109 protein-coding genes, 3 tRNA genes and 2 pseudogenes (2 of these 114 only partly in view) are annotated in these 114,231 nt (G+C 57.4%); 67 read left to right on the plus strand and 47 right to left on the minus strand.

All coding sequences use genetic code 11. The annotated features are described in order from the left end of the window. Both tgt and queA read right to left on the minus strand, forming a co-directional pair. Positions 1-815 carry the 5' portion of a tRNA guanosine(34) transglycosylase Tgt gene (gene tgt / locus NOM67_RS05720; protein ID WP_041207406.1) on the minus strand. It extends 322 nt beyond the left edge of the window, so only the first 815 of its 1,137 coding nucleotides appear in the window; its start codon is at positions 813-815; its stop codon lies off the left edge, out of view. Positions 816-886: 71 nt separating this feature from the next. Further along, on the minus strand, positions 887-1,939 hold the full coding sequence (gene queA / locus NOM67_RS05725; RefSeq protein ID WP_042033560.1) for a tRNA preQ1(34) S-adenosylmethionine ribosyltransferase-isomerase QueA: 1,053 nt from the start codon (positions 1,937-1,939) through the stop codon (positions 887-889). A 230-nt stretch (positions 1,940-2,169) separates the two neighbouring features. On the opposite strand from queA, the gene NOM67_RS05730 reads away from it, so the two are divergent. The 3 genes from NOM67_RS05730 to ahpF all read left to right on the plus strand — a co-directional run bounded on the left by NOM67_RS05730 (position 2,170) and on the right by ahpF (position 5,720). After that, a complete protein-coding gene (locus tag NOM67_RS05730) occupies positions 2,170-2,616 on the plus strand; it encodes a CBS domain-containing protein (protein WP_255934513.1) in 447 nt (148 codons plus the stop codon). A gap of 815 nt (positions 2,617-3,431) precedes the next feature. Continuing rightward, positions 3,432-3,998 (plus strand): alkyl hydroperoxide reductase subunit C, encoded by a 567-nt coding sequence (gene ahpC / locus NOM67_RS05735; protein WP_005299724.1) that lies wholly within the window; start codon positions 3,432-3,434, stop codon positions 3,996-3,998. A 141-nt stretch (positions 3,999-4,139) separates the two neighbouring features. After that, the gene (gene ahpF, locus NOM67_RS05740; protein WP_255934520.1) at positions 4,140-5,720 is read left to right on the plus strand and encodes an alkyl hydroperoxide reductase subunit F; all 1,581 of its coding nucleotides are present in this window, start codon (positions 4,140-4,142) and stop codon (positions 5,718-5,720) included. A gap of 111 nt (positions 5,721-5,831) precedes the next feature. On the opposite strand, the gene NOM67_RS05745 is transcribed toward ahpF, so the two are convergent. From NOM67_RS05745 to NOM67_RS05785, 9 genes are all read right to left on the minus strand, one after another. Then, positions 5,832-6,539, minus strand: coding sequence for an SIMPL domain-containing protein (locus NOM67_RS05745; protein ID WP_071910669.1), 708 nt, complete (start codon positions 6,537-6,539; stop codon positions 5,832-5,834). 56 nt (positions 6,540-6,595) lie between these two features. Continuing rightward, positions 6,596-7,156, minus strand: coding sequence for a hypothetical protein (locus tag NOM67_RS05750; RefSeq protein WP_255934523.1), 561 nt, complete (start codon positions 7,154-7,156; stop codon positions 6,596-6,598). Between the two features lie 85 nt (positions 7,157-7,241). Continuing rightward, a complete protein-coding gene (locus tag NOM67_RS05755; RefSeq protein WP_255934525.1) occupies positions 7,242-13,784 on the minus strand; it encodes a retention module-containing protein in 6,543 nt (2,180 codons plus the stop codon). 269 nt (positions 13,785-14,053) lie between these two features. Next, positions 14,054-15,979 (minus strand): EAL domain-containing protein, encoded by a 1,926-nt coding sequence (locus NOM67_RS05760; protein WP_255934527.1) that lies wholly within the window; start codon positions 15,977-15,979, stop codon positions 14,054-14,056. Between the two features lie 3 nt (positions 15,980-15,982). Further along, positions 15,983-16,669, minus strand: coding sequence for a transglutaminase-like cysteine peptidase (locus NOM67_RS05765; protein WP_232354386.1), 687 nt, complete (start codon positions 16,667-16,669; stop codon positions 15,983-15,985). Between the two features lie 195 nt (positions 16,670-16,864). Next, complete coding sequence (locus NOM67_RS05770) at positions 16,865-18,193, minus strand: TolC family outer membrane protein (protein WP_156853467.1); 1,329 nt, start codon at positions 18,191-18,193, stop codon at positions 16,865-16,867. Positions 18,194-18,230: 37 nt separating this feature from the next. After that, positions 18,231-19,664, minus strand: coding sequence for an HlyD family type I secretion periplasmic adaptor subunit (locus NOM67_RS05775; protein ID WP_156853466.1), 1,434 nt, complete (start codon positions 19,662-19,664; stop codon positions 18,231-18,233). Beyond that, complete coding sequence (locus NOM67_RS05780; protein ID WP_042033157.1) at positions 19,657-21,801, minus strand: type I secretion system permease/ATPase; 2,145 nt, start codon at positions 21,799-21,801, stop codon at positions 19,657-19,659. Before NOM67_RS05780 ends, NOM67_RS05775 begins: the two co-directional genes overlap by 8 nt. A gap of 358 nt (positions 21,802-22,159) precedes the next feature. Next, positions 22,160-23,089 (minus strand): TIGR01212 family radical SAM protein, encoded by a 930-nt coding sequence (locus NOM67_RS05785; protein ID WP_041208468.1) that lies wholly within the window; start codon positions 23,087-23,089, stop codon positions 22,160-22,162. A gap of 612 nt (positions 23,090-23,701) precedes the next feature. Here NOM67_RS05785 and gltB point away from each other — a divergent pair. Then, the gene (gene gltB / locus NOM67_RS05790; RefSeq protein WP_108572792.1) at positions 23,702-28,159 is read left to right on the plus strand and encodes a glutamate synthase large subunit; all 4,458 of its coding nucleotides are present in this window, start codon (positions 23,702-23,704) and stop codon (positions 28,157-28,159) included. Between the two features lie 12 nt (positions 28,160-28,171). Continuing rightward, complete coding sequence (locus NOM67_RS05795) at positions 28,172-29,587, plus strand: FAD-dependent oxidoreductase (RefSeq protein ID WP_101531289.1); 1,416 nt, start codon at positions 28,172-28,174, stop codon at positions 29,585-29,587. 149 nt (positions 29,588-29,736) lie between these two features. On the opposite strand, the gene NOM67_RS05800 is transcribed toward NOM67_RS05795, so the two are convergent. The 5 genes from NOM67_RS05800 to NOM67_RS05820 form a co-directional block, all read right to left on the minus strand. Further along, positions 29,737-30,498, minus strand: coding sequence for an amino acid ABC transporter ATP-binding protein (locus NOM67_RS05800; protein WP_255934546.1), 762 nt, complete (start codon positions 30,496-30,498; stop codon positions 29,737-29,739). Next, entirely contained in the window at positions 30,495-31,151 is a 657-nt protein-coding gene (locus tag NOM67_RS05805) for an amino acid ABC transporter permease (protein WP_156853465.1), read from the minus strand. Before NOM67_RS05805 ends, NOM67_RS05800 begins: the two co-directional genes overlap by 4 nt. A gap of 57 nt (positions 31,152-31,208) precedes the next feature. Then, complete coding sequence (locus NOM67_RS05810) at positions 31,209-31,982, minus strand: amino acid ABC transporter substrate-binding protein (protein WP_042033150.1); 774 nt, start codon at positions 31,980-31,982, stop codon at positions 31,209-31,211. 270 nt (positions 31,983-32,252) lie between these two features. Then, complete coding sequence (locus tag NOM67_RS05815) at positions 32,253-32,648, minus strand: nuclear transport factor 2 family protein (protein ID WP_215801471.1); 396 nt, start codon at positions 32,646-32,648, stop codon at positions 32,253-32,255. A 32-nt stretch (positions 32,649-32,680) separates the two neighbouring features. After that, positions 32,681-33,307 (minus strand): O-methyltransferase, encoded by a 627-nt coding sequence (locus tag NOM67_RS05820; protein ID WP_042033148.1) that lies wholly within the window; start codon positions 33,305-33,307, stop codon positions 32,681-32,683. Between the two features lie 281 nt (positions 33,308-33,588). On the opposite strand from NOM67_RS05820, the gene NOM67_RS05825 reads away from it, so the two are divergent. Continuing rightward, positions 33,589-34,884 carry a DEAD/DEAH box helicase gene (locus tag NOM67_RS05825; protein WP_041208476.1) on the plus strand — a complete coding sequence of 432 codons (1,296 nt, stop codon included), beginning with the start codon at positions 33,589-33,591 and terminating at the stop codon, positions 34,882-34,884. A gap of 90 nt (positions 34,885-34,974) precedes the next feature. Next, positions 34,975-35,625, plus strand: coding sequence for a DUF2913 family protein (locus tag NOM67_RS05830; RefSeq protein WP_255934557.1), 651 nt, complete (start codon positions 34,975-34,977; stop codon positions 35,623-35,625). Between the two features lie 100 nt (positions 35,626-35,725). Here the strand turns inward: NOM67_RS05830 and NOM67_RS05835 are convergent, their stop codons facing one another. The 3 genes from NOM67_RS05835 to NOM67_RS05845 are packed head-to-tail and all read right to left on the minus strand — an operon-like array spanning position 35,726 to position 38,515. Continuing rightward, a complete protein-coding gene (locus NOM67_RS05835) occupies positions 35,726-35,965 on the minus strand; it encodes a FeoC-like transcriptional regulator (RefSeq protein WP_041208478.1) in 240 nt (79 codons plus the stop codon). Continuing rightward, positions 35,962-38,232, minus strand: a complete 2,271-nt coding sequence (gene feoB, locus NOM67_RS05840) for a Fe(2+) transporter permease subunit FeoB (RefSeq protein ID WP_255934561.1) — start codon at positions 38,230-38,232, stop codon at positions 35,962-35,964. The genes NOM67_RS05835 and feoB overlap by 4 nt, the downstream gene beginning before the upstream one ends. 55 nt (positions 38,233-38,287) lie before the next feature. Then, the gene (locus NOM67_RS05845) at positions 38,288-38,515 is read right to left on the minus strand and encodes a FeoA family protein (protein ID WP_033113699.1); all 228 of its coding nucleotides are present in this window, start codon (positions 38,513-38,515) and stop codon (positions 38,288-38,290) included. A gap of 119 nt (positions 38,516-38,634) precedes the next feature. Here NOM67_RS05845 and NOM67_RS05850 point away from each other — a divergent pair, with 119 nt between their 5' ends. The 7 genes from NOM67_RS05850 (at position 38,635) to NOM67_RS05880 (ending at position 44,091) form a co-directional block, all read left to right on the plus strand. After that, positions 38,635-38,964 carry a translation initiation factor gene (locus NOM67_RS05850; RefSeq protein WP_041208481.1) on the plus strand — a complete coding sequence of 110 codons (330 nt, stop codon included), beginning with the start codon at positions 38,635-38,637 and terminating at the stop codon, positions 38,962-38,964. Between the two features lie 246 nt (positions 38,965-39,210). Further along, entirely contained in the window at positions 39,211-39,768 is a 558-nt protein-coding gene (locus tag NOM67_RS05855) for a TMEM165/GDT1 family protein (RefSeq protein WP_033113701.1), read from the plus strand. Positions 39,769-39,933: 165 nt separating this feature from the next. Beyond that, complete coding sequence (locus NOM67_RS05860) at positions 39,934-40,872, plus strand: DUF2157 domain-containing protein (protein WP_255934568.1); 939 nt, start codon at positions 39,934-39,936, stop codon at positions 40,870-40,872. Continuing rightward, positions 40,865-41,869 (plus strand): DUF4401 domain-containing protein, encoded by a 1,005-nt coding sequence (locus NOM67_RS05865; RefSeq protein ID WP_255934570.1) that lies wholly within the window; start codon positions 40,865-40,867, stop codon positions 41,867-41,869. The genes NOM67_RS05860 and NOM67_RS05865 overlap by 8 nt, the downstream gene beginning before the upstream one ends. Positions 41,870-41,877: 8 nt before the next feature. After that, positions 41,878-42,375, plus strand: a complete 498-nt coding sequence (locus NOM67_RS05870) for a GDYXXLXY domain-containing protein (RefSeq protein ID WP_255935155.1) — start codon at positions 41,878-41,880, stop codon at positions 42,373-42,375. A 71-nt stretch (positions 42,376-42,446) separates the two neighbouring features. Further along, a complete protein-coding gene (locus NOM67_RS05875) occupies positions 42,447-43,193 on the plus strand; it encodes an ABC transporter substrate-binding protein (protein ID WP_255934572.1) in 747 nt (248 codons plus the stop codon). A gap of 142 nt (positions 43,194-43,335) precedes the next feature. Then, positions 43,336-44,091 (plus strand): ABC transporter substrate-binding protein, encoded by a 756-nt coding sequence (locus NOM67_RS05880; protein ID WP_041208487.1) that lies wholly within the window; start codon positions 43,336-43,338, stop codon positions 44,089-44,091. 69 nt (positions 44,092-44,160) lie between these two features. Here NOM67_RS05880 and NOM67_RS05885 read toward each other — a convergent pair whose 3' ends face one another. Then, a complete protein-coding gene (locus tag NOM67_RS05885) occupies positions 44,161-45,516 on the minus strand; it encodes an 8-oxoguanine deaminase (protein WP_255934576.1) in 1,356 nt (451 codons plus the stop codon). A 1,083-nt stretch (positions 45,517-46,599) separates the two neighbouring features. Here NOM67_RS05885 and NOM67_RS05890 point away from each other — a divergent pair. Both NOM67_RS05890 and NOM67_RS05895 read left to right on the plus strand, forming a co-directional pair. Then, entirely contained in the window at positions 46,600-49,359 is a 2,760-nt protein-coding gene (locus NOM67_RS05890) for an NACHT domain-containing NTPase (RefSeq protein ID WP_203975827.1), read from the plus strand. A gap of 99 nt (positions 49,360-49,458) precedes the next feature. Further along, a complete protein-coding gene (locus tag NOM67_RS05895; protein ID WP_203975826.1) occupies positions 49,459-49,980 on the plus strand; it encodes a hypothetical protein in 522 nt (173 codons plus the stop codon). Between the two features lie 114 nt (positions 49,981-50,094). Here NOM67_RS05895 and NOM67_RS05900 read toward each other — a convergent pair whose 3' ends face one another. Together NOM67_RS05900 and cysS are read right to left on the minus strand one after the other, a co-directional pair. Next, positions 50,095-50,736: a hypothetical protein gene (locus tag NOM67_RS05900; RefSeq protein WP_255934581.1), complete on the minus strand. Its 642-nt coding sequence runs from the start codon at positions 50,734-50,736 to the stop codon at positions 50,095-50,097. Positions 50,737-50,854: 118 nt separating this feature from the next. Further along, complete coding sequence (gene cysS / locus NOM67_RS05905) at positions 50,855-52,231, minus strand: cysteine--tRNA ligase (protein WP_041208491.1); 1,377 nt, start codon at positions 52,229-52,231, stop codon at positions 50,855-50,857. Positions 52,232-52,443: 212 nt separating this feature from the next. Between cysS and NOM67_RS05910 the strand changes: the two genes are divergently transcribed. From NOM67_RS05910 to lpxH, 3 genes and pseudogenes are all read left to right on the plus strand, one after another. Further along, entirely contained in the window at positions 52,444-52,941 is a 498-nt protein-coding gene (locus NOM67_RS05910; RefSeq protein ID WP_033115878.1) for a peptidylprolyl isomerase, read from the plus strand. After that, positions 52,931-53,650, plus strand: a pseudogene (locus tag NOM67_RS05915) (DUF4269 domain-containing protein); the annotation flags it as partial. The gene NOM67_RS05910 and the pseudogene NOM67_RS05915, both read left to right, overlap by 11 nt. Further along, positions 53,642-54,376: a UDP-2,3-diacylglucosamine diphosphatase gene (gene lpxH, locus NOM67_RS05920; RefSeq protein WP_255935156.1), complete on the plus strand. Its 735-nt coding sequence runs from the start codon at positions 53,642-53,644 to the stop codon at positions 54,374-54,376. The pseudogene NOM67_RS05915 and the gene lpxH, both read left to right, overlap by 9 nt. Positions 54,377-54,493: 117 nt before the next feature. Here lpxH and NOM67_RS05925 read toward each other — a convergent pair whose 3' ends face one another. Continuing rightward, positions 54,494-56,572: a methyl-accepting chemotaxis protein gene (locus NOM67_RS05925; protein ID WP_255934595.1), complete on the minus strand. Its 2,079-nt coding sequence runs from the start codon at positions 56,570-56,572 to the stop codon at positions 54,494-54,496. A gap of 358 nt (positions 56,573-56,930) precedes the next feature. Between NOM67_RS05925 and NOM67_RS05930 the strand changes: the two genes are divergently transcribed. Continuing rightward, on the plus strand, positions 56,931-57,179 hold the full coding sequence (locus NOM67_RS05930; protein WP_042031142.1) for a GlsB/YeaQ/YmgE family stress response membrane protein: 249 nt from the start codon (positions 56,931-56,933) through the stop codon (positions 57,177-57,179). A gap of 68 nt (positions 57,180-57,247) precedes the next feature. Here NOM67_RS05930 and NOM67_RS05935 read toward each other — a convergent pair whose 3' ends face one another. Next, on the minus strand, positions 57,248-58,756 hold the full coding sequence (locus NOM67_RS05935; protein WP_255935159.1) for a sensor histidine kinase: 1,509 nt from the start codon (positions 58,754-58,756) through the stop codon (positions 57,248-57,250). After that, entirely contained in the window at positions 58,647-59,321 is a 675-nt protein-coding gene (tctD, locus tag NOM67_RS05940) for a transcriptional regulator TctD (protein ID WP_042031144.1), read from the minus strand. Before tctD ends, NOM67_RS05935 begins: the two co-directional genes overlap by 110 nt. A gap of 221 nt (positions 59,322-59,542) precedes the next feature. On the opposite strand from tctD, the gene NOM67_RS05945 reads away from it, so the two are divergent. The 4 genes from NOM67_RS05945 (at position 59,543) to NOM67_RS05960 (ending at position 62,782) form a co-directional block, all read left to right on the plus strand. Next, positions 59,543-60,529, plus strand: coding sequence for a tripartite tricarboxylate transporter substrate binding protein (locus tag NOM67_RS05945; protein WP_255934601.1), 987 nt, complete (start codon positions 59,543-59,545; stop codon positions 60,527-60,529). 11 nt (positions 60,530-60,540) lie between these two features. Continuing rightward, positions 60,541-60,972 carry a tripartite tricarboxylate transporter TctB family protein gene (locus NOM67_RS05950; RefSeq protein ID WP_156853446.1) on the plus strand — a complete coding sequence of 144 codons (432 nt, stop codon included), beginning with the start codon at positions 60,541-60,543 and terminating at the stop codon, positions 60,970-60,972. Between the two features lie 9 nt (positions 60,973-60,981). After that, the gene (locus NOM67_RS05955; RefSeq protein WP_043849443.1) at positions 60,982-62,514 is read left to right on the plus strand and encodes a tripartite tricarboxylate transporter permease; all 1,533 of its coding nucleotides are present in this window, start codon (positions 60,982-60,984) and stop codon (positions 62,512-62,514) included. Positions 62,515-62,608: 94 nt separating this feature from the next. Continuing rightward, positions 62,609-62,782 (plus strand): hypothetical protein, encoded by a 174-nt coding sequence (locus tag NOM67_RS05960; protein ID WP_156853445.1) that lies wholly within the window; start codon positions 62,609-62,611, stop codon positions 62,780-62,782. A 280-nt stretch (positions 62,783-63,062) separates the two neighbouring features. Here NOM67_RS05960 and NOM67_RS05965 read toward each other — a convergent pair whose 3' ends face one another. The 5 genes from NOM67_RS05965 to NOM67_RS05985 form a co-directional block, all read right to left on the minus strand. Then, entirely contained in the window at positions 63,063-63,962 is a 900-nt protein-coding gene (locus NOM67_RS05965) for a hypothetical protein (RefSeq protein WP_255934611.1), read from the minus strand. Positions 63,963-64,134: 172 nt separating this feature from the next. Next, positions 64,135-65,190: a site-specific integrase gene (locus NOM67_RS05970; protein ID WP_255934613.1), complete on the minus strand. Its 1,056-nt coding sequence runs from the start codon at positions 65,188-65,190 to the stop codon at positions 64,135-64,137. 102 nt (positions 65,191-65,292) lie between these two features. Further along, the gene (locus tag NOM67_RS05975; RefSeq protein ID WP_255934615.1) at positions 65,293-66,324 is read right to left on the minus strand and encodes a putative phage abortive infection protein; all 1,032 of its coding nucleotides are present in this window, start codon (positions 66,322-66,324) and stop codon (positions 65,293-65,295) included. Positions 66,325-66,349: 25 nt separating this feature from the next. Then, positions 66,350-66,766, minus strand: coding sequence for a hypothetical protein (locus tag NOM67_RS05980; RefSeq protein ID WP_255934618.1), 417 nt, complete (start codon positions 66,764-66,766; stop codon positions 66,350-66,352). A gap of 60 nt (positions 66,767-66,826) precedes the next feature. Further along, positions 66,827-67,525 (minus strand): LexA family transcriptional regulator, encoded by a 699-nt coding sequence (locus tag NOM67_RS05985; protein WP_255934621.1) that lies wholly within the window; start codon positions 67,523-67,525, stop codon positions 66,827-66,829. 118 nt (positions 67,526-67,643) lie between these two features. Between NOM67_RS05985 and NOM67_RS05990 the strand changes: the two genes are divergently transcribed. From NOM67_RS05990 to NOM67_RS06040, 11 genes and pseudogenes are all read left to right on the plus strand, one after another. Further along, a complete protein-coding gene (locus NOM67_RS05990) occupies positions 67,644-67,832 on the plus strand; it encodes a Cro/CI family transcriptional regulator (RefSeq protein WP_255934624.1) in 189 nt (62 codons plus the stop codon). A 21-nt stretch (positions 67,833-67,853) separates the two neighbouring features. Beyond that, complete coding sequence (locus NOM67_RS05995) at positions 67,854-68,123, plus strand: regulator (RefSeq protein ID WP_075111819.1); 270 nt, start codon at positions 67,854-67,856, stop codon at positions 68,121-68,123. Further along, positions 68,116-68,593 (plus strand): annotated as a pseudogene (locus NOM67_RS06000) (phage regulatory CII family protein). Before NOM67_RS05995 ends, NOM67_RS06000 begins: the two are co-directional and overlap by 8 nt. 10 nt (positions 68,594-68,603) lie before the next feature. Continuing rightward, on the plus strand, positions 68,604-69,062 hold the full coding sequence (locus NOM67_RS06005; RefSeq protein ID WP_255934631.1) for a hypothetical protein: 459 nt from the start codon (positions 68,604-68,606) through the stop codon (positions 69,060-69,062). Positions 69,063-69,127: 65 nt separating this feature from the next. Further along, positions 69,128-69,316, plus strand: coding sequence for a hypothetical protein (locus NOM67_RS06010; protein WP_041213699.1), 189 nt, complete (start codon positions 69,128-69,130; stop codon positions 69,314-69,316). Between the two features lie 2 nt (positions 69,317-69,318). Continuing rightward, positions 69,319-69,579: a DNA-binding transcriptional regulator gene (locus tag NOM67_RS06015; protein ID WP_255934643.1), complete on the plus strand. Its 261-nt coding sequence runs from the start codon at positions 69,319-69,321 to the stop codon at positions 69,577-69,579. Further along, positions 69,576-69,767 carry a hypothetical protein gene (locus NOM67_RS06020; protein WP_255934645.1) on the plus strand — a complete coding sequence of 64 codons (192 nt, stop codon included), beginning with the start codon at positions 69,576-69,578 and terminating at the stop codon, positions 69,765-69,767. Before NOM67_RS06015 ends, NOM67_RS06020 begins: the two co-directional genes overlap by 4 nt. Further along, positions 69,764-70,213, plus strand: coding sequence for a hypothetical protein (locus NOM67_RS06025; RefSeq protein WP_255934647.1), 450 nt, complete (start codon positions 69,764-69,766; stop codon positions 70,211-70,213). The genes NOM67_RS06020 and NOM67_RS06025 overlap by 4 nt, the downstream gene beginning before the upstream one ends. Continuing rightward, entirely contained in the window at positions 70,210-70,455 is a 246-nt protein-coding gene (locus NOM67_RS06030) for a hypothetical protein (RefSeq protein ID WP_255934649.1), read from the plus strand. The genes NOM67_RS06025 and NOM67_RS06030 overlap by 4 nt, the downstream gene beginning before the upstream one ends. Before the next feature lie 3 nt (positions 70,456-70,458). Next, the gene (locus NOM67_RS06035) at positions 70,459-72,798 is read left to right on the plus strand and encodes a replication endonuclease (RefSeq protein WP_255934651.1); all 2,340 of its coding nucleotides are present in this window, start codon (positions 70,459-70,461) and stop codon (positions 72,796-72,798) included. 146 nt (positions 72,799-72,944) lie between these two features. Beyond that, entirely contained in the window at positions 72,945-73,280 is a 336-nt protein-coding gene (locus NOM67_RS06040) for a hypothetical protein (RefSeq protein WP_255934653.1), read from the plus strand. Between the two features lie 12 nt (positions 73,281-73,292). On the opposite strand, the gene umuC is transcribed toward NOM67_RS06040, so the two are convergent. Both umuC and umuD read right to left on the minus strand, forming a co-directional pair. Next, positions 73,293-74,570 carry a translesion error-prone DNA polymerase V subunit UmuC gene (umuC, locus tag NOM67_RS06045; RefSeq protein WP_255934666.1) on the minus strand — a complete coding sequence of 426 codons (1,278 nt, stop codon included), beginning with the start codon at positions 74,568-74,570 and terminating at the stop codon, positions 73,293-73,295. Beyond that, positions 74,567-74,989: a translesion error-prone DNA polymerase V autoproteolytic subunit gene (umuD, locus tag NOM67_RS06050; RefSeq protein WP_255934668.1), complete on the minus strand. Its 423-nt coding sequence runs from the start codon at positions 74,987-74,989 to the stop codon at positions 74,567-74,569. The genes umuC and umuD overlap by 4 nt, the downstream gene beginning before the upstream one ends. Positions 74,990-75,230: 241 nt before the next feature. Here umuD and NOM67_RS06055 point away from each other — a divergent pair, with 241 nt between their 5' ends. Both NOM67_RS06055 and NOM67_RS06060 read left to right on the plus strand, forming a co-directional pair. After that, the gene (locus tag NOM67_RS06055) at positions 75,231-75,863 is read left to right on the plus strand and encodes a DUF4145 domain-containing protein (protein WP_255934670.1); all 633 of its coding nucleotides are present in this window, start codon (positions 75,231-75,233) and stop codon (positions 75,861-75,863) included. A gap of 622 nt (positions 75,864-76,485) precedes the next feature. Then, the gene (locus NOM67_RS06060; protein ID WP_255934672.1) at positions 76,486-78,081 is read left to right on the plus strand and encodes a tetratricopeptide repeat protein; all 1,596 of its coding nucleotides are present in this window, start codon (positions 76,486-76,488) and stop codon (positions 78,079-78,081) included. Between the two features lie 401 nt (positions 78,082-78,482). On the opposite strand, the gene NOM67_RS06065 is transcribed toward NOM67_RS06060, so the two are convergent. Together NOM67_RS06065 and NOM67_RS06070 are read right to left on the minus strand one after the other, a co-directional pair. Then, positions 78,483-79,547: a phage portal protein gene (locus tag NOM67_RS06065; RefSeq protein WP_255934674.1), complete on the minus strand. Its 1,065-nt coding sequence runs from the start codon at positions 79,545-79,547 to the stop codon at positions 78,483-78,485. Then, the gene (locus tag NOM67_RS06070) at positions 79,544-81,313 is read right to left on the minus strand and encodes a terminase ATPase subunit family protein (RefSeq protein WP_255934676.1); all 1,770 of its coding nucleotides are present in this window, start codon (positions 81,311-81,313) and stop codon (positions 79,544-79,546) included. Before NOM67_RS06070 ends, NOM67_RS06065 begins: the two co-directional genes overlap by 4 nt. Positions 81,314-81,460: 147 nt before the next feature. Between NOM67_RS06070 and NOM67_RS06075 the strand changes: the two genes are divergently transcribed. From NOM67_RS06075 to NOM67_RS06210, 28 genes are all read left to right on the plus strand, one after another. Beyond that, on the plus strand, positions 81,461-82,285 hold the full coding sequence (locus NOM67_RS06075; RefSeq protein WP_255934678.1) for a GPO family capsid scaffolding protein: 825 nt from the start codon (positions 81,461-81,463) through the stop codon (positions 82,283-82,285). Between the two features lie 12 nt (positions 82,286-82,297). Next, complete coding sequence (locus NOM67_RS06080) at positions 82,298-83,332, plus strand: phage major capsid protein, P2 family (protein ID WP_255934680.1); 1,035 nt, start codon at positions 82,298-82,300, stop codon at positions 83,330-83,332. A 9-nt stretch (positions 83,333-83,341) separates the two neighbouring features. After that, positions 83,342-84,127, plus strand: a complete 786-nt coding sequence (gene gpM, locus NOM67_RS06085) for a phage terminase small subunit (RefSeq protein WP_255934682.1) — start codon at positions 83,342-83,344, stop codon at positions 84,125-84,127. Between the two features lie 99 nt (positions 84,128-84,226). After that, entirely contained in the window at positions 84,227-84,697 is a 471-nt protein-coding gene (locus NOM67_RS06090; RefSeq protein WP_255934684.1) for a head completion/stabilization protein, read from the plus strand. Then, positions 84,697-84,900: a tail protein X gene (locus tag NOM67_RS06095; protein ID WP_185227701.1), complete on the plus strand. Its 204-nt coding sequence runs from the start codon at positions 84,697-84,699 to the stop codon at positions 84,898-84,900. Before NOM67_RS06090 ends, NOM67_RS06095 begins: the two co-directional genes overlap by 1 nt. A 2-nt stretch (positions 84,901-84,902) precedes the next feature. Further along, positions 84,903-85,133, plus strand: a complete 231-nt coding sequence (locus tag NOM67_RS06100) for a TraR/DksA C4-type zinc finger protein (RefSeq protein WP_185227702.1) — start codon at positions 84,903-84,905, stop codon at positions 85,131-85,133. 21 nt (positions 85,134-85,154) lie between these two features. Continuing rightward, on the plus strand, positions 85,155-85,517 hold the full coding sequence (locus NOM67_RS06105; protein ID WP_073536721.1) for a putative holin: 363 nt from the start codon (positions 85,155-85,157) through the stop codon (positions 85,515-85,517). 1 nt (position 85,518) lies between these two features. Next, a complete protein-coding gene (locus NOM67_RS06110; protein WP_255934692.1) occupies positions 85,519-85,833 on the plus strand; it encodes a phage holin family protein in 315 nt (104 codons plus the stop codon). Next, positions 85,830-86,651, plus strand: coding sequence for an N-acetylmuramidase family protein (locus NOM67_RS06115; protein WP_255934693.1), 822 nt, complete (start codon positions 85,830-85,832; stop codon positions 86,649-86,651). Before NOM67_RS06110 ends, NOM67_RS06115 begins: the two co-directional genes overlap by 4 nt. Continuing rightward, a complete protein-coding gene (lysB, locus tag NOM67_RS06120; protein WP_255934694.1) occupies positions 86,641-87,114 on the plus strand; it encodes an Rz-like lysis system protein LysB in 474 nt (157 codons plus the stop codon). The genes NOM67_RS06115 and lysB overlap by 11 nt, the downstream gene beginning before the upstream one ends. Then, positions 87,008-87,235 (plus strand): Rz1-like lysis system protein LysC, encoded by a 228-nt coding sequence (gene lysC, locus NOM67_RS06125; RefSeq protein ID WP_236766669.1) that lies wholly within the window; start codon positions 87,008-87,010, stop codon positions 87,233-87,235. Before lysB ends, lysC begins: the two co-directional genes overlap by 107 nt. Then, positions 87,210-87,659, plus strand: coding sequence for a phage tail protein (locus NOM67_RS06130; RefSeq protein WP_255934707.1), 450 nt, complete (start codon positions 87,210-87,212; stop codon positions 87,657-87,659). The genes lysC and NOM67_RS06130 overlap by 26 nt, the downstream gene beginning before the upstream one ends. Positions 87,660-87,661: 2 nt before the next feature. Next, positions 87,662-88,099, plus strand: a complete 438-nt coding sequence (locus tag NOM67_RS06135) for a phage virion morphogenesis protein (protein WP_255934709.1) — start codon at positions 87,662-87,664, stop codon at positions 88,097-88,099. A 336-nt stretch (positions 88,100-88,435) separates the two neighbouring features. Next, positions 88,436-89,092 carry a hypothetical protein gene (locus tag NOM67_RS06140; RefSeq protein ID WP_255934710.1) on the plus strand — a complete coding sequence of 219 codons (657 nt, stop codon included), beginning with the start codon at positions 88,436-88,438 and terminating at the stop codon, positions 89,090-89,092. A 41-nt stretch (positions 89,093-89,133) separates the two neighbouring features. Continuing rightward, positions 89,134-89,688, plus strand: coding sequence for a hypothetical protein (locus NOM67_RS06145; RefSeq protein ID WP_255934711.1), 555 nt, complete (start codon positions 89,134-89,136; stop codon positions 89,686-89,688). Positions 89,689-89,949: 261 nt separating this feature from the next. Beyond that, complete coding sequence (locus NOM67_RS06150) at positions 89,950-90,516, plus strand: phage baseplate assembly protein V (protein ID WP_255934712.1); 567 nt, start codon at positions 89,950-89,952, stop codon at positions 90,514-90,516. Next, positions 90,513-90,872 (plus strand): GPW/gp25 family protein, encoded by a 360-nt coding sequence (locus tag NOM67_RS06155; protein ID WP_255934713.1) that lies wholly within the window; start codon positions 90,513-90,515, stop codon positions 90,870-90,872. The genes NOM67_RS06150 and NOM67_RS06155 overlap by 4 nt, the downstream gene beginning before the upstream one ends. After that, the gene (locus tag NOM67_RS06160) at positions 90,869-91,768 is read left to right on the plus strand and encodes a baseplate J/gp47 family protein (protein ID WP_255934714.1); all 900 of its coding nucleotides are present in this window, start codon (positions 90,869-90,871) and stop codon (positions 91,766-91,768) included. Before NOM67_RS06155 ends, NOM67_RS06160 begins: the two co-directional genes overlap by 4 nt. After that, positions 91,765-92,418: a phage tail protein I gene (locus tag NOM67_RS06165; protein ID WP_255934715.1), complete on the plus strand. Its 654-nt coding sequence runs from the start codon at positions 91,765-91,767 to the stop codon at positions 92,416-92,418. Before NOM67_RS06160 ends, NOM67_RS06165 begins: the two co-directional genes overlap by 4 nt. Beyond that, positions 92,415-93,461: a phage tail protein gene (locus NOM67_RS06170; protein WP_255934716.1), complete on the plus strand. Its 1,047-nt coding sequence runs from the start codon at positions 92,415-92,417 to the stop codon at positions 93,459-93,461. The genes NOM67_RS06165 and NOM67_RS06170 overlap by 4 nt, the downstream gene beginning before the upstream one ends. 12 nt (positions 93,462-93,473) lie before the next feature. Further along, positions 93,474-93,836: a tail fiber assembly protein gene (locus NOM67_RS06175; protein WP_255934717.1), complete on the plus strand. Its 363-nt coding sequence runs from the start codon at positions 93,474-93,476 to the stop codon at positions 93,834-93,836. A gap of 171 nt (positions 93,837-94,007) precedes the next feature. Then, positions 94,008-95,186 (plus strand): phage tail sheath protein, encoded by a 1,179-nt coding sequence (locus NOM67_RS06180; RefSeq protein ID WP_255934718.1) that lies wholly within the window; start codon positions 94,008-94,010, stop codon positions 95,184-95,186. A 12-nt stretch (positions 95,187-95,198) separates the two neighbouring features. Further along, positions 95,199-95,714 carry a phage major tail tube protein gene (locus NOM67_RS06185; RefSeq protein WP_255934719.1) on the plus strand — a complete coding sequence of 172 codons (516 nt, stop codon included), beginning with the start codon at positions 95,199-95,201 and terminating at the stop codon, positions 95,712-95,714. 63 nt (positions 95,715-95,777) lie between these two features. Further along, positions 95,778-96,062: a phage tail assembly protein gene (locus tag NOM67_RS06190; RefSeq protein ID WP_255934721.1), complete on the plus strand. Its 285-nt coding sequence runs from the start codon at positions 95,778-95,780 to the stop codon at positions 96,060-96,062. An 8-nt stretch (positions 96,063-96,070) separates the two neighbouring features. Beyond that, on the plus strand, positions 96,071-96,202 hold the full coding sequence (locus NOM67_RS06195; protein WP_216948024.1) for a GpE family phage tail protein: 132 nt from the start codon (positions 96,071-96,073) through the stop codon (positions 96,200-96,202). After that, the gene (locus NOM67_RS06200) at positions 96,199-98,601 is read left to right on the plus strand and encodes a phage tail tape measure protein (RefSeq protein WP_255934723.1); all 2,403 of its coding nucleotides are present in this window, start codon (positions 96,199-96,201) and stop codon (positions 98,599-98,601) included. Before NOM67_RS06195 ends, NOM67_RS06200 begins: the two co-directional genes overlap by 4 nt. Before the next feature lie 12 nt (positions 98,602-98,613). Next, positions 98,614-99,105, plus strand: a complete 492-nt coding sequence (locus NOM67_RS06205; protein ID WP_185227719.1) for a phage tail protein — start codon at positions 98,614-98,616, stop codon at positions 99,103-99,105. Further along, positions 99,102-100,271, plus strand: a complete 1,170-nt coding sequence (locus NOM67_RS06210; protein ID WP_255934724.1) for a phage late control D family protein — start codon at positions 99,102-99,104, stop codon at positions 100,269-100,271. The genes NOM67_RS06205 and NOM67_RS06210 overlap by 4 nt, the downstream gene beginning before the upstream one ends. Before the next feature lie 86 nt (positions 100,272-100,357). Here NOM67_RS06210 and NOM67_RS06215 read toward each other — a convergent pair. The 11 genes from NOM67_RS06215 to NOM67_RS06265 form a co-directional block, all read right to left on the minus strand. Then, positions 100,358-100,444 (minus strand) — tRNA-Leu (locus tag NOM67_RS06215). Positions 100,445-100,485: 41 nt separating this feature from the next. Then, positions 100,486-100,559: transfer RNA gene (locus NOM67_RS06220), tRNA-Cys, on the minus strand. A 35-nt stretch (positions 100,560-100,594) separates the two neighbouring features. After that, a tRNA-Gly gene (locus tag NOM67_RS06225) sits at positions 100,595-100,670 on the minus strand. A gap of 179 nt (positions 100,671-100,849) precedes the next feature. Beyond that, positions 100,850-101,404, minus strand: a complete 555-nt coding sequence (gene pgsA, locus NOM67_RS06230; protein WP_041208501.1) for a CDP-diacylglycerol--glycerol-3-phosphate 3-phosphatidyltransferase — start codon at positions 101,402-101,404, stop codon at positions 100,850-100,852. 223 nt (positions 101,405-101,627) lie between these two features. Then, positions 101,628-103,481 carry an excinuclease ABC subunit UvrC gene (gene uvrC / locus NOM67_RS06235; RefSeq protein ID WP_041208502.1) on the minus strand — a complete coding sequence of 618 codons (1,854 nt, stop codon included), beginning with the start codon at positions 103,479-103,481 and terminating at the stop codon, positions 101,628-101,630. Between the two features lie 128 nt (positions 103,482-103,609). After that, positions 103,610-104,254 carry a UvrY/SirA/GacA family response regulator transcription factor gene (uvrY, locus tag NOM67_RS06240; protein WP_033112896.1) on the minus strand — a complete coding sequence of 215 codons (645 nt, stop codon included), beginning with the start codon at positions 104,252-104,254 and terminating at the stop codon, positions 103,610-103,612. Between the two features lie 212 nt (positions 104,255-104,466). Next, positions 104,467-105,216 carry a 3-deoxy-manno-octulosonate cytidylyltransferase gene (gene kdsB / locus NOM67_RS06245; RefSeq protein WP_042031159.1) on the minus strand — a complete coding sequence of 250 codons (750 nt, stop codon included), beginning with the start codon at positions 105,214-105,216 and terminating at the stop codon, positions 104,467-104,469. Then, entirely contained in the window at positions 105,213-105,401 is a 189-nt protein-coding gene (locus NOM67_RS06250; protein ID WP_005347033.1) for a Trm112 family protein, read from the minus strand. The genes kdsB and NOM67_RS06250 overlap by 4 nt, the downstream gene beginning before the upstream one ends. Before the next feature lie 121 nt (positions 105,402-105,522). Beyond that, positions 105,523-106,518, minus strand: coding sequence for a tetraacyldisaccharide 4'-kinase (gene lpxK, locus NOM67_RS06255; RefSeq protein ID WP_255934729.1), 996 nt, complete (start codon positions 106,516-106,518; stop codon positions 105,523-105,525). Then, entirely contained in the window at positions 106,518-108,281 is a 1,764-nt protein-coding gene (msbA, locus tag NOM67_RS06260) for a lipid A ABC transporter ATP-binding protein/permease MsbA (protein WP_042031161.1), read from the minus strand. The genes lpxK and msbA overlap by 1 nt, the downstream gene beginning before the upstream one ends. A 439-nt stretch (positions 108,282-108,720) precedes the next feature. Beyond that, on the minus strand, positions 108,721-110,937 hold the full coding sequence (locus tag NOM67_RS06265; RefSeq protein ID WP_255934732.1) for a DNA internalization-related competence protein ComEC/Rec2: 2,217 nt from the start codon (positions 110,935-110,937) through the stop codon (positions 108,721-108,723). A gap of 27 nt (positions 110,938-110,964) precedes the next feature. Between NOM67_RS06265 and NOM67_RS06270 the strand changes: the two genes are divergently transcribed. Both NOM67_RS06270 and NOM67_RS06275 read left to right on the plus strand, forming a co-directional pair. After that, positions 110,965-111,483, plus strand: a complete 519-nt coding sequence (locus NOM67_RS06270; protein WP_255934733.1) for a DUF2062 domain-containing protein — start codon at positions 110,965-110,967, stop codon at positions 111,481-111,483. Continuing rightward, the gene (locus NOM67_RS06275; protein WP_104014464.1) at positions 111,477-111,974 is read left to right on the plus strand and encodes a DUF2062 domain-containing protein; all 498 of its coding nucleotides are present in this window, start codon (positions 111,477-111,479) and stop codon (positions 111,972-111,974) included. The genes NOM67_RS06270 and NOM67_RS06275 overlap by 7 nt, the downstream gene beginning before the upstream one ends. Before the next feature lie 77 nt (positions 111,975-112,051). Here the strand turns inward: NOM67_RS06275 and NOM67_RS06280 are convergent, their stop codons facing one another. Both NOM67_RS06280 and NOM67_RS06285 read right to left on the minus strand, forming a co-directional pair. Continuing rightward, positions 112,052-113,242: an amino acid aminotransferase gene (locus NOM67_RS06280; RefSeq protein WP_255934734.1), complete on the minus strand. Its 1,191-nt coding sequence runs from the start codon at positions 113,240-113,242 to the stop codon at positions 112,052-112,054. Positions 113,243-113,386: 144 nt separating this feature from the next. Then, positions 113,387-114,231, minus strand: partial view of a hypothetical protein gene (locus NOM67_RS06285; RefSeq protein WP_198037977.1) — the 3' portion only. It continues 97 nt past the right edge of the window; 845 of the gene's 942 nt are visible here — the last part of the coding sequence; its start codon lies off the right edge, out of view; it ends in the stop codon at positions 113,387-113,389.

The raw sequence follows: 114,231 nt of genomic DNA on the forward strand, positions 1-114,231 counted from the left end.
GCGTTGCGAGTCGGCATCACGCAGTCGAACATGTCGATACCGCGGCGGACCCCTTCCACCAGATCTTCCGGCTTGCCCACGCCCATCAGGTAGCGCGGCTTGTCGGCCGGGATTTTCGGGCAGACGTGCTCAAGGATGCGGTGCATGTCCTCTTTGGGCTCGCCCACCGCCAGACCACCGACCGCGTAACCGTCAAAACCGATCTCCAGCAGACCTTCCAGCGATACGTCACGCAGCGGCTCGTAGACGGAGCCCTGAATGATGCCGAACAGGGCATTCTTGTTGCCAAGAGCGTCGAACTTGTCGCGGGAGCGCTTGGCCCAGCGTAGGGACATCTCCATCGACTTGCGCGCTTCTTCGTAAGTGGCCGGATACGGGGTGCACTCGTCGAAGATCATCACGATGTCGGAGCCCAGATCGTACTGGATCTCCATGGACTTCTCGGGGTCGAGGAAAATTTTCTCGCCATTGATAGGGTGGCGGAAGTGGACGCCCGCTTCGGTGATCTTGCGGATGTCGCCCAGGCTGAATACCTGGAAACCACCGGAGTCGGTCAGGATCGGGCCCTGCCAGTTCATGAAGTCATGCAGATCGCCGTGGGCGCGCATCACTTCCTGACCCGGACGCAGCCAGAGGTGGAAGGTGTTGCCAAGCAGGATCTGGGCACCTGTCTCACGCACCTCTTCCGGGGTCATCCCCTTGACGGTGCCGTAGGTACCGACCGGCATAAAGGCCGGAGTCTGCACGGTGCCACGCTCGAATACCAGCTGACCGCGACGGGCACGGCCGTCGGTGGTTTTCAGTTCAAATTTCATTGCTACCTCGATTCAGTCAGAGAAACAGTCTGACAATTAAAGGCCATTCGGCCCGCTATAAAAGGCGAAGCTTATGCCTCGCCCCGGCGACGGGTGACGAACATGGCGTCCCCGTAGCTGAAGAAACGGTATTGCCCGGCCACGGCGGCCTGGTAGGCGGTCATCACGTTATCATACCCGGCGAAGGCGCTGACCAGCATGATCAGGGTCGACTCCGGCAGGTGGAAGTTGGTCACCATGGCATCGACAATCTGGAACTGGTAGCCCGGGAAGATGAAGATGTCGGTGTCGCCAAAAAAGGGCGCCAGCGGCTTGCCCTGCGCCAGAGTCACTTTGGCGGCGCTCTCCAGCGAACGAACCGAGGTGGTGCCAACGGCAATCACCCGACCGCCGCGCGCACGGGTAGCGGCAATGGCATCGACCACCTCTTGCGGCACTTCGGCATACTCGGAGTGCATATGGTGATCTTCAATCTTCTCCACCCGCACCGGCTGGAAGGTCCCCGCCCCTACATGCAGGGTGACAAAGGCAGTTTCAACCCCCTTGGCCCGAATTTTCTCAAGCAGCGGCTCGTCAAAGTGCAGACCGGCGGTCGGCGCAGCAACGGCACCCGGCTTCTGGTTGTAGACCGTCTGGTAGCGCTCCTTGTCGGCATCCTCATCGGGACGGTCGATATAGGGGGGCAGCGGCATGTGGCCGATGGCCTCCAGGATCTCCAGCACCGGACGTGCATCGAGGAAATGGATCTCGAACAGGGCATCGTGGCGGGCGCGCATTTCAGCTTCCACGCCACCATCCATGATCATCCGGGTGCCCGGCTTGGGCGCCTTAGAGGCCCGCACATGAGCCAGCACGCTGTGCTCGTCCAGAATGCGCTCGACCAGCACCTCCAGCTTGCCGCCGCTGGCCTTCTGGCCAAACATGCGGGCCGGAATGACGCGGGTGTTGTTGAATACCAGCAGGTCGCCCGGGTTGAGCTGGTCCAGCACATCGACAAATTGACCGTGGCGCAGGGCGCCGGTTTGGCCGTCGAGCTGCAACAAACGGCTGGCGGTACGCTCCGCCATCGGATAGCGGGCAATCAGCTCGTCTGGCAGATCAAAATGAAAATCGGATACTTGCATCTTTCACCTCGGGGGGAATCGGCGGCTAGTCTAGTTATCCCCATCTTCCAAGGCAACCCAAAAGACCAAAAACCCAAGAGAGACAAGGGGTAGCGGGCAATTTTGTGACCACCAACCGGTTAATGACTCTTTAATGTTTTGTATTGACCCTGATCATGTTTTGCCACCCATGGCTGGGCTAGGGTGGAGACAGGCGGAGAAGAAAAACCAATGCAATCAGGAGGCCTACCATGATGACCATATCCGAAATCATGACGGAACATCCCTTTACCCTAGGGCCGGAGAACAGCGTCAAACAGGCGATGGATCTGATGCATCAGGAGCGGATCCGCCACATTCCCATCGTTGACGAACACCACCATCTGCAGGGGCTGGTCACCCTCACCGATATCCTGGCCACTCGCGAATCCAAGCTGCTGCTAATCAGCCCGGAGCGGGAGGCGGAGTTTACCGACAGCGTCCACCTTGACGAGATCATGACCCGCCAGGTTGCGAGCGTGGATCCCCATGCCGGCATCAAGGAGGCAGCACTCTATCTGCAGCGCCACCGGTATGGCTGTCTGCCGGTGCTCAAGGGACGCAAGCTCATCGGCATCGTCACCGAATCGGACTTCATTTCGGTGGCCATCAATCTGCTGGAATTGATGGAGGAGCAGGAGCCGCCCACCGATTTTTGACACGGCAGACTGTAATTTAATTACAGAAAAAGCGTTTTCAGCAGTAAAAAAGAGCAATAAAGGTGAAAGTGTTTCATTTTGATTGAAAAATTACACCAATTACTTGCTATGTGATCTCCATCACACTATTATCCCCCTCATGCAATAGTTGCCGAGGGGGAGATGAAGGAGTGTGCACCCATCCTCTTCCTCTCATATGTCTGCAAGTTTGCACACCCCGTAGTTAGTCTTTGCTGTAAAGCATTTGTTTATATAGCCATTCCTTGTTTGATGACCCGGCTTTATCGTTGCGATAGCGCCGGGATTTTTTTTATCTGCGCAAAACGTGCAGCCCGCTTGCACTAGCTCGGGTCGGCTTCTGCTTTATCCCCCCCACCTCCCCTCTTGCTGCTTGTGCCGCTCTTCTTTGCTCCCGATCCATATGGCCACTCGATCCCCCAGATCGGGCGATATCCTCATCTTCTTTCGGCAAGCCCCCACTACCTCTTTTTGCCAGACATAGGGGAGGTATAAATTAAAATCGGGTAATTCTCGCCAAACCCATAAATTTGATTTATAGCGACCGATTTGGTCCGCAACCCCCTCCTTGAAGGCAACAAGCGGCCTTGCGAGGGGGATGCCCGACTGTGGCTACCAGCGGCACCGACGATAAGCCACCGCGTATAAATCCAATATACCGATTAAAGCGATTCAATTTTGTGGCTTTAATCGATTAGAACATCCTCCTATGATGACTCCATCGAAAGTTAAACGCCTCGTCCGACACGACTCTGCAAACCCGGACAGGCATATGTACATCACCAAGGAGCAAATCCATGTCTACCTACATCAACACTGAAATCAAGCCGTTCAACGCTACCGCCTACCACAATGGCAAATTCGTTCAGGTGTCTGACGCTGACCTGAAAGGCAAGTGGTCCGTGGTGTTCTTCTACCCGGCTGACTTCACCTTCGTCTGCCCGACCGAGCTGGGTGACCTGGCCGACAACTACGCCGAATTCCAGAAGCTGGGCGTCGAGATCTACGCTGTCTCCACCGACACCCACTTCACCCACAAGGCCTGGCACGACACTTCTGACACCATCCAGAAGATCCAGTACCCGATGATTGGCGACCCCACCGGCACCATCACCCGCAACTTCGGCGTGATGATCGAAGAAGCCGGTCTGGCTGACCGCGGTACCTTCGTCATCGACCCGCAGGGCATCATCCAGATCGTCGAGATCAACGCTGGCGGCATCGGCCGTGACGCACTGGAGCTGCTGCGCAAGGTCAAGGCTGCCCAGTATGTTGCCGCTCACCCGGGTGAAGTGTGCCCGGCCAAGTGGAAAGAAGGCGACGCCACCCTGGCCCCGTCCCTGGATCTGGTAGGCAAAATCTAAGCCTCCCCGCTCTGAAGACCGGCCCGTTCAAGGGCCGGTCTTGTTTACGGACCTCAGAAAACGCGCCGGTCTACTTTATGGACCGCCATTTTCTGTACCCAGTCACAGTGCCGACCCGCAATCACAAGAAGGAATTCGACCATGTTAGATACCAACCTCAAACAACAACTCAACGGTTACTTGCAGTACATCGTCAATCCCATCGAGATCAGCGTGTCCGGCAATGACAGCGACAAATCCGCCGAACTGCTGGCACTGGCCAGCGAGATCGCCGGGATGTCCCCCAAGATTTACCTGACCGATGGCACCAATGCCCGCAAGCCTTCCATGAGCGTCGCGCCGCAGGGCCAGGCCCCGCGCGTTCATTTTGCCGGCATCCCCATGGGTCATGAATTTACCTCGCTGGTACTCGCCCTGCTGCAAAGCGGCGGTCACCCCTCCAAGGCCGATGCGGCCGTGCAGGAGCAGATCCGCAATCTCAAGGGTGAGTTCCACTTCGAGACCTATATTTCGCTCTCCTGCCACAACTGCCCGGACGTGGTGCAGGCCCTCAACCTGATGGCCACCCTCAACCCCGGCATCACCCACACCATGATCGATGGCGCCCTGTTCCAGGACGAGGTCAACGAGCGCCAGATCATGGCGGTACCGAATGTCTACCTGAACGGTCAGCCGTTCAGCCAGGGCCGCATTTCGCTGGAAGAGATCGTCGCCAAGCTCGACACCGGCGCCGCCGAGCGCAAAGCTGAGGAGCTGAGCGAAAAAGCCCCCTACGACGTGCTGGTCGTCGGTGGTGGCCCGGCTGGCGCCGCCGCCGCCATCTATGCCGCTCGCAAGGGCATTCGCACCGCCATCGTCGCCGAGCGTTTCGGTGGCCAGGTGATGGACACTGTCGGCATCGAGAACTTCATCTCCGTGCCCTATACCGAAGGCCCCAAGCTGGCCGCGAGCCTGGAGCAGCACGTCAAGCAGTACGGCGTGGAAGTGATCACCGAGCAGCGCGCCGCCGCCATCAGCAAGGATGGGTATGTGAACGTGGATCTCGCCTCTGGCGCCACCTTGAAAAGCCGCGCCGTGATCCTGGCGACCGGTGCCCGCTGGCGCGACCTGAACGTGCCGGGCGAGCTGGAGTACCGCACCAAGGGTGTGGCCTACTGCCCGCACTGTGACGGCCCCTTCTTCAAGGGCAAGCGGGTTGCGGTGATCGGGGGCGGTAACTCCGGTATCGAGGCAGCCATCGATCTGGCTGGCATTGTCGAGCACGTTACCGTGGTGGAGTTCGCCGACACTCTGCGTGCCGACGAGGTATTGCAGAAGAAGGCCCGCTCCATGGCCAACATCGACATCATCATGAGTGCTCGCACCACCGAAGTGATCGGTGACGGCAGCAAGGTGGTGGGCATGGATTACGAAGATCGCACCTCCGGCGAGATCAAGCATCTGGCGGTGGCCGGCATCTTCGTCCAGATCGGTCTGGTGCCGAACACCGAGTTCCTCAAGGGGAGCGACGTGGCCCTGACCCGCTTTGGCGAGATCGAGATCGACAGCAAGGGCGCCACCTCCCTGTCCGGCGTCTACGCCGCAGGGGATGCCACCACGGTGCCGTTCAAGCAGATCATCATCTCCATGGGCGCCGGAGCGACCGCCGCGCTGGGAGCGTTTGATTACCTCATTCGCAACCCAGCGCCGCAAGCGAGCAAGGCTGACGCCGTCACCGCCTGATGCCCCGCCAAAATGCACAAGCCGACACCCTGCGTGTCGGCTTTTTTGCATCTGTTGCTTCATAAAAAAACCCGCAACAGGTGCGGGTTTTCATCAATCACGACATCTGCATCATTCGAGCAGGAAAACGGCGTCGATATTGTCAGTCACCGTGATCTGCTGCTGTTGATAGCTGTTGGCCGCCATATCCGCTGCAGGCGCGGCCATCGCCTGTGCCTTGAAGTTGCGGCTATAGAGCGGCATCGGGGATGCGTTGCGGTACTCCGCGCTGTATACCTTGCCCAGCTTCATGCCAAAGGCCTTGGCCAGCGACTCGGCCTTGCTCTTGGCATCTTCCACCGCCCCCAGTCGCACCTGCTCCTTGACGGTTTGCGGCGATTTCAGGCCATATTCGATTTGCGATACCGACTCGAGCCCGGCTTTGAGCGCGGTATCCATCAGCTGGCTCAGCTTGTCGAGCTGGTAAAGCTTGACCGCCAGCTGGCGCTGGGCACGGTACCCGAGCAGCTCGGGTTTCTTGTTCTCGGCATATTGATACTCGGGAGAGACCACCAGATTGCCGGCCTCCACATCGGAACGCTTGATGCCCAGCCCTTCAAGCTGACCAAAAAACGCGGCAACCTTGGTATCGACCAGCTGCTTGGCCTTGAGCCCCTGTTTTTCCAGCGCGGTAACCGACACATTGAGCGTCAGCATGTCCGGCTCCACCTTCTGCTCAGCGTAACCACTCACCACCAGATGGGGTGCTTGCGGCACTTCAAGGGCAAACAGGGGGGCACTGACAACCAGAGCCGACAGGGTAAGAAGGGGACGCCACATAGAAAAAAGCCTCAATCAACAAGATTGAGGCCATTATGCCCGCAGCAAAGTGAGATTCATATATCGTGCAGTGGCGGGATCTGATCCAGCACCTGATTGGTCAAATCAAGGCTGATGGTGACAACCGGGGCAGACTCATGCTCTCCCCCTGCAGATACTGGTGTGTTGCTGACCTGTGCGACCAGCACCTCGTCATCAAAGTGGAACGAATCCCACGACAGAATATGTCCTTGTGGCTGAGAGTGAACCTCTGCCGGTACACTCTCCTCCATTGCCACAGACCAGGGAATAGTCTCGGAGTGACCCAGCAGATCCTGCAGCTGCGGGGAGTAGAGACTGGCCAGCGAGTACTCCTGCTGACCGAGATCATGCCCTACGAGGATGACGCCATGAGACTCTTCAGCATCCATTGCCGGGGTGTAGGTGATTGATGCCGCGGCAAAATCGACACTGAGCGAGCCAGCTACATCACCGGCGTCGTTCTCGATCTCCACGCCATCCAGCTGATCCCCCGCGATCGATGCCAGATAGCCAAACTGGCCTGCGCAGGTAATGGTTCCCTGCCCATCCCAGCTATAACGGATACCATCAATGTCGACCCAGTTGAATGACTGCATGACGCCCCTCTCCTCTGCTGCTGCTATCTTATCCATCCCTCAGGGGAAAAAACAGGGGCCAGGCAAGCCCGGCCCCGAGACAAGATTACGGATCAACCTTCAGATTGCCCTGATTCAACAGGTCTTCAATGATGGTCTGGTCATTGCGTGTTCCTCCCAGTGTCAGGTCGATGTTGTCAAACTGGATAACGTGGGTCGTACTGCCGCTGCCCGAGCCATCCAGATCGATGGTGAGTGTTGACTTGCCAGTGCCCGGACCTGTGGTGAAGGTGAGATAAGCATCGAGCGAAGTCTTGTTGGCATGTTCGCCGCTAAGCAACTCACTGATATCCAGCACATCGCCGCCAGTTCCGGTGGTGAAGTCCTTGATCACATCGGTGCCACCCACATCTCCAGCGCCCCACTTGAAGGTGTCCTTGCCGGCACCGCCTGTGAGGGTGTCAGACCCGGTCCCGCCAACCAGAATGTCGATACCGTCACCGCCAATCAGGATGTCATTGCCTTTTTGTCCATAAAGCACATCATTCCCATCGCCACCTTCAAGGGTGTCATCACCACCAACCGCACCTTCCTTACCATACTCTGCATGCTGGCTGTAAAGTTCGTTGAGCAATTGCCCACCACTCTTGCCCGGATTGTCTGCTACAAACTCGAACCAGCCGCCATCCGTATTGTCTGCATGAATACTGTCACCAAAAATCACGTCGTTGCCTGCACCGCCCTGCAACAGGTCAGAGCCGACACTAACAGCGGTAAACAGCGATCCCAAGCCACTAGACAGGTCATCAAAGCTGTCTACGGCGAGGTAGTTGTCTGCAGTGTTGTCGATCGCATTGAGGTTATTGCCAAATGATGCACCGGATGGCACCCCAATCCCGACCGCATTAATCACCACATCCGAGGCAGACAGTGCGCTCAGGGTCGCTATACCGGTCGCAATCTGCGCAGAATTGGTCCAGTTCCCTGCAGTCGGCTCCCCATCTGTGAGGAAGTAGACATATTTATGATTCGCGGCTGGATCCCCGGTCATCATTGTATTGAGTTGTTTCAAGGCTGCTTCGTAATTAGTGCCTCCACCCGACTGCACTAGATTGCTGACAGCCTGCTGAGCAGCAGAAACAGAGGTGTAGGTACCAACATATTTGCTGCTATCTGCAAACGTACCAATCTCGACTTGCAGTTGCGCAATGCCACTGAACTTGGCCAGCAAGTTGTTGATGGCATCTTTCATCAACTGGAATTCCGAGTTGCTGATACTCCCTGACATATCGACCATAAATGTCAGGTTGTAACTACCCGAAGTCACCCCGCCGACATCACCGATCAACACATCAGCCCCGACGCCACCCAATATTGCGCCATCCACATCCGGAGCAAGAAGAGGGTTGGGACGAACGTGATCGTCAATGGCAGTGCTGACCCCGGAACCTGTGTCATTGGCATTGCTACCAACCACCAAGACCGGATTGATAATGGTTAACTTGGCACTGCTGGTATCTCCATCGCCATCTTTAATCTTGTACGTGACTTCGACAGGCGCCCCCTCTGCCCCCCCTGATGGCGGGGTGAATCGATAGTCACCATCATTTTCAATGTAGAGGGAGCCCTTGTTGGTACCCAATGCAATAGTGAAAGAGGTATTGCTGTTATTGAAGGTGTAGGTTGTTCCGTTGTACTCCACAGACACCAGCTTGGGCGTACCAAAACCGTCGGCACCTGCACTGTCATTGGTTGTTACATTGCCATCAATTGCCTGTGTCAGGTTGGTCAGTGTTCCCGACAGCTGACCCGCTGTATTGATCACCACCACATTGTTGTTGTGAGCACCACTCGGTGACCACGCGACACTTTGCAGGTCGGCATCAAGTACGCTGGTTGAGCCAATCCCCACGGCATATGCACCATCAATGCCTTTTTGTGTCAGGAAGTTCGTCCAGTCATTGCGCTCTGTGGCGTTAATTGCCTCATCAGCCGAACTGGGCACTCCATCCGAAATGAAAAATACAAAGGTGTTATCAGCGGAAGGCGGTGTCCCATAATTGTCCCTAACCGCTTGCAACGCATCATCGTAGTCCGTGGAACCGCCAGAAGAGATGCTAGTCAGCTGACCAGTTACCTGATCCTTGGTCAGCCATACCTGACTGCCGACACTCTTGACTGTTGCCGAACTATCAAAATCAACCAGCATCACTTTGACCAGCGAGTTGCCATAGCTGTTCATCAGATTCGTTACAGCATCCTTGATAACCTGCATATTGGTATTACCAATACTGCCTGAGCTATCGATAACCAACACCAGGTTGACTGTGCCATTAGTGCCACTGGTAATGGTATCAGCCACAGCAATCGGACCATCGTCCTTGAAGGCGATATCCAGCCCGTTCGCACTGGTCGCCGTGGTGCTGTCGCCATCACGGTCGGTGACAGTCTGTACCACCTTGATGGCCGCCGCTGCCGCCAGCGACACGCTGTCGTCATGGTCGCTCGCACTGCTGCCATCCACACCGTGCTCCAGCGCCGCATACTGGGTCACCGTCACCTTGCCGCTGCTGTCTATCAGCACGCTGAAGGCCTTGGTGCCACTGGTGCTACCGCCGGTCCATCCTTCATAACCGTTGGCCACGGCCACCAGTTTGATTTCGCTGGCGCTGCCACTTTGTCCCGCCAGCCACAGGCCGGTGCGGGCTCCCGCAGTCGCACTCAGGCTGTACTGCACGCTGCCTGCGCCGTCAGTGCCATACACAGGGGCATTAAACAGACCACTAATGGCGCTGCTGCTGATGTCGACTGCATCAAACCCGCCAGTTTCATCCAGAGTTGCACCTGCACTGACTGCCGCCTTGGCCGAGGCACTCGGGCCATCGTCCTTGAAGCTGATGACCTTACCGATATCCAGAACCCCGCTTGCGTGATCTCCATCCTTATCGGTGACGGTCAAAGTCAAATTAACGTGGCCAGAGCCCAAAAAGGTGGCTTCATCGGGATCAGAGGTTGGGTGAACTACAGCCCGCAGCTGATCAAGGGTCACCTTGCCGCTACTGTCGACCGTGAGGCTAAATACCAGCTGGCCAGTTGTGGCCGTGCGACCTTCGAGGATCGAACCATGCATGCTCAGCTGAACTTGCTCACCAGTGGCAGTATCAATCAGACCAGAGTTGGCATTTTGTACATTCAGGCTGTAGCTCTGGGATCCCAGACCATCTGCTCCCGGCTGTACGTTGAACACACCACTAAAGTCAGCTGTTGCATCATGATTGAGGTTGGACTCATCGACCTGCAACTGCACAGCACCGCCCCAAGTAACAGTGGTGCTGACATCGTTGTAGTCGTAATCCGAGTTGAGGGTCATATCCTCCCAGTTCTGGTTGCCTGCGCTACCGGTATCCTGCAAATGTGAACCGCCAGGGTTGAGGCTCGCATCGCTGAACACGATGTTGGCACCATCGGCCCCACTCAACGCAGTGCTGCCAACGAATGCCTGCCACTTGCCATTAATAAACTGGAAAGTGACCGCGGCACCATCTACAAGACCGGGATTGGCTCCTCCATTGGGGATAACAAAGAACCCGGTATGAGCAGGATCCAGCGAACTGATATCTGTCTGGCTTCCCACACTCTGACTGTGCACATTTGCCCAGATGACTTTGCCGGACAACGGAGTGCCATCATCACCTTTGACGTAGTAGCCATAGCTATTTGAATAACCGGCGTTGCTACCCAGGAAGGTGACTGAGGAAGTCAGGGACAGCTCACCCACCTGGATTGTCGGTGTATCATCGTTAATGGTGACGGCAAGTACGCCACTGGCACTGTCCCCATCGCCATCTGTCACCTTGTAGCCCACATTGAGGGTGAGATTGTCTTCGGTATCAGTCCCTGTGTGCATCAAGGGCTGCAGAAGTTTCACCGAGTAGGCACCAGTGCTCGGATCGGTAATGGTGACCGTCATCAAGAGACCACGAGTGGAACTGATAGACAAGGTTCCACTTTGGGCATCCCACGTTGAGGTCACACTTTCACTTCCCAACGCAGTAGGCCCGGAGAGCTCAAGCGATTTGAGGCCATCAGCCCCAGCCTGATAAACCAGATTGCCCGTGACGCTGGTATTGGCCCCTGCAACATCACCAGAACCACCATTGATCCCGCCGACAAGTCCTTCATCATCAAGAACCAAGGCAGCCTGAACATTGCTTGCTTTGGGGCCGTCATCCTCGAAGCGGAACACACCGTTGGTGCCAAGATCCACAGACGCGCTGGCGCTATCGCCATCGGCATCGGTCACGGTCTGCACCAGCGTCAGCACGCCCTTGCCCACACTCAGCGCCACGCTGTCATCTGCACTGGTGGTATCGCCATGCCAGACGTTGTCCAGCAGAGCCAAGGTCACTTCCCCGGTGCTCGGGTTGATGGTCAGGGTGAAGTAGTCCACCCCACCGGCGCTGCCGGTGATGACGTTGTCCACCTGATTGAGCACGATGGCCGCGCCCTGGCCGTTGGCGACCAGCGGGTCGACCGCATACAGGCCGCTCGCTACGTTGCTGCCGGTCAGCGCCAGGCTGTAGCCGATGCTGCCTTTCCCATCCGCCCCGAAGGCCGGCGCGAACTGGGCCTGTACGTCGGCCGCACTCAGGCTGGCACTGGCCACCCCGTCACCGCCAACGCCGCCCAGACTGGCCAGGCTTTCATCCACGGTTGCACCAAGTCGTGGTGCTTCTTCTGCCAACCCGGCACGCGGACCATCATCGTCGAAGCTGAATACCGAGCGCTCGCCATCTACCAGACTAATGGTGGCGCTGTCTGTGACGCTATCCCCATCGCCATCCACCCGGGTTACGCTGTATTGCAAACCCAGACTGTTCTGGCCGCTCAACAACAGTGACAGCGACTCATCAAACAGGCCGGAGTTACCATGAGACAGTGCCTCAAACTGGGTGGTCTGTAGCTGCGCAACGCCATCCACGGTCACGATCTTGATGCTGAACACCACATCACCGTCACCGTCCAACCCTTGCAACTCGGCCGCGCTCACGGCATTGAGAGTAATAGCACCGCCATCGGTCGCCGACAGGTTGGTCTCGACACCCTCACTGCCCACGCCCACAAAACTGAAGCTACCTGTCGTACTGCCTGCGCCATCGGCACCATAGCTGCCACTGCTGGTAAAGAGCGACAACAGACCGCCTGCGATCGCTGTGGTAGCCTGTGCCAGAGCCCCGCTCACATCGTCACTGACGTAACCATCATCCACATCGCTACTGTTGTAGGTGTCTCCCTTGCCAACAGTCTCGTCCAGGTTCACCGACAGGCTGCCAAAATCAGCCTCTTCCGCCACGCCCACACTCTGGCTTGGAACATCATCCAGCACTGTAATATCCAGAGTGGCGCTGGTCGTATCTCCATCATCGTCCGTCAGAGTCACTACGAGGTTTTCACCCAACTGAATGTCGTTGGCCGGTTGTTGATGAGCTTCGTTATCAAGAAGGGTATAGCTGTAAGTTACTGTGCCATTACCCGTAACCGGATCGTAGGTGATGGCCGTAATTTGCAATGTGTTACCCAAAGGGGTGTCAACCGACTGCGGCAAGGTCACGACTGCGCCATTACTGATCAGCTGAAGTCCCCCCACACTCAGTAGCTGAACCCCATCAGGAGCATTGAAGGTAAATGTACCGCTTTGAGTCAATTTGGCTGCATCTGGCGCAGAGCCATCTGCCAGATTGGCATCACTCACCTGCACTTCCCCACCTTCAACAGCCAACCCTTGCAGATTTACCCCTTCATCAACCGGAGTAATAGTAATAACAAGAGTTGACGATACGGTGTCCTGCCCATCGGTTACTTGATAAGTGACAGCAGGAACAGCCCCGTCATAGTTGGTTGCCGGTGTAAATGTGTAACTGCCATCTGCATTGATGATCAGGGTTCCAACACCGGTAATTGTTGCAGCAACACCAGCTGGAACTCCGATATTGATCCCCCAGTCATAAGAGACGATCGTGGCGGTAGCCGGTCCGTCAGGATTGGTACTGTTATCCAGAAGATTGCCGCTGATAGGCGAATCCTCCTGGGTAGTCACTGTTTCATCCAGATCTGCCAGTACATTTACCAACAGTGGATCCGCAACCTGAGCTTGATCGAGCACAGGTGTCGTATCGTAGGTTGTATCAAAACCGGCAGCAGCTATTGTGGCGTCTCCGATACGGTCGATAGTGACAAAGCCACCATTACCACTCGTTCCAGCAACCCCACCAATCCCACCACCGCCACCACCGGCTGCAGGCGCACCACCTGCGGCTGACGCTTCAAAGTTTTGAGTCGGGTCAACACCTTGCAAGATTGATTTTTGCAAAGCCGCTATATCGGAAGGCGCTCCATCACCATTGGCATTTGTACCACCCTGCGGCTGATCGGGTTGAGCCTCATCGGCACCGGTTGGCTGGTTCTTTGCGGGGGAATCATCGTAGGGCGAAAGGGCCAACTTGGCATCATCGGCGATGACCAATTTGGCACCGGGTTGCAAAATCTCGCCTTTTTGCAAAGGACGCTGAGTTCCATCAGCCAGCACTATCTCTACTTTGCCTTCAACACCCGATACAACGACGGTTTTATCGATGACTTGAGTACGCATATCCATTGCTCCAAGGTGGCGGATCTCGCTGGATACACCTTAGAAGCACTTGCCAACTCTAACCGTTGCAAAAAATATATATATTGGCGGGACAGGGATGTTCAAGAATGAACCAAATCGAACGAAGCTGTTTTTTCCTTTAATATCAAGACATTTAAAAAAGACCTTATTGAGGCCTTATTCACTTTTTCATTCACTAATGACAAATTTATTTTATGAACAATATAAAAAGCGGCCCTGAAGGCCGCTTTGATTCAGAAAACATCGTTTCAGGATAAGGGGAATGCCGGGTGCACAAATCCTTGGTATCCATCGATATGCAATTTGGAGAGTAGCTCCACTTGCTGCTGGTCTTCCACCCGCGTGGCAATGGTCAGAACACCGGCATTGTGGGCTGCACGACAAACAGCAGCAAGGAAGGAGGTATCGGCCCCCGGCTCCATCACCTGGCTGGTATAGCCATGATCCACCTTCACATAAGCAGGGGCCAACGCTTCCAGATAACCGAGAGACTGGAAGTGGCGACCATAGTGATCAACACCCCATTCGAAACCAAGCTGACGCAATACCTGAACCAATGCCGTCACTTGCTCCCGATGTTTCACAATCGCCGCCTCCGGAATTTCAAACAGCAGACGCCCCTGCAGATTTATATGCTCCGAGAGAAATTCTGGCAACCACGCCAGGAAATCATCAGAGCAAAGTGAACCAGCGGTAATATTGATAGCCAGCGTCAACTCGGCATCTTGTTGCAACAAGCCGGTACTCGACTCCAAGATAGCCTGGTCAAATTCACTCCCCAGTTTGAACTGTTCAATAGCAGGCAAGAATTGTCCTGCAAAGTAATCCGTTCCATCGCGCGAAATAGAGGCAAACAACTCGGCATGCATGCGCGAACCATTATCAAAGCGGCAGGCGGGTTGTGCCTTGAAGCGCCAAAGATGACGGTTAATCGCATCTTGCACCAGATCGCGCCATGCCAGACGCCCCATCATGCCCTGGCTATCTCCACCTTCAATAACAACAGCCCCACGACGCTCATTACGGGCTTTACCAAGTGCATTATCTGCCTTGGTCAACAGACCTGAGAGATCATCGTTACCATCACGGCCCGCAATACCGATAACAGAGAGCGGGTTGCCCTCCTCCATCGGATTAACTACCAGGTCAGCAATACGGGAGTTAATAATCTCTGCCAGCTCTTTGAGCTGCTCAAAATCATCAGTCGGACATAACAGTGCATACTCAGTTGCCGAAATTCGTGCAACAGCGGCGCCATCCCATCCCTTAAGCTGCTCGCGCAACACCTGGGCGATGGACTTGACCATATTGTCACGAGCAGCAAAACCTTCATCACGGTAGATATCTTCCAGCATATCCACCGCAACCAGCATAACCCCGCCTTGACCAGCTTCAGCAATCCAGGCATTTACTTGGCCAACAAAATAGGCTCGATTACCCAAACCGGACACCGCATCGACATAGACGCGCTCGCGCAGTTTTTCTGCCTCTTCAGCCTGTTCTTTGAACTGCACAGCCAACTTGCCGGAGAGAATATTGATGGCCTGAACAACTTGCTTCAGCTCATGAGTCCGAGGTTCGGGGATGGTATGACCAAAATGGTGCAACTCAATCTCGACGGCCTGGTCACAAATCTGTTTGAGCGGCTTTAACAGGAAGTTCAGCGCTCGCATCAACAAAATAGTGGTAATCAGAAAGCCAATCACAAACCAGGTTGCCAATTCGCTCATGCCCACCCACAGCTCGTGATAAGCTTGGCCCGGATGACCGACTACCTTCAATTTGCCGAGCTGTAGCCAACCAGATGTCAGAATCGACTCGTTGGAGACTTCAGGAAACAATCCCAATTTAATAAACCAGTCAGGTACACCCTGAATACGGCTACTGTTCTCCTCTTCAATCACATCTTTCGAGGCAAGCAGATCAAGCCGCACAATACGATAATAACCACCGTCAAATATCGCCTTGATCACCGACTCGGCACCGACTTTGTCTCCGTTTTCCAGATAGGGAGTCAGTGCCAGCCCCAGTGACGTCGCGGTGTTTATCACCGTAGTTTCCTGCTGCTGTGCAAGATAGGTGCGTGTCGAATTGAATTGCACCCAATAGGTGGCTGCAAACAACAGTCCAAACAACAGCAACATGGTGGCCAATAACTGTCTGTAGAGCGTCATAGGTTAATCATCCAAATTCACCACAGGCCGAGCCAATCGCCCTGATGTCATGCGATTGCGTAAATCATTCCATAACCCCAAGCGGGATGAATCACCAGCCAGTTCCCCTTGGCCTCGCGCTTTCATCAACCACAAGTGACTACCGTTAAAACTGAAAACAGGCACAAGGTCATGCCGCTGGGTAGCGGGACGAATTGAGCCTATCAAATTGTCCAATATAACCGGAACTGACGATGGTGTTTCATAATAGGCTACGACCATATGAAACTGGTTATAGTCGAGTGCCTTGACGTACACCATGCGCATTTTCTCATCAGGAATACCGAGTTCAAGCAAAGTGGAATACTTGGCAATACTGAAATCTTCGCAATCGCCACCGGAAGCTCCCAAAAACTCCAATGGGGTCGCCCAATAATCTTTTTTACGCCACAACTTTATATCGTCAATAAAACGCATCTGATTAAAGAACTGATTCACCTTTTCCAGCTTCTGGCGTTCAGTTAATCCAGCATCCTTGTTTTGCTGCACCAGTGTGCGCCAAGTGGAGACTCTCTTCCCGGCCCGAATACCGTAGGTCTGCTCAGCGCGTTTGATCAATTGCATATCTTCCTGAGTCAACGGTTGGCTGGCGGAGAGCAATAAAGAGAGAGGGAGTAGGAATAGCCACAGAGAAGCACGCACCATTCGCATCAAGTTACGACTAGCGCCAAACCGGGCATGAGAAATACCAATAGATGACAACCAGAAAGTCACATCATTTTCCTGCCGCATCGTTGGTGAAACACTCCTGCACAAATCACCCGGTTTGAGCCAGACAGGATGGCATTATTGGCACCGCCATCCTGTCTGCAATTGCCCTGACCAAAAGGACAACTGAACGCCGATTTACTGCTTGGCCTGCCACTCGGTAGGCTGTTTGAAGTTGAACGCATTAAGCAGGCTACCCGTCGCATTCAAAATGCGATAGTCGGCCAGCAATGAGTCGTACTCTGCTGTGATATAGCTGCGACGCGCTTCAAACAGTTCGTTCTCGGTGTTCAATACGTCCAGCAAGGTTCGCTGTCCCAAACCAAATTGCTTCTTGTATGCCTGAACGGTGTCATAGCTGGCATCCACGTGCTCTTTCAAGAAGGTTTTCTGTTTGGCCAGTGACTCTTTGGCGTTCCACGCAAGACGAGTACCCTCTTCAACTTGACGGAAAGCATTCATATGAATGTCTTTTGCCTGAGAGTACAGCGCTGATGTCGCATTGCTTTGTGCCACATCGGAGCCACCACGGAACAGGTTGTAACGCATCCGCACCATCGCGGTCAGATCGTCGTTACGGCCTTTAACAGCATTGATATCCTCGTTCCAGTTCTGATCGACCTCAAAAGTCACATCAGGATAGAAACCGGACTTGGCACCTTCATGCTGGTACTTGGCGGCTTCAATATCCTGCAAAGAGGAAAGCAGAGTAGGATGAACTTCGGTAGCTGTCTTCAAAGCACTCTCGAGTGACGGCGGAAGCAACTCTGTATTCGGTGTCGGTTGAACCAGATCTTTTGGCACCTCATTGACGACACGGATAAATTCACTTTCCGCATCACGGTAGTTGTTTTCTGCCGCAGCCTGGTTGGAATAGGCCCGAGCCACACGTCCATCGATCTGGGTCTGGTCAGCAGTAGAACCAAGGCCGGAGTCAGTACGCTTGCGGATATCGCTGCGGATCTGCTCGTGGGTCTCGAGGTTTTGCTTGGATAGCTCCAGGATCTCCTGCTGACGCAGCATATTGAGATAAACCTCAGCCACCCGCAGAGCGGTATTTTCGGCTTCGGAGATCATCGCCAGACGCTGGGCATTGGCCTCCGCCTCGGTTCTCGATACATTGCTACTGACATTGAAACCGTCAAACAGCATCTGGCGCAGACTGATCCCCGCCTCTTTACGAGTCATGGAGTCATCAATGGTGGTCGAATTTGAAGGCGCAGTACGAGTTGTTGGACTATCCACCTTCTCGTAACCAATACCACCGCGCAAATCGATGGTGGGATAATAACCCCCTTTGGCGCCATCATGCTGATAAAGACGAGCCTGATAAAGATCAAATGCCTCTTTGATCTTGGGATGAGTCGCAAGTGCCTGCCCCACCGACTCTTCCAGAGTCTGGGCCTGCACCAATGCTGGCAACATAGTTACGCCACTGACCAGCATGGCAACAATCGTTTTTTTCATGTTATCTCCAGTCATGTCTTGTTTTTAGATTGTTGGCTTATCGTTCTCTCAGTGCCGACTGTTTTGCCCGTAATATCGGCTTAAGCAAATAGTCTAGGACACTTTTTTTACCAGTAATTATATCTGCACTGGCTAACATACCGGGGATGATGGGAAGTGCGTTAAGCTCATCGCCCAAGTAACTTTTCTCGGTACGCACCCGAACCAGATAGAAGGAGTTACCCTCTTCATCCTGGATCGAGTCCGCACTTATCTGTTCAACCTTACCATGCAAGCCTCCATAGATGGTGAAGTCGTAGGCGGTGATCTTGACTACAGCATCAAGCCCTGGCCGCAAGAACGCTATATCTTTCGGAGATACTTTGGCTTCCACCAGCAGGGTATCTTCCAGCGGAACGATCTCCATCAAATCCATACCGGGCTGGACAACCCCACCCAGAGTATTGACCTTGAGTTTTTTGATCGTCCCCTTAAGCGGGGCAATCACGCTGGTGCGATCAACCCGATCTCGCAATCCGACCTGCCCTTCCGACAACTGTCCCAGTCTGCCTTGTTTTTCATTCAACTCGGTCTGCGAATCAGCCCTGAACTTAAGTGCAATGTCGTTGCGCTTGGAGATGGTCTCACGCAGCACCGCATTGAGCTTGGGAATAAGCAGATGGTTGCTCTCAAGCTCCCCCTGCATTTCGTTGACCTGCCGCTCCAGCTTGATCAGCTCCACTTGCGGCACAATCCCCTCTTTTGCTAACGGACGACTGATGTTGAGCTCTTGCTTGGCCAGCTCCACACTCCGGTTGACGGTGCGGATCTTGGCGTTGAGCTCAATCAGCTCCTGCTCATTCTGCTCAATCTGCTGGCCTAGGATATAGAGCTGGTTCTTCAGGTTATTGAGACGATCCTTCTGGACCGACCGTTCACGGTTGGCATATTCGGCAAAGACAGTTTCATAACCATCCGGAAACTCAATGGGTGCTTCGCCCACCACAACCTGTTCACGCCATCCCAGATTCGGCTCGTTTTTCACCTCGACGCTAGCCATTTCTGCATGTAACCGAGCAATGTCCCCTTTAAGAGTCACCAGCTCCTGCTCACGCTCGCGAAAATCGGAACGAAAACGGGTGTCATCAATACGTAGCAGTGGTTGGCCTTTTTCGACGATGTCGCCTTCTTTGACGAAGATCTCTTTGACGATCCCCCCTTCCAGGTTCTGGATCACCTGCAACTGGCGAGAAGGGATGACTTTGCCCTGCCCAACAGTCACTTCATCCAGCTGTGCCCAAGCGGCCCACACAATCGCGCTCATAAAAAAGAAGAAGCAGCACCAAAGCAGAATGCGCGCCCTGGTCGGCGTCGTCAGCAAAACGGCTGCGGCACCATCATCGACAAAGGCAAGATGCTCGGGGGCTGGCAACACCTCATCGGAAGGGCGCTTTTTTAATCCCTTAAACCAGCCTAACAACCGCTTAGCCATGGGATACCTCCTGCAGCCGAACCTTGCCCTCTTTGAGCTGTTGCAACACCGCCTCTTTCGGGCCATCAGCCACAATCTGTCCCTGCTCAATCACTATCACTCGGGAGGCCACATCAAGCATGGAGGTTTTGTGGGTGATGAGAATCAAGGTCGTTTCCGGGCCCAGTCTGGCCAACTCCTGTTTCACCAGCATTTCAGACTGGTTGTCCATATTGGAGGTCGGTTCATCCATTACCAGAATGGGCGGGTCATTAAGGAGCGCTCGAGCCAACAGGATGGCCTGACGCTGGCCGCCCGAAAGCTGGCGCCCACCTTCACCTATCTGCCGATCCAGACCATTGGGATCCCGGTTGGTAAAGTTGGTCACACCGGCCCGTTTGGCGGCGCGCAATACCCGCACATCGTCCACCAGCGGATTACCCAGCATGATGTTATCGCGCACCGAACCAAAAAAGAGCACGACATCCTGCGGCACACAGCCAATATTGCGGCGGATCACCGAGGGTGGCAGCTGATCGAGTTCAAAACCATCGATTCTGACCGAGCCATCAGTCGGACGATAGAGGCCCATCAAGAGCTTCTCGAGGGTGGTTTTACCTGCACCGATCCGGCCGATAATTGCCACCTTCTCACCCGGCTGGATGCGCAAATTGATATTGTGCAGGGTACTGGTCTCCATTCCCGGATATTTGAAGGAGACATTCTCGAACTCAATCCGACCAGAGATAACCGGATGATGGATATATTGTTTCCCCTCCTCCTGCTCACCCGGCGTTACCATGATCTTTTCCAGAATATCCAGCGCAGACTTGGCCTGGTTATAGCGGGTCGAGAGCACAGAGAGCTGCACCATTGGCGCGATAGCCCGGCTGGATAGCATCACGGCCGCGATCATCCCCCCCATGGTCACATTGCCCTCGGAGATCTGGTAAACCCCGACAATCACCAATCCGACCGTCACCACCTGCTGGATGTAGCTCGCCAGTGACGACATTGAGTTGGTGATGCGGCGGGTCTGTACGCCCCAAGTAGAGATATGGGATACCGCCTGCTCCCAACGATGCTGGAACATGCTTTCGGCACCAAAAATCTTCACAGTCTCAAGGCCCGAAATACTTTCGATCAGGTTGGCGTTTTTCTGGGAAGCAAGCCGAGATCCCTCTTCAATCGACTTCTTGAGCGGCTCCTGAATATAGAAGCTGTAAGCGATCAAAATCAGCATGGCAACAATGGGCACCACCACCATGGCACCGGCAAAGATCCAGATAATAAAGAGGAAGAAGATGGCGAAGGGGAGATCAATCAGCGTTGAAACAGTTGCTGAGGTAAAAAATTCCCGTACCGACTCAAACTCCTGCAAATGTTTGGCAAAAGCACCGGTTGAGGCAGGACGAGACTCCATCCGCATGCCCATCACCTTGGCAAAAATCTTCGCAGAGAGCAGTACATCCGACTTTTTGCCAGCAATATCGATGAAGTAACTGCGCAGTTGCCGCATCACATAGTCGAAGGTAAAAACAACCATGGCCCCCACAGCCAGCACCCAGAGCGAGTCAAACGCCAGATTGGGTACAATCTTGTCGTAGACGTTCATGGTGAAGAGCGGGCTGGCTATTGCGAACAAGTTAATCAGAATGGACGCGATCAATACATCACGATAAATTCCGCGGGATTCAAACAATGTACTCCAGAACCAGTGACCGTCACGGGTTTCCAGCACCTTGGGCGAGCGTTCATCAAACTTGAACTGTTTCTTCACATAGAAGAGGCGCCCGATATATTCGTCCCCCAACTGGGCGACCGCAACCCACTGGGTCGCATCCCCGGCCTGCGGAAAAATCACTTTTCCCTGGCTTCGATCTTCATTCCATTCCAGCAAAATACAGGCGCCGCCATTGCGCATCTGTAGCACGCAGGGCAGCAGCAGCGGGGAGATCTCATCAAGCGGCTGAATGACTTCGCGGGCAGAGAGTCCTCCCCGCTCGGCAGCACGACCAAAAAGCGACGTGGTCAGACGCCCCGATACCAAGGGTAAACCGGTCGTCAGGGCATCCTGACTGTTGGGCACGCCGTAAAAGCGGGTCAGAAAGACCAGACACTCCAATAACTCATCAATACGACTTGTTTCTGCTTGCATAGCATCCTGTCACTGCATGAATGAGGTCGAAATAACCCCGCTGCCACCAGAACCTGTTCTTGCCAATCCAGATCAAGAACAACTGCTGCCACTGGCAATACCGCGGAGGGGAACGGCGCATCCGAGGTCGTTAACCCGGTTCGTTCTAAACAGCGGCATGGCTCATTATCGATAAAAGAGCGAGTGAAATACTCTGCTGACGTTTAGCTCATCATTAAATGTGGCTGAACGTAATTGATAGCGATATCTATTATGGTGCATCACTATATCAATCCGTACGCACCAAGACTATAGCTAAATCTATTAAGCTTTTTATATAAGCCTATGTTTTATGGGAAAATAGTAACTCTCCGCTCAACTACAGCTCAGAAAGCATAAAGGGTCTTCCAAGTGCGTACCCTTGTGGCCCCTGGCTTGCGAGGGCCTTGGCGATCTCGCTCATGGCCGTCCAGCGATTTTCACACCAGACCGGAGCCAGCAGAGTCGGGCGACGAGCTGAGGCCGAAATGCGGTGATATACCACCTCGGGTGGCGTGTGCTGGATCATGGCGACAGCGGCTTCCACATACTGCTCCAGCGTCAATACCTCAAGGCGCCCCGCCTGCCACGCCTTGCCAAGGGTACTGCCCTCCACCACATGAAGTGGATGGAGCTTGATCCCCTCCACGCCGGTTTCCACGATGCGATGCAGGGTATCGAGGCTATCCATCGGCACCTCGCCCGGCAGACCGACGATCAGATGGGCACACACCTTGATACCGCGCTGATGGGCCCGCGTCACTGCATCCACATAGGCTGCATAACCGTGACCCCGGTTGATCCGTTGCAGGGTCTTGTCGTTGGCGCTTTGCAGCCCGAGCTCCAGCCACACCTCGTAACCCCGGGCCTGATAGCCCGCCAGCAGATCCAATACGGCATCCGGCACGCAATCAGGGCGAGTGCCGACACAAAGTCCCACCATATCGCTCACCGACAGCGCCTCTTCATACATCCGCTGCAGATACTCGACCTCGGCATAAGTGCTGGTATAGGCCTGAAAGTAGGCAAGATAACGCTTGGCACGGGTCACCTCATCCCGACGGGCCAGCAGTTGCTGCACCACAGATAGCTGCTGGGCCGATTCATCGGCGAAGGAAGAGACATTGCAGAAGGTGCAGCCACCGCGCCCCAGAGTACCGTCCCGGTTTGGGCAGGTGAAGGCGCCGTGAATGGAGAGCTTGTGGATCTTCTGGCCATGACGCTGCTTGAGATCCTGACCGAATGTATTGACGAGTTCGTGTAACTGCATGACACCTCCGCTAAAGGAGCGTTATTGTACGAGCTTGCGCAAATACGGCGCTGAGCTGGATCAAGGGAAGAAAGGGTCAGAATTCATATAAATATTCACCATTTTGCGGATAAATATATGAAACCGGCCGATTATTGATGCTTTTGAGACCTTGTCTGCCATGGGGCGGCGCCAGCAACCATATCTGCAATGGGGTATAAACTATTGTTGAACAATGAAAAAATTTAAGAGTACGACTTGCGGGCAAATGCAAGAGACAGGATTGTGAAATGTGATCACCTTCGTCCTTGGCATCCATGATTTGGTAAAATTACTACAGTTCTCGATACCCATGGAGTAAACCACCAAATCGAGCATGCACAGACTATTAATCCAAAAAATATATTTTAATCAGAATAAAAACAACGCAAGGCGTAATTCATCGCCGCAAATCCATATTTTGTTATGTGAATGTAACATTGCAAAGAGCCCGGAAGTCCAATTGACCTTGCTGAAAAATCCCATTAGTTTGGAGATTCGCCACGTCAGGCAGACGGAACCACAAGAGCCAGTCGCAATTTATGCAGTCAGACGATGACTGTGCGATGCAAGGCCGAGCAAGGGAGATATGCAATGTCACTATATGATCCAAAGCTGGAGAGGGATAACTGTGGCTTCGGCCTGTTGGCCCACATGGAAGGGGAAGCCAGCCACAAGCTTGTCCGTCTCGCGATGTCAGCATTGGCTCGCATGCAGCACCGCGGCGGGATCTCCGCCGATGGCAAGACCGGCGACGGTTGCGGCCTGTTGCTGCAAAAACCGGACAGCTTCTTCAGAGCTGTCGCCGAGGAGAAGGGATGGCACCTTGGCCGCAACTATGCGGTCGGCATGCTGTTCCTCAACCCTGACCCCGTATTGGCCCAGGCAACTCGCGACATCATCGACGAGGAGCTGGAAAAAGAGACCCTGAGTCTGGTCGGCTGGCGCAAAGTGCCCGTCGATACCAACGTACTCGGTACTATCGCCAAAGCCTCCCTGCCCAGCATTGAACAGGTCTTTGTCAACGCCCCGCCCGGCTGGGTCGACAAGGATCTCGAGCGCCGCCTCTATATCGTGCGTCGCCGCATCGAAAAGCGCGTCAACGACGACTACTTCTATGTGGTCAGCCTCTCCAATCTGGTCACCGTCTATAAAGGGCTGTGCATGCCGGTGGACTTGCCGCGCTTCTATCTGGATCTCGCCGACATCCGTATGCAGGCAGCCATCTGCGTCTTCCACCAGCGCTTCTCAACCAACACCAGCCCGCGCTGGCCGCTGGCCCAGCCGTTCCGCTATCTGGCCCACAACGGCGAGATCAACACCATCGCCGGCAACCGCCAGTGGGCCAAGGCACGCAGCTACAAGTTTGCCACCCCGCTCATTCCCGATCTGCAGGAAGCGGCCCCCTTCGTCAATACCACTGGCTCTGACTCCTCCAGCCTCGACAACATGCTGGATCTCTTCCTCGCCGGTGGCATGGACCTGTTCCGTGCCATGCGTCTGTTGATCCCGCCTGCATGGCAAAAACACCCGAACATGGATGACGACCTGCGCGCCTTCTACGACTTCAACTCCATGCACATGGAGCCGTGGGATGGCCCGGCCGGTATCGTCATGACCGATGGCCGCTACGCCACTTGCGCCCTTGATCGTAACGGCCTGCGTCCGGCCCGCTACGTCATCACCAAGGACAAGTTCATCACGCTGGCCTCCGAAGTTGGCACCTGGGACTACACCCCGGACGAAGTGCTGGAGAAGGGCCGGGTCGGCCCGGGCGAGCTGTTCGTGGTGGATACCAGCAACGGCAAGGTGTGGACCAGCTTCGAGATCGATGACGATCTCAAGAGCCGCCACACCTACAAACAGTGGATGGACAAACATTGCCGCCGGCTGGTCCCCTTCGAGCAGATGGACGACAGCCAGACCGGTAGCCGCGAGTTCTCCGATGAGCAGCTGAAAACCTATCAGAAGCTGTTTGGCTACTCCTTCGAGGAGCTGGACCAGATCATCCGGGTTCTCGGTGAAAATGGTCAGGAAGCGGTGGGCTCCATGGGGGATGACACCCCGATGGCAGTGCTCTCTTCCAGCGCTCGCACCCTTTATGACTACTTCCGCCAGATGTTTGCGCAGGTGACCAACCCGCCCATCGATCCGCTGCGGGAGAATCACGTGATGTCGCTCGCCACCTGTATCGGTCGCGAGCAGAACGTCTTCAACGAGACCTTCGGCCACGCCCACCGGGTGCTGTTCCAGTCACCGATCCTGCTCTACTCCGACTTCCACCAGCTGCTGGCACTGGAGGGAGAGTACTACCGCCACAAGGTGATCAGCCTCAACTTCAAGCCCGAAGAGGGGCTGGAGGCCGCCATCCTGCGCATCTGCGAGGAGGCCAAGGCTGCCGCCAGGAGCGGTACCGTGCTGCTGGTGCTGTCGGACCGCGACATCAGCATCGATACCCTGCCGATCCCGGCCGCCATGGCGGTGGGTGCGGTGCAGCGCACTCTGGTGGACAACAACCTGCGCTGTGACGCCAACATTCTGGTGGAGACCGCGAGCGTGCGCGACCCGCACCACTTCTCGGTGCTGCTGGGCTTTGGCGCGACCGCCATCTACCCCTATCTGGCCTACGAAACCCTGGCCAAACAGGTTGAAGAGGGTGTGCTCGCCATGCCCCTGCGCCAGGCGATGGTCAACTACCGCAACGGCATCAACAAGGGGCTCTACAAGGTGATGTCCAAGATGGGCATCAGCACGGTCGCCAGCTACCGCTGCTCCCAGCTGTTTGAAGCGGTGGGTCTGGCCAAAGCCGTGGTCGAGACCTGTTTCCGCGGCGTATCGAGCCGTATTCAGGGCGCCGACTTTGCCGACATCCAGCAGGATCAGCTCAAGCTGGCCCGTCAGGCCTGGCTGGCCCGCAAGCCCCTCGCCCACGGCGGTCTGCTCAAGTTCGTTCACGGCGGCGAGTACCACACCTACAACCCGGATGTGGTGCAAACCCTGCAAACCGCGGTGCGCTCCGGCAACTATGCCGATTACAAGGAGTACGCCCGTCTGGTCAACGAACGCCCGGTCTCTACCTTGCGTGACCTGTTGGCCCTGAAGAAGGTCGACAATCCGGTCGCACTGGATCAGGTTGAGCCGGCCGACAAGCTGTTCCCCCGCTTTGACTCCGCCGCCATGTCCATCGGTGCCCTCGGCCCTGAGGCCCACGAGGCACTGGCTGTTGCCATGAACCGCCTCGGCGGTCAGAGCAACTCCGGCGAAGGCGGCGAAGATCCCAAGCGTTTCGGTACCGAGAAAAACTCCCGCATCAAGCAGGTGGCTTCCGGCCGCTTTGGCGTCACCCCCCACTACCTGATGAACGCCGATGTGGTGCAGATCAAGGTGGCGCAGGGTGCCAAGCCCGGCGAAGGTGGCCAGCTGCCCGGCGACAAGGTCACCGCCCAGATCGCCCAGCTGCGTTATTCCGTGCCCGGCGTGACCCTGATCTCGCCGCCGCCGCACCACGACATTTACTCAATCGAGGATCTGGCCCAGCTCATCTTCGACATCAAGCAGATCAACCCAAGCTGTCTGGTGTCGGTGAAACTGGTCTCCGAGCCCGGCGTGGGCACCATCGCCTGCGGCGTGGCCAAGGCCTATGCCGACTTCATCACCATCTCCGGTTATGACGGTGGCACTGGCGCGAGCCCCCTCACCTCGGTCAAATATGCCGGCTCCCCGTGGGAGTTGGGCCTGGCTGAAACCCAACAGGCGCTGGTCGCCAACGGTCTGCGCCACAAGGTGCGGCTGCAGGTGGATGGCGGCCTCAAAACTGGTCTGGACATCATCAAGGCGGCCATCCTCGGCGCCGAGAGCTTCGGTTTTGGCACCGGTCCCATGGTGGCGCTCGGTTGCAAATACCTGCGGATCTGCCACCTGAACAACTGCGCCACCGGCGTTGCCACTCAGGATGAGAAGCTGCGTCGCGAGCACTTCACCGGCCTGCCGGAGATGGTGATGAACTACTTCAAGTTCATCGCCGAGGAGACCCGCGAGCTGATGGCCCAGCTCGGTGTCACCCAGCTGACCGACCTGATTGGCCGCACCGATCTGCTGGAGGCCCTGCCCGGCCTCACCGCCCGTCAGGCCAAGCTGGATCTCTCCGGCATTCTGGCTCGTCCGGTGGCACCGGCAGGTTCCAGCCTGTTTAGCCAGCAGCACAACCCCACCTTCGACAAGGGGCCGCTCAACCTGAAAATGGTGGAAGATCTGCTGGAAGCGGTGGAAACCTCAAGCGGCGGCGAGTTCCGCTATGACATCCGCAACACCGACCGCTCGGTGGGTGCGCGCCTCTCCGGCGAGATCGTCAAACGTCACGGCAATCAGGGGATGGCGGCGGATCCGGTCAAGGTGCACTTCAACGGCACCGCAGGCCAGAGCTTCGGCGTCTGGAACGCAGGTGGCCTCGAGATGATCCTCACCGGTGACGCCAACGACTACGTGGGCAAGGGGATGACCGGCGGCAAGCTGGTGATCAAGCCTCATGTCGGCGTGGCGTTCAAATCCCATGAAGCGGCCATCATCGGCAACACCTGCCTCTACGGCGCCACCGGCGGCAAACTCTACGCCGCAGGCACTGCCGGCGAGCGTTTCGCAGTGCGCAACTCCGGTGCCCTGGCGGTGGTCGAGGGGATTGGCGACAACGGTTGTGAATATATGACCGGCGGCATCGTCACCGTGCTCGGTCAGACCGGCGTCAACTTCGCGGCGGGCATGACCGGCGGCTTTGCCTACGTGCTCGACGAGTGCGGCAACTTCGCCAAGCGCACCAACCCCGAGCTGGTGGAACTGCTGGACGTGGCGGATCTCGCCATCCATCAGGAGCACCTGCGCGGCATCATCACGGCGCACCTCAATGAGACCGGCAGCTCGCGCGCCGAGGAGATCCTGGCCAACTTCGACTCCTATGTGCCCAAGTTCAGGCTGATCAAACCCAAGTCCAGCGACGTGAAATCGCTGCTGGGTCACACCAGCCGTTCCAGTGCAGAACTCAGAATCCAGGCGCAATAAGGAGGGAACCCTATGAGCCAGAACGTATTTCAGTTTATCGATGTCCAGCGGGTCGACCCGCCCAAGAAGCCGCTCAAGATCCGCAAAATCCAGTTTGTGGAGATCTACGAGTCCTTCAATCAGCCGCAGGTACAGATGCAGGCGGATCGCTGCCTCGAGTGCGGCAACCCCTATTGCGAGTGGAAGTGTCCGGTCCACAACTACATCCCCAACTGGCTGAAACTGGCCAAAGAGGGGCGCATTCTTGAGGCGGTGGAGCTATCCCACCAGACCAACAGCCTGCCGGAAGTGTGCGGTCGGGTCTGCCCGCAGGATCGCCTCTGCGAGGGCTCCTGTACCCTCAACGATCGCTTCGGTGCGGTGACCATCGGCAACATCGAAAAGTACATCACCGACAAGGCGTTCGAGATGGGCTGGAAGCCCGACCTCTCGAACGTGGTCAAGACCGGCAAGCGGGTCGCCGTCATCGGTGCCGGCCCTGCTGGTCTCGCCTGTGCCGACGTGCTGGCGCGCAACGGTGTCACCCCGGTGGTGTTTGACAAGTATCCGGAGATCGGTGGCCTGCTCACCTTCGGTATCCCCTCCTTCAAGCTGGAAAAAGAGGTGATGCAGCGTCGCCGCGAGATCTTCCAGGGGATGGGCGTGGAGTTTCGTCTCGAGACCGAAGTGGGCAAGGACATCACCTTCGCCGACCTGCTCGGCGAGTTCGATGCGGTCTTCCTCGGGGTCGGCACCTACAAGTACATGAAGGGCGGCTTTGCCAACGAAGAGGCGCCGGGGGTCTATGACGCCCTGCCCTACCTCATCGCCAACGCCAACCGCTTGCTGGGGTTCGAGAAGGCACAAGCCGACTACATCGACTTCGCCGGCAAGCAGGTGGTAGTGCTGGGCGGTGGCGATACCGCCATGGACTGCGTGCGTACCGCCATCCGTCAGGGGGCTGACAAGGTGATCTGCGCCTATCGCCGCGACGAGGAGAACATGCCGGGCTCCAAGCGGGAGGTGAAAAACGCCCGCGAGGAGGGGGTCGAGTTCATGTTCAACCTGCAACCGGTAGCGGTCGAGCTGGATGCCAGCGGTCGCACCGTCGGCATCAAGGTGGTGAGCACCGAGCTGGGTGAACCCGATGCCAATGGCCGCCGCAATCCGGTGGTCATCGAGGGCTCAGAGCAGGTGCTTGCCGCCGATGCGGTGGTGATGGCGTTTGGCTTCCAGCCCAACCCCCAGCCCTGGATGGCGGAGTTCGGCATTGAGCTCGATAACCGGGATCGCATCAAGGCCCGCGAACAGGCGGAGTATGCCTTCCAGACCAGCAACCCCAAGGTGTTCGCCGGTGGCGATGCGGTACGCGGATCCGATCTGGTGGTCACCGCCATCTACGAAGGGCGCAAAGCCGCCGAAGGGATCATGGACTATCTGGCGGTCTAACCTGCACTTCCTCAGTCAACCCAAAACAGAGCCCTGCCAGTGCGGGGCTCTTCTTTTGAGGCTAGGAATTTAAGGCTCGGAATTTAAGGCTAGGAGTTCTCGCTGGCAGCTTGTCACCTATCACTCCCTCAACCTCGTCCGGGGAGCGGCTAGATGCTCCAGCTCTCCGGCAACCGTTCGGTGAGGGTAGAGATGTACTCGAAAGTCCGCGCCCGCTTGGGGGTGGTGAACATCTGGCGTGCGCTGCCTGCTTCCACCACCTCACCCGCCTCCAGAAAGATCACCTGCTGCGCTATCTGGGCGGCCAGCCGCAGATCGTGGGTGGCAATCAGCATGGTGGTTCCCTCCCGGGCCAGCTGGCGCAGCACGGTCACCACCTCCTGAGCAAGCTCGGGATCCAGCGCCGAGGTGGGTTCATCACAGAGCAGTACCTTGGGCGATGGCGCCAGTGCCCTCGCAATGGCAACCCGCTGCTGCTGGCCACCGGAGAGGGTGGCAGGCACCGCCTCGGCCTTGTGCCTGAGCCCCACCTTGTCGAGCAGTTGCAAGCCGCGCGCCTCCGCTTTCGCTCTTGGCCACTTCAACACGGTCACCAGCCCCTCAATCACGTTTTCCAGCACCGTCATGTGCGGGAACAGCTGGAAATTCTGGAACACCATGCCGGTCTGCTGACGCAATGCCTGCACGCTCTGGCGAGGCAGATGGTGAGAAAAATCGAGTTCGCTCCCCCCCAGCACCAGATGCCCCGCATCCGGCCGCTCCAGCACATTGACACAGCGCAACAGGGTGCTCTTGCCACTGCCGGAGGGGCCAATCAGGGCGGTCACACTGCCCGCCACCATGGCAAGATCAATTCCCTTGAGCACCTGCTGCCCGCCAAACAGCTTCTCGATACCACGCAACCGGATCATAGGGCGACCTCCCGGGTCTCTTTGTGGGTCAACTTGCGCTCCAGCCGGTCTTGCAAGGTGGAGAGCACCGAGCTGAACATCAAATAGATGAGGGCTGTCTCGCTGTAGAGAATGAGCGGCTCATAGGTGACAGAGGCAAGCCGCTGGGCAGCCTGAAACAGCTCGGGCACGGTCACTGCCGCCGCCAGCGAGGTGTCCTTGACCAGTGAAATAAAGGTGTTGGAGAGCGGTGGCACCGCGATACGCGCCGCCTGCGGCAGGATCACCCGCCACATCACCTGGGGCCAGTTCATGCCAATCGAATAGGCCGCTTCCCACTGCCCTTTCGGGATCGCCGCCAGAGTGGCGCGGATGATCTCCGAGCTGTAGGCGCCGATGTTGAGGGTGAACCCGATCACCGCGGCGGTAAAGGCATCCAGCACAATGCCGGCACTCGGCAAGCCATAGAAAATCAGAAAGAGCTGTACCAGCAGCGGCGTACCACGAATAAGCCAGACATAAAAACGGACCAGTGCCACCAATGGTGTCGGGCCATATAGTCTGGCCAGCGCCACCAGCAAGCCGAGCAATATTCCCAAAACGAAAGTGATCAGGGTCAGTGGCACGGTAAAAATAAGCCCCGCGCTAAGCAGGGGCCAAAAAGAGTCGATCATTAACTGCAACCAGGCTGGCACGTTAATTTCCTCGCTAGTTATTATTTTCCGGCAATATTATTGCGAGACATCAGTACCAAAATATTTATGAGATATTTTCTGATAGTTGCCATCCTGTTTGGCAGTACGCAGCGCCTGATTGATGGCGGCCAGCAATTCCGGCTGCCCCTTGGCAAGCAGTACCGCCGATTGATCCCCCTTCGCCTCGGTCGCCGCCACCCTCAATTTGGCATCCGGTTTCTGTTTCTTGAAGTCGAGGAACGAGAGACTGTCGTTGATGGTGGCATCCACTCGCCCGGTCAGTACCAGCGCCAGCGACTGGTTGAAGCCCTCGGTGGCGACCACCTCGGCCCCCGACTTTTTGGCCAGCTGGGCAAAGTTGCTGGTCAGAGACTGGGAGGATTTCTTGCCCTTCAGATCGGCAAAGCTGTTGATGCTGTGGTTGTCGCTGTGCACCACTACCACGGCCTTGGAGGTGATATAGGGATCTGAGAAATCATACTTTTTCTGCCGCTCCGGGGTGATGGCCACCTCGTTGAGCACCAGATCGTAGCGCTTGGCATCCACCCCGGCGATAAGGCCATCCCACTTGCCCTCGACAAACTCCGGTTTCACACCGAGGCCGCTTGCAATAAGCTCGCCAATCTCCACATCAAAGCCGACCAGCTTGCCGCTCTTGTCGTGATAGGTGAACGGAGGATAGGCCCCTTCGGTGCCAATCTTTATCACGCCACTATGCTGAATCGCCGCAAGGGAGGATTGTGCCTCGGCAGAAGTCACCAGGGTCAACGGAAGGGATGCCAGTAAAAAGAGAGTGTGCCACTTGTTCATATTATTTACCTCGTTATATTTTTATTTCCCATGAGTCGCCAACGACAACCGTATTAATGAAACCGTCTCTTGCATGGATGATGCAAATATCTAAAAACTCAGATGTATGCCTTGCAAATATCGAGCTGGCTTGGGCAAAACATATCGCGCCATATCCCATGGCCAAACCATGAAATATGGTGATATTTAGCGAAATAATGGATAACGAGGGTGGGATGGCTTGAACATGGCAAACACCGCCAGCCATCAGAGTGACCGGCGGCGCTCTTTTTAGATGAGTTCTGGCGTGCGGGTTAGCTTGCTCACCCAGGGACGGCGCCAGGCGGGGGCCTCATACTGTTCCGGCCAATATTCGGTCTGCTGCACAATGCGATCGCCCTCGACCCGATGAAAGGTGATGGCCCGGGCATGCACGACCCCATCGGTGATCTGCACTTCGCTCACCACCTCGTCTCCTTGTGCCAGCAGGCGGACTATGGTGAAACTCCACGGCCCGGCGGCCGGATAACGGCGATTGATCTCGACAAAGTTGCAGCGCCCGAGGATCCGCTCCCCCGATTGCGGCCAGTCACAGACAAACTCATCCCCCAGCCATCGCGCCGCCCTGGCAAAATCATTGCTCTGCATCGCCTGCCAGTAGGCTTCCACCACTGCCACCGGTTTCATCACTGCCACCTCCCTCTTCATGTTCAGGTTGCTCACACTCTCACCACCAGCCACTCCCCCTTGCCCACCGGCACCAGCGAGGTGACAAAACGGGGATCCTGCGCCACTTCAGCCATCCATTCCGCCAGCTCCTCCCGATGAGAGATGGCATTATCGACCACCAGCAAGCCGCGCGGGGGCAAGAGACGCTGCAACTGCGGCCACCACGCCCGGTATTGCCGGCGATCGGAATCAAGAAAGATGAGCGGGAAGCCCGCCGATGGCAGGGTGGGCAACAGCGCTCCCGCCTCCCCGGCCAGCTGGGTGATCCGCCCGGCAAGACCGGCTTGCTCGAAATTGGCCTGCGCCAGCGCCCGCTTGGCTTCATCCCGTTCGATGGTCGTGACATGACCATCGAGCCGGGCCACCGCCTCGGCCAGCCAGAGGGTGGAGTAGCCGTTGGAGGTGCCGATCTCCAGCACCGCCTGCGCCCCGCGCGTCTGCACCAGTACCGCCAGCAGCTCGCCGGTATCGCGGGTAATGTTGAGCATCTTGTCGGCGCGATCCGTCTGCGCCAGGTCGTGCTGCTCGCCAAACTGCTCCAGCGCCTGCTTCAGACGCTCAAGGGGGGTATTGGCCCTCGCCGCCTGCTGTGGCAAACCGCTCTCGCACCCGCTCATCGCCCTCTCCTTTCATGACTATCAATAGCCACTATCCTTACGGCTGGCATTTTTGGAGTCAAATGGCGGCGACCAAAACCTTGCGCCGGTTAAAAAAACCGATAAAAAACTCTGGCCAATTGAGGCAGAATTTGCTGCGCCTATCTGTTACACTTCGCGCCCGCCATTTTCAGGCTGCGCTGATGCTGTATCAGGGGCGGCCACCAGTGGCAATCCGCGACCGTTCGCCCATGCCGGCTTGTCAAGCCGAACACAATCCAGCTGGATCACAGGAAACCGATATGAGATTTGAAGCATTCGATTTTGCCCCCGAGATTTTGCGCGCCGTCTCGGAGTGCGGTTATCAGGAGATGACCCCTGTGCAGCAGCAGGCGATCCCGGCCATTCGCCGTGGCCGCGACGTGCTGGCCAGCGCCCAGACCGGCACCGGCAAAACCGCCGCATTCGCCCTGCCCATCCTGCAGCGTCTGGTCGATACCCCTGCCGCAGCCGCGCCATCCAGCACCCGGGTGCTGATCCTCACCCCGACCCGCGAGCTGGCGGCCCAGATCGCCGACAACATCAAGGCGTTTGCCCGCTATCTGGATCTTGGCGTCATCACTCTGGTGGGTGGCGGCAAGCAGGATGTGCAGGCCAAGAAGCTCAAAGCGGGCGCTCACATCATCGTGGCCACTCCGGGCCGTCTGGTCGAACACCTCACCGCATGCAACCTCAGCCTCTCCACCGTGGAGTGTCTGGTGCTGGATGAAGCGGATCGCATGCTCGACATGGGCTTTAGCGCCGATGTGCAGCAGATCCTGCAAGCAGCCAACAAGGGCCGCCAGAACCTGCTCTTCTCCGCCACCTTCTCCGAAGGGGTGAAGAAGCTCGCCAATGTGATGCTCGACAAGCCGCAAGTGGTTAGCGTCAACAAACAGAACACCACCGCTGACACCGTGAGCCAGGTGGTCTATCCGGTCGAGCAGAAGCGCAAGCGCGAGCTGCTCTCCGAGCTCATCGGCAAGCAGAACTGGCAACAGGTGCTGGTCTTTGCCAGTACCCGCGAGAGCTGCGACGAGCTGGTCGAGGAGCTCAACCTCGACGGCATCAAGTCAGCCGTGGTCCATGGTGACAAGGCTCAGGGCAGCCGCCGCCGCGCCCTGCGCGACTTTATGGAGGGCAAGGTGCGGGTGCTGGTCGCCACCGAAGTGGCCGCCCGCGGTCTGGATATCCCGGATCTGGAGTACGTGGTCAACTATGACCTCCCCTTCCTCGCCGAGGATTATGTCCACCGTATCGGCCGTACCGGTCGTGCCGGCAAGCGCGGTCAGGCCATCTCCTTCGTCAGCCGCGAGGAGGAGCGCACCCTGCTCGAGATCGAGAAGCTGATCGGCCAGAAACTGCGTCGCATCATGGTGCCGGGCTATGAGGTGAGCAGCCGCGAGATGCTGATCAAGCAGCTCGAAGAGCGTCGCCGCTTTGGCGGTCGTGCCCGTCGCGACGACAACGCCGCCGCCCAGTCGATGGCCGAAGCCAAGCTGCAGGGGCAACGCCTCAAGCGTCTGGCCGCCGCCAAGAAGCCGCGCCAGCCCAAGTAAGCAGCCACTCGCTGTACCGATATGATGAAGGCGCCACCGGCGCCTTTCTCTTGCCCTGTGATGACGACTCGCCCCACCGGAGGAGGCACCATGACCCTATCAACCTACAATCAGGCCCTGCTCGAGATGGCCACCCAGAGTCTGGCCGAGCTGGCCCGCACCGGCGAACAGAAAGCCGGCAAGCGCACGCCGGCGCAGGAGAGCCACTTCCTCTGCACCTGGATGGCGGACTCCCTCAAGGAGAAGCGCTTCTCCCGTCTGGTGATGGAAGATTTGAAAGCTTGGGTGCAGCTTGGCCGCACCCTGGGGGCCGGCGCCGATCTCAAGGGGCTGCTGGAGCGCATCGTCAGCCAGTACCAGAGCGCCATGGCAAATCCGCTGCAACTGGGGAGCAAGCTGGCCAACATGCTGGCTGAGCTGGAACAGGCGGGCTGGCTGGTACTGACCGAGAGCGAAGTGAACGCCAGGCTGCGCCTGCAATCGGGCGGTCAGGCCAGTCTGGTGGTAAGCCACGGCGAATATGCAGGGCATATCGAGGGCGGCGAGCTTATCGAGCCCCTCACCCTCTATGTGCGTGGCGATGAGCAGCTGCTGGCCAGTGCGGCCTGCAAACAGGGGCTGCTGCTGAGCCAGGGCAACAAGAAGACCACCCTGGTCAAACACCACAAGGCCTACCGGCTGATGCCGGGCAACGAACAGCCAGCCCTGGCGCTGCTGAGCGAAGCTCGCCAGAGCGCCTGATCCCGCCTGTTTGTGCCCCAAAAAAACGGCAGACCCTGCTTGGAAGCAAGGTCTGCCGTTTTTTATTGTTCAGTTTTTCCAGATGATATTCGATTGCTGTTTAACTTACCTTGATGCCAATCTGGCCCGGGGCACACCACTCGAACATCACCTCCTCGCTCTTGCCACAGCAGCTGCCACCACAGACCCGGCTCTCGCGCTTGATGACCCGCCCCTTGCGCATCCAGACGCCGAGCATGGCCTCCACCGCATCTTCCGAGGTGTGGAAGTGGCGAGCCAGCTCGCGCCGGCTCACCTTCTGCTGCGCGGCGAGGTAATCCCCCAGCTCGCGCAGGATCATAATGTCACCACCTTGCGGGCGACGATGTCACCGTGACGGCGACCGGCCCACCAGAGCAGCAGCAAGGAGAGGCCATAGCTCGCGACCCAGAACAGGCTCTGCTCGGGGTGAGCGGCGAAGGTGGCCAGCTGATAGAAGACGGTGGCGCACATAAAGGCCATGTAGTTGCACCAGGCGGCGGTAAAGAGCGCCCACTGGCGGCCGGTTTCGCGCACCAGGGCCCCCATGGCGGCGGCGCAGGGCATGTAGAGCAGCACGAACAGGAGGTAAGCAAACGCACCGGCCGCACCGTCGAAGTGGGTCTGCATGTTGCCGTAGGTGGAGACATCCACCTCCTGCTCCTCGGCAGCCGCCTTCTGATCGTCGAGATTGCCAACCGCGAGGCCCATAGGGTCGGTCGGGTTGATCTCGGCCAGATTGGTCGCCACGGCATCCACCGCTTCGTGGAAGCTGGCGACAAGGGAGAATTCGCCCTTCTCTTCCTCTGCGCCACCACCGGCGTAGAGGCTGTTGAGGGTACCGACTACCGCCTCTTTGGCGAAGATGCCGGTGACGATGCCGACCGTGGCCTGCCAGTTGTCATCGCGCACGCCGATGGGGTGCAGCACAGGGGTAACAGCCTGACTGATCTTGCTCAGCACCGAGCTCTCCTGCTCCTGATGGCCGAAGCTGCCATCGGTGCCCAGCGAGTTGAGCACGCTCAGCACGGCGACCACCAGCACGATGGTTTTACCGGCGCCAAAGACAAAGGATTTGAGCTTCTGCCAGGTCTTGATGCCAACGTTGACCGGACGCGGCCACTCGTAGTCCGGCATCTCCATCACCATGGAGTCGCTCTTGCCCGGCAGCAGGGTGCTGCGCAGCAGCAGACCGGTCAGCACCGCCACCAGAATGCCGATGAGGTAGAGACCGAACACCAGGTTCTGGCCGGACTCGGGGAAGAAGGCCACCGCAAACAGGGCGTAGACCGGCAGGCGGGCACCGCAGGACATGAAGGGGGCCATGGCCGAGGTCATCAACCGCTCCCGCTCGGAGTTGAGGGTGCGGGTCGCCATCACCGAGGGCACGGTACAGCCAAAGCCCATCAGCATGGGGACGAACGCCTTGCCCGGCAGACCGAGACGGCGCATCAGGGCATCCACCACGAAGGCGGCGCGGGCCAGGTAGCCGGAGCTCTCCAGCACAGCGAGGAACAGATAGAGGCAGCCAATCACCGGGATAAAGGTGGCGACGGTCTGCAAACCGACCCCGAAGCCATCGGCCAGAATGGCCCCCAGCCAGTCGGGCGCGTTGACCAGCCCCAAAAGGTGGTGCACACCTTCGACAAACAGGGCGTTGCCCATGATGTCGAAGAAGTCGATAAAGGCGCTGCCCACCTTGATGGCGAACATGAACATCAGGTACATGACGAACAGGAAGAAGGGGATGCCGATCCAGCGGTTGAGCAGCACCCGGTCGAGCTTCTCGCTCTGGGCCACTGTGAGTTTGCCCTGCTGCTGGCACGCCTGACTGGCCCACAGATGGATGTGGCCATAGCGGATGTCCGCCAGCTGCAGATCGATATCCTGCCCCTGATGGGCGCGGGTCACCACATTGGTCGCGGCAGCCTGCTGACCGGGCAGCAGGGTCTCCTGCATCGCGGCATCCTCCTCCAGCAGACGCAGGGCGCGGCCACGGGTAGTGAGGTGGTGCGGGGCGAGCAGGGTCTCCAGCTCCGCCAGATCCTTTTCAAGATCAGTGCCGTAATCGAGCATCAGTGCCTGTTGGGACTTGCCGATAAAGCCGTGGATCTGGCTCTTGAAGGCGGCAACCTGCTGGCGATTGTGGGCAGAAAGGGCCACCACCGGGCAACCAAGCGCCTGACTGAGCAACCCTTCATTAATGGTGACGCGGCGTTTTTTCAGGATATCCATCTTGTTGAGCACGACGATCATCGGCAGCCCCAGCTCGCGCAGTTGCAGCGTGAGGTAGAGGGAGCGCTCCAGATTGGCGGCGTCGATGACGTTGAGCAGCAGGTCGGGCTGATGGCCCTGCACATAGCGGCTGGCGATCTGCTCATCAAGGCTCGCCTCCTGATTGGCAAGGCTATAGATGCCCGGCAAATCCATCAGCTTGTAATCGTGGCCACCGGCGGAAAATTCGCCCATCTTCTTGTCGACGGTGACCCCGCTCCAGTTGCCGACCTGCTGGCGGGCGCCGGTCAGGGCATTGAACAGGGAGGTCTTGCCGCTATTGGGATTGCCGACCGTAACCAGTGAATAATTCATACCAGCGCTACCTCTATTTTCTTCTGAACCGGGCTCTTGCGGGTGGACAAGCAACTCATACCGGTTCGACCTCAATTTGCTGGGCCAAACTCTTTTGCATGGAGAGACAGATCCCCTGACACTGGATCTGGAGCGGGTCCCCCAGCGGGGCAGACCGCAGATAGATGACTTCAGTCTGTGGCAACAAGCCCATCACCATCAGCTTGCGACGCAACGGCCGGGACAACTGATTCATATTCTTGATGCGAGCACTCTGTCCAGGTGACAACTGCGTGAGTACCATGACTGACTCCTGAAGTTAAACAATAATAATTCGCTTTTACTTGGGGCATTATAATCTGTGTCTTCAACTTTTATTTGAGTAAAATCAAACTCCGCTTAGCTAACCCGTAAAGTAACCTCATGAGTCACGACAGCAACAGCCGCCTTGTTTACAGCACAGATGGCGGTCAAATCAAGGAGCAGAACGCTCCGCAATCCTCCTCCCCCTTCCCCACCGACGGCGTGGTGCGCATGCGCCGCGAGACCAAGGGGCGCAAGGGCGCCGGGGTCATCACCATTCACGGCGTCCCCGCCGAACAGCAAAAGGCAATCGCCACCTTGCTCAAGAAAAAGTGCGGCACCGGTGGCGGGCTCAAGGAGGGTGTTATCGAGATCCAGGGGGACAAACGGGAGCTGATCAAGGCCGAGCTGGAGAAGGCTGGCTTCAGCGTCAAGCTGGTGGGTGGCTGATCCCCTTGTCACCCATGCGGTTTTTCCCTAGAATGCCCGCTCCCATCGAGGGGGAGTAGTCTCGCATACCGGATCCGCACCGGCCTGCGACCCTGATCAACATACTTGGTGCCAACTCACCATGGTCAGGGTGATCCAGTTTATCCATGGATTTGACAAGACCTTTGACGGGCCAGCGCCAATACCGGGGACGGATGGCGTTGGCTTGTCTTTGGTTTATAACAATTCCGTCCCCCGGTCATATCTATGGAAGCCTTGTTAACTTCAACCCTCAGCGTTGCGATTGCCGAGATCGGCGATAAAACCCAGCTGCTGGCATTGTTGCTCATCTGTCGTTTTCGCAAACCCTGGCCCATCATCGCCGGCATGCTGGCCGCGACCCTGCTCAACCATGCAGGCGCCGCCTGGATTGGCGAGTTTATCAGTCGCTGGCTCGACCCCAAGGTGATGACCTATCTGGTCGCGGCTGCCTTTATCGCCATGGCGATCTGGATCCTGGTGCCGGACAAGATGGATGATGAGGAGAGCTCCCTCGACAAGTACGGCCCCTTCATGGCCACTTTCGTGCTCTTCTTTATTGCCGAGATTGGCGACAAGACCCAGATTGCCACCGTGCTGCTGGCCGCCAAATATGATTCCCTCATTCAGGTGGTAACCGGTACCACTCTCGGCATGATGCTGGCCAACGTCCCTGTGGTGCTGATCGGCAAGCTGGGGGCGGACAAGCTGCCACTCAAGGCGATCCGCATCGCCTGTGCCCTGCTCTTTGTCGGGCTCGGGGTCAGCACCCTTATCTTCGTCTAGCAGCAATCCGGCCACCGGTTCTACACAAGCCCTCTTCGGAGGGCTTTTTGCATTCTGGCTCCCGCCTCCATCACTCCGGCAACAGTCGTTGTCGCAGCCGCAAGCTGCCACTGCACGGGAGTGGGGCTGCCATGTCATAATGGGGCAAACCTCGTGGAGCACCCCATGCACAACGTATCAAGAGAGACGCTACTCGAATGGGTGAAACAGGGACGACTGGCGCCAGAGAAGCTGGCCGCCGCCCTCACCCTCGCCTATCTGCCCCCTGCCCATGCCCGCTGGCAGTGGCTGTTCGATCGCCTGCTGCTCTGGCTCGGCGCCCTCTGCATCGGGGCCGGCCTTATCTTCTTCGTCGCCTTCAACTGGCAGGCACTGGGACGACTGCCCCGCCTCGCCCTGCTGGAGGCGCCGCTGCTCGCCATGCTGCTTCTGCTGTGGCGCAAGCCCCTTGGCGATACGCCGCGTCAGGCGCTGCTCTTTGCTGTGGCTCTCAATATCGGCGCCCTGCTGGCGCTGGTCGGCCAGACCTACCAGACCGGCGCCGATCCCTGGCAGCTGTTCGCCACCTGGGCGCTGATGCTGGTGCCGCTGGCCGCCCTTGGCCAGAGTCCCCTGCTCTGGACTCTGGGCTGGCTGCTCGGTCAGCTGGCGCTGGTACTCTACTGGCGGCTCGGCCTCTTCAGCTTCTTCTTCGCCTTTGACGAAGAGGGGCTGGGCTGGTGCCTGACCCTGCTCAACGCCGCCCTCTGGGGCTTGTTGCTGCTCGCCCCTGCCCGCTGGCGCCTGATGCCGGGCTGGCTGGCGGGTCTTGCCGCCGGGCTTGGCGCCACCCTGCTCGCCCTGCTGGCGCTCTTCGATGCCGCCTCCCCGCTGGTGTGGCCGCTCTGGCTGGGCTGGCTGGCGGTAGCCTACACACTCTGGCATCACAGATTTATCGCCGGGCTCGCCATGGGGTGCCTCAGCCTGATTGCCGTTATCCTCGCCACCCTTGGCAAGTGGATGAAACCGGATGTGGACGGTTTCCTGCTGCTCAGCCTCATCGCCATCGGCCTCTCGGTCGCCGCCAGCCGCTGGCTGCAACAACAACGGAGGTCCCATGAGTGATCTGACGCTCTGGCAAACCCTGCAACAGGCCAATCTGGTGGAAGGAGAGATGCCCCGCAACAACCAGCCGCACTGGTCGAGCCGTTTTCTGCTCGGACTGGTGGGGTGGATCGCCGCCCTGTTCCTGCTCTTCTTTCTCTTTATGACCTTCGAGCAGCTGACTCGCGAGGCCAACAGCGCCCTGCTGCTTGGCGCCGTGCTGCTCGGGGCAGCTTACGCCATCAACCGCAGCCAGAGCGGCGATCTCTGGGATCAGTTTGTGCTGGCGCTCGCGCTGGCGGCCGATGCCTGGCTGCTCTACGGCCTGCTGGATCAGGCCGATAGCCACCAGAGCCTGCTCTGGTTCGGCCTCTGCCTGCTGTCGCTTGCCATCGCGGTGCTGTTCGATCACTGGCTGGTACGGCTGTTTCACAGCGTGGCGGCGGCTCTGCTGCTGACCCTCGCCCTTGCCTGCCTCGGGCTGCAACTGCTGGCCCTGCCGCTGGTGATGGCAGCCATCACCTTCTGCTGGCTGCGCGCCGATCACGACCCCGCCCGTCACCAGCTCTATCACGCCATCACTCTGGGGCTCGCCCTCTCCCTGCTGGTACTGGGGCGCCTGCACCAACCGCTGTGGGAAGGTGGCAGCAGCGTGCTCGACGAGCTGGGGCTGTCGCGCCTGCCACTCTGGCTCAATCCGCTGCTCTGCGCCGCCCTGCTGCTGGCGGTGATGGTGAAACTGAAGCTGCCGCTCTGGTACGGTCTGCCGCTGGTGCTGCTCAGCGCCGTCATTCCGGGGATGGGGGCAGGTGCGCTGGTGCTGATCCTCGGCTTCTATGCCGGCAGCCTTGGCCTGATGACCCTCGCCGCCCTGCTGCTGGTGGGTTATGGCGCTCTCTACTACTACGATCTCGGGCTCACCCTGATGACCAAATCCTGGCTGCTGCTGGGCTCGGGTGCCCTGTTGCTGGCCGCCCGCCAGCTGTTCAAGACCCTCTCGGCAAGGAGCGACTCATGAGACCCGCGATCCGACAACTCGGCCTGTTGCTCACTGGCCTTGCCATTCTGGCGGGCATCAACCTCACCGTCTGGCGTTTTGAGCGCACCATGAGCAGTGGTGAGGTGGTGCTGCTGCGGCTCGCCCCGGTCGATCCCCGCTCCCTGATGCAGGGGGATTACATGCGCCTCAACTACGAGATCGCCCGCGAGCTGGCCAGCAGCGATGCCCGCGACAAGCAGAGCGACACCCTGGTGATCCGCCTCGATGCCCATCAGGTGGCGAGCTGGGTTGCCGATGGCAAGCCGGATCAGCTCGCCAGCGATGAGCGGCTATTGCAGGTGCACCGCAGCGATCGCCAGTGGCTGATCGGCCCCGATGCCTTCTTCTTCGAAGAGGGGGATGGCGAGGCCTTGAGCCGTGCCCGTTACGGCGAGTTTCGTCTGCAGCCAGATGGCAAGACGTTGCTGGTGGGGCTGCGCGATGAGGCTTATCAGCCGATTGGGAGAAGCCGGTCACGTTGGTAACGGGGCAAAGTGGCTATTTGAGCGGTTCATGGTCACACTCAAAGCACGGTTGACTGCTGAGGATGTTCCCCATGAGGATTTGGCTCACCTGCTTGCTGCTATTGCTCCCCTGGGCCTCGATGGCCCGGGCCGATCTGGGCAAACTCGAATATTTCACCGAAGAGTACCCCCCCTACAACTTCAGCGATGAGCAGGGCCAGCCCACCGGTCTTGCGGTGGAACTGCTGCAGATGGTGTGGAAGAACAGCGGGGTGGCCCCCCAACCGATCCGCATCCTGCCGTGGGCGCGCGGCTACTATCTGCTGACCCAGAAACCCAACGTGGTGCTCTTCTCCACCGCCCGCACCCAGGCGCGGGAAGATCTCTTCAAGTGGGTCTGCCCCATCGGCTATTCGGAGTACATCCTGCTCGGGCGCAAGGCGCAAAACATCACCCTCGCCTCCGTCGATGAGATGAGCAAGTACCGGATAAGCGCGGTGCGCTCCGATGCCGCCGAGCAGCTGCTGCTCAACAACGGCATGGATGACAACAACATCATCCCCGCCAACCGCCTCAATCAGGCGGTCAAGATGCTCACCTCCAGCCGCGCCGACCTGCTCGCCACCAGCAAGCTGGCCGGTTATGACGCCATTCGCGAACTCAAGATGAAACCGGAAGAGTTCAACGTCGCCATGGTGCTGAGCGCCGAGCAGCTCTGCTACGCCTTCAGCCGTCAGGTGGATGACAAGGAGATCAAGCTGTTCCAGAGCGGCCTGACCCGCGCCCTCGCCTCGCAGGAATTTTTGAAGCTGCAGGCCAAATACCTGCCCATTCGCTGACGAGCGGCGGAGACCAGAAACAGACGAGGGATGCCAACGGCATCCCTCGCTATTATTGAAGAACCTGACCGCTCAACCTTGGCGAAACCGGTCGGCTTGGTCACAATTGAGCATATATATTCCCTTGAGCAGGATGGAAAAAATGAAACCATGGATTGGATTGGCCGCACTGCTTGTGAGTTCCTTCGCCCACGCCAGCCCCGAGCTGGCCAAGCTTCACTACCTGACTGAAGATTACAAACCCTATAACTACGCCGACGAAGCGGGCAATCCGACCGGCTTTGCGGTCGAGCTGCTCAAGCTGGTGTGGCAGAAGACCAACACCCCGGAGCAGCCCGTCACCATCATGCCCTGGGCCCGTGGCTACTACCTGCTGACCCAAAAACCCAACGCCGTGCTCTTCTCCACCGCCCGCACCCAGGCGCGCGACCCCCTGTTCAAGTGGGCCTGCCCCATCGGTTACGCCGAAATCGTGCTGGTCGGGTTGGCCGAGCACAAACTCAACATCACCAAGCTCGACGATGCCAAGGCGTTCAATATCGGGGCGGTGCGGGCCGATGTGGGCGAGCAGCTGCTGCTCAACAACGGCTTTGACGAGACCAAAATCATCGCCGCCAACCGCCTCTCCCAGGCGCTCAAGATGCTCACCTCCGGCCGGGTAGACATGGTCTCCACCAACAAGACCACCATGGAGCAGCAAATTCAGGAACAAAAACTCGACCCCGCCAAGTTCAAGGAGCAGTGGCAGCTGAGTTCCGAGCAGTTCTGCTACGCCTTCAGCCATCCGGTGAGCGACGATCTGGTCAAGGAGTTTCAGAACGGCTTGACCCAGGTGCTGGCGGGCAGCGAATACCCGCTGCTGCACAACAAATACTTCCCTGCCCCCGCCGCCAAATAGCGGCGCCACGCCAAACACCAACAACAAGGGGCCCACTGCGGGCCCCTTCTCTTTTTGCCGTACACTCCCCTAGCCGCGCACCAGCGCCGCGGCGGCCACCTTGTGACGGGCAATAAGCCCCTCGATATCCAACCCCTCGATGGCGCCATCCACCACCCGCCACTTGCCACCCACCATTACCCGATCGGCCCGCTCGGCGCCGCACAAAATGAGTGCCGCGACGGGATCGTGACTACCGCTAAAGCGCAGGTCGTCGAGCTTGAACAGCGCCAGATCCGCCTGCTTGCCGGGCAGCAGCTCACCGAGATCGCCGCGCCCGAGCAGCCGGGCCGAGCCTACGGTCGCCCACTCCAGCACCTTGCGCGGGGTGATGCGCTCGGCGCCGTAGCGCAGCCGCTGCAAATAGAGGGCCTGACGGGCCTCTTGCATCAGGTTCGAGGCATCGTTGGAGGCCGAACCATCCACCCCGAGCCCCACCGGCGCACCGGCCGCCTCCAGATCCAGGGTCGGGCAGATGCCGGAGGCGAGCCGCATATTGGAGACCGGACAGTGGCACACCCCGGTGCCCGCGGCCCCCAGCCGAGCAATCTCGTCCGGATTGAAGTGAATACCGTGGGCCAGCCAGGTGCGATCCCCAAGCCAGCCCACCTTTTCCAGATAATCGACGGTGCGCAGGCCAAAGCGTGCAAGGCAGAATGCCTCCTCATCCAGCGTCTCCGCCAGATGAGTGTGCAGCCGCACATCGAGCTCGGCCGCGAGTCTGGCGCTCTCCACCATGATCTCCTCGGTCACCGAGAAGGGGGAGCATGGAGCCAGCGCAATCTGGATCTGCGCCCCGGCGCCGCGCTCATGGTACTGGCGCACCAGCCGCAAGCTGTCATCGAGGATCTGCTGCTGCCCCTGCACCGTGTGGCGCGGCGGCAAGCCCCCCTCATCTTCGCCAAGGCTCATGGAGCCGCGGGTCAGCATGGCGCGCATCCCCAGCTCACGCACCGCCGCCACCTGAATATCGATGGACTCCTCCATCCCGCGCGGGAAGAGGTAGTGGTGATCCGCAGCCGTGGTGCAACCCGAGAGCAGCAGCTCCGCCATCGCCACCTTGCTCGCCAGCGCCAGCGCGTCCGGCGTCAATCTGGCCCACACCGGATAGAGGGTCTTGAGCCAGGGAAAGAGCGGCTGATTGACCACCGGCCCCCAGGCGCGGGTCAGGGTCTGGTAGAAGTGGTGGTGGGTGTTGATAAGGCCCGGCAGCACCACATGGTCGCGGGCATCGAACAGCTGTTCGCATGGCTTGGCAGGCTGCTGGCCTGCCGCCAGCACCTCGCTTATCAGGCCGTTTTCAATCACCAGCCCGCCGCGGCCATCGACCGCTTCGGGGGTAAAGGTGGCAAGGGGGTTTTTAATCCAGATACGGGTAGCGGACATGGCCGACTCCTCCATCAGTGACACATAGGGGTGAGCCAGCTCAGTTATACCCTGTCTGCTGATCCAGAGGCGGCGGTCAGCGACCGCGGCCAACCCAGTCTAGGCATACGGCGCAAAAAGTCTGTGATCGCCGTTTTAAATCAAGGCGATAGCAACGGATTGCCCAAGGCGACCAACCGCACAAGGTTCACCCCGCAATTAATCAATCAGTAATTAACAAAAGCTTGTGCCAGCGCAAAAAAACCTCTGGTTTCTGATAGTTGCGTGATGGCCGCCATAGTTAAGCGCTCAATGAATCCGTAAGATATTTGGTGGCGCCTGTTGGCCCCTTTTCCCAAACCAAGGTCAACGGCGCAATGTGGCAGCGACAGTCAGGGGCGGTAGCGTCTTTCACGGAGACCTACCGGTCTCCCGCCCCTGCGCCAAGGTAACCATCCCCTCTCCCCTTGCGGGAGAGGGTTAGGGTGAGGGGTCACCAACCCCGTTGGCATGACTTCGCCAGCAGGCTCGGTAGGGTCGATTAGCGAAGCGTAATCGTTCGTGCTAACCGCTCCCCTTGCAGGTGAAGCCCATGGCGCAATCCGCCAAGCCTGTTGCTGTAAGCAAACCCGCGTCGAATTGAGGTGCAATTCACTTCGTTCATTGCACCCTACGGTATGGGACAAACAGGCTCACCCCGGCGAACAACAGGGGCAACAGCCAGCCCGCCGCCCCGAGGCCGGTTAACAGGCGTAGGGTGCACCAAGCGCAGCGCATTGCACCACGGTAACACTCCCCAGCCTATTCGGGGCAAAGATCGGGCGGGTTGTTAGCTCACAGCCAACCCCTCGCCCACCCCATGGCGAGATTAGATTGTCGCACCTATGCAACAAGTGCCATCAACATGGTTTCACAGGTGAAAAAATCATGGCGGGTATAACGGCAAGCGGTGCCCATCCCTATCGGGAAACGGTTTTATATTGAAAGTCCGATAGTGAGTATTTCACCGTGATAACACCTTATTTCTCGAACGTCCGATTACGCTTCGCTAATCGAACCTACTCCCCTAATTACTACACATCGTAACTTAATAAATGGATATCTATGAGTGAATTACAAAATAATTATTTAAAGTCACTAATTAGTATGAGAGAAGATGACTTTACAAAGAATATTTTAAAACCTCTATTTGAAGCCATGGGGTACGAGCGCGTTGATTTTAATGGTGGCCCATATGAGAAAGGGAAAGATTTAATAGCCCACTATCGACAACCACCTCGAAGAGAAAATAAAATCACATTCATTCAATCCAAAAAGATTGGTAACATTCAAAATACAGAGTCAGCAGCTAAACTGACTCAATTACTACATCAACTAAGGCAATGCATAACAGATAAAATATTATTAATTGATGGTGAAAAGACCAAAGCAGATGATGTCTTACTGGCCTGCCCAGAGCAAGCATCAAGTAGACTCATTGAGGAGATAGGGTCACAACTTTATGAACTAAAAGATAAGGTTAGATTATATGATGGCCCTCAAATAATACAGGATATAATTCAATATAAACCTGAGTTACTAAAATCACTTACCAGCATTGAAGAAAAATTAACAAGCACATGCAACCGCAATCTAATAAATGAAGAACTATTATCAGCATTAAAGACTGAACAGCACAATGCTAAAAATTCATTCTATAGTGACTTAAGCTTTTTTGTGGGCTCGATTGACAGCAATATTTTGCTACACATGGAAATAGCAAACATATTAGAAAATACAACAGTAGACACCACACAATGGGACACTGTAAAAGAAGAACTAATCGAAATAGATAAGACTTACGGTATAAAAATAACTTCAGTTTCTATTGATGAAATTGAGTTTGCATACAACATCAAACTGAAAAAGTTTACTAGCAAGCTAAATGTAAAGAGAACCGAGCATTATAAAAAGCTTCTTTCTATACATAGTGAAATAACAATATCTCTTCATGATAAGTGCGAATCTTTGTTATCAATGTTGAATCAGCCAAAATATGCAGAAGATCAACATCGAAAAACAATCACAGACTACATTTCGTATCTTAAAAAATCAATATCTTCAAATGGAAAAATAGAGCAACTTGAATGCTATGACCTAATAGCGCCAAACTTCAGAGCTGAAATAAAATTATTGCAAGGTTGTTTTTTTGCAAAGCAGAACCTTGTCAACAAATTAGATACCTTAGATAAAATAATAGTCAAATCACCACAGTATGAATTACCAATCAATACAACACACATAAATGACATTCTAGAGGAATACAGACAGGACTATTATTCTGACGTACTTAAAATAAATGACCATTCACTCGGTCTTTCTTTACTTGAAGTTTTTTTGAGAAAGACAGAAAAAACTCTGTCATTTATCTCGAGAATAGAAAGCAAGACTAAATTTCTACATAAGATAATTTCTCTTAAATATAGCAAGAAAAATGATGATAGAGTATCCATATCACCACATGATATATTTGCAACTGGCATTGACATTGCTATATATGGTGGTGCCGGAGTAGGTAAAACAACTACGCTGCAAGTCTATGCAGAACAACAGCAAAAATATACCTGCCGCAATATAATTTATATTCCTTTAAACCGAGTCTATCAGAAAATAAAGCCTATTCTTGACTCTAAGGATGGTGCTGAAATTTTAAAAGACCCCGATTATATCAAGGAAGATGATTTTTATAAAAATCACGATTTCCTAATGAATCGCGACTTTCTGAAATCTCAATTAATATTGAAAATGATATTGCTAAGCAAGGACATTCCCGCGACAGAAGAATACCTTTCACAAGCAAAAGATTTACTTCCGGGAGATGTAACATTAATTCTAGATGGTTTAGATGAAGTATACACATCCATACCAGAAATAATTAAAGCAATTGAGGAATTCAAGAAGGCGTTTCCAAACTCACAAATGATCATATCAAGCAGAGACTGTGTAAGCTATCTAAATAAAATAAACTTTCTTGGAATAACTCTACTGCCTTTCACCAAAGAGCAATTAAATAAATTTATTCGCGGCTGGCTAATAGATGAAAATAAGTACGACGCACTAATCAAAAAAATAGATGCTTTGAATTTATATGAATATATTAAAACGCCTCTTATTGCGACTATAACTTGTGCCCTTTTTGAGAAAGGTGTTAGAGTTCCATCTAATGAATGCGCCATTTACTCTGAAAGGATGAAATTACTAACAGGACATTATGACTTTCATAAGGGTATAACTAGACAAAAGCAGTCAAGTGAACACCTTATCAAATGTGCATCCACGATAGCTTTCGTTATGCAAGAAAGAAATGTTCGATCATTGTCTAGAGAAGATATGCTAGAAATTCTTCGAAGCCGACTTCTTAGTGTTTTTACTGATGAGCTCCTTCAACTATGCTTACAAGAATTAATTGACCCCTGTAACGTCATAGTCATTGACAGGATTACTAATACATTCTCTTTTGGACACTTTAGATTTCAAGAGCATTTAGCCGCGCAAGAAATAAAGACCAATCGAGGAATAAACGTAATAGATTATATATCTACCGATTGGTGGCGAGGAACTTTAGGTCTGTATGCACAAGACACTGACTTCGAACATATTTTTGAAGAAATATACACCAAGGAAGGAACTATTATAAACGCTGAGTCAACCTTAAAATTCATGATAGACTCTGCACCAGAAAATAAAAGACGGCACCTGAATGAATTTTACATCAGTTATAAGAAAATGGGGGAGCACAACGATTATTTTGAACGGTATAATGATATTTATGATAATGATATCCATCATAATGATATGGACTTTGGTTACCCATATAAAAACTAAGATACTTTGATTTACACGCCAATACATAATCACCCCAATTTACTAATGTAACACTAGTAAGGGGATTACAATCCCCATAGCACATACAGGTGACCACTCATGAATCAAAAAGAAATCCATGTGGTTTGGGAAGGACCTTACTCATACGAAGAAATAACAAATACATTACGAGATGAATACTGTGATTTTGGTGTTTACCAGATTTATGGTGCTCATCCTATTTATGGCTCAGATGTACTTCTCTATATAGGAAAAGCAGCCCAACAAACCTTTGGGGTTCGTCTTTCACAAGAAGGATGGAAATACAATCAAGATGCGTCCAGAGTTACAGTATACGTTGGTAGGTTAGGTGGTTATAAAGCAACTCCAAGTAATCAAATTTGGTCACGTGAGATAGACCTAGTTGAACGATTACTTATTGTCTCCCATTGGCCGGCAGGGAATTCATCTGGCCTAAATGCCACGTTCGGTGAAGATTTATACCCAATCCATGTCTTAAATTGGGGTCAATTCCGTGATTTGCTTCCTGAAGTTTCTGGCTCTAGATATTCTGACCGCTTTCATTCTGATGATGGCTATCAGACTTATGGTGAGTCACTACGTGGCGATATATCAACATAAATTGAACAAATACCTTCATATTGACTGTGTCAAATTCATAAAAACCCAAAACCGCAGCCTTGAGCTGCGGTTTTTATTTCTATTCCCCAAACACGCCTCAATTCCAACTAAAAACTATTTCCCCAACCCCTTGCACTGCTCTCCCCCTGCGGCGGGATAGGCGGTGAGCGTCTCATAGAGGGCGGCGCGCAGGCTGCCGGATTGGCAGAAATCACAGCTGCCACCAGCGTCGATATCGGTGATGCGGGCGCCTTGCGGCCCGTCCTGTACCAGATAGGTGCTGACAAAACGGTAGGTGCCGCTGGGGGCGTCGAGCGGGGTGCCCGGCTCGCCAAAGGTGAAGCGCACCTTGACCTCGCTGCGATCCCGGCTGCCGGCGATGGCGCGCGACGAGAGGATCTCCGAACCCAGCAGGTTATCCCAGGCGTTGGGCAGGAAGGGGTTGCCCTCGACAAAGGGGGGCTTCTCGTCGGGGGCCTCGCGAGTGGCTATTTCGCGCGCCTTTGAGGCGGCATTGAGCAGGCAGAGCAGCTCGGGGGAGACGATAGTGGGCAGCGTGCCGCCAAGATCGCTCTGATAGAGGCCGCTCGGTTTGACTGCGCGCTCCCAGTCGAGAAACTGGGCCACCTTGGCCTTGGCGCGGGCATTGGCGGCCGGATCGAGTTTGCCGCTGGTGGTGGTGCCCGCATGGGCCGGGGCAATCAGGGCCGCCGCAGAGAGGGCCAGTGCCAGCACGGGCCAGCTGGATATCTTCATGGTGCCATCTTCCTTATGTTCGCTTGCATGGGCCGCGCCTTGAACAACGCGCCGGGCCCTGAAAAAAAGAGCGCAGCCCAAGGGCTGCGCTCTGCGTCAGGTCGTCAACCGGCGGCCCTTAGGCACGGCGCCAGCTGGTCTTGCCGGCGCTGTCTTCCAGCACTATGCCCATCTCGGTGAGACGGTTACGGGCGGCATCCGCCGCAGCCCAGTTCTTGTCGGCACGGGCCTGATTGCGCTCGGCGATCAGGCGCTCGATCTCGGCAACCTCTTCGTCCGCTTCGTCACCCTTGAGGAAAGCCTCGGGGTCTTGCTGCAGGATGCCGAGCACGGCGCCCAGCTCGCGCAGACGGGCGCCCAGCGCGGCGGCAACGGCCATGTCTTCACCCTTCTGGCGGTTGATTTCGCGCACCAGATCGAACAGGGCGGAGTAGGCTTCCGGAGTGTTGAAGTCGTCATCCATCGCCTCCTTGAAGCGAGCCACCTGCTCGTCACCACCGGCAGCAGCGGCTACCGGCAGATCGCGCAGGGCGGTGTACATGCGCTCCAGCGCGGCGCGGGCTTGCTTGAGGTTATCTTCCGAGTAGTTGAGCTGGCTGCGGTAGTGGCCAGACATCAGGAAGTAACGGACGGTTTCGGCGTCGTAGTGGGCCAGCACGTCGCGGATGGTGAAGAAGTTGCCAAGGGATTTGGACATCTTCTCTTTATCCACCATCACCATGCCGCTGTGCATCCAGGTGTTGACGTAGTCGCCACCGTGGGCGCAGCAGGACTGGGCGATCTCGTTCTCGTGGTGCGGGAACTGCAGATCGGAGCCGCCGCCGTGGATGTCGAAGTGGTTGCCAAGGTGCTTGGAGTTCATGGCGGAGCACTCGATGTGCCAGCCAGGACGGCCCGGGCCCCAGGGGCTTTCCCAGGTCGGCTCGCCGGGCTTCGACATCTTCCACAGCACGAAGTCGAGCGGGTTGCGCTTGGCATCGACCACGTCGACGCGGGCACCGGCTTGCAGCTGCTCCAGATCCTGACCGGAGAGCTTGCCGTAGTCGGCGTAGGATTCGACGATAAACATCACATCGCCGTTATCCGCCACGTAGGCGTGCTCTTTTTCCAGCAGGGATTGCACCAGCTCGATGATCTCTTCGATGTGCTGGGTGGCACGCGGTTCGATATCCGGGCGCACCATGCCGAGGGCGTCGAAGTCGGCGTGCATGTCGCCAATCAGACGCTCGGTCAGCTCGTCGCAGGTCACTTGGGTCTCGGCGGCACGCTTGATGATCTTGTCATCCACGTCGGTGATGTTGCGCACGTAGGTAAGGTCGTAACCGGCGTAACGCAGGTAGCGAGCCACCACATCAAAGGCGACGAAGGTGCGGCCGTGGCCGATATGACAGTGATCGTAGATGGTGACACCACACACATACATGCCCACCTTGCCCGGGTGGATAGGTTTGAATTCTTCTTTTTGACGAGTGAGTGTGTTGTATATCTTCAGCATCTTCTAACCACTGCCTGTGAGTAAAATGGTTGGTCATGATACCCCGTTCAGGGGCAGAAAACGAGGCAGAAAACGTGGCCAATCCCGCCTGCCAGCACGGTTACGGCGCCAGAGAGACTATGCCGCCAGCCCCTGATGGGCTAGAATTGCCACCACTTTATGCCATACACCTGCGGGCACTTCGTCGTCCGCATCAAATGAAAGGACATATCATGGTCACTCTGCACACCAATCACGGCGACATCACCCTCACCCTGAACGCTGAAAAAGCCCCGGAAACCGTGGCCAACTTCCTGCAATACTGCCGTGACGGTCACTACGACAACACCATCTTCCACCGCGTTATCGACGGCTTCATGATCCAGGGCGGCGGCTATGCTCCGGGCTTTGAAGAGAAAGACACCCGCGCCCCCATCAAGAACGAAGCGGCCAACGGTCTCTCCAACAAGATCGGCACCATCGCCATGGCCCGCACCATGGAGCCGCACTCTGCCAGCGCCCAGTTCTTCATCAACGTGAACAACAACGACTTCCTCGACTTCAAATCCGCCACCACCCAAGGCTTCGGCTACTGCGTATTCGGTGAAGTGACCGCCGGCATGGACGTGGTCAACAAGATCAAGGGCGTCAAGACCGGCAACTACGGCCGTATCCATCAGGACGTTCCGACCGAAGACGTGGTGATCACCAAGGTGACCCTTGCTGACTGATCTCTGCCGACTCGGCACTGACAAAACTGCGGCCCCGGCCGCAGTTTTTCCATCTGCCTCCTCCACTGCCAACCCAAACTGGCGCCGCCTCGACTATCTGGCCCACGGCAACCCGCGCCAGCGCTCGGCCCATGCCCTGCTCACCGCCGGTGTGTGGGATGAGCTGGCCGCACAGTGCACCGATCTGGCGCTGGTAAGCACGCTGGCCATCGGCCTCGATCGGCCGGGCAGCGATCTCGATATCCTCTGCCAGCATCCAGATCCCGCCGAGTTTGCCGCGACGCTTGCAGCCCAAGGTTGGCAGGCGAGCGCCAAGGGCGACAATGTCTGGCTGCTGGAGCGCACCTTTCCCCGCCTCGACCAACACAGTGCCGATAGCGGTTGCGATCAAAGCGAGGCCAGCTGGCCGGTGGAGCTGTACGTCACCCCCGCCCCTATCGAGACGCTGAATGGCTGGCGCCACCTCACCCTGATGGCGGCCCTGCTCGAGCACTTTGGCGATGACTTCTACCGCGAAGTGCTGCGCCTGCGCCTTGAAGAGGGATTGAAAGGGGAAGCAGCCATGTGCCGGTTGCTGGGTCTGGCGGGCGATCCTTATGCAGTGCTACTGACGCTGGAGGGGCAGGACCTGGCCCATCTGGTGTGGCCCGCCGCTATCGCGACTCCCGAAGCGGATGCGACCAGCAGCAACGGCTCGGCCATGCGCACCCTCTTTATCAGCGACATTCACCTGTGCAGCGATCGGCCCGATATGACCGCCGCACTGGTGCACTTTCTGGCCAAGGAGGCGGTGGGCGCCGATGCCCTCTATGTGCTCGGCGATCTCTTCGAGTTCTGGATTGGCGATGATGATCCCAACCCGCTCCATCAGGAGATGGCTGACGCCTTTCTGGCCCTGAGCCAGCAGAATGTGTCCATCTACTTTATCCACGGCAACCGCGACTTTCTGCTGGGCCAAGAGTTTGCCAAACGCGCCGGCATCACCCTGCTGGGGGATCCGTGCGTTATCGAACTCTATGGCGAGCGGGTGGTGCTGAGCCACGGCGATCTGCTCTGCACCCTGGATGAGGGGTATCAGAAGTTTCGTCGCATCACCCAGCTCAAGTGGCTGCGCTGGCTGTTCCTGCGCCTGCCGCTCGCCCGCCGGCAGGCCATCGCCCGCAAGATGCGCGGCCAAAGCCAGATGGAGAACGCCCACAAGAGCCAGCGCATCATGGATGTAACGCCAGCTGCGGTTGACGAGATGCTGCGCCAGCACGGCTGTAAGGTGATGATCCACGGCCACACCCACAGACCCGCCATCCACAACTTCCAGCTCGATGGCGCGCCAGCTCGCCGTATCGTGCTGGGTGACTGGTTCGAGCAGGGCTCGGTACTGGTCTGCCGCCCCGGCGAGCAACTGCTGGAGACAAGGCCGCTGGCAGCTGAGGGCTGACAGCAGGTTCACATGACATCAATAAAGAGAGGGGCGCGTCAGCAGTGACGCGCCCCTTGTTGTTTTGTTGCGGCAGCTCTACCGGTGCCCCCCGAAGCGCTGCACGCAGAGGCGGTGTTAGCGGCTGAAGTTGGGCTCCAGCGCATAGTGCTTGAAGCAGGCCTCCAGATTGCTGCGAATGGCCGGTGTCACGTTGATAAACTCCAGCCCGTAGACCTCGCCCTCTGCCTCCTGTTTCGACCACATCACTCTGGCGGTCACGGCCAGCGGCGTCTGGTTGCGATAGAGGTCGATGGAGGGTTTGGGGGTGTAGATCTTGAGCTCGACTTGCGCTTTTTTGGGTAATTCGAGGGACTGTACGGTACGCAGGCGCAGACCGGTCACGCTGAAGTCCTCGGTAATGGATTCATGGAAACTGCCAGCAGCCTCGACCTTCACCATCATGTGCTGATACATGCGGGGGGCGCCGCGCAGCTCGTGTTCGGCGCGATCGACACTGCTGGCCGCCTCGAAGCGGAACTGCTCCATGATATCGCGCAGCTGGCTCGACTCTTCATACAGGGTGCGGCTGATGATCCCGGTGGTCTGCACCTTCTCGGTATTCTCGGAGAGGGCGTGCAGCAGATCGTGCAGATGGGTATTGAGAGAGGCGAGCTTGTGCATCTGCTCGTCACTGGTGGTGCGGATCTGGTCGGCGGCCCCGACGCTGCGCTCAATCTCGCCCATCAAGCCGTTGATGGACTGGCTCGCCTCGTGGGCCTTGTCCATGGTGAGGTGGGTGCGGGCAATCACGCTCTTCACCGTGGTTTCGTTCTCGCCGATAAGCTGGCTCAGGGTGGTGACAATTCCGTTGATCTCTTTGGTCGCCTGTCCGGCATGGTTGGCCAGCTTGCGCACCTCGTCAGCCACCACCGCAAAACCGCGACCATGTTCACCGGCACGGGCCGCTTCGATGGCGGCGTTGAGGGCCAGCAGGTTGGTCTGCTCGGTGATGGCGGTGATGGACTGGGTGATCACCTGGATCTTCTGGCTTGCCTCGCTCAGCTGGCGAGTCTTCTGCTCGGCCTGCTGCGCTTCAGTCACGGCGCGGCGCATCTCCTCGATGTTCTCGCTCATCACCCGGGTGCTGTTGTTGGCACTCTGGTAGGCCAGTTCGGCCTGCTGCCCGACCTGAGCGGCCAGACCCGATACCGCCTCGGCCGCGCAGGAGAGATCGTTGCTGGCCCGGCTCACCTCACCGGAGTGGTGCTGTTCGGTCAGGGCCGCATCCGTGATGGTTCTGGAGATATCGGAGATCTGATAGGAGGATTGAGCCAGCTGGCGGGTGCGCAGGTCAATCTGGCGCATATGACCGCTGAGCTGCTCGGCCATCGCGCGCATGGTGCCCAGCACGCTGTTGCCACCAAAGCGGGTCTCGATCCTGACGGTCAGGTTGCCGGCAGCGATTTCGTTAGCAACCCGGGCAGCATAGTCCGGCTCGCCCCCCAGGGTGCGCATCAGATGGCGGTACTGGAGCAGGTAGGCCATTGCCACAAAGAGCAGGGAGACCAGCCCGGCCCCGAGGCTGATCCTGAGTGACAGGGCCTTGGCCTCGTCCCGACTGGCGATGGCGCTGGCTATACGACCGTCAAGTTCATGGGAGATTTGATCGAGCCTCTCGGCGGCATTCTCGCCTGTGGCTTCAAACCCATCCGGTCCGGTCATGAGGGCATTGCCGGCCTCCCGCCCCTTCTGGACATAGGCGTTGACCATGACGATCCCTCTCTCCTGCAGCTGTTTTGCCACTTCCTGCATTGGCAGTATCTCGTCGGTGAGATCCGGTAGGGTGCGGGCCAGTGCATCGAGATTTTTCAACGCATCATCACGGTAGGTAGCCGCCTCGGCAATCCCCCTTTCGGTATCGCCGGTCACCGATGCATCGGTCAGGAATTGCAGGATCTGCACCAGATCGAATCGGGTTGCCTGGAAGGTCGATTGAGCACGCTCCAGGAGGTCAACCTTCTCCTGGGCTCGCAGCTGGGTTTGACTACTCCAGATGGAGATAACGGAGGCCACCAGCAATGGCACCGCCACCAGTATGCCACCCTTGATCATCATCCACTTGACGGAGCTCCCTCTCACCGGTTTTTGCGAGACGATAGCAGCCTCTTTCAGCTCGAAGGTGTTGTTGTGCAAGAGTCCTTGTGCGATAGCCATGGCGTCACCTCATGTGGTGGCAAATGGAAGAAGTCCTGTCAGCAGGACACCCGTAGCAGAGTGCCAAGCTCCTGTTTTCCAACGAGCAAACACCATGCCAGCCATTTGTCGGGCTTGTTTCGGTTATTTATTGTCAAAAAGCTAAATAAGCCCCGGCGGTCACTCCCGGGTTCACCATAATGCAATGCAATTTGCAAAAGCTGCGTCAGTGCTTTGCCAACTGAGGGCAAGCTCAGTGACATACCTCCTGCGTCATAACAAGTCCGACAGCTTGTGACCAGCCAAGGGGTTGGAGCTCTTCGCATCGCCAGCCGCATCCCTATAATGTGCCCCTCACATAAACAGAGAGGAGTAACTCATGGGTTTCATCACCTGGATTATTTTGGGATTGCTGGTTGGCATGCTGGCCAAGTGGATCATGCCGGGCCGCGATGGTGGTGGCTTCTTCATGACCGCCCTGCTGGGAATTGTCGGCGCCATGGTCGGCGGCTATGTGGGCACCTTGCTGGGTCTGGGCTCGGTGACCGGCTTCAATATTTCGAGCATTGCCATCGCCACCGTGGGAGCCCTTATCGTCCTGTTTGTCTTCAACAAGATCCGCAGCTGACAACCCAACGCCATCTTATGTGTAGATAAACAGGGCACCGCGAGGTGCCCTCTCTTTTTTTATCCTCCTCACGATTTTGCCTGCGGCAAGATCAGCCTGACCAACAAGCCTCCCAACTGCGGGGCAGGCAGCAGCACCACCTCGCCGTGATGGTAGTGGGCGATGTCGCGCACCAGCGCCAGACCAAGCCCTGCCCCCGGCTGTTCGCTCCCCTGCTCGAGGCGCTGGAACGGCTGCCAGACCCGCTCTGCCAGCTCGGGGGCAATGCCGGGGCCGCTATCCTCCACCTCCAGCCAGATCTGCCCGTTGCTTCGCACCACCCGCGCCGTCACAGTGCCGTGGGGCGGGGTGTATTTGATGGCGTTGTCGAGCAGATTGGCACAGAGCTCCCCGAGCAGCAGCGGCTCCCCTGCCACCATGATTGCGGACTCCTCCCCTTCGTAACCGAGATCTATCCCCTTGCTGCGCGCCTGTGCCAACCGTGACAGACAGGCCTGCTGCACCAGCGCCGTCAACTCGATGGGCTCCCGCTGGCGCAGCCCGGAGCACTCGTCTGATTTGAGCCGGGCCAGCAGCAGGAGCCGCTCGGTCAGGGCGATGGTGTGATCGAGCCGCACTGCCATGGCATCGAGACTTTCGCTCATCAGAGCGGGATCGCCGCTACCGCGCGCTACCTCAACCTGGGTTTTCAGGATGGTGAGCGGGGTACGCAGCTGATGGGCGGCATCGGCACTGAAACGCTCCTGCCGGGCCACCAGCTGACGCAAGCGAGCCAGCTGGCGGTTGAACGCCTGCACCAGCGGCCGGGTCTCATGCCAGGGAAGCAGATCCGGCAAGGGGGCGAGCGTGGCGGCATCGCGGCGCAGGATCTCCCGCGACAGACGGCGCATCGGGGTGAGCAGCCGCTTGAGCAACAGATAAGCGAGCAGCAGGGTAAGCACCACCAGCGCCCCCTGCGTTAGCACGGCCGACCAGAGCAGCTGCTGTGCCAGTTGCTGGCGGCCGAGCAGGGTTTCTGCCACCGTGATGCGGGCAATGCCGTTGACGCCCCCCTCGCCTACCGGTTGCAGCAACATCACGGCGCGGATTGGCGCCTCCTGATAAATTTCGTCATAGAAGTAAGCGAGCGCCGGATAGCGGTCTGTCAGCGGCGTACCGACCGGCATGGGGGGCAGATCGTCAAAGCCGGAGATGACCCCATCGTCAATGCCGCGCACCTGATAGAAGAGGCGATCGCGCATGTTGCGCTCGAAGCTGTCGAGCACCACATAGGGCACATCCACCTTGAGAACACCATCGCTTGCCGTCAGCCGCTCGGCGACGGTGCGGGCCGAAGCGAGCAGGGTGCGATCATAGGCCGAGGTGGCCGCCGCCAGCGCGCCGTAGTAGCTGTACCACGCCGAGGCGGCCCAGAGGATCAGCAGGGGGCCGCCCAGAAACAGCAGCAGTTGATGGAGCAGGGAGCGACTAATGGGAGGCCTCCGGCGCCGCTTCCAGCAGATAGCCCAGCCCGCGCAGGGTGGTGATAACCACCCCGCTGCCCACCAGCTTTTTGCGCAGCCGGTGGATATAGAGATCGATGCTGTCGAGCCCCGCCTCGTCATCGAGATTGAACACCTGCTCGAACAGCTGCCCTTTGGCGACGGGGCGCCCGTGGCGGTACATCAACGCCGTCAGCAGCGCCTGTTCGCGCGGAGTCAGGGCCAGCCGGGCATCGGCCAGCAGAAAATAGCCGTCGGGATGCAGGGTCAGGCGCCCCAGCCGCAACTCGGCACCACCGCTTTCGCTGCGCCGCAGCAGGGCCCGCAGCCGGGCATCCAGCTCCCCCAGATCGAATGGCTTGGCCAGATAGTCATCGGCTCCGGCATTGAGGCCGCAGATCCGCTCTTCCACCGCGCCGCGGGCGGTGAGCAGCAGCACCGGCAACCCCTGCCCGCGGCTGCGCAACCGGCCGAGTACCGCCAGGCCGTCGAGCTTGGGCATCTCGATATCGAGCACCGCCAGCGCGTATTTTTCGTGGCGCAGCAGGTGATCGGCCCGGGCGCCGTCAGCTACCCAATCCACTGCGAAACCGGCGCTGGTGAGCGCCCGCGACAACCAGTGGGCCAGTTCGTGATTGTCTTCTGCCAACAGCAAGCGCATCCCTATCCCCTTGTTCTTAACTACGGCGTGCAACCACAGTGCTGCAACTGCATCCATTCACTCTGCCTGAGCGGAACAAGGTGCGATCACGGTCACACTCCCGCCAATTGGTCAGCGATTGAAAGGTGAATGAAAGGTTGTTGTTTTAACAATTTCGCATCACTTCGTCCATCGACGGAGTCACACCGAGAAAAAACAACGACAAGATGGAGCACACAACCATGAAGCAACGCACATGTCATGCCCTCGCCCTGCTGACCCTGCTCGGCGCCCTGCCGCTGCAGGCGGCCGAGAGTGCCACTGCCCCGAGCCGTACCGAATGCATCGCACCGGCCAAACCGGGCGGTGGTTTCGATCTCACCTGCAAGCTGCTGCAGGTGAGCCTGCAGGAGACCGGCACCATCGACAAACCGATGCGGGTCACCTATATGCCGGGCGGGGTCGGTGCCGTGGCCTACAACGCCATCGTGGCGCAGCGCCCTGCCGAAGCGGGGACTGTGGTCGCCTTCTCCGGCGGCTCCCTGCTCAACCTCTCACAGGGGAAATTTGGCCGTTACGGGGTGGATGATGTGCGCTGGCTGGCGGCGGTAGGGACCGACTACGGCATGATCGCGGTGCGCCATGATGCCCCCTATCAGAACCTCAAGGATCTGGTGAGCGCCATGGCAAACGACCCCAACAGCGTGGTCATCGGGGCGGGAGCCTCCATCGGCAGCCAGGACTGGATGAAGACGGCGCTGCTGGCCAAACAGGCCGGAGTTGACCCCCACAAGATGCGCTACGTCGCCTTTGAAGGGGGCGGCGAGCCGGTCACCGCGCTGCTGGGCAACCATGTGCAGGCGGTCTCCGGCGATCTGAGCGAGATGGTGCCCTATATCGGTGGCGACAAGCTGCGGGTGCTGGCGGTGTTCGCCAAAGAGCGGTTGCCCGGCAAGCTGGCCACCATTCCTACCGCCAAAGAGCAGGGTTATGACCTGGAGTGGCCGGTGATCCGCGGCTTCTATGTCGGCCCCAAGGTGAGTGACAGCGAATACCAGTGGTGGAAAGAGACCTTCGATCAGCTGGTGAAGACCGATACCTTCAAAGCGCAGCGGGATCTGCGCGGCCTGTTCGAGTTTGACCTGACCGGGGATGCCCTCGACAGCTACGTCAAGACCCAGGTGGCGCAATATCGCGAGCAGGCCAAGGCCTTCGGTCTGGCCAAATAGGAGCCGCAGCCATGAGCGATCGCATCTTCGCCGCCATCTGGCTGCTGCTCTGTCTGGCGGGGGCCTCCCTCGCCTGGCAGTACCAGAGCGAATACAGCTATGAGCCGCTGGGGCCACGTCCCTTTCCGCTCGGGATCCTCGGCCTGATGGCACTCTGTGCCCTGCTCCTGCTGCGCCGCCAGCCGGACACCGTCAGCTGGCCGCCGCTGCGTACCCTGCGCCACCTTGCCATCATGGTGGCAGCACTGGCCGGTTACGGCGCCTGCTTCGAGTGGCTGGGCTTTCCGCTGGCTACCGCCCTGCTCACCTTTGTGCTGGGGCGCCTGTTTGGCGCCTCGGCCAAGGCAGCCCTGCTCTCCGGCATCGTCGGCGGTCTGGTGCTCTATTTCGCCTTTGACCGGCTGCTGGATGTCACCCTGCCCCTCGGCATCTGGTTCTCTTAAGGAGTCAATATGGATACCTGGATGTACCTCTCCCAGGGCTTTGCGGTGGCACTCACCCCGGAGAATCTGGTGATTGCCCTCATCGGCTGCTTTGTCGGCACCGTGGTCGGCCTGCTGCCGGGCCTTGGCCCCATCAACGGCGTCGCCATCCTGTTGCCGCTGGCCTTTGCCCTGAAACTGCCCCCCGAATCGGCGCTCATTCTGCTCGCCACCGTCTATATCGGTTGCGAATATGGCGGGCGGATCTCCTCGATCCTGCTCAACGTACCGGGAGATGCCGCCGCCATCATGACGGCACTGGACGGCTACCCCATGGCCCAGCAGGGCAAGGCAGGAGTGGCCCTCTCCATCTCGGCGGTCAGCTCCTTTGTCGGCTCCATGCTCGCCATCGGGGGGATCATTCTGTTCGCCCCAGCACTTGCGCGCTGGTCGCTCGCCTTCGGCCCGGCTGAGTATTTCGCCCTGATGGTGTTCGCCATCGCCTGCCTCGGCAGCATGATGAGCCAGAACCCGCTCAAGTCCTTTATGGCGGCGCTGATTGGGCTGGGGCTCGCCACCGTCGGGGTGGATGCCAATACCGGCATCTATCGCTTCACCTTCGACAGCGTGCACCTCTCGGACGGGGTGCAGTTTATCGTGGTAGTGATCGGCCTCTTCTCGGTGAGCGAGATCCTGCTGATGCTGGAGCACACCAGCGGTGGCGGCAAGCTGGTGCGCACCACCGGACGGATGCTGTTCAACTTCAAGGAGCTGGTCTATTGCACTGGCACCATGCTGCGCTCCTCCACCATCGGCTTTTTCGTCGGCATTCTGCCGGGGGCCGGCGCCACCATTGCCAGCGCCATCACCTACATGAGCGAGAAGCGGCTGGCGGGGCCCAATGCCAAATTCGGCGAAGGGGACATTCGCGGTGTGGCAGCGCCAGAGGCGGCCAACAACGCGTCAGCCTGCGGCTCCTTTATCCCCATGCTCACCCTGGGGGTGCCGGGGTCGGGCACCACGGCGGTGATGATGGGGGCGCTGACCCTCTACAACATCACCCCGGGCCCCACCATGTTCACCGAACAACCCGATGTGGTGTGGGGATTGATCGCCGCCCTCTTGCTGGCCAACGTCATGCTGCTGGTGATGAACATCCCCATGGTGGGCATTTTCACCCGCATGCTCTCCATCCCGCTCTGGTTTCTGGTGCCCGCCATCGCCAGCGTCTCGGCGGTGGGAGTCTATGCGGTGCACAGCACCACCTTCGATCTGCTGCTGATGGTGGGCCTCGGGGTCTTTGGCTACCTGCTGCGCAAAATGCACTTCCCCATGTCACCGCTCATTCTGGGCTTCGTGCTGGGTGAAATGCTGGAGCAGAACCTGCGCCGCGCCCTCTCCATCAGCAATGGCGACACCGCCATCCTCTGGAGCAGCAGCATCAGCCAGACTCTGTTGGTGCTAGCTATCGTGGTGATCGCCCTACCCCCGCTGGTTCGCCTGCTGCGCCGCCGCAACCCAGTCGTGGCCGCCACAGATACCAGCGCAGAGCAAAGCTCCTGACAACCGGGATGTTCTGCACACACAAGCAAGAAGGGCCCCACCATGTGGTGGCCCTTCTCATTTCATCTAACAGCACAAAGTTGTGCCAGAGGTCATGACCAAAGAAAGCTACCAGATAAAGCCCGTCAACAGGCTGGACGATGTCACGCAAAAGGATGCACAGATTGCTGTTCGTAAAAATAGAGCAGCCGAACCGAAAAGCGCAGTGGACACATTGGCGACATTCGGACAAAACAAAAAGGCCGCTATTGCTAGCGGCCTTTCGTAACTCTTTGATTTTAATGGTGCCCGAGGCCGGAATCGAACCGGCACGACGCGAACGTCGAGAGATTTTAAATCTGATTCAGCCCTATGAGAAAACAAGCACTTACATAAAAATCAAAGAGTTAGCGAACCAATGACAGCCAAAAATGACCACCCATTTAAAATTTTGTCGCCACTCTGTCGCCACTCTAACGCAATCCGACTGTCGATTTCCGAAGGCTATGGTTGGAGGACCTACAGCGAACAACTATAGGCCCCTCAACTTCCAAACACCACCAAAGTGATCAGCTACCTACCCCATACAATTCACACAACCTCTCAAAGTTAACGCCCATTTGTTGAAGAACGTTCTCTCTCTTATTGAAGAGAATCGACAACAACTGTCTCCTTACACTTGAGTCTCCCAAGTGAATAGCTCTGTGACAGCACGGACACAACGAAACAATGTTACCTAGTTGATCCAGGCTAAATTGGAAAGCTGTTTGCTCTGACATCGGTATCAGGTGATGGGCCTCCATGAAATTTCGTCCCGTTACAGGAGAGAGAAACGTTTGATGTAGTGGTTCTACTTCACAAGTGAAGTTACTCTGCTCGATAGCAGCTTTCGCTATTAGCGGGTCTCGCGTATAAACAGTACGAACCTGCTCAACAGGGACTCCAGCTTGTGAAGACATGATATTTTGCTGATATGAAAGATCCTCATTATCTTGTGCAGCAAGAACCGACATCAATCCCGATACTTGCGATGCTTGGTTTAGACCGTCCCAAAATGGAGCCCAAAATGCAGGCGAGATAAAACCCACGGTTGGGTATTGGTCACGTGGCCTACTGAAAATAATGAAATAATCTCCTGTATTTCCCGCATACCCTCTGGTCGTTTGCATATACAAACGCAGCTCATTTCCAGCACTTTTTGGATACACTATTGGTATATCAAGTACAAACGACTCCATCAAATTCTGAGGATTAAGGACAGAAAACCAATGGCGGTCAGACAAGCCATCATCTATCGCTCCACCACGCCGTTTGATACTTGTCAGCGCAAGTTTTTGCGACAAAACAAATCTCTCATCCGAGTCCAAAGTCACACTACGGTCACCATTAGCTTCCCGTTCAGTAACAATTGAATAAGCCCCGAAAGTAGCCCCCAAAAGCTGAAGCTGCTCGTCAGTCATCATCGTCATAAATCATCTCCTATCACATTGGGCAAGAAGCAAGCCCAAGCCTGTTTCACACAGAGCACCAATACCCTGTATTACAGGGAGATAGATTACCCTGTAATACAGGGAAGTCAACACCCTGTAATACAGGGTGAGACAACGTGCTGATATAAAAGAATTTATTTAAGAGATGACATCATTTTGAGCTGAGCATAGCCAATGGGTTCAACCTTACAGCATCTTCCAGGTGATCTGGTGCGAAGTGAGCATAGCGCATGGTCATGGCGATGGTGGAGTGGCCCAAGATCTTCTGCAGCACCAGGATGTTGCCGCCGTTCATCATAAAGTGGCTGGCGAAGGTATGGCGCAGAACGTGGGTATTCTGCCCGGGTGGCAGTTCCAGCCCTGCCCGTTCGACCACCATTTCGAAAGCGCGATAGCAGTCACCAAACAGACGGCCCCGCTTTCTGGGCAACTGGGCATAGAGCTCGGGACTGATAGGCACGCTGCGGCTTTTCTTGCTCTTGGTACGAGTGAAAGTAATGCGGTTGGGGGATACCTGAGACTGAGTTAATTCTTCCACCTCAGACCAGCGTGCGCCGGTGGCCAGGCAGAGTTTAACCACCAACAGCAGATCAGGGTTTTGACTCTCGGCGCAAGCGGCCAGCAGACGTTTGAGTTCGTCAGGATAGAGAAAGGCGAGTTCGGCCTCGGCCACCTTGTAGGCCCGCAGACCATCGAGGGGGTTTTCCCCCTGCCACTCCCCTAGCCTTTTCAGTTCGTTGAAGACCGCTCGCAGGTAGGCATGTTCGCGGTTCACCGTATTGGGTGTGACGCCCTGCTTTTCCTGGTTGATGGCGCGTCGGTCGGTAATGTCCCCCGAAAGGCGTGCTTCACGGTAAGCGGCAAAGTCGCGAGCGGTGAAGTTGACTGCCAGCGGATCACCGAGAGCGTGGCACACAGTCAGCAGCTTGGACTTGCGGGACTCGCCATCACGCAGGCTCTGGCCATGGCGACCAAACCAGAGTTCCACCAGGTCGGACAGCCGCCTACCATCGCTCGGCTCCCCCTGCCCTTCCAGCCAAGGCTTGCCCTTATCAGGGTTCAGCACAAAACGCTCGAACGCCAGTGCCTCCCCCTTGGTAGCAAACAACTTGCGGATCCGTGGTGCGTTGGGGTTTGCCTTGCTCGGCCGCCCATCCGGGTAGATCTCGGCCAACCACTTGCCGGACGTCTGTTTTCGTACTGCCATTGTTTCCTCCATCAAAACACTGTAATTATATACAGCGCCAGATGATAACTGGCAGTGTTTGGTTTAGACTGAAACATATGTTTTGATTAATCAGGCACCTTGTTACTCAACTTGGAATGAATTATGGATCACATCTGATATAATGGCTTCACCATTTTTCACTCTCTTTCTAATATTATAATACTCTTCTTTTGACTCAATCTTATATAAATTTCCATTTCTGTCCCTAACACATATCATACCTTTTTCACCTGATTCCCAGAATTTTTTCCACCATTCTTTTGTCAGCGCATCAAAATATTGTTCCAGAAAATTTGTATTTGATGTTCCAAATACGGTGACATTGTACTTATCGATATACCCAAATGGTATCCACAAAGTTTTAGACAAGTGCTCTAAAAATTCATATTTTTCAATATAGGGCTTAAACTTTTCATTACCAAGTTCACTTAGACAATTATAAAATAAAAAATAAAGTTCATATTGAGACAACTGAGCTCTTAAATAATTTGAATACGATTTTTTGTCTTGTGACGAAATGTTAGAGCTTTCATCTATAAACTTCAGAATTTGATATACATTTCTATAATATAACCCCAAGGAACCAGCAAACTCATTATGAAGTTTCAAGTACAGTTCAATCTCATCCAGCCTACTATTCCCAGATTGCGTCCTATATTCTCTACTAATGAATGTTTCATATGCTTTCTTGAAGTCATGCCCATTAACTATAGAGTCTTTTACTTTATTGCTCATGACAACTAACTGGAAAAAAGTGTTCTCAAAGACCTGCTTGTTAAGAGCCATTGTTTGTTGTTTAAATTGTTCTCCTTGTGTTTCAAATTCCGCCCTTGTTCTCTTTAATTCCTCTCTATTTAACTCCAACTCCTGAGACTGAAAAAAAATAGAAGCAATGATGCCAATAAAAGCAAACGCTGAGAAAAGTGTGTTTAATGCACCAAAAGAATCCCCAAACACTCCCATTTCAACAAACCTAGCATTATAGAATATATTTTTAAACCAATAGCTCCATATTGGGTATATTGACCACAATACCAAGACAAATACCAACACGAAAATTATAAAGCACCAACCCTTTAAACTTCCATTATCAGGATTATTTTTATTAGACATCTCATCCTCATTATAACTACCTAGATTAATTAAGCCATCCCATTAACATCATCAGCATTACCGCAGTGTCTGGAACTTTCTGATTCGTGAATATCTTTTCATTATTTTTTGTGTCAGGGTCTTCCTTGAAGGAATCATTAAGAGCCTTAACTAATTCTTCAGCCAAAGGTCTTAAGTCATCAACACTTTTAATAGCCTGCTGTAGTTCAGGTTTAAATGATTTGTTTTTGTAGATTGCAGCAACGAGATCGGAGCAGGTAGCGAGCTTGTCAGCATCACTGGCTTTTTGCCATTGCAGAGCATTGGCTTGATGGAGTGTACCGCCCTCATACCATGCCTCAGCTTGAGCCATTGAAATAGGTGTGTATCCCGCTGGGAGCGACATCGAGACACCTAAAACTAACGAAAAATACAATAATGAATGTGCAAACTTCTTAATCACATCTATCTCCTTGATGGATAAGAAAAGGGATATCTTTTTTGAGTAAATAACAGGGGCGCATCAGCGCCCTGTTTGTCTTTTTCTGAATATTCTGTGCTCAACCATCACGCCGATGATCTGGATGTACTGCCGATCGGAGTGCATGGTGGGGTAATCGTCGTTGAGAGGGACCAGTTCAAACACCTCTTGCCCGTTCTCGTCGATACCGCGGGGCCGGTACTTTTTGAAAGTAGCCTCGTTGCTACCGTTCTTGGCGACAACGTAGTCCCCGGGTTGCGGCGCTTCATCGGGGTCAACGATGATCAAATCTCCCTCTTTGAACTGCGGCAACATGGAGTCGCCACGCAACCAAAGACCGAAGCCAAACGGGCCGATCTCGCCGCTTGCAGATACGAACTCAACGTTGCCATCGAAGGTAGTGGCCTGCTCGCACATCTCCCGCCAGTTGCCCGCTTGGACATAGCTTAGTATCGGGATCCGTTTGCCAGGCAGCATTACCGCCGGTTCGACGTTGTGATAACCAGGAATAGGCTGTTCTTCAGCTAGCTCAGGTGTATCCCCACTCCCTGTCAAAAGCCAGTCAACAGTTACCCCCAGCGCTTCGGCCAAATCGTTCAGATAACGGCCTTTAGGCTGGTTCAGGCCAGATTCCCACTTACTGATTGAAACGCGGGTAATCCCGATTCGCTTAGCAAGTTCGTCTTGGCTCATTTTCTGCGCGCGTCTGCGTGCAGATATCCGGTCATTGATAGTTTCCATAAACCTAAGTTACCACCCCGCACCGTAACTAAAGCAACGAAACCGCTTGATCTCAAATCGACCCTTAAGTTACATTCATCTCATGCCGACACTTATGGAACGGAGAGAGAGGTAAGTAATGCAAAAATCTGAAGTGATAGAGCACTTCGGCACGGTAACAGCAACCGCGAAAGCACTGGGAATTTCACATGTAGCTGTCAGCAAGTGGGCTGAACAAATCCCGAAGGGCCGAGCCTACCAAATCGAAGTACTGACTGGCGGCAAATTGAAAGCCGAACAGACTCAAACTGCGCAAGGAAGAGCGTAACTTAAGCAACAGGAGGCACTCATGATCATAGCCCCTATCCACATAGACACCCCGGTTTGTACGGTCGAGAACTTCTCCGAGCGTAGCGGCCTGACCCAGCGCACGATCGAGAACTACGTACGGGCCGGACGTATCCCCATCATGCCCAAGCAGGGCCGCTCTGAAAAAGTGCTGATCAACCTGGTGCTCTACACCCAGCAGGCCATGAATCAGCCGGGTCTGGAACCTGCACCGGCACCTGTCCGCCGCCCTAGAGTGTCGCGCAAGCAGAGGGATGAAAGCCATGTTTGAGCAAACTTGCAGCAAACATCATCACTTTGACTCTGCATGCTCGCGCTTTGCCGCCAGCCATTCATTGGCCGAGGTTGCCCGTGCTGCAGGTATTGGTGAGCAGGTACTGCGCAACAAGCTGAACCCGGCACAACCGCACCAACTCACCGCCCGAGAACTGGTGGCCATTTATCACGCCACCGAGGGGGATGAGACCCTGTTCGATGGTTATTCCCAAGGCTGATCGGGCCCCTTCCCTACCCCACCAGGCCATCGATCTGAACGCCAAGATCGCCAGCATTGGCCAGCGGGCGCTGGAGCTGACAGACCGTGGCCGGATCACCCGCTCTGAGCGCAACACCCTGGTGAGCGTGGCCACCTCGGCCATGGGGTCACTCGCCATCCTGATCCACGACATTGAGGCCCGCTTTCAAGCGGTGCCGACCCTGGCCTGTGCGTCAGACATCCTGATGCAAACCATGACCATGTAAAGGGGAACCCATGCAAACCAAGCACATCGACTATGAGCAAATCAATTTGGCTGGTCTGACCCCAATGCAACAGGCAGCCATCAACACAGCAGGCTTCTTAAACCTGCGTGAGATTCTCGGCAAGTATCGCTCCAGTCTCGATACCGACTGGCTGGCGCTCAGCTCCGCCAAGAAAGCTGCGATTTGCGCCATCGCCCGCCAGTCACGGAGTGAACTGATAACCGCAACCCTGTCATCGCTTCCATATGCACAGCGCGAGGCAATCCGCCTTGCCGTGATCGCACTGGAATATCAAAGCGAATTTCGTGGTGGCTGTGACCGCAGGGAATGGCACCCGGCACCAAAGACCAGACCCATCGGAGATATCGAAAGAGAGAAGAAAGAGAGAGCAGCAAAGCTGCGCATGAAACGCGCAGTGCTGGCAGCAAGCCAGATGACCGGGCAAGGCCCACGACCCATTGGGCAATAAAAAAGCCCGCATTACGGAGCTGCAACTCCAAGCGGGCCTTATCAACAACGTATGAGGAAGTCGACATGGCAACTCTAGCGATCCCCTGCGCCCTGCGCAACCTTCGCATCCAACAACGCAAGCTGACGGGCCGTTATGGCGCCCGTCTTAGCCAACACCCGGACGGGGTTGCGCTTATCGAGCGGTCAACCGCACTGGCTTGGGCTTCTCTGTTCAGCCGCATCAACCCCTGCACCACTCAACAAGGAGCCTGACCATGAACGCACAACCGACCCAAATCAATCTGCTCAACCACCATGCCGCCAAGCGCCTGCGCCAGTTGCGGGAACAGTTGAGGCTGAGCCGTCCCAAGTTTGCCGCCCTGCTCGGCATTCCGCCCACAACGCTCAAGAACTACGAGCTGGGATACCGCGAGATCGGTGGTGGCCTGTTCCTGCTGATCGCCAACCACTCCGAGCTGAAGCGCCACGTCGATTGGCTGCTGACCGGTATTGCCACGCCGGAGGTGCAGGCATGAGCAAAATCTTCCACCCCGTATCCGAGCTAGATGCTCTGGATGATATCGCCGACCTTCCACTACGCCTGGCAGAAGGAGCCTCGGCTCACAAAAGTGGCAGTGAGGGTAAACAGTTCAGAGATCAAGCCAAGCTATATCAGCGCTGGCATCTGCTGTTCTTCGTTTTGAACCGGAGGGCCTGCCAATGAGTGACATCATCAAGATTGCCCGCCAGGCGCCCAAGGTGGTCGAGGGGCTGCTGGCTGATATGTTTGCCGTGAATGCCGAAGATAACCGCATCGCCCTGGGCGGGGTTTACTCCGGCCAGCAATACATCCAGCTGCAGTTGGTTGCGACCAGCAACCCGGCTGATCTGCTCGATGATGACGGCGACGAGGACGATGAAGAGGCGGCCGCACTCCCCGCACACAACCAGCTGACCACCCACTGGCTGTCAGCCCGCGCCGAGTTTATCGCCGCCGGCGGTGAGGCCAGAGGAGATCGGGATATCACCCGGGAGCTGCTGGCGCTCGGTGCGGTGCGTTCGGTCTATTGGCTGGCACTGGGCCAGGGCGAAACCGCGCTGGCCAAAGAGATCGGCGAGTGGTGGCAGGAGTGCGCGCCACTGCATGGGCAAGGTGAGGTGATCAAGTGACCAATCACCTGCAGCAAGAACTGACCAGCCTTATGTATCGCTGGCAAGAGGCCTATCGGGAGGACGCAGCGCGGCTGCGTCTTTATCAACGGGAGCTGGCCCATGCGCGCCGGCTACCTGCCCGCCCCCGCGTCAGCATCAGGCTGTTGCTGCGCCAGTGCGCGGCCGCTCGGCGAATGAAAACCCATGCAGAGCAACGCATCAGTGGATGCCTGTTTCGCATCAAGACGTTATCCGCTTAACGCATGACCAAGCTCACCACCCGGCTGCCGCTGTCGAGAAAAGCACAGCTGCAGCGCGTCAACACCCTTTCCAACTCTCTGCCCAGCGTCAACTTTGACGCCGTTTTCGGCGGTCCACGCGGCCAATACGATCTGCTGTGGGCCATCCAGTTGCTCGATGGCCTCTCCCACGAGTTAACCCGCGATCTGTTCAAGCAGTACGCACGACGCCGCAAGGATTGCAGCTTCACCCATTGCCGGGCAGCCAATATCTGGCTGCGTGAGCGAACCCGCTGGGTACGCCAGCTGCTCCACTCCATTCCGGTCAACCCGAGGGAGATGCGCGATGAAGACGGCCGCAAGAAGGTGGCCCACCAGTTTGCCAACCAGACCGCAGCCATTTACAAGAACATCGAACAGGACATCAAAGAGGGCGCCGAGCCGGATCTGCTGCAGACCTGGGAGCTGATGCGCCAACCAGCCGATCAATGGGGCTTTATCGGCAAGATGCCCAAGTTCAAATCCGACGAGGTGCGGGATAACTGGATCCTGAGCGTGCTGGTGCGCCTGCTCTCTGCCAAGTGGTGGGAGAAGCGAGTCAACCGCTGCTGGGATCGGCTGCAGGAGCAGATCAACATTCTGCTCGGCAAGGTACGCAAGGGCGTGTCGGCTTATGTATCGAACGCCACCATGAAGGTGGTGCGCGAACGCAAGCGGGCCATGATGCGCTGGCTGGCCGAGTCGGAAGTGGTCAACGAGCAGTATGACCTGGTCGTGTCGATGAAGGATTGCTGGGAGGCCAGCAACGCCAATCCGGTGAACCGCCGCAACGAAATGATGGTGCGCGCTCGGGGGTTCAATGACTATGCCGAGGAGCAGGGTCATGTGGGGGTCTTCTTCACCTGGACAGCCCCGAGCCGCTTTCATGCCTGGACACAAAAGCACAACGGCAAAGCGGTAGAGAACAAGCGATATCAAGGGGCCACGCCGCGGGAGACCTGCGCCTATCTGGCCAAGCTATGGAGCCGCGCCAGAGCCGCCCTCAAACGGTGGAACGCCCCCATTTATGGATTTCGCGTGTGCGAGGCTCACCACGACGGCACCCCGCACTGGCATCTGCTGCTATTTATGCGCCCGGAAGATCGCAACCGGGTTATCGGCATCCTGCAACGCTATGCCCTGACCGATGACCACGAGGAGCTGGTACGGGATATCAAGGGCGCCCCACCCTTTACCGACTTTACTCCCCGCTTTGACTGGAAAGAGATAGACCCGGCCAAGGGGGATGCCGCGGGCTATATCGCCAAATACATTGCCAAGAACATCGACGGCGCCTATCTGGACGATGACGAAGAGGCGGGTACCGCCGCCGATGAAGGCGCCCTGCATGCCGTGGCCTGGGCCAGTTGGTGGGGCATTCGCACCTTCCAGCAGATCGGGGGCGCCCCGGTCGGGGTATGGCGCGAGCTGCGCCGCATCAGCAATGCCAAGAAGCATGCCGAACTGGTGGGCCCGCCGAAGCCCGTGCTGCAAGACCCGCGCTTTGAGGCGGCCCGCTTTGCTGCAGATAACGGCATCTTTCGCTGCTATCTGCACGCCATGGGCGGCGCACTGGCCACCCGTGCCGAACACCCCATCAAGCTGGCCCACCTCATTGAGGAGCAAGCCAACAGCTATGGCGAAGACATCAAGCGCCTGATGGGCATTACCTCCGCTCGCCTTGGCATCAAGACCCGCCTGCAAGGGTGGGAAATTGTACCCACCGGCACCCATGAAGCCAGGAAAGCCGCCGAGGCTGCAGCGAGGGGGGTTGGGGTTAAGACGGGCGACAGCCCGGCACCTTGGAGCTCTGACAATAACTGTACGGAAGGATTCAAATCAGGGGTTAAAGGATCCGCTCTGGCTAAAGAGCTGATTCGTATGGGCCTTAATGAGAGCAACGCCAGCCTGCTGCAGCACGGCTGCATCATCAACGCCGACGGCCAATATGTGCGACTGGTCGGCGATCGGCTGATTGTGACCCGCAACTGGCCAGGTGCAGGCGATGCCGTGGCCGACCAGCTGACCGCAGAGGTCGAGGCCGAACTGGCCCGCAACCGCGCCGCCAGCAGCAGCGAGCTGAAACAGCAGGCCCGCGAGCTGATGCACTCCGGCGGCAGCGTCACCGACTGGCTGGCCAGCCTGCCGCTGCAACAGGCCGATGAGGCGATCGCCACCATCACCCGCTTGGTGGATGACGAAGAGGATCGCGGGCGCTATCAGCCCACCGAACAGGAGCAGGCCCGCGTCGCGAGCATGCAAGCCGACAACCAGCGCCACGGCGCAGAAATTGCCAAGGCGCGGGCGCGCCTGGGCGTTGAGTAAAGCATGAGCGGCAGTGGGATTTTAAAGAAGAGAGGGAGCTCTCAGCCAACCGAGGATTTCAGTTGCGGCTTGTATTTCTTTTGATGAAGTGACCTGCCAATCAGGTATAAACTTCTCCAAACGGAGCTTTATAGGAAATCAATCAGATGGAACGCCTGAAAGACTTTTTTGCTTCACTAATTATGGAACCGGAAGTCATGAAGTTTTTCGGTGGCATCCTGATGATGGTCTCTTCTGCAGCGTTATTGCTTGGAGTGAGATCTCTTATGTTCGAGCACCGTCTTGAACGAGCATTTAGCCGTATCCTTTCTATCACAGATGGCAAAGCTAACCTGCCAACACCACCTGGTTTGTTCGACCAATGGCCACTTATTCAGGCCATGGTGCCAGAAACAGTCATTGGGTTCGTCACGTGGCTCACCTTCCTGGCCACAGGGTGGGTGATTGTTAGTTATGGCAAACAGATCGATCGCATGTTCTGATTTGTCACAATATCACTTCACCACCGGCAGCTCGTCGATCGCGGTGGTATAGCGGGGGCTTAACTGCTCCCGCTTCATCATCCACTCCCGGGTGTCACGGCCGCGGGCCGCGAAGTAGACCTTCCCCAACCTCCCCTGGTTGATCTTGTCGATGACCTGCATCAGCGCCTCGCTGCGTGGGGATTGCTGCTGTGCGGCGAACAGGTCACCCTGCTGCATGCTGGCGGGGGTGAAGTCGGCCAGCATCACGCCACCTTTCTGGTAACGCTGTTCGTCGCGCCAGATGCGGGGGAGCAGCTCGGGGATCAGGGCCAGCAGCGCCCTGGTGTCATGGGTGGGCATCGCCAACTTGGTGCTTACCTGGTTGCCGTAATAGGGCTCTCGGTCGCTGAACGGGCTGGTGCGAATGAACAGGGTCACGTGCCGGCAGCACATCCTCTCCCCACGCAACTTCTCAGCGGCCCGCTCCATGTAGCCGGCCAACGCCTGGCGCATGGGCTCGATCTGGGTGATGCGCTCGCCGAAAGAGCGCGAGCAAATTATCTGCTGCTTGGTCTGGGCTTCTTGTTCCAACTCGGCGCAGGGGAGCCCCATCAGCTCCTGCACCGTGCGCTCGACCACCACGCCATAGCAGCGCCGCAGTGCCTTGGGATCGGCAGCGACCAGGTCGGCCACGGTCTTGATGCCCTGGGCCTCCAGCTTGGCTGTGAGCCGTCGGCCAATACCGCATATCTCGTCCACCGGAGTGATCGCCATGAGCCGAGCGCGCCGCTCTTCATCCCGAAGATCGACCACGCCACCGGTGGCGGGCCACTTCTTGGCGGCGTAGTTGGCGAGCTTGGCGAGCGTCTTAGTGGGGCCGATGCCGACCCCCACGATCAGCCCCGTCCACTGCTGCACCCGCTCGCGGATTTGGCGGCCATAGGCCACCAAGTCGCCCGCCCAGTACTCGCTCAACTCAATGAAGGCCTCGTCGATGCTGTAGACCTCCACCGCCGGCGCCATCCCCTCCAGAATGGTCATCACCCGGTTCGACATGTCGCCATAGAGGGGGTAGTTGCTGGAGAACCAGACCCCGCCCATGGCCTCAAAGAATTGGCGGATCTTGAAATAGGGAATCCCCATCTTGATGCCGAGCGCCTTGGCCTCTGCTGAGCGGGCCACCACGCAGCCATCGTTGTTGGAGAGCACCACGATGGGCCGCCCCTTCAAGTCGGGGCGAAACAGCCGCTCACAACTGGCGTAGAAGTTGTTCACGTCGACTAGTGCGACGGCGCAGCGCTTGTTCATGGGTTATCCACCTGGTGCACGACAAAGGCCACTACCCCGAAGATTTCCAGCTCCTGCCCCTCACTGAAATGGATGGGCCGATAGGCAGGGTTGCCAGGGAGCAAGGCGACGGTGGGCTCAAGCTGCAGCTCCTTCACCGTGAACTCGCCATCGACAGCGGCGACCACCACGCTGCCGTGCCTAGCCTTGCGGCTGCGGTCGACGACCAGCAGGTCGCCATCGCGGATCCCGTGGTCGACCATGCTGTCACCGGCCGCCCGCACGAAGTAGGTGGCCGCCGGGTGGGCAACGCACAGCTGATTGAGGTCGATGGTCTGCTCGGTGTAGTCCTGCGCCGGCGACGGAAAGCCGCAGGCCACCGGGGAGAGGAACAGGGGCTGCTCCAACAAGGGAGCATCGGGAGTGGGTTGAGCAAACATGCTGGCAATCTCTGTTTTACTGTATAAATACACAGTATAGCAAGCAGCCCAGAGAGGATCACCGTTCGGCGTTTGGCTCCACCCTTTGTGATGCAAGAGAGCCAACGTGCTGTGGATCAAATTGTATGGGGAGTCGTGTGGACAATGACGAAACGATAACTGACCATCAGCAAACTACAAATGAGCCTTGGCATTTCGTCTGAGATGCAATGCTGTCGCCCCAATCCCCCGGAATGGACTTATGAAATCTCAATACTATCCGCCAACCTTTGAAGAGACTAAATTCCACTGCCCTCATTGCAACGTCTATGCAGCCCAGTCTTGGCACCCGATACTGATCGATACCCACCAAGCATGGGTCAATACAAACTTTAAGGGTTCTAAATGCTCTCACTGCACTAAATGGTCATTCTGGTATAACGAGCGCTTGATAATACCCAATGCAAGCCAAGCGGAACCGATGCACCATGACTTGCCTGAGGATTGCCAAGCCGAGTATGAAGAAGCGAGGGATATCGTTGGCCGCTCACCTCGGGGGGCTGCTGCCCTGTTACGGTTGTGCCTTCAGAAGCTGATGGTCCATTTCGGAGCAGTAGGCAAGAATATCAATGACGATATCAAGTTCATCGTGGCCAAAGGAGTTTCTACCGAGGTCCAGAGGGCATTGGATATCTGTCGAGTAGCTGGCAATAACGCAGCCCACCCTGGGGAGTTAAACATAGAGGACACCCCAGAAATCGCACACATGATGTTCAAGATGATTAACTTCTTAGTTGCTGAACTCATAACAAGGCCAAATGAAATCAATGCCATGTTCGATCAGTTACCCCAAGGTGCGCGTGATGCTATTGAGAAGCGCGATGCAGCCAAGTAGCCAATGACCAAGGGCGCCTTCGGCGCCCTGTGTATGTTTCCTGCCGAAACTAACGTCCCCTTCCCTGTGTAGAACCGTTACCCTGCCGGCGGTGTTGTGCTGCTGGGCGGGGTGATTGTGGCTCATACGGACTCAATTGGGATCGATTGGGTGTTACTGGTCGCGCTGTGTTGCGCGATACTGCGCGGGCAACGGCAAAATCCGTTGCCGGGATTGGTATCGATGGTGGCGATTACCTTCAAAGCAAAGGAATCCAAGCCATGAACAACACCCGCTTCCATGACATCCAGTTTACCGCTATCCCCAACCATGGCTAACACTGACCGCCACCAAACATCTCCTAGCAGACAAAACCCACCATTTTCAGAGCTCTACCCACAGTAGTCACAACAGGAACGGGTTGCCCCCACACCAGAACCATCTGCCAGCAGCAGAATTTGGTAATGTGAACACGGTCAGTGAAATATTGGAGGGTCATTCCCCCCTTCAATCGACAATGTTTATGGTTTAAGGCAAGATATCCAAACTTACAATATCTGCATAATTTTCAGCAGTTTGTGGGAGGTTAGCATATGAAAATCAGTATGGGTCGGTATAACAATAAAAGCATGGGAACAATAATATGGAACAAACTGAACAACCAGATGAAATCACAGCACTGATAAAAGCCGCTGAGGAGGGGGATGCAGATGCCCAGTTTGAGCTTGGTCAGAAATACAAAGATGGAGACGTAGTAGAAAGTAATATCCACAGGGCGACCGAATGGTATCTAAAAGCAGCCGAACAAGACCATGCTCAAAGTCAGTTCACTCTGGGAGAGCTGTACCGCAGAGGGGACGTATTAGAACAAAACAACAAGATGGCATATCACTGGTATTCCAAAGCAGCGGAAAATGGTAATGCTAATGCCCAATATCTCTTTGGTGTTATGCATCAAATTGGCAAAGGTACAGAAAAAAATGATAAAAAGGCTGCCTATTGGTTTCGCAAGGCAGCTGCACAGGGACATGCCGATGCCCAGTGCGATCTAGGATGGATGTACGACTATGGCTACGGGGTAAAAAGAAGCCTCTCTAAGGCGGTTAGGTTTTATCATCTAGCAGCCGAGAATGGAAGTGCTATTGCCCAATATAATCTTGGCCTATGTTATAAAAATGGATTGCTCGTTGAACAGGACAACGCCAAGGCTCTCAATTTCTTTCAAAAAGCAGCCAATAGCACTGATAATGAGGTTCGCTTTGAAGCTATTGAAATGCAAGATGAGATTGAACGAATTATTTTATCAAGGCCAATTACAACTATTCGAACAAAAATTCTAAAGTTACTTAAAGTGAATAATGACAACATATCTTTCATGACTCATTACACCTCACTTCAGGCTGGTACCAACATATTATTCAAAGCTAGTCCACTTCGCTTAGGTCACATCAGCTCATTCAACGACCCTAATGAAGGGAAGTTACTATGGAATTATTTTGGTCATGTTCCACTGGAAAAAAAACCAGTATTTGTTGGTTGTTTCTTGCCTCATGACGACAGTTTAAATATGTGGCGCTTCTATAGCAAAAATCAAAATAATGATGATGCATGCGGCTGTGCCATTACCTTTACAACGAAAGATTTCTTTAGCTTCAGCCTATTAAAAGAGCCTACTATTAGCAAACAAAAAACTGAGCTAAAACTGGGGTTTTCCGACACAGGAAAATCACCACAGGAGAGTGCAACCTTCTATCGAATCGTCTATGTAAATGAAGACATGAGTATTTATGACAACGATGAGACAGATACTCTTAAGGATTTATTCTCAGAATTAAAAATAGAAATTAACAAATTCCTTGGTAAATCACCAAGCGATGAAAAACTCCAGCAAGCATCAAGACTTATGGGGCCATTACCATATTTAATAAAAGATGCAGATTATAAATCTGAAGAGGAACACCGGATTATTGTCACACATTTAGAGTATGGTTCAAGCGAAATTCAGACACAAGAACCAACACTTGAAAATGAAATTCCTAAATCGACTCCAAAATTATTCTTGGAACTGAACAGAGCAGAACATCTCGATGCTATAAAACATATAACCCTAGGTCCAAAGGCTCCTTACAAGGAAATGATGGCCCCTTATTGGCACCATAAGCTAGCTAATGACTTCCCTGAGCAAATAAAAAACAAAATTGATTTTTATGTTAGAGCATCAAAATGTGCTTACAAATAACCAGAATTTTAAGATAGTACAACGCTCCTTTACTTGCGGATTAATGTGAAAGGATCTGACGGAAAGTGAAGGATCACAACAAGGATCTGGAAGGCTGCACGCGGCCAGTGCTGGCGCGGGGAGCAGATAACCGGAACCAGTCTTTCACCTGCATGGAAATCGACACATAAAGCGGGCAGGCGAGGCGGGGGTTCGATTGCGCGCGCTGGGTGCTGGCAGGGGGCGGAAGGATGCGCCAGACGCTCAGGGTGTGCGTGAAAGGATCTGCGAGGGTTAGCGAATGGCTAGCGCCCCCGCCTCAACAGCGGGCCGCACAGGCGCTATGGTGGCGTGGCCGCCAGGCAAAAGAAAACCCCGCCAGCTGGCGGGGTTGCTTGCTATGGGGCTGGGGTCAGATCAGGTCAGATCAGCCGGTCGCTATGGTCTGCCGTATCGGTACCGACCGCCAGCTTGTAGGGATTGAACCTGATCACCTCTTCCCCTGCCCAGTCGTTGATCTGCAGCAGGCTGGCCTTGAGGCTGTCCACCTCGTTCACATCGAACACCTGGGCGGCTTTGGTCACATCGCCGAACCCGCCTGTATTGTTCGGCATAACCCCCATCAGCTGGGGCGGTACCCTATGGGTCGCCAGCTGGTCATCGCGGCTCACGTTCTTGATGGAGAGAAAATCGTCCTTGGCCGCCACCTCCGCCACCGGGATCAGCTTCACCCCGTCTTTGCTGCCGTTCGGAGTGTAGAGCAACAGGTTGCGGAAGTTGCCGGGGCCCTTGCTCTGGCGCAGCGCCTCTTTCAGCTTCTTGATGTCGTCCTCGTTCTGCACCGCGTCTGTGATATGCATGATGAAGCCGGCATGGCTGCCATTTTCGTAGTATTTGCGCCGGAACAGCGTGGCCGACTCATTCAGCAGCGTCGAATTCAGGCCTCCCACATAATCGGGGATGCCGTAAATCTCCTGGTTGATGTCGCTCTCCATCACATGGCCAACCGAACCGATCGGCATCTGCTGCTCCTTACCGGGCTGCGCAATCCACCAATAGGCATCGAGATCCAGCCCGCGCCTCACATACTTGGCCCGCAGATGGTCATAGCGCAGCCCCCCGCCAAGCCGGTTCAACACCGCGTGGGGGTAGCAATTGCCGAAGATCAGATAGTCATTCACCAGCCCGGTGAACGCCGTCAGGCTCAGTTTGGGATGGGGAACAAAACAGCTGCGCAGAATGTTGCGCTTCACCTGAATGGCAGAGGCATGATGCACCCCGGCACGATAAACCCGCGCCAGCCCCTGCAAACTCAGCGGCGGCTCATACCACCGCCCGTTGTGCATCGCCTCCAGGTAATCGAACACCTCCCGCTGACTCAGCACCGGCACCGGCTCGCCAAAGGAAAACGCCTCGATCGCATCAGCGGCGGGCGCTTGGGTCGCCGTCACCGGCGGGGTCTTGCGCGGATTGCGGCGCTTTGTCATGAAAAAATCTCCATCATGCTGGTATTGGTACCGTTGGCGCCTGCCAGCGGCTCATGTAACAGGGCTTGCATGGTTGCCCATGCGATGTCGGCGTGGCTGACCTCTTCGGAACGGCTCGCCTCAAACGTCGGCAACTTGCCGCCTGCGGTCACCGCCCGGCGAATACTCATAAACGCCTGCGCCAGGTCAGTCATCCCGCAGTCAAACTCCAGTCGCCCCTTGTTCATCACATCCTGCGCCTTCATCACCATCTGAATCTTCACGCTCGGGTTGTACTGGATGGAGTGAGCCGCCGGATAGAACTGCTTAACCAGCTGATAAACACCCTCCCCGATCCCTGTCGTGTCGATGCCGATATAGGTCACGTTGTAGCGATCGCACATGGCGCGAATGGCCCGCGCCTGCGCATCAAAGTCCATCCCCTGCCAGCGGTGGCGCTCCAACACCCGAAACTTGCCACCGGGCACAGAGGGAGGAGCCAGCACGGCACAACCAGCGCTGTCACCCTGCCCGCCCTTCGCCGGGTCATAACCGATCCAAACCGCACGGTTGCCGAGTGGCCGCAAAGCGTGGGGCTTGTAGTCATCCCACACCTCCCAGCTGTCAACCATGCACCGTTGCAGCGTGGCGAGCGGGAACACGCTGGCCGTGTCATCCATAAACTCGCACATCAGCAGATTGCGGTACTCCTCCTCGGAATACTCGCCGCGCAGCTGGTCCAGGTCGAACAGGTCACAACCACCGCGCACCGCATCCTCAACCGTGACGATCTGCCGCCACTGGCCATCAGCGCACAGCTTGCCGCTGGCCAGATTGGTATGGCTGAGGTCAATCTCGACCCGATCGGCCTTCGCCTTGCCTCGGTTGAAGTTGGCACCAGACCAGAACGAATAAGCGGGGTGTGACAGGCTGGAAGGGGTGGAAATGTAGGTCTGGCGCCACTTCTTGTGCATCGCCATACCGGATGCAACCTTGCGGAACTCAAGAAAGCCATGGATCCAGAAATACTCATCCATGTAGATGTTGCCGTGGTAACTCTGGGCGGTACGGGCATTGGTGCCGAGAAAGTAAAGGTGCGCGCCGTTCGGCAGCACCATGGGGTCACCTTTCAGCTCGACCCCCTCCTCCTTGGCAAACTGGATGATGTACTGCTTGAACACATGGGCCTGCGCCTTGCTGGCTGACAGGAAAATCTGATTGCGGCCCGTCACCAGCGCGTCGATAAACGCCTCGAAGGCAAAGAAGTAAGTCGCCCCGATCTGGCGCGACTTGAGCAGGTCGCGGATCCGGTATTCAAGGCCAGCCTGATACCAAACCCGCTGATAACCAAACATCGTCGACTCAAACCGCTCGATAAGCCGCTCTTGCTGCTCGGGCTCAACCACATTGCGCTCTGGCGCCTTCTTCGGCCCCTTGTTGCGGTTCGCCACCTTCGGGTTGAGGTCGGCCTCGTTGCCGCCGTTGCTGTACCTGTTGACCCGGGCGACCCGCTCAAGCTGGCGGCCCAACAAGTCAATCTCCTTGAAATCGCCGCCGGTTTTCATCTCCTTGGCGATCAGCTGACACAACCGCGCCTCCAGCGCGAAATCGACCCGGTCAATCGGTTTGATGTCATCCCAGCCGTCGCGCTTCTTCCAGGTCGAAACAGTCCCCTCTGGCGTCTGCAGCAATTCAGCAATGGCGCGGAGTGGGTAGCCCTGAAAGAACAGGTGCATGGCCTGCCGTCTGGGTTCGATATGGGGGAAAAGTAAGGGTGCTGTAGTCATGGCGCCAGTCTACCCAGCCACGCAAGCACAACGAGCGCGCCGCCGTTGTAAACGGCGGTTTTACAACAGCCACAGATTGAAGGATCTGGGGCACAAGCCAGACCATGAGCCCGACCAGAAACCCAATTCACAAAGGGATCCCAGCTCATGCCTAAGTCCAAATTTTTCCGCGTCGCCGTCGAAGGGGGCACGACCGACGGGCGCACCATCACCCGCGACTGGATTGAACAGATGGCCAAGCGCTACAACCAGTCCACCTATGGCGCGCGGGTCAATATGGAGCACATCCGGGGCATCGACCCGGAAGGCCTGTTCAAGATGTACGGCGACATCACCGCCGCCAAGACCGAAGAGGTCGAAATTGAAGGCGAGAAACGCCTTGCCCTGTACGTACAGATTGACCCGACGCCGGAGCTGATCGCGCTGAACAAGAAGCGCCAGAAGGTTTACACCTCCATCGAAATCCACCCGAACCTGAACGACAAAGGCGCCTACATGATGGGGCTGGCCGTCACCGACAGTCCGGCCAGCCTTGGCACCGAAATGCTCCAGTTCTGCAGCCAGGCATCGGTCAACCCCCTTGCCGATCGCAAATATCACCCTGACTGCCTGTTCACCGAAGCGCTGGAAACCGTCATCGAATTTGAAGACGACAGCGACAAGGGGCCAAGCCTGGCTGAACGCATCAGCTCCTTGTTCAGCAGCCACAAAAAACAATCGGCCGCAGATTTCAGCGACGTCCATCAGGCCGTCGAAGCCGTGGCCAAAGAAGTCACCACCATCAGCGCCGACCTGCAAAAGCAGTTCAAAGAGCAGGCCACCACCATCACCGAACTGACCAGCAAGCTGGAAGGCACAGAGAAAGAGCTGGCCGACCTGAAAACCTCGCTGGAACGCCAGGAAGATTTCAGCCACAAGCGCGATCCCGCCACCGGTGGCGATGGCACCACCACCGTATCCACCGATTGCTAAGGAGCATCGTCAATGCGTAACGAAACCCGCGTGAAGTTCAACCAGTTCACCCAAAAAATCTGTGAGCTGAATAATGTAGACAGCGCCAGCACTAAGTTTACCGTCTCTCCGTCGGTCGAGCAGACGCTGGAAACCCGTATTCAGGAAAGCAGCGCGTTCCTGAGCATGATCAACGTGGTTCTTGTTCCTGAGCAGGAAGGCGAGAAGCTGGGACTTGGCATCAACACCACCATCGCCGGCACCACCGACACCTCAAAAAATGATCGCCAAGCGGTTGATCCGTCCAACCTGACAGGTAACCGCTACCGCTGCGAACAGACCAACTTCGATACCGCTCTGCGTTACCCCAAGATCGATGCGTGGGCCAAGTTCCCTGATTTCCAGACCCGTCTGCGCGACGCAATCCTGCAGCGTCAGGCCCTCGACCGCATCATGATTGGCTTGAATGGCGTAGAACGCGCCGCCACATCCAACCGCGTAACCAACCCGAAATTGCAGGACGTAAACAAGGGCTGGCTGCAAAAAATCCGTGAAGAAAAGCCGGATAACGTGCTGGATGAAGTCAAAGAAGGGTCAGGCGTCATCAAGGTCGGAGCTGGTGTCGGTGTAGCCGATGGTTATAACAACCTCGATGCACTGGTGATGGATCTCACCGAACTGCTGGGCCCGACTTATCGCGACGATACCGAACTGGTGGCAATCGTCGGTCGCAAGCTGCTGCACGACAAATACTTCCCCATGGTCAACAAAGACCAGGTGCCGAGCGAGAAGATGGCCGCCGATGTCATCATCAGCCAGAAACGCATGGGCGGCTTGCCTGCCGTGCGCGTGCCGAGCTTCCCTGACAACGCCATTATGGTCACCCGTCTGGATAATCTGTCCATCTACGTACAGGAAGGAACTCGCCGCCGTGTAATTCTCGACAACGCCAAACGCGACCAGATCGAGAACTACGAATCGGTCAATGAGGCTTACGTGGTCGAAGACTACGAAGGCGCTGCGCTGGCCGAACACATCCAGCTGGTTGAACCGGCTCCGGTCGCATAAGGGGGATACATGACAAGCCCCGCCCTGCGCGCCCGCGCTCGCAAACTGGCCGCCCTGCAAGGGGCGGCCAATCCTCAGTTCGATCAGGTCACCGCCAACGCCTACGAACTCCAGCTGATGCAACTGCGCCAGCACCAGCAGACACTCAAGGGCATCCAGAGCATCGAGCGCAAGATCGACGCCAAACGCACCATGCTGGCCACCTACAAACCGTGGATTGACGGCCTGCTGGCTGCCGATCGCGGCGGTCAGGATGACGTGCTTGTCACCGTCACCCTCTGGCACCTCGACACCGGCGATCTGGCTGGCGCCTTGCCGATGGCTGACTACGTGATCCGCCACAAGCTGAACACCCCGGATCAATACGAACGCACAGCCCCCACCCTCATTGCCGAAGAGGTAGCCGACACCGCCATCAAACTGCAAGAGACTGGCACCGGCCCCGACCTCTTCCTGCTCATCAACTATCTGAGACTGCTCCAAGACTGCGACATCTTCGATCAGGTGCGCGCCAAGCTGCACAAGGCCGTCGGTCGCGCCTATCTGGCCGAAGGGGGCAAAGAACCAGCCGCAGAGCACTACCGCCGCGCCCTCGAACTGCACGACAAAGTGGGCATCAAGAAAGAGCTGGAAGTGCTGGAGCGCGAAATCAAGAAAGAAAAAGAAGCCGAACAGGCAGCCAAAGCAGAGGCAGAACAGGCAGCAGCAGAACAAGCCGCCAAAGACGCCGAGCAAAAGGCAGCCGAAAACGGCACCACCGAACAGCAAGGCCACGCCGACGGCGAGACCAGCTAACCGAGCGTACCCCGCACCCTGGGCGGCTCGGGCCTGACGAATGCCAGCGGCATACCAGACGGCCCGACCACCGCCCAACAAACGGGGGAAGGAGCATCCATGACATCAGGATTCATCCCCACCAATCAGGCCAACAAAGACGAAGGCGAAATCGCCAGCGCCCCATTCTGGCCGGTCATCAAACTGGCCGATGTGCGCGCCATCATGCGCACCGATGGCACCGTCACCACCGAACGGCTGCGCCATGCCGTGATTGACGCCATCGCCGCCGTCAACAGCGATCTGAGCGGCTGGGCCATCAACCGCCAGGGTGAAGGTCATGCCGAGCTGGCCGACGTGCCATCCCAGACCATCAACAACGAATCCGTGCGGGTTCACTGGTATCGCCGCGCCGTCTACAGCATGGCCCGCGCCAACCTCTACGAACGCTATCTCGACAGCTCGGCCACCGCCGACGCCGTCAAAGATGCCGAACCGCGCAACCTCACCGCCGACGACCTATACCGTGATGCCCGCTTTGCCATCCGCGACATCCTCGGCGAAACCCACACCACGGTCGAACTCATCTGATGCAGCTGCGCGCCCAACAGGGGGAAACCCTCGACCTCATCATAAACCGGCACTACGGCTACACCGCAGGCATCACCGAACAGGTGCTGACCCTCAATCCGGGGCTGGCAGAACTGGGGCCCATCCTGCCGATGGGCACTCTTATCACCCTGCCGGATACCCCGACCCAAGCCGCCGCGCCACTGATCCAGTTATGGGACTGACCATGAGCCGCCTCGACGACGAACTTGAACGACTGGCAGAGATCAGCGAGCAACAGCTCGCGGCAAAAATCCACGCCGCCCGCATCGCGGGCACCGGCCCCCACTACTGCATCGACTGCGACGACCCGATCCCGCAAGAGCGCAGAGAAGCGATCCGGGGCTGCGAACGCTGCGCCGACTGCCAGACCATTCACGAATTCCAGACCGCCCGCCAATTTGGCGGCAGACGATAACAACAGCACCAGGAGAGCACGATGCCAGAACCCATCTCATCCAGTGCAGCAACCAGCGCCCTCACAGGGCTGGCCCTGCTGTCACTCTTCCCCGGCGTAGATCCCGGCGTACTCCTTGGCGCATTCGCCGGGGCGCTGGTATTCATCGCCACCACCGCCGAACTCGGCAACCTGCGCAAGGCGGGCCTCTTCATCGCCGCCTTTGTCGCCGGTGCGCTGGCGGCGCCGCTGGTTGCCGCCATGCTGGCCAGCGTCCTGCCGCAAAGCGTCGAAGTGCCCAAGGCCGTCGGCGCCCTGCTCGCCTCGGCGCTGGCCGTCCACCTGCTGCAGTGGGTCTTGCGCAAAGCGCCGGATGACCTGCTGAAACTTCGCAAAGGGGGCTGACATGCACATGCTGACCATCATCTACGCCATGATCTGCGCCGCCATCGCCATCCGGCTGGCCACCTTCAACCGCAACGGGGGCGACTATCGCCCCATCCCAGCCCTGCTGGCGTGGCTGCTCACCGTCGCCGCTGGCTCCGTGCCGCTGCGCGTCCTGCTCGGGGCCATGCCAGCGCCTGATCCGGCTGCCGTGCTGCTGGCCGTCGTGGTGCTCACCGCCCTGATCGGCTCGCGCGGCTCGGTCATGCGCCTGCTGCCTCGCCGCCACCCGCGCCCCAGCCATACAGCTGACATCTACCGGAGGTTTCAACCATGACCATCAAAAAAGGCGCCATTGGCGCACCGGTGACCGAGCTGCAACAGCTGCTCACCCGGGCAGGCTACCAGGTGGACGCAGATGGCTGGTTTGGTGACGCCACCGAGCAAGCCGTGCTCGCCTTCCAGCGTGATCACCTCATCGTAGCCATCGGGCAGGCTGGGCCGCGCACCATGACCGCCCTGCGCGGGGCCGCCATCGGCAACCAGCTCACCATCACCGATCTGCAGCAAGCCGCCGATCGCCTCGGTGTCGAACTGGCCAAGCTCGCCGCCTTCGCCCAGGTCGAAGCCGCTGGCGAAGGGTTCGACGACTGCCAGCGCCCGCGCCTGCTGTTTGAGCGCCATGTTTTCTTCAAACAACTGGCCACTCATCAAGGAGAAGCCGAAGCAACACGCATCGCGGGCCTCTATCCGGCACTCTGCAACACCAAGCGCGGCGGCTATCAGGGCTGCCCCGCCGAATGGGCCCGCCTGCAAACCGCCATGACCCTGCACCGCGCCGCCGCCATCGAGTCGGCCAGCTGGGGCATGTTCCAGGTGATGGGCTACCACTGGCAGGCGCTGGGCTACGCCTCGGCAGAAGACTGGCTGACAGCCATGCAGCAAAGCGAACGCGAGCACCTGCGCGCCGTGGTCGGCTTTATCGAGCTGGATCCGCAGCTGCATAAGGCACTCAAGGCGGGCAAATGGGCCGATGTGGCCCGCCGCTACAACGGCCCCGCCTACAAAGAAAACAGCTACGACACCAAGCTGGCCGAGGCATACGACCACTTTGCCAAGGTCTATCCGGTGCAGGAGGTGGCAGATGTGGCGTAACCTCCTGCGCTCCCCAATCACCTGGCTGCTGCTGGCCTTGGTCGTCACCTTGGGAGGCTGGGGCTGGTCGGCCCGATCTGCCGCCAAGGCAGAGGGGCAAGTCTCCACCCTGCAAAGCGACCTCAAGGCCGCAGACGACAAGGCCAAAGAGGCCGCGCTGCGGGAGCGGGCCAAAGACAGTGCCCTTGACACCCTCACCGAACAACTGACGGCGCAGGCCACTGCCGCCCAGCAGCTGCAGGGCCAGCTCGACCAGCTGGCCATGACCGCCGCCACCCGTGAACAAACCATCACGAGGCTCAAACGTGAAAATGCTGAACTTAAGTCTTGGGCTGATAGCCATCTGCCTGCTGCTGTTGTCGGCCTGCTCCAGCGCCCCGCCATCACCGGCGCCGCAGATTATCAGGCTCACCTGTCCAGCTCCGGCCCCCTGCCAGCTGCCGCCAGCGGATCCGCTCAATAACGGCGATCTGCTCGACATGCTGACCGCTACCGAGGCAGCCTGGGCAACTTGTGCCGCCAAGGTCGATGCCGTAATCCAGTGCAACCGGAGGAACCATGCTCAAACCGGCAGCCATCCGTGACGTGATCGCCAGCTGCGTCCCGCAACTGGCGCAAAACCCCGATCTACTGATCTTCACCGTGGGCGATGGCCGCATCGTTGCCACTGGCGCCAGATCACTCTCGTTCGAGTGGCAATACCCGCTATCCATCGGCGTCATCGACTTTGCGGGCCACCCGGATCAACTGGTCGTGCCGCTGCTGGCATGGCTGCGCCAAAACCAGCCGGAGCTGTTCACCAACCCGGACAATCGGGAAAACGCCATCAAGGTAGAATCTGAGCTGCTGGCCGGTGATCTCTACGACCTGCTGATCACCATCCCACTCACCGAACGGGTTATCGTCACCAAAACCGAAGAGGGGATCGGCTGGCAGCACGTACCGGAACCGCCAGAAGACCCCTATGACGGCATCACTTGGGATCTCTTCACCAAAGAAGGGCAATAGCCATGGCCGACGCGCTCCAGCAGCTCGGCGACCAAGCCGCCGCCCTGCTCCAGCAACTCAGCGCACCAGAGCGCCGCAAGCTGGCAGCAGACCTTGCCCGCACCATGCGGGCCACTCAGGCTGAACGAATCCGCGCCAATAAACAGCCGGATGGCACACCAATGTCACCGCGCAAGCCACGCGCCAAGCGTGGCGCCATTCGCCGCAAGATGTTCACCAAGCTGGTCAAACCGGCATGGTTCAAGGCCACAGCCACCGCCAACGAAGCAACCGTTGAATTCACCGGCAGCGCCAACCGGCTCGCCACCATCCATCACTTTGGCCTTAAAGACCGCATCAAAGGCCACAGAATCCGCTACCCTGCGCGTGAGTTATTAGGAATCTCGACTCAGGAAATGACACAGCTGGAGGAGCTCTTGCTGATTCATTTGATCAAATAGGATGTTGTCGAGCGAAGCTGAAACTCATACGATACCTCACAAATTTTATCGCATGTGACAAGGATCAATCAGCGTAACGAACTGTGGCCACAGTTCTGCCAACAAGCCAAACTAAAGCGATTAATATCGGTTATCCCCAACAAACACACCATAACAATGGTGCGGATTACCTTAAAATTGCAGCCGCATCTTACAGCTAGTATTGACATGTTAGGTATGACTCAGCACATGGGTTATGTTTGTGTTCTCAATATATACTAGGGAGGTATAACTCTCTGCATAAAAAATCAACACAAACCTTAAATAAGGCAAAAAAAATACATCGGTGACTCTACAATGGACAAATATTTTGGTTTTTTAGAAAGTAAGGAAATTTCAAATAATACTATCAAGTTAATGTTTGACTGTGTTGCAACAATTGATTTCAGACCTTTTTCATCGCTTCGCGAGATATCTGAACTACGCACACTCACAATATCAATAGAAATACCAAGACACAGTAAAAAACACAAAGAAATTCAACTATTAAAGCAAAATAGATGGCATGAGATATTTTTATCAACAGAAATTGGAAATTTATTTTGCAGCATGATTGATATTTCAGGAGGCACTATAAACAATGAGTCTCGGATATATAAAATAAACACATTAAAGAAACGTTCAAAAAAGAATATTGAATTAGAGAAAACATTCTCACTAAATCGATTTACACCTTCTAATAAGAATTCCATAAAAGACGTAATCGACAAAATTGAGAACCATTCTTTTATTATAAATGTAATGAATGTAGGTCAAGGTAACTCTATTGCTGCAAAAGATTTCTATTCTTCAAAGGAGCTATTCTATGTCGATGTTGGTAGGGGAATAAATCAAAACTACGACATAAACATAAACCCGGCATTTCATCCTTCTGATGAGGCTTTTGTTATTCTGACTCATTGGGATAAAGATCACTGGGCCTCATCTGAGGTCGAAAACCGTCTAAAAAAATAAAGTGGATTGTCCCCCAACAAGAACCCATAGGGGTTTCGCATATGAAATTAGCAAGTGACCTACATCATAATGGAAATTTGCTCCTGTGGCCTGACAATATAAAAAGCATTGGCAATAATATACTTGACATTTACAAGCTTCCTAAAAACAGTGATAGAAATCTATCAGGATTAGTTACCGTTTGTAAAAATGAACACTGGAATTTAGCTCCCTGCGAAATGGAATCAAACCATTCAAAAAACCTACTAATCACCGGTGACGCACCTTATAAGAAGTGTGGTTTTTTAAACAATTATACTCTGGACGCTTTAGTTATTCCTCATCATGGTGGTAGTTTTAAATGTGAACGGCACCCAAAGGTTAAGAGAGGGAACTGTGCTGTTTTATCTTGTGGTAAAATAAATTCTTATGGGCACCCTCACCAATCTACCATTAGTGCTCACATTGCGAATGGATGGCATGTTGATACTACATTTACGGGAGATTTATATATAAAGAAGAAGAAATACTGTGTGGGGGATGCATGCGCTTCGTACTGCTGCGATGAGTTATTATTTAGTATGTTAGTCGCGTCTCGAAAAGTGATATACATATAGCGTCCAAATTAGGGCAATCATCAAAGACCTATAATCCTCCTCGCCAGTGTATCAGCCGTAGATACACTGGCCTCCTCGGATAGCCCGCCATTTTCCAAAACCATCACCACATTATCCTCCCCCCACCGAACTCAAACGCCTAATTTACATCCACCAGATTGAATCCTCCCTCATAAATGACATCTCCCGATCGTTGTAAAACCGCCGTTTACAACGGCGGCAGGTAGCAAAGGGGGGCTGTGGCAAAACACACTCCCCCTCATGGATACCATCGAACTACTCCGCAAAATCGACGACCTGATCCGCATCGGAACCGTGACCGAAGTGCGCTCCGGTGAATGCCGCGTCGAAACCAAAGGCAACCACACTGACTGGCGGCCATATCTGGTGCTGCGCGCTGGTCGCACCCGCCGCCGCATGCGCCCGAGCGTCGGCGAGCAGGTGATCCTGTTCAGCCTTGGCGGCGACCTGCGCAACGCCTTTGTCTTGGCGGGCATCTACCAGGACAAGCACCAAGAGCCGCTGGCCGACGATGACAACGGCGATCTCGACCGCATCGAATACCCGGATGGTGCTGTCATCGAATACAACCCGACTACCGGTGAACTCACCGCATCCGGCATTAAAACCGCCGCTATCACCGCCAGCGTGACGGTCAAACTGATCACCCCGCTGGTCGAATGCACCAAGGCGCTCAAGGTCGGCACCACCATCAGCGCGGGCGGTAAGATTACCGCTCCAACAGCCACCATTGGCGGCATCGAAGTCACCACCCACGGCCACAAAGACGTGCAACGCGGCAGCGACAAATCAGGGGGCCCCATATGAACTGGGTAGGCATGAATGCCGAAAGCGGCCGCACCATCAGCGAAACCGCCCACATCCTGCAATCGGTGCGCGACATCCTCACCACCCCCATCGGTGCCCGCGTCATGCGCCGCGACTACGGCAGCGAAATATTCAGCCTCATCGACCAGCCACAGCACGGCGCAACCCGCCTGCGCCTGATGGCCGCCACCGTTCACGCGCTCACCATCTGGGAGCCACGCATCCGCATCACCAAGGTCGAGATTGGCGCCCCTGAACTGGGTGGCGGCTGCGCCGTCACCCTCACATGGCGCCGAGCCGACAACGGCCTGCTCGAATCCGGCACCGTCCAGCTACCGACCGGAGCAACCTCATGAACATCATCGACCTCTCCAAACTGCCGGCACCGGATGCCCTTGAACTGCTCGACTACGAGGCCATCCTTGCCGAGCGTAAAGCGGCCCTAATTGCCCTCTATCCGGCAGACCAGCAGGCAGCTATCACCGCCACGCTGGCGCTCGAATCGGAGCCCATCACCAAACACCTGCAAGAGAACGCCTACCGCGAGCTGATCCTGCGCGCCCGCATCAACAGCGCGTCAGTGTCCAATATGCTGGCATGGGCGGAAGGGGCAGACCTCGATAATCTGGTGGGAAACTGGAATGTCGAGCGGCTGGTCGTGCAGCAGGGGGACGACACCGCCACCCCGCCGCTCCCCACTATAATGGAAAGCGACGAAGCCCTGCGCGAACGCGCACTGATGGCGTGGGATGCCATGAGCACAGCGGGCCCCAGAGGATCATACGAATACTTTGCGCGTTCGGCTGATGGCCGCATCATCGACGCCAAAGCCATAAGCCCAAGCGGTGCTGTGGCCGTGGTCACCATCATCAGCAGCGAGGGAGACGGCTCAGCCAGCGCTGAACTGATCGCCAAAGCCGATGCGGAATGCCGAGACGAAGACCGCATCCCGGTTGCCGACCGCCTGACCACCCAGAGCGCGGGGATCCTGCACTACACCATCACCGCCAAACTGCACATGGAACTCACCGGCGCAGAAAAAGAGATGGCATTGAAAGCCGCACGCGATGCCTTGGCCGCATGGGTCAACCCGCGCAAACGGATCGGCGTGCGCATCGCTGACTCCGCCATCAAGGCCGTGCTGCATGTGCCGGGCGTGACATGGGTCGAGCTGGTCGGCTGGGCAGACATCATCCCAACCGACACCCAGGCTGCCTACTGCACCAAGTACACCGTCGAGGCCGCAACATGACCGCTCAACAGAATCGCGATCTGCTGCCACCCAATGCAACACCAACCGAGCGCAGGCTGGCCACCGTCAACGCCAAAGCCTGCGATCTGCCGGTCGATGTGCTGCGCACCCTTTGGAACCCGCACACCTGCCCGGAATGGCGCCTGCCAAGTCTGGCCGCCGAACGGTCGGTCGATCGCTGGGATGAGAACTGGCCGGAAGCAACCAAGCGCAAGGTCATCGCCAACGCGCCGTTCGTGCATCGCCACAAGGGCACCGTCGGCGCCATTCGCCGCGCCGTCGAACCGCTCGGCTACCTGATCCGGGTGCTGCACTGGTATCAGCAAACACCGAACGCCGCACCGGGTACCTTCAAGCTCGATGTCGGCGTGCTCGACACTGGCATCACCGCAGAGATGTACGCAGAGCTGGAGCGGCTCATTGACGACGCCAAACCGCTGACCCGCCACCTGACGGGGCTCGCCATCAGTCTGGAAAGTAGAGGCAAAGCCTATCTGGGCGCCGCCTGCTATCTGGGGGAGGAGCTGACCGTTTACCCATACCAGCCGGGGCCCATCGTGGTCTCTGGCCATAGCTGGCACGGCGGTATCACCCACACCATAGACACCATCACCATCAACCCACTTACCAACAACACGAGGACAGCATGAGCAATTTTGGAGCCATCCTGACCAATGCCGGAGCGGCCAAACTCGCCAACGCCATCGCGCTGGGGGTGCCGCTCAAGCTCACCCAGATGGGGGTGGGCGATGGCAACGGCCAACCGGTCGCACCCGATCCTGCAATGACCGCCATCCCAGGCGAAAAACGCCGCGCAGCCATCAACACCCTGTTCACCGATCCGCTCGCCGCCTCCCAACTGGTAGCAGAACAGATCATCCCGGAAGACGTGGGCGGATGGTGGATACGCTGCGTAGGCCTGTACGATGACAGCAACACCTTGATCGCCATCGCCAATGTGCCGGATACCTACAAGCCGCTGCTCACCAGTGGCGCGGGACGAACCCAAATCATTCGCATGGTGCTGATTGTCAGCGACACCAGCGCGGTTGAACTCAAGATTGATCCAGCCGTGGTGCTGGCAACCCGCAAATATGTCGATGAAGTGATGAAGGCGCATAAGGAAAGCCGCGATCACCCGGACGCCAGCGAAACAGCCAAAGGCTTCACCCGCTACGCCACCCTGGCAGAAGTGAATGAAACAGACCAGGCAAAACAAAAATCCGATGCTGTGGTGACAGTGAAAACCCTGTGGGGTTGGGTAAAGCAAGCCAGCGAAACCGTGCTGGGGATGATGAAAGTCGCATCACAGGATCAAACAAATGCTGGAACCTCAGATGATGTAGCCGTAACGCCAAAGAAAATGCGTGCAGGATTTTCTATCTCACTGCAGGAAGCCGGTGGATATATCGCGTTTCCAACATGGTTAGGCGGCTTCATTTTGCAATGGGGCACATTCTACGCTCGTAACATCGTTGCCTATCCTGGTGCGCCCACTTCAGATCCCGTTACTTTCCCTCTGTCATTCACATCATTTTGCGCGGCTATTTCAGGGAACCTGCAATCTGGAATAGGGAACGGTTGGATTTCTCATACAACAGAAGGAAAGACAAAAACTGGGTTTACTCTAAGGGTATCAGCGCAAGCAACAACCGTAACGGTACCTTTTATGTGGATAGCAATAGGAAAGTAGAGGCCATCATACATGATGTATTTCAGCGAGAAAGAACAGGGGTTCTACGATAGCCGCATCCATTCAACCATTCCCGAAGACGCGCAAGAGCTAACACAAGAGGAATACCAAATAAAGTTGGCAGAGCTATCAGTTGGGGGAAGCACTATTGATCCGGTACAAGCGGCTGAAAGTTTGCTGGCATCTGCCATGGCAGAAGCCAATAAGCAAATTTCCATCATCAAACCAGCTGTTGATGGCGGCTACGCCAAGCCGGAGCACACCAAACTGCTGGCAGACTGGCAGCGCTACCGCTACGAGCTGACGCTGGTGCCAGAACAAACCGGCTGGCCTGAGTCGCCGCAACTGCCCACCGAACCGGAAAAGGTCATCTGACCAACCAACACCCCGCCCTGTGCGGGGTGTTTTCTTTCTGCTTGCCGTCACTCTGCCGCTGTTGTAAAGAGGCCATTTACAACGGCGCCAGCTCGCCCGCCGTGCGCCGCCCCTGCATCCTGACCGTGCTCATATTGATCACCTCCGTCCGGACACAGGAGAACCGCCACCATGGCACTCGACAGTTACCACCACGGCGTGCGCGTCGTCGAAGTCAACGAAGGCACCCGCACCATCCGCACCATTGCCACCGCCGTGATCGGCCTGCTTGGTCATGCGGACGATGCCGACGCCACCGTATTCCCGCTCAACAAGCCGGTCATCATTACCGACGTGCAAAAAGTCGTTGGCAAAGCAGGCACCAAGGGCACCCTGGCAAAAGCACTGCAAGCGATCGCCGACACAGTCAACACCATCACCATCGTCGTGCGCGTAGCCAAAGGCGCCACCGACGAAGAGACCACCTCCAACGTCATCGGCAAAGCGCTGCCGGATGGTAGCTTCACCGGCCTCAAGGCACTGCAACGGGCCAGCTCTGCCGTCGGCATCACCCCGCGCATCATCGGCGCGCCGGGGCTCGACACCCTGCCTGTCGCCACCGAACAGGCCGCAGTGGCAATCAAGCTGCGCGCCTTCACCTATGTCTCAACACACGGCTGCAACACCCCGACCGAGGCGCTGGCCTATCGCCAGAACTTCGGCCAGCGTGAAGTCATGCTGGTGCATGGCGACTTCACCAAATGGGACACAGCTGCCAACGCAGAGGCCACCATCTGGGCCACCGCCAAAGCCATGGCCATGCGCGCCAAAATCGACAAAGAGATTGGCTGGCATAAGACCCTCTCAAACGTCGCCGTCACTGGCGTGCAGGGGGTGACCAAGCAAGTGTTCTGGAGCCTGCAAGACCCCGACACCGACGCGGGCCTGCTCAATGCCAACGATGTAGCCTGCCTGATCCAGTCCGAAGGGTTCCGTTTCTGGGGCTCCCGCACCTGCTCGGACGATCCACTGTTCCAGTTCGAGAACTACACCCGCACCGCCCAGATCCTCGCCGACACCATCGCCGAAGCCCACATGTGGGCGGTAGACAAGCCGCTGACCCCCACCCTGGTCAAAGACATCATCGAAGGCATCAAGGCCAAGGGCCGCGAGCTGGTTACCCTCGGTTATCTCATCGGTTTCGACTGCTGGTACAACGAGGAGGTCAACGACAAAGACACCCTCAAGGCGGGCAAGCTCTACATCGATTACGACTACACCCCCGTGCCGCCGCTCGAAAACCTCATGTTCCAGCAGCGCATCACCGACCGCTATCTGGTCGACTTCGCCGCCCGCGTGGCCGCAGCATAAGGAGCATCAACAATGGCACTACCTCGCAAACTCAAATACCTCAACATGTTCCTCGACGGCGACAACTGGATCGGCGTTGGCGAAGAGTACACCCCGGCCAAACAGGCGCTGAAACTTGAAGCCTACCGCGCCGGCGGTATGCCGGGGGCGGCCCATATCAACATGGGCCTCGAAGATGATGCCCTCGATACCGAGTTCACCTTCGGCGGCTACGAATCAGCCCTGTTCAAAAAGCAGCATCAGGCCAAGATTGACGGCGTCCAGCTCCGCTTTGCGGGCTCCTTCCAGCGCGACGACACCGGCAAGGTATCGGCGGTCGAGATCGTCCAGCGTGGCCGCATCCAGCAGCTCGATGGCGGCACCCTCAAGACCGGCGACAACTCCCAGCAAAAAGTCACCATGAAAAACACCTACTACAAGGTGACCATCGACAATGAAGAACTGGTCGAGATCGACACCATCAACATGATCTGGAAAGTCAACGGCGTCGACATGATGGAAGCACACCGCGCGGCCATCGGCCTCTAATCAACCCAACCACATCCGGGCGGCATGGCCGCCCGTTACTACATAGCGAACAGGAAAAACACCATGAAAATGAACGTTGTCACCCTCGACACCCCCATCCAGCGCGGCGAAACCACCATCACCGAAATCAACGTGCGCAAACCGCAATCCGGCGAACTGCGCGGCCTCAACCTGACCGACATCCTGCAGATGGATGTCAACGCCATCACCAAGCTGCTGCCGCGCATCACCAACCCGGCACTGACCGAAGCAGAAGCCTGCGCCCTCGATCCGGCTGACATGATGCAACTGGGGCAGGAGGTGGCCGCTTTTTTGGTACCCAAGAAAATGGCCTACCTCACTGCGTAGACGACCTGATGGCCGACTTGGCCATCATCGTCCACTGGCCACCGTCAGAGATGGACGCCATGGAGCTCGACGAGCTGATGGGCTGGCACCAACGCCTTGTTGAGCGATACAACCACATCAACGGGGCAGACGAATCATGAGCACCCTCAAATTACAAATCCTGCTCGGGGCGGTGGACAAACTCACCGCCCCCCTCAAGGCCGTCACCGGCCAAAGCCGCATTACCGCCAAAGACCTGCTGGATACCAAAAACAAAATTCGTGACCTAGAAAAGCAGAGCGGCCAGATTGACGGCTATCGCACCCTCGGCAAACAGATTGGCGCCACCAGGGCAGAACTGGCCAGTGCCCAGCAAACCGCCCAGCGCATGGCCCGCGAACTCAGCGCCACCGCCAACCCGACCAAAGCCATGACACGGGATCTGGAACGGGCAAAGACCGCCGTCCGAGACCTGACCAGCAAAGAGCAGGAAATGGTCAGCCGTCATGGCGCCATGAAAACAGCCATGCTGCAGGCTGGCATCAACACCAAGCAACTGAGCCAGCACCAGCGCCAGCTTAAAACCGATCTGGCCGCCACCACCGCCCAGCTGGAACAACAGCGCAGCAAGCTGACCCAGGTTGCCAACCAGCAAAAGCGCCTAGCCCAGGTCAAAGCCAACTACCGCCAGACCCAGGAGCTACGCGGCCAAATCGCAGGCCATGGCGCCGCTGCGTTGGCCACAGGTACGGCAATGGGTATGACCACCCTCAAGCCGGTGATTGAGTTCGCCAAGGCAGAAACATCAGTTGTTGACCTCAAGGTTTCGATGATGGGCAAAGGGGGGCAACTCAGAAAAGAGTTTCAAGCCATCAGCACCCTTGCCACCCAGCTCGGCAACAAGCTGCCGGGCACCACGGCAGACTTTCAGAACATGATGAGCACCCTGATCCAGCAAGGTATGAGTGCCAAAGCCATCTTGGGCGGTCTGGGGCAGGCAACCGCCTATCTCGGGGTACAGCTCAAAATGCCATATGACCAAGCAGCCCTGTTTGCCGCCAAGCTGCAAGACGCCACCGGCACCGCAGAAAAAGACATGATGGGCCTGATGGACGTGATCCAGCGCTCCTACTATCTGGGCGTGGATAGCGGAAACATGCTCGGGGCATTCAGCAAGCTGACGCCTGCGCTCGGTGTTCTGAAAAAAGGCGGGCTTGATGCAGCTGCTACTCTGGCTCCACTCATCGTCATGGCTGATCAGGCGGCAATGAGTGGTGAAGCAGCTGGTAACGCCTATCGCAAAGTGTTTCAGCTAAGCATGAACACCAAGAAGATCAGCAAAGCGACCAAGGGAACAGGGCTTAATCTCAACTTCACAGACGGGAAAGGAGAATTTGCAGGGCTTGAGAACATGTACGCCCAGCTGGCAAAGCTGAAAACACTGAATACAGAGCGCCGACTACAGGTACTTAAAGACATTTTTGGTGATGATGCCGAAACCCTGCAGGCACTGGAGCTCATGATAAATAAAGGACTCGATGGTTACAGAGAAACCCAGAAAAAGATGGCAGCTCAAGCAGCGCTGCAAGAGCGGGTAAATGCCCAGCTGGGAACGCTTGGTAACCTGTGGGATGCAGCCACCGGAACATTCACCAACGCCATGGTCAACTTCGGGGAGGCCATCAGCCCGGAGCTTAAATCCATCACCGAATGGATAGCAGACATATCAGAACGCCTCGGTGACTGGTCAAAGCGCAATCCTGAGCTCTCAAATACCTTGATGCGAGTTGCCGGTTTAACATCCGTAGCCGCTATAGCCTTCGGTGGTCTGTCGCTGGCCGTTGCCGCAATTTTGGGGCCGATGGCCATCATGAAACTGACCTTCGGAGTGCTGGGGATCCAAGGAACCTTGTTGGGCAAGGTGATTACAGGATTACTTGCACCGCTCAAGTGGCTAGCCATGGGATTTTTAAGGCTGGGGCTCGCCATCCTCACCACCCCCATCGGCTGGATTATCGCGGGCATTGCCGCCATCGCTGCAGGGGCTTACCTCATCTACAAGAATTGGGATCAGCTCGGGCCGTGGTTCAAATCCACCTGGGAGAAATGCAAGGCGGCAACCGGTGAATTCTGGGACTACCTCACCACCTTGCCATCCAGGGCGCTCAATGCAGGCAAAGCCATCATCGACGGCCTGATCGGCGGCATCTCGGCCAAATGGGAAGAACTCAAGGCCAAGGTGAAATCCATCACAGACATCCTGCCGGACTGGATGAAAGGGGGATCGGCTGTCACCGCTACCGTGCGGCAATCGGGTTACCTGACCGGAAACTATGCCCAGCCAGCCATGGCAACCGGATACGGGCCGACCATGTATCAAGCGCCCAAACTGGCACCGGCCAGAGGGGGCGGGACAACCCAGATTCACGCCCCCATCAGCATCGTCCAGCAGCCGGGGCAATCCGGCGCCGATGTGGCGCAAGAGGTACGCCGTGAGCTGGATCGCCGCCAACGTCAGGCATCAGCGCGCACCCGCGCAAGCCTGCGCGACACCAACTAAGGAGGCACCACCATGATGATGACCTTGGGCTGGTTCGTGTTCCAGCGCTCCACCTTCGCCCCCCAGTCACAACAGGATGACCGCGCATGGCGCCACCCGGGCAACCCTCGGGTCGGCGCCCGTCCTGCCTACCAGTTCACCGGGCCGGATGATGAAACCACCGTGCTATCTGGCACCCTCTACCCTGAACTGACTGGCGGGCCTGTCACCCTCGACCTGCTCCACGAAATGGCCGCCACAGGCCAAGCCTTCCCCCTGATCCAGGGGGACGGAGTGATGCGGGGCTATTTCGTCATCGAGCGCACCAGCGTCACCCGCAGCGAGTTTTTCCAAGATGGCGCCGCCCGCAAGATTGAATTCACCATGAACCTCAAGCGCGTGGACGACGACGAAACCACCTTTGGCAGCAAGCTGCAGGGCCGTGCCATTGGTGGCATCGCCAGCCGACTGGGCATAAGCAACATCGTCGGCACCATCGGCAACAAGATCGGGGGCCTGCTGTGAGCCTGTTCGAAAACGCCAAACAAGCGGTCAGCAGCAACCTGACCAGCCAGCTGGGGCAATTCAGCATTGAAGGGGCCGATCACAAGGTGCCGGCTTATCAGCTGCTGATCGACGGCAAGGATGTATCCGCCACCATCAGGCCCCGCCTGATTAGCCTCAACATCACCGACAATCGCGGATTTGAAGCCGACACCATCGACATCGAACTCGACGACAGCGACGGCAAGCTGGCCATGCCGCGCCGTGGTGCCAGAATGCGCGTCATGATCGGCTGGCAAGGTCAACCGCTGGTTGATAAAGGGGAATACACCATCGACGGGGTGGAGCACACCGGCACCCCGGACAAGCTCACCATCCGGGGCAAGTCTGCCGATCTGCGCGGCAACCTAAACAAGCTGCGCCAGACCAGCTATCACCAGCAGACCGTCGGCAGCATTGTCGATGCCATCGCCCAGCGCCACAGCCTGATCCCAGCCTGCGCAGAACGCTTCAAGGGCATGCAGATTGACCACATCGACCAGCAGAACGAGAGCGATCCATCCTTCCTAACCCGCTTGGCCGGTCAATGTGGCGCCCTGACCACCATCAAATCGGGGCGGCTGCTCTTTATCGGCCAGGGCAAGGGGCTCACCGCCAGCGGCAAACCACTCCCATCAGTCACCATCATCCGCAAGGACGGTGACCAGCACACCTTCTCAGTCGCAGACCGTGACGCTTACACCGGCGTCGTGGCCAACTGGCACGACCCGAAGAAGGCCACCACCGAAGGCTCGACCGTCAAGCGCAAACGCAAGAAGAAGCCAAAACCGGAACAGGAACTGCCGAGTGACACCACCGTCGACAAAGAGGGCCGCGAGCTGCTGATCGGCGACAGCGAGAACGTCAAGGTGCTGCGCCACATCTACGCCAACCAGACCAACGCCATGCGCGCAGCCCGCGCCGAGTGGGATCGCCTGCAACGTGGCGTTGCCGAGTTCGAGATTACCCTCGCCACAGGTCGGCCAGAGCTATACCCGGAACAACCGACCACCGTCAGGGGATTCAAACCGCAGATAGACGAGGCCAGCTGGGTGCTGACCAAGGTCAGCCACAGCCTGACCAACAGCGGATACACCAACACAATCAACCTCGAAGTGGCCATCGACGACCTGCCGGAGGTGGAATAGAAAAAACTGTGTGGATCAAATGTGGACACTGGGGGAAAAGAAAAAGGCCGCTATTTTTAGCGGCCTTTGTAAGTCATTGATTTTAATGGTGCCCGAGGCCGGAATCGAACCGGCACGACGCGAACGTCGAGGGATTTTAAATCCCTTGTGTCTACCGATTTCACCACTCGGGCACCGTAATCGGTATCAAGCTCGCGCCGCGGGCTTGTCAATATGGAGGCACGTTCCGGAGTCGAACCGGACTAAACGGATTTGCAATCCGCTGCATAACCGCTTTGCTAACGCGCCATGCAAAAGAGAGTTGGCTCTCTATTGTCTGAATTTGGAGCGGGAAACGAGACTCGAACTCGCGACCCCGACCTTGGCAAGGTCGTGCTCTACCAACTGAGCTATTCCCGCATCGGTCTGGCTGACTGCCTGACTACGAGGACGCATTCTAGCGATGTTCCCCGCCCAGTCAACCAGAAATATTTAATTAACTGATCGTTCGGGCGTTTTTTGCCCTTTTTGCACACTTTAGCGCCTTTGGCCGTTTTTTGTCTGAAATTGCGAGAAACGGCCTGTTACTGCCTGATAACTCAGAAGCTGGAGTGATGGGTCAGATCGCTCCAGGCCGCCTTCATGTACTGGAACATCGACCAGAAGGTGAGCACGGTAGCGACATAGAGCAGCACGTAGGCCAGCCACACCATCCAGACGTTGTACTGCCAGATAAGACCGGTCAGCGACACCATCTGGATCATGGTCTTCCACTTGCCGATCCAGCTCACGGCCACCGAAGAGCGCTTGCCGAGCTCAGCCATCCACTCGCGCAGAGCGGAGATGATGATCTCGCGGCCAATCATGGTCATGGCAGGGATGGTGACCCAGATGGTGTTGTAGTGTTCGACGATGATGACCAGTGCAGTGGCTACCATGATCTTGTCGGCAACCGGGTCAAGGAAGGCACCGAAGGCGGTGGATTGATTGAGCTTGCGGGCAAGATAGCCATCAAACCAGTCGGTGGCAGCGGCCAGAATAAAGACGATGGCAGCGGCCAGATAGGACCACTGGTAAGGCAGATAGAACAGGATGACGAAGACGGGAATGAGCAAAATCCGGAAAAACGTCAGCATGTTAGGTATGTTTGTCATTATTTTCAGCCACTTCTTGTACGTCGCTACATAGTGCGCCAAAGCCGATTTGCGATGCAACCGCACTGACGCCCGTCTTGGTCTTTTTTAATCCATCAACCCTTTCGCAATACCGCGCCATTATGGCATTTACGGCCCCCCTGCGTCACGGCTCTTGTGCATCAAGGAGTTAGCGAATGTTCCCGGTTAATCATCACATGAAAAAAACAGTGTCATTCAACACTCAGGCTGAATGCAGGCCATCGTGGATGGCTTGGGCCAGCTCCTGACTGATGCCGGGAACCTTGGCCAGTTCATCCACACTCGCCTTTTTCACCTCCTGCAGGCCGCCAAGATATTTGAGCAGTGCCTGACGCCGCTTCGGCCCCACTCCCGGAATATCCTCCAGCGTGCTGCTGGTGCGGGCTTTGGCTCGCCGTGCCCGGTGGCCGGTAATGGCAAAACGGTGGGATTCATCGCGAATATGTTGAATAAGGTGCAAAGCGGGCATATCTGCTGGCAAATGCAACTCTTCGTGGCTCTCCCCCATGATGAGCGTTTCCAACCCCGCCTTGCGGGTGACCCCCTTGGCAATGCCCACCAGCAGCGGATATTTGCCACCGAGGAACTCCAGCTGGCGCGCCAGGATCTCTTCGGCGCGGCGCAGCTGGCCGAGGCCGCCGTCGATAAAGAGCACGTCCGGCACCTTGTCCGGCTCCTGCTGCTTGCCAAAGCGCCGCTCCAGCGCCTGCTCCATCGCCGCGTAGTCATCGCCGCCGGTGATGCCGTCGATATTGAAGCGGCGATATTCGGAGCTAAGCGGTCCCTCCCGGTTGAACACCACGCAAGAGGCCACCGTGCGCTCCCCCATGGTGTGAGAGATATCGAAACACTCCATGCGGGCGATGGGGCGCTCCAGCTCCAGCAGCTCTTCCAGCTGGTCGTAACGGGCGGTGATGGTGCTCTTGTGTGCAAGCCGCGAGCGCAGCGCCGTCTCGGCATTGATGGAGGCGAGCTTGATGAAGCGGGCCCGCTCGGCACGGGTACGGCTCACCACCCGCACCTTGTAGCCGGCGGTCTGGCTCAGGGTCTCGGCGATGACGTTCTCATCTTCCAACGCCACGTCGAGCAGCACCTCGCTCGGGATCTGCCGTCCCCCCTGCCCCGACAGATAGAACTGCAGCAGGAAGGATTGCACCACCTCGTCGAGCTGGGTGTCGGCCGGCACTTTCGGGAAGTAGCTGCGCGAGCCGAGCACCTTGCCCTGACGGATAAAGAGCACGTGGATGCAAGCCGCCCCCTGTTCGAAGGCCACCCCCACCACATCCAGCTCATCCAGCACGTTGCCACTCACCGACTGCTGTTCGGTGACCCGGCGCAGCGCCAGGATCTGATCCCGATAGCGGGCCGCCTCTTCAAAACGCAGATCGCCGCTGGCGGATTCCATCTTGCCCACCAGCTCGCCAATCACCTGCTGGTTCTTGCCCGCCAAAAACAGCTTGGCCAGCTCCACCTGCTGGGCATATTCGGCCTCGCTCACCAGTCCGGGTACACAAGGGCCTGCGCAGCGCTTGAGCTGATAGAGCAGGCAGGGACGGGTGCGGTTGGCGTAGACCGCATCCTCGCACTGGCGCACCGGAAAGATCTTCTGCATCAGGTGCAGACTCTCGCGCACTGCGCCACCAGAGGGGTACGGGCCAAAGTACTCCCCCTTGATCTTGCGGGCTCCGCGATGGACGCCGATGCGTGGATGCTGGTGCGCGGTGATGATGATCCAGGGGTAGGATTTGTCGTCCCGCAGCAGCACGTTGTAGCGGGGCTGGTACTGCTTGATCAGGTTGTGCTCGAGGATCAGCGCCTCGGTCTCGGTGTGGGTGACGGTGACCTGGATATCGGCGATCTGGCGCACCAGAGTACGGGTCTTGATGCTGTCGACATTGGCCCGAAAGTAGGAGGCGAGCCGTTTTTTCAGATCCTTGGCCTTGCCCACGTAGATGACGGTGCCGCCGCTGTCATACATGCGGTAGACGCCGCTCTGGTGCGTCACGGCGGCGAGAAAGGCTTTGCTGTCAAAAAGGGGCTCGGGAGAGAGGGTCATCGGCAACTCGACTCAACGGATGAAGGCAAAAAGACGGGGAGAGCATACTGCGCCCACTCATGAAAATGCAAAAGGGGGCTAAAAAGCAAAAGGCGGCAAATGCCGCCTTGGTGACCACACGACCCCGGTTACAGGGTGTCGGCATCCAGCATGCCGTAGCGAATGGCCAGATGGGTCAACTCCACATCACCATTGATCCCCAGCTTGCTGAACAGGCGGTAACGGTAGCTGTTGACCGTTTTCGGGCTCAGGTTGAGCTGCTCGGAGATATCGGTCACTTTCTGCCCCTTGGTGATCATCATCATGATCTGCAGCTCCCGCTCGGAGAGGGACTTGAAGGGGTTCTCGTCCGCCGAGGCAAACTGGCTCAGGGCCATCTGCTGGGCAATCTCCGGAGAGATATAGCGTTGACCGGAGTGCACCAACCGGATCGCCTGAATCATCTCGTCCGGCCCGGCCCCCTTGGTCAGGTAACCAGCGGCGCCAGCCTGCATCACCTTGGTCGGGAAGGGATTTTCTGAGTGGATGGTCAGCACTATGATGCGCACATCGGGGCGGATCCGCAGAATTTTGCGGGTCGCTTCCAGACCACCAATACCCGGCATGTTCATGTCCATCAGGATCACGTCCGGATGGTGCTGACGACAGAAAGCAACTGCGTTTTCGCCACTCTGTGCTTCGCCTACCACCTTGATCCCGCGAACATCTTCCAGAATGCGTCTTATCCCTGTACGCACCAGCTCATGGTCATCGACCAGGAATACATTTATCACCCAAACACCCCGTTTTTTATCTCGTTTTGGCCGCCCGGTTAGGGTTAACAGGGCGTCTTGCATCATAACCAAACTCGCCGCTTTGGCAAACCATGCACGCCAAAAGTTTGATAAAGCGCATTTATAGTGTTTGTAATCAGATAATTATCGAGATACTCAAAACAAAAAACGGCGTCTTGCGACACCGTTTTTCTTATCTTCAGCCTGCCGGATCAACCCGCCAGAAAGGCTCGCACCTTCTCCAGATCGGCCTGGGTATCCACGCCAACCGGTGGCGCTTCCAGTGCCTGCGCCACGTGGATCTTCTCCCCGTACCAGAGCACCCGCAGCTGTTCCAGCGCCTCGACCTGCTCCAGCACGCTCGGCGCCCAGTCCACATAACGCTGGATAAAGCCGGCGCGGTAGGCATAGATGCCGATATGGCGCTGGTAGTGGTCGCCAATCTGCTCATGGCTGTTGGCAAAGCGATCCCGATCCCACGGGATGGTGGCGCGACTGAAGTAGAGGGCGTAGCCATCCTTGTCAGTCACCACCTTGACCGCATTGGGATTGAACGCCTCTTCGGCATCCCTGATCGGCACCGACAAGGTCGCCATCGGCGCCGTGGCAGCGGCCAGATTGTCCGCCACCTGACGAATGATGGCGGGCGGAATGAGCGGCTCATCCCCCTGCACATTGACGATGATGGTATCGGCAGCAAAACCGTAGTGACGGCACACCTCGGCCAGACGCTCGGTGCCGGACTGGTGATCCGGTGAGGTCATGCACACCTCGACGCCGGTGCTCAGCAGTGCCTGCTGCACCCGCTCGTCATCGGTGGCGACGATCACCCGATCGGCCCCCGATTGCAGGGCCTTTTCCACCACGTGCTGAACCATGGGCTTGCCATGGATGTCAGCCAGCGGTTTGCCCGGCAGCCGGGTGGAGGCATAGCGGGCCGGAATGACGACGACGAAACTCATGACGGCAGCTCGTCGCTATTGAGCGGACGGGCACGGTTCTCCAGCAGTACCGGGATCCCCTCCTCCAGCGGATAGGCCAGCTTGTCAAAGCGGCAGACCAGCTCATGCACGGCCTTGTTGTAGTGCAGCTTACCCTTGCAGACCGGGCAGGCGATGATGTCGAGCAACTTGATGTCCAAAGCCAAAACGATACTCCTTCAACGATGTCGCGCTGGCGGCTTCATCACGCCAGCGATGGATGTCGAGCAACCAGCTATTCCATACGGGGCATATCAACCCCCTGCTCCCCCGCCGAGGCGAGAGAGCTTAATCTTGCGCCCTGGCCGCGCCCTTCGCCTTCGTCCCCAGCTTGTGCAGCAGAGCATCGAGCAGGGAGGCGGGCAACTCGGCGCTGACCGGCAGATACCACCAGTTATCGAGGGCAAACGGGCGGCACTTGACCGCATCCTTCTCGGTCATCAGCAGCGGCTTGCTGGCAAAGCGGCCCACCAGCTCATCCCGATCAAAGGGATGATGATCGCCGTAGGCTGCCTGCTGATCCAGCTGATAGCCGAGCCCCTCGAGGGTGGCAAAGAAGCGGGGCGGATGACCGATCCCCGCCAGCGCATCGACGGGCCCTGCGAGAGGGGCCGCCAGCGGCGCATCATCGCATACCCGACGCGGCGCGTCGGCGACCAGTTGCATGGGGTACTCCCCCTTGCCCGGCTCGCCGCCGTTGCAGATGATGGCGTCCACCCGTTTGAGCCGGGTAACCGGCTCGCGCAGCGGCCCCATCGGCAACAGGCAGGCGTTGCCAAAACGGCGCGTACCGTCCACCACCACCAGCTCGATGTCGCGGGCAAGCGCATAGTGCTGCAGTCCGTCGTCGGTGATGATGATATCCACCTCACCGCTCTGCTCCAGCAGTCGTACCGCATCGGCCCGTTTCGGGGCAACCACCACGGGGCAGCCGCAGCGCCGGGCAATCAGCACCGGCTCATCCCCTGCCTGCGCCGTGGTGCTGGCGGCATCGAGCCGATACGGGTAATAGGGAGCCTTGCCGCCATAACCACGGCTCACCACCCCGGGGCGATAGCCGCGTGCCTGCAACTGCTCCACCAGCCAGACCACTACCGGGGTCTTGCCGTTGCCCCCCACCGAGATATTGCCCACCACGATCACCGGCAAGGAGGAGCAATACCCCTTTAGCCAGCGGTGGCGATAGGCGTAGCGGCGGGTGCCGCTGATGATGGCAAACAGCAGGGCAAAAGGGGCCAGCAACCAGCGCCAGCCACTTTTGCGATACCAGAGCCGTTCCAGCATCAGGCCTTGTTTCCTGCATTGCCAAACTGAATGGCGCGCAGCTGGGCATAAGTGCCGCGCTGCTCCATCAGTGCTGCGTGGTTGCCACGCTCGACGATATGTCCTTCGTCGATCACCAGGATCTCGTCCGCCTTCTCGATGGTGGAGAGGCGGTGGGCGATAACCAGCGAGGTACGCGCCTTGCAAAGCTCGTCGATGGCCGCCTGAATGTGGCGCTCGGACTCGGTATCGAGGGCCGAGGTGGCCTCATCCAGCAGCAACACCGGCGCATCGCGCAGCAGGGCGCGGGCGATGGCCACACGCTGGCGCTGACCACCAGAGAGGGATGCACCGTTCTCGCCAACTACAGTGTCGTAACCGTGACTCATCTTGCTGACGAATTCGTCGGCATGGGCGATGCGGGCGGCCTGCTTGATCTCGTCGAGACTGTATTTCTCTTCCGCGGCGTAGGCGATGTTGTTGGCCACCGAGTCGTTGAACAGGTGAACATGCTGGGAGACCAGCGCGTACTGCTTGCGCAGCTCGCTCAACTTGTATTCGCGGATGTTGACGCCGTCGAGCAGGATCTCCCCCTGATCGATGTCGTAGAAGCGGGTCAACAGGCTGGCAATGGTACTCTTGCCTGAGCCGGAACGGCCCACCAGCGCCACCGACTTACCCGCCTCCACCTTGAAGCTGACGTTGTGCAGCGCTGGGGTGTCCTTGGTCGGGTAGGTGAAGGTGACATTGCGAAACTCAATCTCGCCACGGGCGCGATCCAGAGTACGGGTACCGGTATCCTGCTCCGGCTCGGTGTCGAGCAGGCCAAACAGGCTGTGGCAGGCTGTGATGGCACGCTGGAACTGGTTGTTGACGTCGGTCAGGCTTTTCAGCGGCTTGAGCAGCATCATCATGGAGGTGATCATGACGGTGAAGGTACCGGCAGTCAGGGTGCTGCGCACGCTGTCGACAGTGGCCACATAGAGGAAAGCGGCCAGCGCGATGGAGGCCACCATCTGCACTACCGGGCTGCCGATGGCATCCGCCGCGACCATCTTCATGGTCTGCTGGCGCATGTTGTTGCTGACCTGGAAGAAGCGTTTCTCTTCCACTTTCTGGCCACCAAACATCAGCACCTCTTTGTGCCCCTTGAGCATCTGCTCGGTGGAGGTGGTGATATCACCTACCGCCTGCTGGATGTGACGGCTGATCTGACGGAAACGGCGGCTGATAAGGCCGATGATAATGCCCACCAACGGGCCCACCACCAGAAAGATCACCGACAACTGCCAGGAGTGCCAGAACATCAGGCCAAGCAGGCCGACCACGGTCGCACCTTCCCGTACCAGGGTCACCAGGGTGGTGCTCGCCGCCGAGGAGACCTGGCTTGCGTCATAGGTCACCTTCGAGAGCAGGTGGCCGGTGTTCTGGCGGTCGAAGAAGCTCATCGGCATCGCCACCATGTGATTGAACACCTGCTGTTGCAGACGCATCACCACGTGGTTGCCGACCCAGGCCATGCAGTAGTTGGAGAGGAAGTTGGCGACACCGCGCAGGGCCACGATGCCCAGTACGAAGAAGGGCATCCACTTGAGTACGGTCGGATCGTTGCCGTTGATCCCCTGATCGATCAGCGGCTTGATGGAGTAGACGAAGGTGGTGTCGACAGCGGCATAACCCAGCATGCCGATGATGCCGCCGATCAGGCCAAGCTTGCGGTCACGGACATAACCGAGCAGACGCTTGAATACTGGCCAGCTACCTTGTGAAGTTTCTTGTTGCATGAATAGCCGTTGGTAATGGAAATGACGGGGTATTCTAGCCAAACAGTAGACATCCACCAAGCGCCACCATACAGATAGCAGGGATTCGGCCCCCAAATCAGGGATGAGATGCCTTCATCACGCTCCGATTATCCCGCATATTCGCCTTTTCATAAGACGGCCGGCCGTGCCATGGAGCACGCGGGCTACCATTGCACCAACCCGGCATCCTCACGGCCTCTGCATTCCGGCTCCATACAGGCCGCGGCCGACCAGCAATATCACTACGGGGCTATTCGGCCACCCAGTATTGGTCACTCTGGCCCACAAGGCTCGACTTGCCACCCCTTGATTGTTTCACCAGTAAGACTGAACCCCATTTAAAACGTAGAAATTTGCAACAATATGGTCGGTGCAAGAGGGCGCCAGCGGGAAAAACGGGTGGCAGAAACAGCTCCGCTCAAGGTGATGGGGCTGGCCGATCTCCCCATACTCTTGGCTGCCACCAGTTGCCAGCTTGCCGGTACCAGGGGCCATGATCCCGCTCGGCTTCAACCTGCAGGCCACCTGCGACCGGCGCAATTACTACCTCCCCGCCCAGACCGGTCACCCACTGGATCGCTCCCTGATAACGAGCGACGACCTCGGGACGGGGAAAGCCCCACTGGTTCATGAAGCCGGCGCTGTGCACCACATAACGAGGCGCCACGGCGGCAACAAAAGGCGGGGTGGAGGAGGTGCGACTGCCGTGGTGCGGGCTCACCAGCAGGGTGCTGGCAAGCCCGGCCCCCTCGAGCGCCACCAGCCGCAGCTCCGCCTGCCGCTCGATATCGGCGCTCAGCAGCACGCTGCGCTCGCCATCGCTGATGCGTACCACGCAACCGTCGTTGTTGTGCCCTGCCCCGGGCTGTTCTGGCCAGAGCACACGAAACTGCAACCCTTGCCATGACCATGCCTGACCGCGCTGGCAGAGGGTGGTTGACGGGGTGAAAGGGTAGGAGGATAGCTCGCTGCGCACCGTCAGGGCGCTGAGCAGCCGCTTGCGGTTGCCCGCATGATCCCGATCCTTGTGGCTGATGATGAGGCGATCGATGATCCGGATGCCAAGGTGGCTCAAGGTGGGCAGGATCACCGTATCCGCCATGTTGTAGCCACCGGGATAGCGATCGCCGGTGTCATAGAGGATGGCGCGCTCCCCCTTGCTGATGAGCACGGCCAACCCCTGCCCCACATCGAGCACCCGCACCTGCCAGCGCGGCGGCGCCGGCCAGAGAAAAAGCGTCAGGGCCAGCAGCCCCGGCAGTAAGAGCCAGCGGGCCACCCGCCACTGCCAGCAGAACCAGAGCAACAGCAAGAGCGTGCTCACCGGCAGCCACCAGCCCGGCAGTGGCCACCAGAGCTGGACTCGGGAGGCGAGCATATCGAGCAGGGTGAGCACCCACTCCAGACCCAGATTTGCCAACCAGAACACCCCGTAGGCGAGCGTGCCAGAGAGCGGCGCCAGTAGCACGCCAATCAGCGCCAACGGAATAATGACGATGCAAAAGAGCGGTACCGCCAGCAGGTTGATCACCATGGCAAGCGGCGCAATCCCCTCGAACAGCGCCAACTGCAACGGCAGCAGACCGAGCAGCATCCAGAGCTGGATCTGCCAGAGGGTTGGCTTTTCATGGAAGTAACCGACCAGCAGCAAGATAGCGACCGCCAGAAACGAGAGCCAGAAGCCGGCCGAGTAGAGGGCAAAGGGATCCCAGAGGGTCAGCACCACAAAAGCCCAGAGCCAGATGCGGTAGGTCGGCCACTCCCGCCGTCGCCAGCGCAACACACTCCAGACCAGTACCATGATGAGAGCCCGCTCGGTCGCCACAGCAAACCCCGCCAGCCAGCTGTAAGTGGCGGCAAACAGCAGGGAAGTGATGATGGCGCCACGCAGGCCAAACAACCTGCCCAGCCACCAGCCGAGTACCGCCACCAGCGCAATGTGCTGGCCAGAGATGGCGATGATATGGGTCAGCCCGCTGCCGCGAAACAGGCTCCACTGCTCATCGGTAATACCGCTCTGTTCGCCGAAGGTGAGCGCCGCCAGCAAGGAGCCCTGAGAAAGAGTGCGCCAGCTCTCGTTGGCCGCCGCCAGCCAGCGCTCGCGCAGTCCGGGCGCCACCGGCGCGATATGGATCACCCGACGCAGGTTGCCGGTAGCCGTAATGCCCTTGCCAAGCAGCAGGCGACGGCCATCCATTCCCGCCTCGTTGGCAAGGCCGTGGGCCGGCTTGAGAGTGGTCACCAGCGTCAGTTCACTACCCGCCGTCAGGGGCGGTAACGACTGATAGGCGTTGACCCGGATCAGGGGGGACGGACGGAGCTGCCGACCATCCAGTTCATGGACGCTGAGGGTCAGCCGGACAAATTTCTCCCCTTCGGACTCTGCACTTTGCAGCTGTGCGGTTATGATATGGCTCGTTTTTTTGTCCAGCAGCTCCAGCCAGGCCAGATGATACGAGAGAGTGGCCTGCATCCAGAGGATGCCAAGCAGCAGAAACAGCAGCCGCCACGCGCGGCAACAGGCAAGGGGAACCAGCAGGGACAGCAACAGGCCCCCCCATGCAAGTGAAGGTAACCATGGCCAGAGCAGTGAGGAGCTTGCCCCGAGGGCAAACGACAACAGACGCAGATCCATGGTGCAAGTATTTAGCAAGGTTTCAATATGCCCAAACGACTCATCAAACGCTGGATGCCCGACCCGCAAACCCTGAAAGAACACAAGCACTTGCGCCTTTTTGGTCGCCTGCTGCTCGATGCCAATCTCTGGCATCTCAACCGGCGCTCGGCTGCGGGTGCCTTCGCCGTGGGGCTGTTCATGGCCTGGGTGCCGCTCCCCTGCCAGATGTTGCTGGCCGCCGGGCTCGCCATCGCCTGCCGGGTCAATCTGCCCCTCGCTGTGGCGCTGGTCTGGCTCTCCAATCCACTGACCATTCCCCCCATGTTCTATGGCGCCTATCTGGTCGGTTGCCAGTTGCTGGGGCAAACCTCGCAACATGTCGACATCCAGTTCACCTGGGCCTGGCTGGTATCGGTATTTGAAACCGTCGCCCCGCCGCTCCTGCTGGGCTCGCTGGTACTGGCCCTGCTGAGCTCGCTCATCGGTTACGCCGTGCTCCGCACCTTCTGGCGCATCAGCACGGTGCGTCAGTGGCAAAAACGCAAGGTGGCACGCCCATGCTGAGTCGCTGGTTCTCCCGTTTCAAAATCGATCCCGATACCCTGCGCAAGCAGAAGTGGTTTGCCCTGTTTGGTGAGCGACTGCTCGCTCCCGCCCTCTGGCAAGGGGGCACTCGCGCCCTGAGCGGCGCCGTGGCGGCCGGCATCTTCGCCTGCTGGTTCCCCATCCCGATGCATTCGCTCATCGCGGTCGGGCTGGCGCTGGCGTTCAGCCTCAACCTGCCGCTGGCGCTGCTGGCGGTCTGGTTCAACAACCCGCTCACCCTCCCCTTCATGTACCTCTATGCCTATCGCACCGGCTGTCTGGTGCTGCACAAGACGCCGGAGCCCTTCCATCTCACCTGGACGCTCCACTGGCTGGAGCAGGAAGCGGCAACTCTTGTTCCCCCCTTCCTGCTTGGCAGCATGCTGCTGGCCGTGCTCACCGCACTGCTGGGTGGCGCCCTCACCTTGCTGGTGCTTCAGCTGCGCCGCTGGTTGCAAGGCGCTCGCTGAACAGCTCACCCGGCTGGATCAAAAAAGCCCGTCACTGGCGTGACGGGCTTTTTCAGTAGTGCGGTTAACGACTGGCGTTACAGCACCTTGGCGATGGCATCGCAAAGCGGATCTATGTTGGCACGGGTAATACCGGCCACGCTGATCCGGCCGGAGCCGACGATATAGATGGCAAACTCGCTCTTGAGGCGCTCCACCTGATCCTTGGAGAGACCGGAGAAGGAGAACATGCCGTTCTGCTCGCGGATAAAGCTGAAATCCTGGCTCACGCCGAGGGCCGCCAGCTTCTCCACCAGCAGCTCGCGCATCTCGCGAATGCGCACGCGCATGGCAGCCACTTCTTCAACCCACTCGGCATAGAGGGCCGGATCGCTCACCACGGCAGTAACGACGGCGGCGCCGTGTGACGGCGGGTTGGAGTAGTTGGCACGAATGACGGTCTTGACCTGGGTGAAGGCGACGTCGGCGATCTCCTTGGTCGCACTGACCAGAGTGAAGGCGCCGACCCGCTCGTTATAGAGGCCAAAGTTCTTGGAGAAGGAGCTCGCCACCAGCAGCTCGTCGTGGCACTCGGCGAAGATGCGCAGACCTTCGGCATCCTCTTCGATACCGCGGGCAAAGCCCTGATAGGCGAAGTCAAACAGCGGCAGCCAGCCGGCGGCGGCACTCTGCTTAGCCAGCGCGCGCCACTGATCAGCGGTGGGGTCGATACCGGTCGGGTTGTGGCAGCAGCCATGCAGCAGCACCAGATCGCCTGCCTGCACTTCAGCCAGCGAAGCCTGCATGGCGGCAAAGTCGAGCCCCTTGGTCGCGGCGTCGTAGTACTTGTACCACTTGACGGTCAGGCCCGCGGCCTGGAACACGCTGACGTGGTTGGCCCAGGTGGGATCGGAGATCCAGATGGTCTTGGCCAGTCCGTTGCGCACCACAAATTCGGCGGCGATACGCAGGGCACCGGTACCACCCGGCGCTTGGGCGGTCTTGGCGCGTCCGCTGGCGACCAGCGCGGAGTTCTGCCCGAACAGCAGCTGCTGCACGATGCGGCCATATTCGATATTGCCTTCAATACCGAGGTAATTCTTGGTCTTCTCGTCGGTCAGGAGCTTCTGCTCGGCTTGCTTGACGCAGTGAAGAATGGGGGTGGCACCGGTCTCATCCTTGTAGATCCCGACCCCCAGATTGATTTTGTGGCTGCGAGAGTCGGCGCGGAAGGCTTCGGTCAGGCCCAGGATCGGATCCGCTGGGGCGGCAACAACCTTTTCAAACATGGTATTCCCTGTATTCCGTTGAGTTCAGTGGGTGGCAAAGCGGCGTGGTAAACAAAAGCGCTCATCCGCGAGCGCTTCGTCAACTCTTTATATCATCGCGTTCCGTGGGGGAAAACCGCTTTTTGGCCTGCTCTGGCGGGGATTTCAACCAACGGCATGCCACTCGGGTGCAAGGGCGCACACCTCGGCCGACAAGGCACCATTTGACTCAACCAAACCGTTACAAATTGCCAACAAGGATTTGGGGATCCGGCTCGGTTCCCAGCGGCGAGCCTCCCCGAGCGGAATAGCGTAGGTGGTGATGATGGGAGCCAGTGCTCTGGGCAGCCACCAGCTCGGTGGACGACTCAAGCGTTGGGCCAGCGCCACCACCCTGTCGACCCCGGCGGGATCGAGCGAGGTCAGGTGGCTCCACTGCACATTGGGTGGCAGGGCAGCGATCACCTGCTGCAGCGCCAGCTGTGCAGTCGCCGGCGTCCACACCAGCAGAGTACCGGCAGGCAGTTGTAGCTCGGCAAAGGCACCAACGCTGTCGGTGGTAACCACCCGCAGCAGCTCCCCCTCCCCCCACAGGATCTTGCCAAGGCCGGTCAGGGTACGCTCGGGGAGTGCTATCTCACCGAGGGCCTGCAGCCAGGGAGCTGCATCGAGCAGGGTGCCACCGCTGAAAAAGAGGCTGAACGGCTGGGCTGCGCGCAGGCGCAGCAACTGATCGGCGCAGAGCCGGATCCCCTTGTCTTCGAAGTCGATCTGTTCGTTGGGGGTGAAGTTCACCTCGCTCTTGCGATAGAGCGCGGCGAGCACCCGTTCGTTGACCAGCTCCCCCAGCTGCCACCCCTGTCCGTGCAGCCACTCCTCCGGCGCAGGCGGCGCCGTGGCGATCTCCGCCAGCATCAGCTCGCGAGTCAGATAGCGGCGCCCGGCCGGGGTCAATTCATAGCTGTGGTTGCCGTGGGCAAGCAGCAGCTGGTTATCCTTGAGCAGACCTA

The organism is Aeromonas sp. SG16, from assembly GCF_024436135.1.
GTDB lineage: Bacteria > Pseudomonadota > Gammaproteobacteria > Enterobacterales > Aeromonadaceae > Aeromonas > Aeromonas jandaei.

Bases quoted from the DNA above. Each gene is read 5' to 3' on its own strand.
- NOM67_RS06170 (WP_255934716.1), top strand. From the start codon at position 92,415: ATGAGCAATTTTGGAGCCATCCTGACCAATGCCGGAGCGGCCAAACTC.
- NOM67_RS06190 (WP_255934721.1), top strand. From the start codon at position 95,778: ATGAAAATGAACGTTGTCACCCTCGACACCCCCATCCAGCGCGGCGAA.
- NOM67_RS05960 (WP_156853445.1), top strand. From the start codon at position 62,609: ATGACCAAAGAAAGCTACCAGATAAAGCCCGTCAACAGGCTGGACGAT.
- NOM67_RS06040 (WP_255934653.1), top strand. From the start codon at position 72,945: ATGGAACGCCTGAAAGACTTTTTTGCTTCACTAATTATGGAACCGGAA.
- NOM67_RS06035 (WP_255934651.1), top strand. From the start codon at position 70,459: ATGACCAAGCTCACCACCCGGCTGCCGCTGTCGAGAAAAGCACAGCTG.
- NOM67_RS06195 (WP_216948024.1), top strand. From the start codon at position 96,071: ATGGCCGACTTGGCCATCATCGTCCACTGGCCACCGTCAGAGATGGAC.
- cysS (WP_041208491.1), bottom strand. From the start codon at position 52,231: ATGCTGAAGATATACAACACACTCACTCGTCAAAAAGAAGAATTCAAA.
- msbA (WP_042031161.1), bottom strand. From the start codon at position 108,281: ATGCAACAAGAAACTTCACAAGGTAGCTGGCCAGTATTCAAGCGTCTG.
- NOM67_RS06005 (WP_255934631.1), top strand. From the start codon at position 68,604: ATGCAAACCAAGCACATCGACTATGAGCAAATCAATTTGGCTGGTCTG.
- NOM67_RS05750 (WP_255934523.1), bottom strand. From the start codon at position 7,156: ATGCAGTCATTCAACTGGGTCGACATTGATGGTATCCGTTATAGCTGG.
- NOM67_RS05730 (WP_255934513.1), top strand. From the start codon at position 2,170: ATGATGACCATATCCGAAATCATGACGGAACATCCCTTTACCCTAGGG.
- NOM67_RS05830 (WP_255934557.1), top strand. From the start codon at position 34,975: ATGACCCTATCAACCTACAATCAGGCCCTGCTCGAGATGGCCACCCAG.
- NOM67_RS06200 (WP_255934723.1), top strand. From the start codon at position 96,199: ATGAGCACCCTCAAATTACAAATCCTGCTCGGGGCGGTGGACAAACTC.
- NOM67_RS05970 (WP_255934613.1), bottom strand. From the start codon at position 65,190: ATGGCAGTACGAAAACAGACGTCCGGCAAGTGGTTGGCCGAGATCTAC.
- NOM67_RS05775 (WP_156853466.1), bottom strand. From the start codon at position 19,664: ATGGCTAAGCGGTTGTTAGGCTGGTTTAAGGGATTAAAAAAGCGCCCT.
- NOM67_RS06010 (WP_041213699.1), top strand. From the start codon at position 69,128: ATGGCAACTCTAGCGATCCCCTGCGCCCTGCGCAACCTTCGCATCCAA.
- pgsA (WP_041208501.1), bottom strand. From the start codon at position 101,404: ATGACAAACATACCTAACATGCTGACGTTTTTCCGGATTTTGCTCATT.
- NOM67_RS05930 (WP_042031142.1), top strand. From the start codon at position 56,931: ATGGGTTTCATCACCTGGATTATTTTGGGATTGCTGGTTGGCATGCTG.
- NOM67_RS05780 (WP_042033157.1), bottom strand. From the start codon at position 21,801: ATGCAAGCAGAAACAAGTCGTATTGATGAGTTATTGGAGTGTCTGGTC.
- NOM67_RS06160 (WP_255934714.1), top strand. From the start codon at position 90,869: ATGAACATCATCGACCTCTCCAAACTGCCGGCACCGGATGCCCTTGAA.
- NOM67_RS06130 (WP_255934707.1), top strand. From the start codon at position 87,210: ATGCTCAAACCGGCAGCCATCCGTGACGTGATCGCCAGCTGCGTCCCG.
- umuD (WP_255934668.1), bottom strand. From the start codon at position 74,989: ATGTTTGCTCAACCCACTCCCGATGCTCCCTTGTTGGAGCAGCCCCTG.
- NOM67_RS06135 (WP_255934709.1), top strand. From the start codon at position 87,662: ATGGCCGACGCGCTCCAGCAGCTCGGCGACCAAGCCGCCGCCCTGCTC.
- NOM67_RS06110 (WP_255934692.1), top strand. From the start codon at position 85,519: ATGCACATGCTGACCATCATCTACGCCATGATCTGCGCCGCCATCGCC.
- lysB (WP_255934694.1), top strand. From the start codon at position 86,641: ATGTGGCGTAACCTCCTGCGCTCCCCAATCACCTGGCTGCTGCTGGCC.
- NOM67_RS05795 (WP_101531289.1), top strand. From the start codon at position 28,172: ATGAGCCAGAACGTATTTCAGTTTATCGATGTCCAGCGGGTCGACCCG.
- NOM67_RS05745 (WP_071910669.1), bottom strand. From the start codon at position 6,539: ATGTGGCGTCCCCTTCTTACCCTGTCGGCTCTGGTTGTCAGTGCCCCC.
- NOM67_RS06175 (WP_255934717.1), top strand. From the start codon at position 93,474: ATGATGTATTTCAGCGAGAAAGAACAGGGGTTCTACGATAGCCGCATC.
- NOM67_RS06275 (WP_104014464.1), top strand. From the start codon at position 111,477: ATGCTGAGTCGCTGGTTCTCCCGTTTCAAAATCGATCCCGATACCCTG.
- NOM67_RS05835 (WP_041208478.1), bottom strand. From the start codon at position 35,965: ATGATCCTGCGCGAGCTGGGGGATTACCTCGCCGCGCAGCAGAAGGTG.
- gltB (WP_108572792.1), top strand. From the start codon at position 23,702: ATGTCACTATATGATCCAAAGCTGGAGAGGGATAACTGTGGCTTCGGC.
- NOM67_RS06025 (WP_255934647.1), top strand. From the start codon at position 69,764: ATGAGTGACATCATCAAGATTGCCCGCCAGGCGCCCAAGGTGGTCGAG.
- NOM67_RS05885 (WP_255934576.1), bottom strand. From the start codon at position 45,516: ATGTCCGCTACCCGTATCTGGATTAAAAACCCCCTTGCCACCTTTACC.
- NOM67_RS05820 (WP_042033148.1), bottom strand. From the start codon at position 33,307: ATGAGCGGGTGCGAGAGCGGTTTGCCACAGCAGGCGGCGAGGGCCAAT.
- NOM67_RS05825 (WP_041208476.1), top strand. From the start codon at position 33,589: ATGAGATTTGAAGCATTCGATTTTGCCCCCGAGATTTTGCGCGCCGTC.
- tctD (WP_042031144.1), bottom strand. From the start codon at position 59,321: ATGCGCTTGCTGTTGGCAGAAGACAATCACGAACTGGCCCACTGGTTG.
- NOM67_RS06075 (WP_255934678.1), top strand. From the start codon at position 81,461: ATGCCTAAGTCCAAATTTTTCCGCGTCGCCGTCGAAGGGGGCACGACC.
- NOM67_RS06100 (WP_185227702.1), top strand. From the start codon at position 84,903: ATGAGCCGCCTCGACGACGAACTTGAACGACTGGCAGAGATCAGCGAG.
- NOM67_RS06145 (WP_255934711.1), top strand. From the start codon at position 89,134: ATGAAATTAGCAAGTGACCTACATCATAATGGAAATTTGCTCCTGTGG.
- NOM67_RS05895 (WP_203975826.1), top strand. From the start codon at position 49,459: ATGAATCAAAAAGAAATCCATGTGGTTTGGGAAGGACCTTACTCATAC.
- NOM67_RS05855 (WP_033113701.1), top strand. From the start codon at position 39,211: ATGGAAGCCTTGTTAACTTCAACCCTCAGCGTTGCGATTGCCGAGATC.
- NOM67_RS06015 (WP_255934643.1), top strand. From the start codon at position 69,319: ATGAACGCACAACCGACCCAAATCAATCTGCTCAACCACCATGCCGCC.
- NOM67_RS05760 (WP_255934527.1), bottom strand. From the start codon at position 15,979: ATGACGCTCTACAGACAGTTATTGGCCACCATGTTGCTGTTGTTTGGA.
- NOM67_RS05860 (WP_255934568.1), top strand. From the start codon at position 39,934: ATGCACAACGTATCAAGAGAGACGCTACTCGAATGGGTGAAACAGGGA.
- queA (WP_042033560.1), bottom strand. From the start codon at position 1,939: ATGCAAGTATCCGATTTTCATTTTGATCTGCCAGACGAGCTGATTGCC.
- NOM67_RS05845 (WP_033113699.1), bottom strand. From the start codon at position 38,515: ATGGTACTCACGCAGTTGTCACCTGGACAGAGTGCTCGCATCAAGAAT.
- NOM67_RS05950 (WP_156853446.1), top strand. From the start codon at position 60,541: ATGAGCGATCGCATCTTCGCCGCCATCTGGCTGCTGCTCTGTCTGGCG.
- NOM67_RS05770 (WP_156853467.1), bottom strand. From the start codon at position 18,193: ATGAAAAAAACGATTGTTGCCATGCTGGTCAGTGGCGTAACTATGTTG.
- NOM67_RS06055 (WP_255934670.1), top strand. From the start codon at position 75,231: ATGAAATCTCAATACTATCCGCCAACCTTTGAAGAGACTAAATTCCAC.
- NOM67_RS06150 (WP_255934712.1), top strand. From the start codon at position 89,950: ATGGATACCATCGAACTACTCCGCAAAATCGACGACCTGATCCGCATC.
- NOM67_RS06280 (WP_255934734.1), bottom strand. From the start codon at position 113,242: ATGTTTGAAAAGGTTGTTGCCGCCCCAGCGGATCCGATCCTGGGCCTG.
- NOM67_RS05975 (WP_255934615.1), bottom strand. From the start codon at position 66,324: ATGTCTAATAAAAATAATCCTGATAATGGAAGTTTAAAGGGTTGGTGC.
- NOM67_RS06115 (WP_255934693.1), top strand. From the start codon at position 85,830: ATGACCATCAAAAAAGGCGCCATTGGCGCACCGGTGACCGAGCTGCAA.
- NOM67_RS06165 (WP_255934715.1), top strand. From the start codon at position 91,765: ATGACCGCTCAACAGAATCGCGATCTGCTGCCACCCAATGCAACACCA.
- NOM67_RS05900 (WP_255934581.1), bottom strand. From the start codon at position 50,736: ATGAAGATATCCAGCTGGCCCGTGCTGGCACTGGCCCTCTCTGCGGCG.
- NOM67_RS06065 (WP_255934674.1), bottom strand. From the start codon at position 79,547: ATGACAAAGCGCCGCAATCCGCGCAAGACCCCGCCGGTGACGGCGACC.
- NOM67_RS05910 (WP_033115878.1), top strand. From the start codon at position 52,444: ATGGTCACTCTGCACACCAATCACGGCGACATCACCCTCACCCTGAAC.
- NOM67_RS06155 (WP_255934713.1), top strand. From the start codon at position 90,513: ATGAACTGGGTAGGCATGAATGCCGAAAGCGGCCGCACCATCAGCGAA.
- NOM67_RS05810 (WP_042033150.1), bottom strand. From the start codon at position 31,982: ATGAACAAGTGGCACACTCTCTTTTTACTGGCATCCCTTCCGTTGACC.
- NOM67_RS05805 (WP_156853465.1), bottom strand. From the start codon at position 31,151: ATGATCGACTCTTTTTGGCCCCTGCTTAGCGCGGGGCTTATTTTTACC.
- NOM67_RS06180 (WP_255934718.1), top strand. From the start codon at position 94,008: ATGGCACTCGACAGTTACCACCACGGCGTGCGCGTCGTCGAAGTCAAC.
- umuC (WP_255934666.1), bottom strand. From the start codon at position 74,570: ATGAACAAGCGCTGCGCCGTCGCACTAGTCGACGTGAACAACTTCTAC.
- lpxH (WP_255935156.1), top strand. From the start codon at position 53,642: ATGCGCACCCTCTTTATCAGCGACATTCACCTGTGCAGCGATCGGCCC.
- NOM67_RS06070 (WP_255934676.1), bottom strand. From the start codon at position 81,313: ATGACTACAGCACCCTTACTTTTCCCCCATATCGAACCCAGACGGCAG.
- feoB (WP_255934561.1), bottom strand. From the start codon at position 38,232: ATGAATTATTCACTGGTTACGGTCGGCAATCCCAATAGCGGCAAGACC.
- NOM67_RS06185 (WP_255934719.1), top strand. From the start codon at position 95,199: ATGGCACTACCTCGCAAACTCAAATACCTCAACATGTTCCTCGACGGC.
- NOM67_RS05880 (WP_041208487.1), top strand. From the start codon at position 43,336: ATGAAACCATGGATTGGATTGGCCGCACTGCTTGTGAGTTCCTTCGCC.
- ahpC (WP_005299724.1), top strand. From the start codon at position 3,432: ATGTCTACCTACATCAACACTGAAATCAAGCCGTTCAACGCTACCGCC.
- kdsB (WP_042031159.1), bottom strand. From the start codon at position 105,216: ATGAGTTTCGTCGTCGTCATTCCGGCCCGCTATGCCTCCACCCGGCTG.
- NOM67_RS05990 (WP_255934624.1), top strand. From the start codon at position 67,644: ATGCAAAAATCTGAAGTGATAGAGCACTTCGGCACGGTAACAGCAACC.
- NOM67_RS06105 (WP_073536721.1), top strand. From the start codon at position 85,155: ATGCCAGAACCCATCTCATCCAGTGCAGCAACCAGCGCCCTCACAGGG.
- NOM67_RS05865 (WP_255934570.1), top strand. From the start codon at position 40,865: ATGAGTGATCTGACGCTCTGGCAAACCCTGCAACAGGCCAATCTGGTG.
- NOM67_RS06060 (WP_255934672.1), top strand. From the start codon at position 76,486: ATGGAACAAACTGAACAACCAGATGAAATCACAGCACTGATAAAAGCC.
- NOM67_RS05815 (WP_215801471.1), bottom strand. From the start codon at position 32,648: ATGAAACCGGTGGCAGTGGTGGAAGCCTACTGGCAGGCGATGCAGAGC.
- NOM67_RS06095 (WP_185227701.1), top strand. From the start codon at position 84,697: ATGCAGCTGCGCGCCCAACAGGGGGAAACCCTCGACCTCATCATAAAC.
- NOM67_RS05945 (WP_255934601.1), top strand. From the start codon at position 59,543: ATGAAGCAACGCACATGTCATGCCCTCGCCCTGCTGACCCTGCTCGGC.
- gpM (WP_255934682.1), top strand. From the start codon at position 83,342: ATGACAAGCCCCGCCCTGCGCGCCCGCGCTCGCAAACTGGCCGCCCTG.
- uvrC (WP_041208502.1), bottom strand. From the start codon at position 103,481: ATGACCCTCTCTCCCGAGCCCCTTTTTGACAGCAAAGCCTTTCTCGCC.
- NOM67_RS06080 (WP_255934680.1), top strand. From the start codon at position 82,298: ATGCGTAACGAAACCCGCGTGAAGTTCAACCAGTTCACCCAAAAAATC.
- NOM67_RS06140 (WP_255934710.1), top strand. From the start codon at position 88,436: ATGGACAAATATTTTGGTTTTTTAGAAAGTAAGGAAATTTCAAATAAT.
- NOM67_RS05965 (WP_255934611.1), bottom strand. From the start codon at position 63,962: ATGACGATGATGACTGACGAGCAGCTTCAGCTTTTGGGGGCTACTTTC.
- NOM67_RS05800 (WP_255934546.1), bottom strand. From the start codon at position 30,498: ATGATCCGGTTGCGTGGTATCGAGAAGCTGTTTGGCGGGCAGCAGGTG.
- NOM67_RS05755 (WP_255934525.1), bottom strand. From the start codon at position 13,784: ATGCGTACTCAAGTCATCGATAAAACCGTCGTTGTATCGGGTGTTGAA.
- NOM67_RS05850 (WP_041208481.1), top strand. From the start codon at position 38,635: ATGAGTCACGACAGCAACAGCCGCCTTGTTTACAGCACAGATGGCGGT.
- NOM67_RS06270 (WP_255934733.1), top strand. From the start codon at position 110,965: ATGCCCAAACGACTCATCAAACGCTGGATGCCCGACCCGCAAACCCTG.
- NOM67_RS05785 (WP_041208468.1), bottom strand. From the start codon at position 23,089: ATGCAGTTACACGAACTCGTCAATACATTCGGTCAGGATCTCAAGCAG.
- NOM67_RS05765 (WP_232354386.1), bottom strand. From the start codon at position 16,669: ATGCGAATGGTGCGTGCTTCTCTGTGGCTATTCCTACTCCCTCTCTCT.
- NOM67_RS06265 (WP_255934732.1), bottom strand. From the start codon at position 110,937: ATGGATCTGCGTCTGTTGTCGTTTGCCCTCGGGGCAAGCTCCTCACTG.
- NOM67_RS06020 (WP_255934645.1), top strand. From the start codon at position 69,576: ATGAGCAAAATCTTCCACCCCGTATCCGAGCTAGATGCTCTGGATGAT.
- NOM67_RS05985 (WP_255934621.1), bottom strand. From the start codon at position 67,525: ATGGAAACTATCAATGACCGGATATCTGCACGCAGACGCGCGCAGAAA.
- NOM67_RS06090 (WP_255934684.1), top strand. From the start codon at position 84,227: ATGACATCAGGATTCATCCCCACCAATCAGGCCAACAAAGACGAAGGC.
- NOM67_RS05955 (WP_043849443.1), top strand. From the start codon at position 60,982: ATGGATACCTGGATGTACCTCTCCCAGGGCTTTGCGGTGGCACTCACC.
- NOM67_RS05925 (WP_255934595.1), bottom strand. From the start codon at position 56,572: ATGGCTATCGCACAAGGACTCTTGCACAACAACACCTTCGAGCTGAAA.
- NOM67_RS05995 (WP_075111819.1), top strand. From the start codon at position 67,854: ATGATCATAGCCCCTATCCACATAGACACCCCGGTTTGTACGGTCGAG.
- NOM67_RS06205 (WP_185227719.1), top strand. From the start codon at position 98,614: ATGATGATGACCTTGGGCTGGTTCGTGTTCCAGCGCTCCACCTTCGCC.
- NOM67_RS05875 (WP_255934572.1), top strand. From the start codon at position 42,447: ATGAGGATTTGGCTCACCTGCTTGCTGCTATTGCTCCCCTGGGCCTCG.
- lpxK (WP_255934729.1), bottom strand. From the start codon at position 106,518: ATGCTGGAACGGCTCTGGTATCGCAAAAGTGGCTGGCGCTGGTTGCTG.
- NOM67_RS05890 (WP_203975827.1), top strand. From the start codon at position 46,600: ATGAGTGAATTACAAAATAATTATTTAAAGTCACTAATTAGTATGAGA.
- ahpF (WP_255934520.1), top strand. From the start codon at position 4,140: ATGTTAGATACCAACCTCAAACAACAACTCAACGGTTACTTGCAGTAC.